Source organism: Streptococcus mitis (genome assembly GCA_001560895.1).
Classification (GTDB): Bacteria; Bacillota; Bacilli; order Lactobacillales; family Streptococcaceae; genus Streptococcus; species Streptococcus mitis_Q.
On the sequence record CP014326.1, the window covers coordinates 173014 to 255000 of the forward strand.

Sequence of the window (81987 nt, forward strand, 5' to 3'; positions counted from 1 at the left end):
AGTCAATAAAACACGGGGAGATAGTTGTGAAGAGTGTTTTTAGGTTGTATCGGTAGGGGCTTGCTTTTACCGACAGCACGTTTTATCTCACATCCCTAAAAATCATACCTAAAAACAAACAAAAAGGCTTCAAATTTGAGGCCTTTTTTGATAGAATAGGTATCATTAAAATGAACTAGGAGGCGCCTATGACTGCCACAAAAATGAATGCTCAAGAAATTATCCAATTTATCGCCAATGCTGAAAAGAAAACCAGTGTTAAAGTAACCTTTGAGGGACAACTCGCAACCGCTGTACCTAGCTCTGTTGTCAAACTAGGGAATGTCCTATTCGGAGACTGGAAGGACGTGGCTCCGCTTCTAGATGGTTTGGTAGAAAATCAAGACTATGTTGTTGAGCAAGATGCTCGTAATTCTGCAGTTCCTTTGCTAGATAAACGTGCTATCAATGCTCGTATCGAGCCAGGCGCTATTATTCGTGATCAAGTTGAAATTGGTGACAATGCTGTTATCATGATGGGAGCAGTCATCAATATCGGTGCTGAAATTGGTGCAGGAACTATGATTGACATGGGGGCTATCCTTGGTGGCCGTGCTATCGTTGGGAAAAACAGCCACGTTGGTGCAGGTGCAGTTTTGGCAGGTGTGATTGAGCCAGCTAGCGCAGAACCAGTCCGTGTCGGAGACAATGTTCTTATCGGTGCCAATGCAGTGGTTATCGAAGGGGTGCAAATTGGTAGTGGTTCAGTTGTCGCTGCAGGAGCTATCGTTACCCAAGATGTCCCAGAAAATGTAGTGGTAGCAGGCGTCCCGGCTCGTATCATCAAAGAAATTGATGCCCAAACCCAACAAAAAACAGCGCTAGAGGATGCGCTTCGTACCTTGTAATTGTAAAAGTAAAAATAGAGGCGGAACCCTTTTTCCAGCCTCTTTCTGCTATATGGGAGGACAGATAGATGTTAGATTTGATTCAGACTAGACGAGATTTGCACCAGATTCCAGAGATTGGCTTGGAGGAGTTTAAGACTCAGGCTTATTTACTGGATATGATTGAGAAATTGACAGAGGGCAAGGACTTTGTTCAAGTTCGTACTTGGCGGACAGGTATTTTGGTCTATTTGCAGGGAAGTCAGTCAGAGCGGACCATTGGTTGGCGGACAGATATTGATGGTCTGCCGATCGTTGAACAAACAGGCCTTCCTTTTGCTTCTCACCACCAAGGTCGCATGCACGCCTGTGGACATGATTTCCACATGACCATTGCCTTGGGCTGTCTTGAGCGAGCCCTTGAGCAGCAACCGAAGAATAATTTGCTCTTCCTATTTCAGCCCGCTGAAGAAAATGAAGCTGGTGGCATGATCATGTATGAAGATGGCGCTTTTGGAGATTGGCTACCAGATCAATTTTATGGCCTTCATGTTAGGCCAGATTTGAAGGTTGGACAGATTGCGACCAATACTCATACACTCTTTGCAGGAACTTGCGAGGTGAAGATTCGTTTCAAAGGCAAAGGAGGACACGCAGCCTTTCCGCATGAAGCTAATGATGCTTTGGTGGCGGCTAGTTACTTTGTGACCCAGGTGCAGTCAGTTGTCAGCCGCAATGTCAACCCAATCGAGGGAGCGGTGGTGACCTTTGGTGTTTTTCAGGCTGGAACAACCAACAATGTCATCACAGACACAGCCTTTTTGCATGGAACTATTCGGGCCTTGACACAGGATATGAGTCTCTTAGTGCAAAAGAGGGTCAGAACAGTTGCAGAAGGGGTTGCAGCTGCCTTTGATATGGAAGTCGAAGTGGAACTCAAGCAAGGTGGTTACCTGCCTGTTGAGAACAATCCAGCCTTGGCGCGTGAACTGATGGACTTCTTTGAAGAAAAAGACGGAATCGAGTTGATTGATATCGAACCTGCTATGACAGGTGAGGACTTTGGTTATCTCCTTTCAAAGGTTGATGGGGTTATGTTTTGGCTGGGTATCGATAGTCCCTACGCCCTTCATCACCCTCAGATGAGTCCTAAGGAAGAAGCCTTAGCTATTGGGCTTGATGCAGTCTCTAGTTTCCTGAAAAAGAAGGCAACAGAGTAGAGGGGTTGTCTATGAAATCGGAATTACGTAAGCAAGTCTTGCATGAAATGAAGGCTATATCTCAAGAGCAAAAGCCGGCTATCGACCAAGCTTTAACCGAGCGACTTTTACACCATCCCTTTTACCAAGAAGCGAAAGTCATCGCAACCTATCTCTCTTTTCCGCACGAATTTCAAACGCAGGAACTGATTGAGCAGGTGCTGAAGGACGGCAAGAAGGTTCTGATACCTAAAACCTATCCCAAGGGGCGCATGGAGTTTGTGGTCTATAATCCGCAGCAATTAGTAAAAACTTCCTTTGGCTTACTGGAGCCACAGGGAGAGTTGGAGGTAGTGGAGGCCTCTCAGATTGATTTGATTCATGTTCCTGGCTTGGCTTTTACAACGGAAGGATGTCGGATTGGATACGGTGGAGGTTATTATGATCGTTATCTGGAACATTTTACTGGCCATACTTTGAGTACGGTTTATCCTTGTCAAGTTCAGGACTTTATCCCTGAAAACCATGATATTCCTGTTCAGGAGGTATTAATTGATGAAGGAAATCTTTGATAGGCGTTATCCTGTGACGAGTTTCTTCCTCTTAGTGACGGCCTTGGTGTTTCTACTAATGCTGGTGACTGCAGGCGGAAACTTTGATAGGGCGGATACCTTATTTCGATTTGGAGCCATGTATGGCCCTGCCATTCGTCTCTTTCCCGAGCAAGTTTGGCGTCTCTTCTCTGCCATCTTTGTCCATATTGGTTGGGAGCATTTCATTGTCAATATGCTTTCGCTTTATTATCTTGGTAGGCAAGTAGAGGAAATTTTTGGATCCAAGAAGTTTTTCTTTCTCTATCTCTTATCAGGAATGATGGGCAATCTCTTTGTTTTTGTATTTAGTCCCAAATCCTTAGCCGCAGGAGCCTCTACTTCTCTCTATGGACTATTTGCTGCAATTATCGTTCTTCGCTATGCCACTCGCAACCCCTATATCCAACAGCTAGGGCAATCTTATCTGACACTTTTTGTGGTTAATATTATTGGAAGTGTTCTGATTCCAGGAATAAGCCTAGCAGGCCATATCGGAGGCGCAGTTGGTGGCGCATTTCTAGCAGTTATCTTTCCAGTTCGAGGAGAAAGACGGATGTATAGCGCTAGTCAGAGACTGGTAGCGGTAGTCTTGTTCGTAGGACTCGCAGTTTTTCTTTTCTACAAGGGAACGGGGTTGTGACGAACCTGGAAGAAAATTTATGTAATGAAAAAAGATAAGGCATTTTTTGAACCTTATCTTTTTATTTTATTCCTTCTCAGCCAATTCTTTTCCAAGTTGGATGAGGTATTCTTTCAAGTCATCTTTGACTTGTGGATGTTTGAGGGCGTAGTCAATAGATGTTTTCATAAAGCCAAACTTATCCCCAACGTCGTAACGAGCTCCTGTAAATTCACGGGCGAAAACACGTTGTGTTTTATTAAGCGTATCAATAGCGTCGGTAAGTTGGATTTCATTTCCAGCACCAGGAGTTTGATTTTCTAAGATATCAAAAATTTCAGGTGTGAGTAGATAGCGACCGATGATTGCCAAATCACTTGGTGCATCTTCGGGAGCTGGTTTTTCAACGAAAGTTTCGACACTGTAGAGACCATTGATTCCTTCGCCTTGAGGAGCAATGACTCCATATGATGAAACATCTTCGTGTGGTACAGGCATGACAGCAATGGTTGATGCGTGTGTCTTTTCGTAATCATTCATCAGTTGCTTTGTCAAAGGAACGGCATTCTCATTTGTGATGTCCATAAGGTCATCACCCAGCATAACAACGAAGGGCTCATTCCCTACAAAAGCTTTGGCTTGTAGGACAGCGTCTCCAAGACCGCGAGGGTGAGTTTGGCGAATGAAATGGAGGCGCATACCAGTTGCTTCGTCTACCAATTTCAATAGATCTGTTTTGCCTTTTTCCTTAAGGTTGTATTCAAGCTCAAAGTTTGAGTCAAAGTGGTCTTCAATAGAACGTTTTGACTTACCAGTGACAACCAGAATATCTTCAATGCCTGATTTAAGAGCTTCTTCTACGATAAATTGGATAGTTGGTTTGTCTACAATTGGCAACATTTCTTTGGCAAGGGCCTTGGTTGCTGGTAAGAAACGAGTTCCTAGTCCAGCGGCAGGGATGACAGCTTTTCTAACTTTTGATGTCATAAGAATCCTTTCTTTAGAGGGTTAAGACCACTCATTTTCTGCTTTAAATTCATTGTTCATGATGTCATAAATAGCATCTTTGATGTTGGTTCCGTGGTAAATAACTTGGTAAATGGCTTGTGTAATTGGCATATAGACTCCAAGTTCTTGCGCTAGTTCATAGGCTGCTCGAGTTGTTGAGATTCCTTCAATCACCATGCCCATATTGGCTTCGATATCAGCTAGGGATTCTCCACGACCAAGGGCGTCTCCAGCTCTCCAGTTACGAGAGTGGACGGAGGTTCCAGTTACGATCAAATCTCCCACACCAGATAAGCCACTATAGGTTAATGGACTGGCACCAAGTGCTACTCCTAAGCGGGTAATTTCTGCCAAGCCTCGTGCGATGATGGCTGCCTTGGCATTGTCACCAAATCCTAGACCATGTAAAGCTCCTGCCCCGACAGCGATAATGTTTTTAAGAGCACCAGCAGTTTCAACCCCGATAACATCCGTATTGGTATAAAGTCGGAAGTAGTGATTGCTAAAGAGTTCCTGAACGTATTGAGCTGTTTGCAAATCTTTAGAAGCAGCTGTGATTAAAGTCAGGTCACGCACAATGGTCTCTTCTGCATGGCTAGGCCCTGAGACAACGACAATATCACTGCGGAGCTCTTCAGGAATCTCTTCTTCAAGGATGGTTGATAATCGTTTATGGCTATCAGGCTCCAATCCTTTTGATGCGTGCATGATGATAGCCTTATGATCCAAGGTTTGTGCAACTTGTTGGGCAACAAGTCGTGTCACTTTTGTTGGGACAACAAACAAAATCGCATCCACATCTTTCAGTGCTTCAGCTAAGTCAGTGTAGGCGATAATATTTTCATCTAGAACGACATCTTTAAAGTAGTGCTTGTTAGTATGATAGGTATTAATTTCATTGATTTGCTCGGGAATATTTCCCCAGATACGTACCTCGTGTCCATTGTCATTTAAGACTTGTGAAAGGGCAGTTCCCCAAGAACCAGGCCCCAAGACGGCGATAGTTTGTTTTTCCATGATTTCCTCCTTAATAGAGTCCTTTTCATTATTCTATCATATTCTAGAGGATTTTGCACTTGCATTGCTGGGGGAGTGGTAGCTTTGTTACTTGAAAAATACATAAAAACCGAGACGAAGTATTAAACTCTTAGTCTCGGTTTTGATATTTCTTAAAGAATAGCTAGGTTTATTTCAATTGATCTGTAATGTCTTTTGATAGCAACATTCCCAGATGATAAGTTTTATTGATGTAAGCAATGACATCATTGATATTTTCAGTTGTGTGAATTTTCTCTTTGATGTCATCCCTAAATGTTTCATCCTTTAAAAGTTGTTCTTGGTAGAGTCTTTGAAGTCTCTCCTTCTCGTACTTATTGAGTAGAAAAAGGAATACCAAGCTAATCACAACGAGGATATAAGCATATTGGCTCATAGAAAATCTCCCTGTATGATAAAGAAGTAGTAGTGAGTAGATTGAATTAGTTAATTCACAGATCAAGTCAGCAAAATTTTGATAGGCCTCTAAACCTAATTACGTATAGGATTTGGTCTTAGTTACTTAAACTGCTTTACAATCAAGTAATTAAAAGCTTACGACATGAGTCTAACCAAATCAATATTATTTGGATTGGTGAATTAGTAAAGCGTTTAGGCAAATATCTCTGGTTACGACGTTCTGGGACATAAATCGATAATATTTATGTCCCAGAACTAGTGAAGCGCCTAGCCAAATCTCTGATAGGATTTGGCGTTAGTTACTTAGATTGCTCCGCAATCAAGTAACTTTGGCGATTTACATTTTCTCTGGCGCTTCTACTCCAAGCAAGCGAAGGGCTTCTTTGAGAACAACTGCAGTTGCGTAGCTGAGAGCTAGACGGCTGTCGCGCTCAGGACTTTCATCTAGGATACGTGTATGTGCATAGTACTTGTTGAAGGCTTGAGCCAGATTAATCGAAAATTTAGCAATGATAGAAGGTTCAAAGTTATCTGCCGCACGGTTGATAATACGTGGGAAGTCTTGGATGAGTTTAATGATTTCCCAGCTTTCAGTATCATTCAAGCTATAGTTGCCAGTTGTTTCTGGTTTGAAATCGGCTTTGCGTAAGATAGATTGGATACGAGCGTAGGCGTATTGAACGTAAGGTCCAGTTTCACCCTCGAAGGATACCATGGCCTCTAGGTCAAAGTCATATCCGTTTGTACGGTCAGTCTTGAGGTCATAGAATTTAATGGCTCCAACCCCAACAGCATGCGCCACCTGGTCTTTATTTTCAAGTTCAGGATTTTTAGCCTCGATTTGGGCTTTGGCACGACTAACAGCCTCTGCAACTGTAGGTTCTAGCAAGATGACATTCCCTTTACGAGTAGAGAGTTTTTTCCCTTCTTTTGTAACCAAACCAAAAGGAACGTGAGTAATGTCTTCACTCCAGTCGTAGCCCATTTCTTGCAAGACAGCTTTGAGCTGTTTAAAGTGGGCAGATTGTTCTTGACCAACTACGTAGATAGATTTAGCAAATTGGTATTCGTTTTTACGGTAAAGGGCTGCAGCCAAGTCACGTGTGATATAGAGAGTTGCACCATCAGATTTTTTGATAAGGGCTGGATGTTCAATTCCATATTTCTCAAGATTGACAACTTGGGCACCTTCTGATTCAACAAGAAGGCCTTTTTCAGAAAGAATGTCTACAACTGCATCCATCTTATCATTGTAGAAGGCTTCGCCGTTGTAGCTGTCAAATTCAACCTTCAGTTCATTGTAAAGGCGGTTAAATTCTACCAAACTTTCATCACGAAACCATTGCCAAAGAGCAAGAGCTTCCTCATCTCCATTCTCCAGTTTACGGAACCATTCGCGTGCTTCTTCATCCAAGCTAGGGTCATTTTCGGCTTCAGCGTTGATGCGGACATAGAGTTTAAGAAGTTCATCGATTGGATGAGCTTTTACAGCTTTTTCGTCGCCCCATTTTTTGTAGGCAACAATCAGCATCCCAAACTGTTTACCCCAGTCTCCCAAGTGGTTGACCTTGACCGTTTGATAACCGATTTTTTGGAAAATATGTGACAAGCTATCTCCGATAACAGTTGAGCGCAGGTGACCGATAGAAAATGGTTTAGCAATATTGGGACTAGACATGTCAATAACAACATTTTCTTGTTTACCAATGTTTTGGTCAGCATAGTGTTCTTTTTCAGTGATAACAGCTTGCAATACTTGAGCAGAAATGGCAGATTTATCAAGGAAAAAATTAACGTAAGGTCCTGTTGCAACAACCTTTTCAAAGGCTTGACTGTTAATCTTTTCAGCCAGGTCAGCCGCAATCATTTGTGGCGCTTTACGTTCGACTTTTGCAAGAGAAAAAGCAGGGAAAGCGATGTCTCCCATTTCTGAGTTTTTAGGGGTTTCCAGTAAATTTAAAATAGCCTCTTGATCCAGGCTATCAATGACGCTAGCCAACTCGCTAGCAATCAATTCTTTTGTATTCATTAAGAGCTCCTTTTTGGACTTTTCTACTATTTTATCACAATTTTAAAGAAAGAAGAAAAAATTTTTGAAATCTCCTATTTTTTTGGTATAATATAGTTATAAAATTAGTTATAAATATTCACATAAGAGGATTTTATGAGAAAAAGAGATCGTCATCAGTTAATAAAAAAAATGATTACTGAGGAGAAATTAAGTACACAAAAAGAAATTCAAGATCGGTTGGAGGCGCACAATGTCTTTGTGACGCAGACAACCCTGTCTCGTGATTTGCGCGAAATCGGCTTGACCAAGGTCAAGAAAAATGATATGGTGTATTATGTACTAGCAAATGAGACAGAAAAGATTGATTTGGTGGAATTTTTGTCTCATCATTTAGAAGGTGTTGCAAGAGCAGAGTTTACCTTGGTACTTCATACCAAATTGGGCGAAGCCTCTGTTTTGGCAAATATTGTAGATGCAAACAAGGATGAATGGATTTTAGGAACAGTTGCTGGTGCCAATACCTTATTGGTCATTTGTCGAGACCAGCACGTTGCCAAACTCATGGAAGATCGTTTGCTAGATTTGATGAAAGATAAGTAAGGTCTTGGGAGTTGCTCTCAAGACTTATTTTTGACAAGGAGAGACGGAAAATGGCGACAGAAAAGCTATCACCCGGCATGCAACAGTATGTGGATATTAAAAAGCAATATCCAGATGCTTTTTTGCTCTTTCGGATGGGTGATTTTTATGAATTATTTTACGAGGATGCGGTCAATGCTGCGCAGATTCTGGAAATTTCCTTAACGAGTCGCAACAAGAATGCGGACAATCCGATTCCTATGGCAGGGGTTCCCTATCATTCTGCCCAACAGTACATTGATGTTTTGATTGAGCAGGGCTACAAGGTAGCCATTGCTGAACAGATGGAAGATCCTAAACAAGCAGTTGGGGTTGTGAAACGAGAGGTTGTTCAGGTCATTACGCCAGGGACAGTGGTCGATAGCAGTAAGCCAGATAGTCAGAACAACTTCTTAGTTGCCATAGACCGTGCTGGGAATCAATTTGGCCTAGCTTATATGGACCTGGTGACGGGTGACTTTTATGTGACAGGTCTTTTGGATTTCACGCTGGTTTGTGGAGAAATCCGTAACCTCAAGGCGCGAGAAGTGGTGCTGGGTTATGACTTATCTGAGGAAGAAGAACAAATCCTTAGTCGCCAGATGAATCTGGTACTCTCTTATGAAAAGGAAAGCTTTGAGGATATCCATTTACTGGATTCACGATTAGCAGCTGTGGAGCAAGCGGCAGCTAGTAAGTTGCTCCAGTATGTTCATCGGACTCAAATGAGGGAATTGAACCACCTCAAACCTGTTATCCGCTATGAAATCAAGGATTTCTTGCAGATGGATTATGCGACCAAGGCTAGTCTGGATTTGGTTGAGAATGCCCGTTCAGGCAAGAAGCAAGGCAGTCTTTTCTGGCTTTTGGATGAAACCAAAACGGCTATGGGGATGCGGCTTTTACGCTCTTGGATCCATCGTCCCTTGATTGACAAGGAGCGAATCATCCAACGCCAAGAAGTGGTGCAGGTCTTCCTCGACCATTTCTTTGAGCGTAGTGATTTGACAGACGGTCTCAAGGGTGTTTATGACATTGAGCGCTTGGCTAGTCGTGTTTCTTTTGGCAAAACCAATCCCAAGGATCTCTTGCAGTTGGCGACAACCTTGTCTAGTGTGCCACGGATTCGTGCGATTTTAGAAGGGATGGAGCAACCTGCTCTAGCTTATCTCATCGAACAACTGGATGGAATCCCTGAGTTGGAGGGCTTGATTAGCGCAGCGATTGCTCCTGAAGCTCCTCATGTGATTACAGATGGGGGCATTATCCGAACTGGCTTTGATGAAACCTTAGACAAGTACCGTCGTGTGCTCAGAGAAGGGACTAGCTGGATTGCTGAAATTGAAGCAAAGGAGCGAGAAAACTCTGGCATCAGCACGCTTAAGATTGACTACAATAAGAAGGATGGCTACTATTTCCATGTGACCAATTCGCAACTGGGAAATGTGCCTGCTCACTTTTTCCGCAAGGCGACGCTGAAAAATTCAGAACGCTTTGGAACCGAAGAATTAGCGCGTATCGAGGGAGATATGTTGGAGGCGCGTGAGAAGTCATCTAATCTAGAGTACGAAATTTTTATGCGCATTCGTGAAGAGGTCAGCAAGTACATCCAGCGTTTACAAGCTCTAGCTCAAGGAATTGCGACCGTTGATGTCTTACAGAGTCTGGCGGTTGTGGCTGAAACCCAGCATTTGATTCGACCTGAGTTTGGAGATGATTCGCGGATTGATATCCAGAAAGGGCGCCATGCTGTCGTTGAAAAGGTCATGGGGGCTCAGACCTATATTCCCAATACGATTCAGATGGCAGAAGATACCAGTATTCAACTGATTACAGGGCCCAACATGAGCGGGAAGTCTACCTACATGCGTCAGTTAGCCATGACGGCGATTATGGCCCAGATGGGTTCCTATGTACCGGCAGAAAGCGCCTATTTACCGATTTTTGATGCGATCTTTACCCGTATCGGAGCAGCAGATGACTTGGTTTCAGGTCAATCAACTTTTATGGTAGAGATGATGGAGGCTAATAATGCCATTTCGCATGCGACCAAAAATTCTTTGATTCTTTTTGATGAGTTAGGTCGTGGAACGGCAACTTATGACGGGATGGCTCTTGCTCAATCCATCATCGAATACATCCATGAGCACATCGGAGCCAAGACCCTCTTTGCGACCCATTACCATGAGTTGACTAGTTTGGAGTCCAGCTTGAAACACCTGGTCAATGTCCACGTAGCAACTTTGGAGCAGGATGGGCAAGTTACCTTCCTTCACAAGATTGAACCAGGACCAGCCGATAAATCCTACGGTATCCATGTTGCCAAGATTGCTGGCTTGCCAGCAGACCTTTTAACAAGGGCGGATAAGATTTTGACTCAACTGGAGAGTCAAGGGGGAGAAAGTCCAAGTCTGATGAGGCAAACAAGTGCTGTCACTGAACAGATTTCACTCTTTGATACAACTGAAGAACATCCTATCCTAGCAGAATTGTCTAAACTGGATGTTTACAACATGACACCTATGCAGGCTATGAATGTCTTAGTAGAGTTAAAACAGAAACTATAAATCCAAGAATTGCTGATCATTCTAGCTGTATCAAGGATACTTCTTTGACAAGTCCCCACTTTTTTGCTAGAATAACATCACACAAACAGAATGAGAAGGAGCTGACACATTGTCGCTCCCTTTTGTCTATTTTTTAAGGAGAAAGTATGCTAATTCAGAAAATAAAAACCTACAAGTGGCAGGCCTTAGCTTCGCTTCTGATGACAGGCTTGATGGTTGCTAGTTCACTTCTGCAACCGCGTTATCTGCAGGAAGTGTTAGACGCCCTCCTTGCTGGGAAATATGAAGCTATTTATAGTATCGGGGCTTGGTTGATTGGTGTGGCCTTGGTCGGTTTGGTTGCTGGTGGGCTTAATGTTATCCTTGCAGCCTATATTGCCCAAGGAGTTTCATCCGATCTTCGGGAGGATGCCTTCCGTAAAATCCAAACCTTTTCTTATGCCAATATTGAACAATTTAATGCGGGAAATCTAGTCGTTCGAATGACAAATGATATCAACCAGATTCAGAACGTCGTCATGATGACCTTCCAAATTCTTTTCAGACTTCCCCTCTTGTTCATCGGTTCGTTTATCCTTGCGGTTCAAACTTTGCCCTCTCTATGGTGGGTGATTGTTCTCATGGTAGTCTTGATTTTTGCCTTGACTGCTGTCATGATGGGGATGATGGGGCCACGTTTTGCCAAGTTTCAAACCCTTCTTGAGCGCATCAATGCCATTGCTAAGGAAAATCTGCGCGGTGTTCGTGTGGTCAAGTCCTTTGTCCAAGAAAAAGAGCAGTTTGCGAAGTTTACAGAGGTCTCAGACGAGCTTCTTGGTCAAAACCTTTACATTGGTTATGCCTTTTCAGTAGTGGAACCCTTTATGATGTTAGTTGGCTATGGGGCGGTATTCCTCTCTATTTGGCTGGTTGCAGGGATGGTTCAGTCGGATCCGTCTGTTGTTGGTTCCATTGCTTCCTTTGTCAATTACTTGAGCCAGATTATCTTTACCATTGTCATGGTTGGATTTTTGGGAAATTCTGTCAGCCGTGCCATGATTTCCATGCGTCGTATTCGAGAAATTCTTGACGCAGAGCCAGCTATGACCTTCAAGGATGTCCCAGATGAAGAGTTGGTTGGAAGTCTTAGCTTTGAAAATGTAACCTTTACCTATCCAATGGATCAGGAACCGATGCTGAAAGATGTGAGCTTTACCATCGAACCTGGTCAAATGGTTGGAGTAGTTGGAGCGACTGGTGCAGGGAAGTCAACTTTGGCTCAATTGATTCCACGTCTCTTTGACCCACAGGAAGGCTCTATTAAAATCGGAGGCAAGGATATTCGAGAAGTGAGTGAAGGAACCCTACGTAAAACTGTTTCTATCGTTCTCCAACGTGCCATTCTTTTTAGTGGAACGATTGCTGATAACTTGAGACAGGGTAAGGGAGATGCCACTCTATTTGAAATGGAGCGCGCAGCTAATATTGCTCAGGCCAGCGAATTCATTCATCGTATGGAGAAAACCTTTGAAAGTCCAGTTGAGGAACGGGGAACCAATTTTTCAGGTGGGCAAAAACAAAGGATGTCGATTGCGCGTGGGATTGTCAGCAATCCGCGTATTCTGATTTTTGACGATTCGACCTCAGCCTTGGATGCCAAGTCAGAGCGCCTGGTGCAAGAAGCCTTGAATAAGGATCTGAAGGGGACGACAACCATTATCATCGCTCAAAAGATTAGCTCGGTTGTCCATGCAGATAAGATATTGGTGCTGGATCAAGGACGATTGATTGGTCAAGGGACGCATGCAGATTTGGTTGCCAACAATGCCGTTTACCGTGAGATCTATGAAACACAGAAAGGAAAGGAGGAGTAACATGAAGACAGTTCAATTTTTTTGGAATTATTTTAAAGTTTATAAGTTATCATTTGTAGTTGTCATTCTGATGATTGTTCTAGCGACTCTTGCCCAAGCCCTCTTTCCAGTCTTTTCTGGACAAGCGGTAACAGAGCTAGCTAATTTAGTTCAAGCTTATCAAGATGGCAATCCAGAACTTGTTTGGCAGAGTCTATCAGGAATCATGGTCAATCTTGGTCTGCTGGTTTTGGTTCTCTTTATCTCCAGTGTCATATACATGTGTCTTATGACGCGCGTGATTGCAGAATCGACCAATGATATGCGCAAAGGCCTCTTTGGCAAACTTGCGCGATTGACGGTTTCTTTCTTTGACCGCCGACAAGATGGCGATATCTTATCTCGTTTTACCAGTGATTTGGATAATATTCTCCAAGCCTTTAACGAGAGCTTGATTCAGGTCATGAGCAATATTGTTTTATACATTGGTCTGATTCTTGTTATGTTTTCGAGAAATGTAACGCTGGCACTCATCACCGTTGCAAGCACACCAGTGGCCTTTCTTATGTTGATTTTCATCGTGAAAATGGCACGCAAATACACCAACCTACAGCAAAAAGAGGTAGGAAAACTCAACGCCTATATGGATGAGAGTATTTCAGGCCAAAAAGCCGTGATTGTGCAAGGAATTCAAGAGGATATGATGGCAGGATTTCTTGAACAAAATGAGCGCGTGCGCAAGGCAACCTTTAAAGGAAGAATGTTTTCAGGAATTCTTTTTCCTGTTATGAATGGGATGAGCTTGGTCAACACAGCCATCGTTATCTTTGCTGGTTCAGCTGTTCTACTGAATGATAAGAGTATTGAAACAAGTACAGCTCTAGGTCTGATTGTTATGTTCGCCCAATTTTCACAGCAGTATTATCAGCCTATTATTCAAGTTGCAGCTAGTTGGGGAAGTCTTCAGTTAGCCTTTACAGGGGCTGAACGGATTCAGGAAATGTTTGATGCAGAGGAAGAAATCCGACCTGAAAATGCTCCGGCCTTCACTCAGTTGCAAGAAGGTGTCGAAATCCGTCATATTGATTTCTCATATTTGCCTGATAAGCCAATTTTGAAAGATGTCAGCATTTCCGCTCCGAAAGGCCATATGACTGCGGTTGTTGGTCCGACAGGTTCAGGGAAAACGACTATTATGAACCTCATCAATCGCTTTTATGATGTTGATGCTGGCGGTATTTATTTTGACGGTAAAGACATTCGTGACTATGACTTAGATAGTCTTAGAAGTAAGGTGGGAATTGTCTTGCAAGATTCGGTTTTATTTAGCGGAACCATTCGAGACAATATCCGTTTTGGGGTACCAGATGCCAGTCAGGAAATGGTTGAGGCAGCAGCTAAGGCAACCCACATTCACGACTATATCGAAGGCTTGCCTGATAAATACGATACCCTCATCGATGATGACCAGAGTATCTTCTCAACAGGGCAAAAGCAATTGATTTCCATTGCTCGAACGCTGATGACAGATCCAGAAGTTCTCATTCTCGATGAAGCAACTTCAAATGTAGATACGGTGACAGAAAGCAAGATTCAGCATGCCATGGAAGCGGTTGTAGCAGGTAGAACCAGTTTCGTTATTGCCCACCGTTTGAAAACCATTCTCAATGCAGATCAGATTATTGTTCTTAAAGATGGCGAAGTCATTGAACGTGGTAACCACCATGAACTCTTGAAACTAGGTGGCTTCTATTCAGAACTCTATCACAATCAATTTGTTTTTGAATAAGAAAGAAGTTGTCCTATGTGGGCAGCTTTTTCTTGTCCATAAAAAATATTTATCACGGACTTTAAAAAAACATATTAGACGAAAGGTCTTTTGAGTGATATGATAGGACTATCGTTAATATTTGAAAGGAGAGACATCATGGCTAGAACGGTTGTAGGAGTTGCTGCAAATCTATGTCCCGTAGACGCAGAAGGCAAAAACATTCATTCGTCTGTATCTTGTAGATTCGCAGAGAGCATTCGTCAAGTCGGTGGTCTCCCTTTAGTCATTCCTGTTGGTGATGAGTCAGTTGTGCGCGATTATGTGGAAATGATTGACAAATTGATTTTGACAGGAGGCCAAAATGTCCATCCTCAGTTTTACGGAGAGAAAAAGACCATCGAGAGCGATGATTACAATCTAGTCCGTGATGAATTTGAATTGGCGCTTTTGAAAGAAGCGCTCCGTCAGAACAAACCAATTATGGCAATCTGCCGTGGTGTCCAACTTGTCAATGTTGCCTTTGGTGGAACCCTCAATCAAGAAATCGAAGGTCACTGGCAAGGACTGCCTTTTGGGACATCTCACTCTATTGAGACAGTGGAAGGAAGCGTGGTGGCTAAGCTATTTGGAAAAGAAAGTCAGGTCAACTCCGTACATCGTCAGAGTATCAAAGATTTGGCACCTAATTTCCGTGTAACTGCTATTGATCCGAGAGATCAAACCATCGAAGCGATTGAGTCTATCGACGAGCACCGCATTATCGGTTTGCAGTGGCATCCAGAGTTTCTGGTTAATGAAGAAGATGGCAATTTAGAATTATTTGAGTATTTATTGAATGAACTGTAACGGCTGGAACATCTAGTCGTTCTTTCTTTTTATTATTTCAAAATTTTTGGAATGTGGGATTTTTACGCAAACGTTTGAATTCTGATAAAAATTGGAGAAATTCGACAAAAAAACTTGAAAAAAACGAAGGTAAGCGTTATGATAGAAAAGAAGAAATATTGGAGGAATAACATGTCACATATTAAATTTGATTATTCAAAAGTTTTAGACAAATTTGTTGCACCACATGAAGTGGAATACATGCAATCACAAGTAACAGCAGCAGATGAATTGATCCGTAAAGGAACTGGTGCTGGTAGCGACTTCTTGGGATGGTTGGACCTTCCTGAAAACTACGACCGTGAAGAATTCGACCGCATCTTGAAAGCTGCTGAGCAAATCAAATCAGACAGCGATGTTTTGGTTGTGATTGGTATCGGTGGATCTTACCTTGGTGCCAAAGCAGCAATCGACTTCTTGAACCACCACTTTGCTAACTTGCAAACAAAAGAAGAACGTAAGGCTCCACAAATCCTTTACGCAGGAAACTCAATCTCATCTACTTACCTTGCTGACTTGGTAGAGTATGTTGCAGACAAAGACTTCTCAGTAAACGTAATTTCTAAATCAGGTACAACAACTGAGCCAGCTATCGCTTTCCGTGTCTTCAAAGAACTCTTGGTTAAGAAATACGGTCAAGAAGAAGCAAACAAACGTATCTATGCAACAACTGACCGCCAAAAAGGTGCTGTTAAGGTTGAAGCAGATGCCAACGGTTGGGAAACATTTGTGGTTCCAGATGACATCGGTGGACGCTTCTCAGTATTGACAGCTGTTGGTTTGCTTCCAATCGCTGCTTCAGGAGCTGACATCAAAGCCCTTATGGAAGGTGCTAACGCAGCTCGCAAAGACTACACTTCAGATAAAATCTCTGAAAACGAAGCTTACCAATACGCAGCAGTTCGTAACATCCTTTACCGTAAAGGCTATGCAACTGAAATCTTGGTAAACTATGAGCCATCGCTTCAATACTTCTCAGAGTGGTGGAAACAATTGGCTGGTGAATCAGAAGGAAAAGACCAAAAAGGTATCTACCCAACTTCAGCCAACTTCTCAACTGACTTGCACTCACTTGGTCAATTTATCCAAGAAGGAACTCGTATCATGTTTGAAACAGTTGTTCGTGTTGACAAACCTCGTAAGAACGTGATTATTCCTACTTTGGAAGAAGATCTTGATGGACTTGGTTACCTTCAAGGAAAAGACGTTGACTTTGTAAACAAAAAAGCAACTGACGGTGTTCTTCTTGCCCACACAGATGGTGATGTACCAAACATGTACGTGACTCTTCCAGAGCAAGACGCTTTCACTCTTGGTTACACTATCTACTTCTTCGAATTGGCTATCGCCCTTTCAGGTTACTTGAATGCTATCAACCCATTTGACCAACCAGGTGTTGAAGCTTATAAACGTAACATGTTTGCCCTGCTTGGAAAACCAGGATTTGAAGAATTGAGCAAAGAACTTAACGCACGTCTATAATAGAAGAAAAGAGTGGTTTGTCCACTCTTTTTACTCTCTTTATCCATAGAAATTGGACTCAGCCAAGACTTGTGATATAATATAGAGAGTAAAAAGGCAGACGCCTAGAGACTTTATAGGAGAAACTATGTCAAAAGATATCCGCGTACGTTACGCACCAAGTCCAACAGGACTACTACACATCGGGAATGCCCGTACAGCATTGTTCAACTATCTTTACGCACGTCATCATGGTGGAACTTTTATTATCCGTATTGAAGATACTGACCGTAAACGTCATGTCGAAGATGGTGAACGTTCACAGCTTGAAAACCTTCGTTGGTTGGGCATGGATTGGGATGAAAGCCCAGAAACACATGAAAACTACCGCCAGTCTGAACGTTTGGACTTGTATCAAAAATACATCGACCAATTGCTAGCTGAAGGAAAAGCCTACAAATCTTATGTTACAGAAGAAGAATTGGCGGCTGAACGCGAACGCCAAGAAGCGGCTGGTGAAACACCACGCTACATCAACGAATACCTTGGTATGAGTGAACAGGAGAAAGTAGCTTACATCGCAGAACGTGAAGCAGCTGGTATCATTCCAACAGTTCGTTTGGCTGTTAATGAGTCAGGTATCTACAAGTGGCATGATATGGTCAAAGGCGATATCGAATTTGAAGGTGGCAATATCGGTGGTGACTGGGTTATCCAAAAGAAAGATGGTTACCCAACTTACAACTTTGCCGTTGTTATCGATGACCACGATATGCAAATCTCCCATGTTATCCGTGGAGATGACCATATTGCTAATACACCAAAACAGCTTATGGTTTATGAAGCACTTGGTTGGGAAGCACCAGAGTTCGGTCACATGACTTTGATTATCAACTCTGAAACTGGGAAAAAATTGTCTAAACGTGACACCAACACCCTTCAGTTTATCGAAGACTACCGTAAAAAAGGTTATTTACCAGAAGCAGTATTTAACTTTATTGCTCTTCTTGGTTGGAACCCAGGTGGAGAAGATGAAATCTTCTCTCGTGAAGAACTCATTAAACTTTTCGATGAAAACCGCCTCAGCAAGTCTCCAGCAGCCTTTGATCAGAAGAAACTCGACTGGATGAGTAATGATTATATCAAGAATGCAGACCTAGAAACTATCTTTGAAATGGCAAAACCATTCTTAGAGGAAGCAGGCCGATTGACTGATAAGGCTGAAAAATTAGTTGAACTCTATAAACCACAAATGAAATCAGTAGATGAGATTATTCCATTGACAGATCTCTTCTTCTCAGATTTCCCAGAATTGACAGAAGCAGAGCGCGAAGTCATGGCAGGGGAAACAGTCCCAACAGTTCTTGAAGCCTTCAAAGCAAAACTCGAAGCGATGACAGATGATGAATTTGTAACAGAGAATATCTTCCCACAAATTAAAGCAGTCCAAAAAGAAACAGGTATTAAAGGGAAAAATCTTTTCATGCCTATTCGTATCGCTGTTTCAGGTGAAATGCATGGACCCGAATTGCCAGATACTATCTTCTTGTTAGGCCGTGAAAAATCAATCCAGCATATTGAAAATATGTTAAAAGAAATCTCTAAATAAGAAGGGTACAATAATGGACATCTGGGAAAAGATGTACGAAGAAGCACAGAAACTATACGATCCACATGAAGTATCTGATTTTGTTTATGCCAACCATGTTGTAGCCGCAGTAGAAGCAGAAGATGGACAAATATTTACAGGTTTCTGTATGGAGGGAACCTGTGGTGTTTTCCATCTCTGCGCAGAGCGTGCGGCACTCTTTAATATGTACCAATTTTCAGGACAAACTAAGGTTAAAAAAGTATTAGCCTTCCGAGACAAACCGCCGTATGGTGGAAGTTCAGGAATGCCCTGTGGAGCTTGCAGAGAATTCCTTTTAGAGTTGAACGCTGAAAATAAAGATGCAGAATTCATGATGGACTACGATAGAAGAAAGATAGTGAAAGTCGCAGAACTAATCCCATATTGGTGGGGAGAAGAACGTGCTTCTAAGTTTAATGAACAATAGAAGAGTCAGTATAATTCTGGCTCTTTTTACTTTATTTGAAAAAAAGGAAAAAGTATTTGAAAAAAAATTAGAAAAAGTAGTTGACAAAAAATAAAAAGGCTGTATAATAGTAAGAGTTGAAAATAACAACTCAGGTCCGTTGGTCAAGGGGTTAAGACACCGCCTTTTCACGGCGGTAACACGGGTTCGAATCCCGTACGGACTATGGTATGTTGCAGATGGAACACTTGATGAAAAAAGTTTTAAAAAAACTTAAAAAAGTTTCAAAAAAGTGTTGACAAGCGAAAGCGACTGTGATATACTAATATAGTTGTCACTTGAGAGAAGTGAGTGACAAAGACCTTTGAAAACTGAACAAGACGAACCAATGTGCAGGGCACTACAACTAAGGTTGTAGTACTGAACAATGAAAAAACAATAAATCTGTCAGTGACAGAAATGAGTGAGAGCTCAAACTTTTAATGAGAGTTTGATCCTGGCTCAGGACGAACGCTGGCGGCGTGCCTAATACATGCAAGTAGAACGCTGAAGGGAGAGCTTGCTCTTCTGGATGAGTTGCGAACGGGTGAGTAACGCGTAGGTAACCTGCCTGGTAGCGGGGGATAACTATTGGAAACGATAGCTAATACCGCATAATAGTAGATGTTGCATGACATTTGCTTGAAAGGTGCAATTGCATCACTACCAGATGGACCTGCGTTGTATTAGCTAGTTGGTGGGGTAACGGCTCACCAAGGCGACGATACATAGCCGACCTGAGAGGGTGATCGGCCACACTGGGACTGAGACACGGCCCAGACTCCTACGGGAGGCAGCAGTAGGGAATCTTCGGCAATGGACGGAAGTCTGACCGAGCAACGCCGCGTGAGTGAAGAAGGTTTTCGGATCGTAAAGCTCTGTTGTAAGAGAAGAACGAGTGTGAGAGTGGAAAGTTCACACTGTGACGGTATCTTACCAGAAAGGGACGGCTAACTACGTGCCAGCAGCCGCGGTAATACGTAGGTCCCGAGCGTTGTCCGGATTTATTGGGCGTAAAGCGAGCGCAGGCGGTTAGATAAGTCTGAAGTTAAAGGCTGTGGCTTAACCATAGTACGCTTTGGAAACTGTTTAACTTGAGTGCAAGAGGGGAGAGTGGAATTCCATGTGTAGCGGTGAAATGCGTAGATATATGGAGGAACACCGGTGGCGAAAGCGGCTCTCTGGCTTGTAACTGACGCTGAGGCTCGAAAGCGTGGGGAGCAAACAGGATTAGATACCCTGGTAGTCCACGCCGTAAACGATGAGTGCTAGGTGTTAGACCCTTTCCGGGGTTTAGTGCCGCAGCTAACGCATTAAGCACTCCGCCTGGGGAGTACGACCGCAAGGTTGAAACTCAAAGGAATTGACGGGGGCCCGCACAAGCGGTGGAGCATGTGGTTTAATTCGAAGCAACGCGAAGAACCTTACCAGGTCTTGACATCCCTCTGACCGCTCTAGAGATAGAGTTTTCCTTCGGGACAGAGGTGACAGGTGGTGCATGGTTGTCGTCAGCTCGTGTCGTGAGATGTTGGGTTAAGTCCCGCAACGAGCGCAACCCCTATTGTTAGTTGCCATCATTTAGTTGGGCACTCTAGCGAGACTGCCGGTAATAAACCGGAGGAAGGTGGGGATGACGTCAAATCATCATGCCCCTTATGACCTGGGCTACACACGTGCTACAATGGCTGGTACAACGAGTCGCAAGCCGGTGACGGCAAGCTAATCTCTTAAAGCCAGTCTCAGTTCGGATTGTAGGCTGCAACTCGCCTACATGAAGTCGGAATCGCTAGTAATCGCGGATCAGCACGCCGCGGTGAATACGTTCCCGGGCCTTGTACACACCGCCCGTCACACCACGAGAGTTTGTAACACCCGAAGTCGGTGAGGTAACCGTAAGGAGCCAGCCGCCTAAGGTGGGATAGATGATTGGGGTGAAGTCGTAACAAGGTAGCCGTATCGGAAGGTGCGGCTGGATCACCTCCTTTCTAAGGATAAGGAACTGCGCATTGGTCTTGTTTAGTCTTGAGAGGTCTTGTGGGGCCTTAGCTCAGCTGGGAGAGCGCCTGCTTTGCACGCAGGAGGTCAGCGGTTCGATCCCGCTAGGCTCCATTGGTGAGAGATCACCAAGTAATGCACATTGAAAATTGAATATCTATATCAAATAGTAACAAGAAAATAAACCGAAAACGCTGTAGTATTAATAAGAGTTTATGACTGAAAGGTCAGAAAATAAGGTTAAGTTAATAAGGGCGCACGGTGGATGCCTTGGCACTAGGAGCCGAAGAAGGACGTGACAAACGACGATATGCCTTGGGTAGCTGTAAGTAAGCGATGATCCAGGGATTTCCGAATGGGGGAACCCGACAGGTACTACCTGTTACCCATATCTGTTAAGGATATGAGGAGGAAGACGCAGTGAACTGAAACATCTAAGTAGCTGCAGGAAGAGAAAGCAAAAGCGATTGCCTTAGTAGCGGCGAGCGAAACGGCAGAAGGGCAAACCGAAGAGTTTACTCTTCGGGGTTGTAGGACTGCAATGTGGACTCAAAGATTATAGAAGAATGATTTGGGAAGATCAGCCAAAGAGAGTAATAGCCTCGTATTTAAAATAGTCTTTGTACCTAGCAGTATCCTGAGTACGGCGGGACACGTGAAATCCCGTCGGAATCTGGGAGGACCATCTCCCAACCCTAAATACTCCCTAGTGACCGATAGTGAACCAGTACCGTGAGGGAAAGGTGAAAAGCACCCCGGGAGGGGAGTGAAATAGAACCTGAAACCGTGTGCCTACAACAAGTTCGAGCCCGTTAATGGGTGAGAGCGTGCCTTTTGTAGAATGAACCGGCGAGTTACGTTATGATGCGAGGTTAAGTTGAAGAGACGGAGCCGTAGGGAAACCGAGTCTGAATAGGGCGAATTAGTATCATGACGTAGACCCGAAACCATGTGACCTACCCATGAGCAGGTTGAAGGTGCGGTAAGACGCACTGGAGGACCGAACCAGGGCACGTTGAAAAGTGCTTGGATGACTTGTGGGTAGCGGAGAAATTCCAAACGAACTTGGAGATAGCTGGTTCTCTCCGAAATAGCTTTAGGGCTAGCGTCGACATTAAGATTCTTGGAGGTAGAGCACTGTTTGGGTGAGGGGTCCATCCCGGATTACCAATCTCAGATAAACTCCGAATGCCAATGAATTATGGTCGGCAGTCAGACTGCGAGTGCTAAGATCCGTAGTCGAAAGGGAAACAGCCCAGACCACCAGCTAAGGTCCCAAAATAATTGTTAAGTGGAAAAGGATGTGGGGTTGCACAGACAACTAGGATGTTAGCTTAGAAGCAGCTATTCATTCAAAGAGTGCGTAATAGCTCACTAGTCGAGTGACCCTGCGCCGAAAATGTACCGGGGCTAAAACAATTTACCGAAGCTGTGGATACCTTTATAGGTATGGTAGGAGAGCGTTCTATGTGTGAAGAAGGTGTACCGTGAGGAGTGCTGGAACGCATAGAAGTGAGAATGCCGGTATGAGTAGCGAAAGACAGGTGAGAATCCTGTCCACCGTAAGACTAAGGTTTCCAGGGGAAGGCTCGTCCGCCCTGGGTTAGTCGGGACCTAAGGAGAGACCGAAAGGTGTATCCGATGGACAACAGGTTGATATTCCTGTACTAGAGTATGTAGTGATGGAGGGACGCAGTAGGCTAACTAAAGCAGACGATTGGAAGTGTCTGTCTAAGCAGTGAGGTGTGATATGAGTCAAATGCTTATATCTGTAACATTGAGCTGTGATGGGGAGCGAAGTTTAGTAGCGAAGTTAGTGACGTCACACTGCCAAGAAAAGCTTCTAGCGTTTAAACATACTCTACCCGTACCGCAAACCGACACAGGTAGTCGAGGCGAGTAGCCTCAGGTGAGCGAGAGAACTCTCGTTAAGGAACTCGGCAAAATGACCCCGTAACTTCGGGAGAAGGGGTGCTGACTTTACGTCAGCCGCAGTGAATAGGCCCAAGCAACTGTTTATCAAAAACACAGCTCTCTGCTAAATCGTAAGATGATGTATAGGGGGTGACGCCTGCCCGGTGCTGGAAGGTTAAGAGGAGTGCTTAGCGTAAGCGAAGGTATGAATTGAAGCCCCAGTAAACGGCGGCCGTAACTATAACGGTCCTAAGGTAGCGAAATTCCTTGTCGGGTAAGTTCCGACCCGCACGAAAGGCGTAATGATTTGGGCACTGTCTCAACGAGAGACTCGGTGAAATTTTAGTACCTGTGAAGATGCAGGTTACCCGCGACAGGACGGAAAGACCCCATGGAGCTTTACTGCAGTTTGATATTGAGTGTCTGTACCACATGTACAGGATAGGTAGGAGTCTATGAGATCGGGACGCCAGTTTCGAAGGAGACGTTGTTGGGATACTACCCTTGTGTTATGGCCACTCTAACCCGGATAGGTGATCCCTATCGGAGACAGTGTCTGACGGGCAGTTTGACTGGGGCGGTCGCCTCCTAAAAGGTAACGGAGGCGCCCAAAGGTTCCCTCAGAATGGTTGGAAATCATTCGCAGAGTGTAAAGGTATAAGGGAGCTTGACTGCGAGAGCTACAACTCGAGCAGGGACGAAAGTCGGGCTTAGTGATCCGGTGGTTCCGTATGGAAGGGCCATCGCTCAACGGATAAAAGCTACCCTGGGGATAACAGGCTTATCTCCCCCAAGAGTTCACATCGACGGGGAGGTTTGGCACCTCGATGTCGGCTCGTCGCATCCTGGGGCTGTAGTCGGTCCCAAGGGTTGGGCTGTTCGCCCATTAAAGCGGCACGCGAGCTGGGTTCAGAACGTCGTGAGACAGTTCGGTCCCTATCCGTCGCGGGCGTAGGAAATTTGAGAGGATCTGCTCCTAGTACGAGAGGACCAGAGTGGACTTACCGCTGGTGTACCAGTTGTCTTGCCAAAGGCATCGCTGGGTAGCTATGTAGGGAAGGGATAAACGCTGAAAGCATCTAAGTGTGAAACCCACCTCAAGATGAGATTTCCCATGATTTTATATCAGTAAGAGCCCTGAGAGATGATCAGGTAGATAGGTTAGAAGTGGAAGTGTGGCGACACATGTAGCGGACTAATACTAATAGCTCGAGGACTTATCCAAAGTAACTGAGAATATGAAAGCGCAAGGTTTTCTTGATTTGAATAGATATTCAATTTTGAGTAGGTATTACTCAGAGTTAAGTGACGATAGCCTAGGAGATACACCTGTACCCATGCCGAACACAGAAGTTAAGCCCTAGAACGCCGGAAGTAGTTGGGGGTTGCCCCCTGTGAGATATGGAAGTCGCTTAGCTCTAGGGAGTTTAGCTCAGCTGGGAGAGCATCTGCCTTACAAGCAGAGGGTCAGCGGTTCGATCCCGTTAACTCCCATTTTAGCGGGTGTAGTTTAGTGGTAAAACTACAGCCTTCCAAGCTGTTGTCGCGAGTTCGATTCTCGTCACCCGCTTTGAACTTTGTTCTTTGTACCAAGTTTTTAACTTGGGCGCGTAGCTCAGGTGGTTAGAGCGCACGCCTGATAAGCGTGAGGTCGGTGGTTCGAGTCCACTCGTGCCCATAGTGTTTAGTCCATTATTAGAGGATTGAAATATTATCTTTTCACTAAGAGGACACGGGTTTATTCCCGTATAAACTATTTTGGAGGATTACCCAAGTCCGGCTGAAGGGAACGGTCTTGAAAACCGTCAGGCGTGTAAAAGCGTGCGTGGGTTCGAATCCCACATCCTCCTTTTTTATTAACGCGGGATGGAGCAGCTCGGTAGCTCGTCGGGCTCATAACCCGAAGGTCGTAGGTTCAAATCCTGCTCCCGCAATAAGGCTCGGTAGCTCAGTTGGTAGAGCAATGGATTGAAGCTCCATGTGTCGGCGGTTCGATTCCGTCTCGCGCCATTTATATATTTTGGAAGGGTAGCGAAGAGGCTAAACGCGGCGGACTGTAAATCCGCTCCTTCGGGTTCGGGGGTTCGAATCCCTCCCCTTCCATTTTACGGGCATAGTTTAAAGGTAGAACTAAGGTCTCCAAAACCTTCAGTGTGGGTTCAATTCCTACTGCCCGTGTTAATAGAATTATGGCGGGTGTGGTGAAGTGGTTAACACACCAGATTGTGGCTCTGGCATGCGTGGGTTCGATCCCCATCACTCGCCTATTTTATATTATTGGGGTATAGCCAAGCGGTAAGGCAAGGGACTTTGACTCCCTCATGCGTTGGTTCGAATCCAGCTACCCCAGTTACTATTTGCCGGCGTGGCGGAATTGGCAGACGCGCTGGACTCAAAATCCAGTGTCCGCAAGGACGTGCCGGTTCGACCCCGGCCGCCGGTATAGTATTAAAGACAAGGTTTTCGGACCTTGTCTTTTTCTTTTATTTGTTGAATTTGTAACGCTGAGTTACTTAAAATTACTAGTTTTATAACAAATCATCTAATTTATCCGCTAATTTTTGTTGCTTGCTTGGATACAAATGAGAGTATGTATCTATTGTTGTAGTTATAGAAGCATGTCCTAATCTTTCTTTTACGACAAGATAATCTTCTCCTTGGTTTATTAGTAGGGAAGCATGTGAATGCCTGAAGTCATGAATTCTTATTTTTTTTAAAGAACTATCTCTTTGTAATATTTTTTTATATTGTTTTTCGATTGAATCCTTAGTTATCGTAATCGGGCTATTTTGAAATATCTGTAGATCATCTAGGTTGGTTGTAAATTCTTTTAATCTTTCATGCTGTGTTTGCCTCCATTCTTCTAGTGTCTCCACTAGTTTGGTGTTCATGATGATTCTTCGGGTTCCAGCTTTTGTCTTTGTACTACTAATGTGTTCTTCACCTTTTTTAACGTATATTGATTTACTTACATGGATTGTATTTGTAGAAAACTCTATGTCCTTCCACGTTAGAGCAAGAGCTTCTCCGAGTCTTAGACCAGTAAAAAATAGAACTGTGAATAGTAATTTTATATTGTATTCATCGTTGCTAAATAGTGTTAAGAAATGCTTAAATTCTTTTACTGTCCAGAAATTTAATTTTACTTTTTCTATGGGTAATTTTTTCAGTAATCCTACGGGATGTTCCTTGTAAAATCCCTTTCTTAATCCAACATCCAGAATTTTCTTTAGTAAAATTATAATTTTATTAATAGTGTTTGGACTTAGCTTCTTTTCTGAGTTTTGAGTATTTTTATCTCTTAGATGTTCTCTGAATTGATAGATATCTTCATAAGTTAATTTAGCTACATCATCAACTTTTTCAAAATAGTTTTTTATATGCCTGTTATAGTTGTTTTCTTGTGTATCTATATAGCTTTGTTTTCTGTTGTTTATTCTATCCTCTTCTTTTAAGAGATCATAAAGGATATCAATTGATATTTTTGAGTTGAAACTTTTTTCTTTAAGTTCGACACTTCGTAAGTATTGTTCGGCCTCCAATGCTTCTTTTTTAGTTTTGAATCCTTTTCTTACAATTCTACGTTGTTTTAGAGATATTGGATTTATACCATTGGAAACATCAACAATCCAAGTTCCGTCTCTACTTTTACGTAAAGCCATAAGCTACGCTTCTTTCTGGAGTTCAATTCCTAATAGTTCTTCTGCGACACTGGCTGGAATTGTACCAATCCTTTTGTTATCGTAGATGTTAAAACCACGATTCACTAATAGTAATTTGCCGGTATGGATAATCTTTCTTGCAGTTCCTGGAGCAAATCCAAGTTCGATAAGGTCATCTTTTGTTACAGTTTTAATCATGTGATCTCCTTTTCTAATTAGATTAACTAAGGGGAGGATTAACTCCCCTTGTATTTTACTTATTTTTGTTTTACATCTACTAAATGGATAGCATCAGCCTTGTAATACATTGTCGTGCTAATCATAGTAGCTTGTAAATTGTCAAATGTAACTGGTACTTCATCCATTGCTTGGATATAGTCATTATCAACCAAGGCATCTGGATTGTCTACTGAGACTTGGGTTGATTTCTTTTTGAATTGTCCATCCTTGATTGTTACATTGTATTTCCAACCAATGATTTTATCGGTATTAAAACGTCTTTCGCTACCATCTCGGTTTTTGATAATTTCTCCGTTTGCATCTGCTCGGACTTCCGTTTCAAATTTTGGAATGACTTCATCCAATTCAAATTTTGTTCCAATGTTATTAAAATTCCAGTCATTTTGTGAAAGCATTTTTGCCATAGTTAATTTCTCCTTTTAATATTTTCTTTGATTGTAGGGATCAAATCCTCTCGTTTAAAGAGTATTGCTCTTTCTATTAATCCACTTGCTAAATCTGGTGGATATTCCATATTGTTGAGTGCGAGATAGTTAGCTTTCTCATACTCATGCAGTAAGTTATTGTCGTATAGAAATTTATACGCTTTTAGAATAGCTCCTGAACCTTTATAGGTAAACCATTCTAATTTTTGTTCTAGTTCTGTTTTTGATTTTGAAATAATGATAGAGACGGGTTTTGAATGGCCTAAAAACTTTTCCCAAGATCTCAAAGGTTTTGAGAAATAGCTATCACTATAGAACCTCACTTTTTCTTTGAGATATCCCTTGGTAAAGTTGAGAAGATCTATTTCTGAATGCAACCATTCTTGAATGAAGTAGTGAGCTTTTTCTTTCCTAAGTTCTAACTCAGTTCTTATCCAATTTTCTATATACCGCTTGCTGATACCGAGCTTCTCAGCTCGTTCTAAGCGTTTATCGTAAATTCTAAGTCTTTCGTCATCATTGGGTTTTCTCAAATATAAGGTCTGGCCGATTGTTTCATCTCCGTAGGTATTGTAGTAGGTGCTTTTTCCATATATAAAGCGTTTCTTCTGACAAATCTTTAGAAGCTGATTAGGAGTGAAATAGGGTGTTTCATTAAAATCATCTATTGCAATATCAATTCGTCTTACTGAAAAATGATTGTAATTGTAGTAGAGGTTGTTCAAAAACTGTCTTTCGGACAGACTATTTGGATCTAATACCATATCTCTATAGAACTCGAGTGCCTGTCCTGACATGACAAGCATGTAGGACGACTCTTTCGCTCCATAGTAGATACGGATATTCCCATAATGAAGCTGGCTATCATAGTTATAGTATTTAAGGCTCCCTTTATTCTCAATAAATAGGTCATAGTCAAGAAATAGAATGTCTTCGATTATTTCTCTTGGCGAAAATTCAGTCTTATCAAACTGAATTTGAATCCAGTCAAATACAGAACGTAAATGTTCATTTTTTGCCATAGATTTTGATTCAACTTTTTGCTTAATTTTGCCACCCTTAAAATCTCCGAAACCCTTGGAAATACTGAATTCTTTCGATGGTACACCTAACTTGCAGAGGGTGGTGTTACTACACACCCTATCGGTCAAAAATGGTCCGTCCGCATCTACGCTCATTTTCGGCTTTCTGCCTCATGGCTCAGCCGAAAACTCGCTATTAGCCGAACCTATTTTTTGACCTCTTGTTAACAAACCCTAGTAAGCCGGTTTGCATCGACTCTTCAATATCTTGGATTTTCTTTTTTAGGTTGGAATTCTCAATTTTTATCAGTCGTATTTCTCGTTTAAATTCCTGTTTCAAGGCGCTCAGTTCATCGTAGAGCTCATCTATTACTTGGTTTAGGGATTCTTGCTCATTATCTGCTAGACTCCCAAATACGGCTTGTATAGCCTCTTTGAGACCTATTTCAAGTTTTAGGTTAGCTAACTTTTGAAATTGTCTAAGGTCTTCGTCTGTAAAGTCATAGGCAACTGTATAACTTAATTGATGAGTTCTTGGATTTCTACTGATAGGAATTTTAATTTTCTTAAATTCCTTGCCACTTATCTCTCTAATCAGTTGAATCCAATTTTTAAGAGTAGAGGTAGAGTTTAGGCCAGAAATTTGATTGACTAACTCTTTATTGGTCATCTTTTTGTGAAACCTCCGAAATTTTCTTGTGCAACTGAAGAGTTTTCTGTGGTATAATTGTTACATAATATGTTTTGATCTTGGAACGAACGGCACATTTGTTTCAAGATTTTTTATTTTGTCGAATCCTACCTCCTTTATTAAAATTTTTTAAATCGACTACTAGTTACATACGCTTTTACCTCCTTTTATGCTATAATATTCTCAATGGAATATTCAATCTCAAAATAAATATTCCTTATGGAATAATTCTATTTTATACCGTTTAGAATATTTTGTCAAGCTAAAATATACGAATAAGAATATCTATAGGAGAATTATGTATACAGAGGATTATAAATTTTCAGAGAGGTTAAAAACTCTCAGAAAATCAAAAAAGTTAACTCAAGTACAAATATCGGAATTAATTGGAGTTCAACAAGGGACATATTCTCGGTGGGAGAATGGAACGTTAGAACCAGGATTAGAATTCGTTGTGAAATTAGCAAATATCTTTGGGACTACTACAGATTATTTGCTGGGACAAAAACCTTATTCAATTATCAGTAGTTTACCTCTAGAACAATTAGATCTTACCAATATTGCAAACTTTTCAAAGGATGAGTTTGATATTTTGAAACATTCAATAGCAGTTTCGGTGGCAAGAAATAAAATAAAGGCAACAGAACTAAAAGATAGAGTTATAGAAAAAAATCAGTTGTCAGAAAAAGATGCAGAACTTTTGAATAAGATTTTTGAAGAAGTTAAAACTTATTGGGAAAATTAGGAGGACGCTAGTCTTCAAAATTCCCTCCCAAAATGTGTCCAAAATATTGACAGAATTCTAGCTTTTCATTATAGTTCTTATGGAACTTTTTTTCTACAACAAAATAGGCTCCATAATATCCATAGGGGATTTACCCACTACAAATAGTATAGAGCCGGTTTTATTAATGTCCTGCATTTCCTAATAAGTTAACCATGACAACACCAATGATAATCAAAATTAAACCGATAATGCTATAAACATTTAGTGTTTCTTTGAAAATCATTACTGCGATAGAGGCTGTCAAAACTAAACCGACAGCTGACCATGTTGCATAAGCTATTCCTAAAGGAATTTTTTGCATTGCTAGTGAGAGGAAATAGAAACAAACGCCATAGCTAAGTAGGGCAGAAACGGTTGGAATAGGCTTTGTAAAACCGTCTGATAATTTCAAAAGGTTAGTTCCCAATATCTCTCCTACAATGGCGATAAAAAGATAAAAGTATGACATGTCTTTAACCTCCTATATGTCATGTTTTTGCTCTAAGAGCTATTATAGCTATCCGTTTTTTATAAATCTTGGCACAAGTCATGAGAATTTGTAGTAAAACTGTGGCAGACACTTTTTCAGAACCAATAGCTGATAAGTTTATTATATCATAAGATAAATTTTAAAAAAAGTCTTGATTTATTTCAATGTCTTGCGTGGTCTCGATTTTACTGGTAAAATTACTTTTAAGAACTTTAAAAAAGAGGTTTCTATATTTGACAAAACAATGACTTGTTGTCCCGAATGTGGGCATCCTTTGGAGAAAAAATTTTTAAAAGATGAGGGAGATATTCCTTATTGTTCACAATGTGCGAGTTTTCGTTTTCCAGTCTTTAATACAGCAATTAGTGCGATTTTATTTAATGAAAAACATGATAAGATTCTCTTGATTAAGCAATATGACATGGCTGAGCATATTTTGCTAGCTGGTTATGTGTCTAATGATATTCACAACCAATTTCTACAATCATTAAAGGCAATTAATTTAGCCTCTCTTATTACGGATATGGGTAATAAAATTGCACAAAACTAGTCCAAAACTCTTTTTAATAAGGAGTATACTTTCTAGCATTTTATAGTTACTAAAAAGTATCTAAACTTTGGAAGTGATACTAAGTTTTAAAAAATATTATGGAAAAAAAGCTTATAAAATCAATATTTCTGAGATTTAAAACTAATAATATTAGACTCAAAATCCAGTGTCCGCAAGGACGTGCCGGTTCGACCCCGGCCGCCGGTATAGTATAGAGTTAAGGAACGTTGATAAATCTTCGTTCCTTTTTGTATTATTTTTGGTATAATAATAGTTATTTAAAATTTATTATGAAAGTGTAGGGAAGTATGTCTCGTTCTATCGATTTATTAAAGCATCGGTATTTGAAAAATATTAAAGAAAATCCTGAATTGTTTGTTGGAATTGAGTTGGAGTATCCTGTTGCAAATTTAGAAGGTGATACTACAGATATTGAAGTTATCAAACACTTATTCCGATATTTAGTTTCTGCTTTGGATTTCACTGTAGAAAAGGTAGATGATTTTGGCAATTCTATCCAGTTAGTAGATCCGATAAGTCAGGATGCTATTTTGTTTGAAGTTTCCTATACAACGATTGAGTTTGCATTTGGTAAGGTTAAAGAAATTCAAGAGGTAGAGAATCGTTTTAATAATTATATGGATGTAATTCAGAGAAAATTAGGCGAATCCAATCATGCTATTGTTGGCTGTGGAATTCATCCTAACTGGGATAAAAATGAGAATTGTCCAGTTGCTTATCCACGTTATCAGATGTTGATGGATTATTTGAATTTGAGTTGCAATGTGACTGAATCAGACTTGCATCATTTCCCTGAGTATGGTGCTTTTATCTGTGGGAGTCAGGTTCAGCTTGATGTTTCAAAATCTAACTACTTACGGGTGATTAATACTTTTACTCAAATTGAAGGGGCTAAGGCGTATTTATTTGCTAATTCTGAGTTTTCAGGTGAGGATTGGGATACGAAAATTGCAAGGGATATTTTCTGGGAAGAATCTATGCATGGTATCTATCCAGAAAATGTCGGTGTCAATTCTAGTCTCTTTAAAGATGAGGATGATTTTTTTGACTATCTCGATCATTCTGCAATTTTTACTGCGGAACGCGATGGACACACCTATTATTTTTATCCCATTCGGACTGGGGACTATTTATCTACACCTGAAATCCAGGCATTTGCCCTGAATGGAGATGAGGTTCTTATTTACCCTCAAGAGAAGGATTTTGAAACTCATCGTAGTTATCAGTATCAGGACTTAACGACTCGAGGAACGGTTGAGTTTCGTAGTGTGTGTACTCAGTCGCTTGATAGGACTTTTGCTTCTGCTGCCTTTCACTTGGGATTATTAGTTAATTTAGACAAGTTAGAAGCTTACTTAGAAACAGCACCTTTCTTTAAAGAATTTGGGCGAAATTATAAGTTTTTAAGACGGCAATTTTCTAAGAAGAAGCTTACAGATGAGGAAGAAACTGCGATTATTGAAATTTCCAAAGACTTACTCCTGCTAGCTGAGGAAGGACTGAAGATGAGAAATAAGCAAGAAATGACCTACTTACAGCCTTTGAAAGAAGAATTGGGCCTATAATTTTTCTTATAAAGGGAGAATTTTCTGAAAAATCATGATATAATGGAAGAGACTATAGATAAAGGATAGAGAGAAATGACATTAGTTTATCAATCAACGCGTGATACCAACAATACAGTAACTGCCAGCCAAGCTATTTTGCAAGGTTTGGCGACGGATGGTGGTTTGTTTACACCGCTTACTTATCCAAAGGTAGATTTGGACTTTGACAAATTGAAAGATGCTTCTTACCAGGAAGTTGCTAAGCTAGTTTTGTCAGCATTTTTAGATGACTTTACAGCTGAGGAGTTGGACTACTGTATCAACAATGCCTATGATAGCAAATTTGATACTTCAGCTATCGCGCCATTAGTGAAATTAGACGGACAATATAACTTGGAACTTTTCCATGGTTCAACGATTGCCTTTAAGGATATGGCCTTGTCTATCTTGCCATACTTTATGAAGACTGCTGCTAAGAAACATGGTTTGGAGGATAAGATTGTCATCTTGACAGCGACATCTGGCGACACGGGGAAAGCTGCTATGGCAGGATTTGCAGATGTCCCTGGTACTGAGATTATCGTCTTTTATCCAAAGGATGGTGTCAGCAAGGTTCAAGAGTTGCAAATGACCACTCAGACTGGCGACAATACTCATGTTATTGCTATTGATGGTAACTTTGACGATGCGCAAACTAACGTCAAACATATGTTTAACGATGTGGCCCTTCGTGAAAAATTAGCGGCAAACAAGTTGCAATTTTCATCAGCTAACTCTATGAACATTGGTCGTTTGGTGCCACAGATTGTTTATTATGTTTATGCTTACGCTCAGTTGGTTAAGACTGGTGAAATTGTAGTTGGTGATAAGGTCAACTTCACAGTACCAACAGGAAACTTTGGAAATATCTTGGCTGCCTTTTATGCTAAGCAAATTGGTCTACCAGTTGGCAAATTAATCTGTGCTTCAAATGACAACAATGTTTTGACAGACTTCTTCAAGACACGGGTTTATGACAAGAAGCGTGAGTTTAAGGTAACAACTAGTCCATCTATGGATATTTTGGTATCTTCAAACTTGGAGCGCTTGATTTTCCATCTTTTGGGGAATGATGCAGTTAAGACAGCTGAACTTATGAATGCCTTGAACACGCAAGGTCAATATGAGTTGACAGACTTTGATACAGATATTCTGGACCTCTTTGCAGCTGAATATGCGACTGAGGAAGAAACAGCGGCAGAAATCAAGCGTGTTTATGAGTCAGATTCTTATATCGAGGATCCACATACGGCGGTTGCCTCAGCAGTTTATAAGAAATACCAAGCGGCTACTGGCGATGCGACTAAGACAGTGATTGCTTCAACAGCTAGTCCATACAAGTTCCCAGTAGTTACAGTAGAAGCGGTAACAGGGAAAGTTGGTTTTACTGACTTTGAAGCCTTGGCTCAATTACATGAAATCTCAGGAGTCGCAGTGCCGCCAGCAGTTGATGGCCTTGAAACAGCTCCTGTTCGTCACAAGACAACAGTGGCAGCTGCTGATATGCAAGCAGCGGTTGAGGCTTATCTAGGACTTTAAGACAGAGGGAGTAAACTCGGTTGGGAAACCAACTGAGTTTCTTTTCATCAGGAGGAAGGATTGTTTAAGAAAAATAAAGACATTCTTAATATTGCCTTGCCAGCTATGGGCGAAAATTTTTTGCAGATGCTCATGGGGATGGTGGATAGTTACTTAGTAGCCCACTTGGGCTTGATAGCTATTTCGGGTGTATCAGTAGCTGGCAATATTATCACGATTTATCAGGCGATTTTCATCGCTCTGGGAGCTGCTATTTCCAGTGTTATTTCAAAAAATTTGGGGCAGAAGGATCAATCTATGCTAGCCTATCATGTGACTGAGGCATTGAAGATTACCTTACTATTAAGTTTCCTTTTAGGATTTTTGTCCATCTTCGCTGGGAAAGAGATGATAGGACTTTTGGGGACGGAGAGAGATGTAGCTGAGAGTGGTGGACTCTACCTATCTTTGGTAGGCGGATCGATTGTTCTCTTAGGTTTAATGACTAGTCTGGGAGCCTTGATTCGTGCAACGCATAATCCACGTCTGCCTCTTTATGTTAGTCTCTTGTCAAATGCCTTGAATATTCTCTTTTCCAGCCTAGCTATTTTTATCCTTGATATGGGGATAGCGGGTGTTGCTTGGGGGACTATTCTGTCTCGTTTGGTTAGTCTTGTGATTTTGTGGTCACAATTAAAACTGCCTTATGCGAAGCCAACTTTTGGACTGGATAAAGATTTACTGACTTTGGCAATACCAGCAGCTGGAGAGCGGCTTATGATGCGGGCTGGAGATGTCGTTATCATTGCCTTGGTTGTTTCTTTCGGGACGGAGGCAGTGGCTGGAAATGCGGTCGGAGAAGTCTTGACCCAGTTTAACTACATGCCAGCCTTTGGCGTTGCTACGGCAACGGTTATGTTGGTAGCCCGAGCAGTTGGGGAGGATGATTGGAAAAGAGTAGCTGGTTTGAGTAAGCAAACCTTTTGGCTTTCTCTGCTTCTCATGTTGCCTTTGACCTTTAGTATCTATGCTTTAAGAATACCACTGACTCATCTCTATACGACTGATCCTCTAGCGGTTGAGGCTAGTGTTCTAGTGACACTTTTTTCACTACTTGGTACTCCCATGGCGACAGGGACAGTTATTTATACGGCAGTTTGGCAGGGTTTGGGGAATGCTCGGTTTCCCTTTTATGCGACAAGTATAGGAATGTGGTGTATTCGCATTGGGACAGCCTATCTGATGGGAATTGTTCTTGGTTGGGGCTTGCCTGGTATTTGGGCAGGAACTCTTTTGGATAATGGTTTTCGCTGGTTATTTCTACGCTACCGCTACCAGCGTTATATGAGCTTGAAAGGATAGGAAATGCAAAAAACAGCTTTTATATGGGATTTAGATGGGACTTTATTGGACTCTTACGAAGCGATTTTATCAGGGATTGAGGAGACTTTTGCTCAGTTTTCTATTCCTTATGATAAGGAGAAAGTGAGAGAGTTTATCCTTAAATTTTCTGTGCAGGATTTGCTTGTGCAGGTGGCAGAAGAGAGAAAACTGGATGTGGAAGTGCTAAATCAGGTGCGTGCCCAGAGTCTTGCTGAGAAGAATGCCCAGGTAGTTTTGATGCCAGGTGCGCGTGAGGTGTTGGCTTGGGCAGACCAAGTAGGGATTCGGAACTTTGTTTACACTCATAAGGGAGACAATGCTTTTACCATTCTAAGAGACTTGGGATTGGAATCCTATTTCACAGAGATTTTAACCAGTCAGAGTGGTTTTGCGCGGAAGCCAAATTCAGAAGCGGCTAACTATCTGTTAGACAAGTATCAGTTGGATTCTGACAAGACTTATTATATAGGGGACCGGACTCTGGATGTGGAATTCGCCCAGAATAGTGGGATTCAAAGTATCAACTTTTTAGAATCGTCTTATGAAGGGAATCACAGGATTCAGTCGCTAACAGATATTCCTCATATTTTTGAGAGCAAGTAACGAGAAGATTGTGTCAGATTTGTGACAGAGACCTAACAAACTATTTCAAGTAACCGAGTTTGTTACAAGGAATAGACAGTTCTGTTAAATAGGCCCGGGAGGGCTTTTTTTCTGCATTTTTTGTGTTATCATAGACAGGTACTCATTTGAAAGGAATTTGAAAGAATGAAGAAAAGAATAATATTAGCGTCAACAGTAGCCTTGTCATTTGCTCCAGTATTGGCAACTCAAGCAGAAGAAATTCTTTGGACTGCCCGTAGTGTTGAGCAAATCCAAAACGATTTGACTAAAATGGACAACAAAACAAGTTATACAGTTCAGTATGGTGATACTTTGAGCACCATTGCAGAAGCCTTGGGTGTAGATGTCACAGTTCTTGCGAATTTGAATAAAATCACTAATATGGACTTGATTTTCCCAGAAACTGTTTTGACAACAACTGTCAATGAAGCAGAAGAAGTAACAGAAGTTGAAATCCAAACTCCTCAAGCAGATTCTAGTGAAGAAGTGACAACTGCGACAGCAGATTTGACAACCAATCAAGTAACCGTTGATGATCAAACTGTTCAGGTTGCAGACCTTTCTCAACCAATTGCAGAAGCTCCAAAAGCGATAGAAACTACAAGCACAAAAGAAGTAGTATCAAGTTCAGAAGTTGCAGAGACGGTGACTGCTGCAGAAGAAGTGGCACCATCTACAGACTCTTCTACGTCAGCGGAGCAAACAGTCGAAACAACCAGTCCAGTTGAAGAAGCAGCCCCTCAGGCAACGACTCCAGCTGAGAAAGAGGAAACTCAAGCAAACCCACAAGCTGCTTCAACAGTGGAAGCAACTACAACTCCAGTAGAAGAAAAAGCAACGGAACCAACTGCAACAAGTTCAGAAGAATCATCAAGTGAAGCTACACCAGCAGTTTCTACTTATCAATCAGAAGAGACGAAAACAGTTTCAACAATTTACGCGGCTCCAGCTGCGCCTGATTATGCTGGACTTGCAGTAGCAAAATCTGAAAATGCAGGCCTTCAACCACAAACGGCTGCCTTTAAAGAAGAAATTGCTAACTTGTTTGGTATCACATCCTTTAGTGGTTACCGTCCAGGGGACAGTGGAGATCATGGAAAAGGTTTGGCTATCGACTTTATGGTACCAGAAGGCTCAGAACTAGGGGATAAGATTGCGGAATACGCTATTCAAAATATGGCCAGTCGTGGTATTAGTTACATCATCTGGAAACAACGTTTCTATGCTCCATTCGATAGCAAATATGGACCAGCTAATACTTGGAATCCAATGCCAGACCGTGGTAGCGTGACAGAAAACCACTATGACCACGTTCACGTTTCAATGAATGGATAAATCAGACTTGGTAATATCATTTTGACGAATGAGATCTAGCTTTCGTGATAGGAAACGAGTCTCGTTCGTTTTTCTTTGTTAATTTGAGTGGGGAATGGAAAGTTAGCATTTTGTAATTATTGAAGCATAACTCTTGCAATCTATTTTACTTTATAATATAATTGATTAGTCAACTATTGATAAATCAATAGAAAAGAGGAAGAAATGCTAGAGATTCAAGATTTACTGTATCAACTCCGCTTGTCTGAGCAAGCGAGTACGCAATTGTTTGAAAAAAGACTTGGGATTAGTTTGACACGGTATCAGATTTTATTATTTTTGTTGAAGCATTCCCCTTGTAATCAAATAGCAGTTCAGGAGCGTTTGAAAATTGATCAGGCTGCTTTGACACGGCATTTCAAGATTTTGGAAAAGGAAGGTTTGGTGGAGCGTCATCGTAATCCTGAAAATCAGCGAGAAGTGTTGGTAGAGGCTACGAAGTATGCCAAGGAGCAGTTAGTGGTGAATCCCCCTCTGCAACATATCAAGGTTAAGGAAGCGATGGAAAGTATCTTAACAGAGTCTGAGAGAACAGAACTCAGCCGTTTATTAAATAAATTGGTTTTGGGTATTGAAAATATAGAAATTTAAGGAGAAATAGATGTCAATTATTACAATCATTCTAGCAACGATTGTTGCTTTAGAGCATTTTTACATTTTTTATTTGGAAAGTATTGCAACGCAATCAGATGCAACCAGTCGTGTCTTTAACATGGACAAGGAAGAACTGGCTCGTCCGTCAGTAAGTTCATTGTTTAAAAATCAAGGGATTTATAATGCTTTGCTAGGAGTCTTTCTCTTGTATGGGATTTATTTCTCACAGAATTTAGAAATTGTGACTATTTTTGTCTTGTTTGTGATTGGTGCTGCGGCTTATGGCTCTCTTACAGCAGATAAGAAAATTATTTTGAAGCAAGGTGGTCCAGCTATTTTGGCCTTGATTAGTATTTTACTCTTTAAATAAACTCATACTCTTTGAAAATCTCTTCAAACCATGTCAGCGTCGCCTTGCCGTACTCAAGTACAGCCTGTGGCTAGCTTCCTAGTTTGCTCTTTGATTTTTATTGAGTATCAGAGACCAATCCTAGCCTCGCTAGTCCTTTTCAACTCCAGAATAAGGGAAATATGTTATACTTGTTTTTAAGAAAAGAATCTCATGGAATCGTTTGTAAGGAGTTGGAAATGAAAGTATTAGTGACAGGTTTTGAGCCCTTTGGAGGGGAAAAGGTTAATCCAGCCTTGGAGGCTATTAAAGGTTTACCAGCTGAAATCCATGGTGCGGAGGTCCGTTGGCTAGAAGTACCGACAGTTTTTCATAAATCGGCCCAAGTATTGGAAGAAGAGATGAACTGTTATCAACCTGACTTTGTCCTTTGTATTGGTCAAGCAGGTGGACGAACTAGCTTGACACCGGAACGAGTGGCCATTAATCAAGACGATGCACGCATTCCTGATAATGAAGGCAATCAACCTATTGACCTTCCTATTCGCCAAGACGGTGCTTCGGCCTACTTTAGCAGTTTGCCGATTAAAGCAATGGTTCAAGCTATAAAAATGGTGGGCTTACCGGCCTCTGTTTCCAATACGGCAGGGACTTTTGTTTGCAATCATTTGATGTATCAGGCCCTCTATTTGGTAGAAAAGAAATTTCCACATGTTAAGGCAGGTTTTATGCATATTCCTTATATGATGGAACAGGTGGTGAATAGACCGACTACCCCAGCTATGAGTTTAGTTGACATTAGGCGAGGGATAGAAGCGGCAATCGGCGCTATTATCGAATATGGGGATGAGGACCTCAAGTTGGTAGGAGGAGAAACTCATTGATAGAAAAAAGCTTGAGGGGAAATCCTTCAAGCTTTTGGACGTTTTCGAGCCAATACTGCTCGGTAAAAAATTATTTTATTGATTTGAATATAGGGTAGGAGTGAAAAACTAGCAATTCCGAAGGTAATCCAATTGAGGAAGTACCAAGGAAGGAGTTGTAAGTCTAGGACAAAGCGCTGAAACTTGTAACCTTTCATCAGGAAACGGCTGGTTTTAAGGATTTGTCCTGGTCTGGCTTGTCCCAAGTCTAGGGTGTCGCAGAGGAGAAATTCTACCTGCGAATAGGCATAGTATTGTGGGATATAGAGACTATTTCCTATAATCATCAAGAGCATACTTGCTAGAACGTAAAGACCAAAGGCCATGAGGAAGCGCTCTGTTTCAATTGACGTGAAATCTAGATTGGGAAACTCAGGGTGGAGGGCAACGAATTTCTTTGCAAGAAAGCTACTGTAAAAAAGGAAATAAATTCCAAGCAAACTAGGAATGCTCCATAAGAAGAGATAGAAACGTTTGAGGAGGAGGGTCAAAAAGGTTTGTGAAAAGTGCTCTTCGTTAAAGAGAGTGAGACTATTTTTGACGGTTAGTTCTGTATCAGGATTCTTGATGAGTTTCAGGGTTGTATAGACTGAACTGGTCAGGAGAATTGTTCCGATAAAGGAGACTAATAGTGGAAAAAGGTAGGCTTGGAATACATGACCAAGAACGCTTAAAAAGGATTGCTCTAAAATAGACTCGTTGATGCGATCTAAGGGATTGAGGAAGCCGGACAAGATGACCAGCATGCTAGGTAAGAGATAGACGAGAAAGAGGCGGGGATTTTCAGCCTGAAATTGTCTGGCCTGCAGACGAATGGTTTTTAAATCAATTTTTGGGTATTTCATTCTCTCATTATACCATAGTTCGTGACAGTTCCAGCTTTTTTTGATAAAATCATACAGTATGCCCTTGGGCACAAAGTATGAACTGGGACTGTTTTTCCCAGCTTCGGAGGTAAAAAATGTCAGATTCACCAATCAAATATCGTTTGATTAAGAAAGAAAAACACACGGGAGCTCGTCTGGGCGAAATCATCACCCCCCACGGCACTTTCCCGACACCTATGTTTATGCCAGTTGGGACTCAAGCTACTGTCAAAACTCAGTCGCCAGAAGAGTTAAAGGAGATGGGTTCAGGAATCATCCTGTCAAACACCTATCATCTCTGGCTTCGTCCTGGAGATGAACTCATCGCACGCGCAGGTGGTCTCCACAAGTTCATGAATTGGGACCAGCCAATTTTGACGGATAGTGGTGGTTTTCAGGTTTATTCTCTAGCAGATAGCCGTAATATCACAGAAGAAGGAGTAACCTTTAAAAACCATCTCAATGGTTCTAAGATGTTCTTATCGCCAGAAAAAGCAATTTCTATTCAGAACAATTTGGGCTCAGACATCATGATGTCCTTTGACGAATGTCCACAGTTTTATCAACCTTATGACTACGTTAAGAAATCAATCGAGCGTACTAGCCGTTGGGCTGAGCGTGGTTTGAAGGCTCACCGTCGTCCACATGACCAAGGATTATTTGGGATTGTGCAGGGGGCAGGATTTGAAGACCTGCGTCGCCAATCAGCTCACGACCTTGTCAGTATGGATTTCCCAGGCTACTCTATCGGTGGCTTGGCAGTGGGAGAAACCCACGAAGAGATGAATGCGGTTTTGGACTTTACAACCCAACTGCTTCCTGAAAATAAACCTCGCTATTTGATGGGTGTGGGAGCACCAGATAGCTTGATCGATGGGGTGATTCGTGGTGTAGATATGTTTGACTGTGTCTTGCCGACTCGAATTGCTCGTAACGGGACTTGTATGACCAGTCAGGGACGTTTGGTTGTAAAAAATGCTCAGTTTGCTGAGGACTTTACGCCACTGGATCCTGAGTGTGATTGCTACACATGTAAGAACTATACACGCGCTTACCTTCGTCACCTGCTCAAGGCTGATGAAACCTTTGGTATCCGCTTGACTAGCTACCACAATCTTTACTTCTTGCTTAACCTGATGAAGCAAGTGCGACAAGCCATTATGGATGACAATCTTTTGGAATTTCGTGAGTATTTTGTTGAAAAATATGGCTATAATAAGTCAGGCCGTAATTTCTAAAATGGAGTTGATATAAGCTAAAAATCCTAAGTTTTCTCTTAGGATTTTTCTTCTTTTTTTGATAGAATAAAGTGTATAACGAAAGGAAGAATAAACTCGTATGCGCATTAAATGGTTTTCCTTGATTAGGATTACAGGTTTACTCCTGGTACTCTTGTATCATTTCTTTCAGACCATCTTTCCTGGAGGATTTTTCGGGGTAGATGTCTTTTTCACGTTTTCAGGCTTCCTGATTACGGCTCTACTCATCGAAGAATTTTCTAAAAATCATGAGATTGATTTGGTTGGATTTTTTAGGAGACGCTTTTATCGGATTGTGCCACCTGTGGTTTTGATGGTCTTGGTAACCATGCCTTTTACTTTCTTGGTTCGCCAAGATTATGTGGCTGGAATTGGTGGTCAGATTGCTGGTGTCCTTGGTTTTATGACCAACTTCTATGAAATGTTAACAGGTGGGAGTTATGAATCTCAGTTCATTCCTCATTTATTTGTTCATAACTGGAGTTTGGCTGTTGAGGTTCACTACTATATTCTATGGGGACTGGCAGTTTGGTTCTTATCTAAGCAGTCCAGATCAAATGGTCAGTTGAGAGGGATGGTCTTTCTCTTATCAGCTGCTGCCTTCTTGATTAGTTTCTTCTCCATGTTTATTGGTAGTTTTCTAGTAACCTCTTATTCCTCTGTTTATTTCTCCAGTTTAACTCATGTCTATCCATTCTTTTTGGGAAGTATTCTAGCAACGATTGTAGGCGTTCGTCAGACGACTTCCCTCGTCAAGCAGTTGGATAAAATCTGGGATTTACGCAAGACTCTTTTAGTTTTTGGAGGAGGTTTTAGCTTCTTACTCATTTTGACCTTCTTTGTCAAATTCACTTATCTTTTTGCCTATCTTATAGGCTTCTTGCTTGCCAGTCTTGCAGCTCTTGCTATGATATTGGCAGCGCGTGTCTTACATGAAAAGACTCCTAATATGCAGGAACCAAAGATTATCAGCTTTTTAGCGGATACTAGCTATGCAGTTTATCTCTTCCATTGGCCTTTCTATATCATTTTCTCACAGTTGACATCAAATCTTTTTGCTGTGTTACTGACTTTGATTTGTTCTTATGGCTTTGCTAGCCTATCATTTTATGTGTTGGAACCTTGGATTGCAGGAAAGAACACACCTGTTTTACAAACTCTTCGTCCCCTGCCTTATATTCACGCAATTCTTGCAACAAGTACAGGAATCTTGACCATCATTGTCTGCACGGTGACCTTGTTGGCTCCACAAGTTGGAGCTTTTGAGACAGATTTAACTGTCAATGGCTTGAAGCAAGCTGCAACCAATCTTGGCCAGACCAAGGTGATGGCAGAACGAGCAGAAGCTGATAGTTTAGGAATTGCTGATGGCACTATGTTAATTGGTGACTCGGTGGCTCTAAGGGCCAATACAGCTCTGCAGACAGCCCTTCCTGGAGCACAGATTAATGCGCAAGTTAGTAGAACAACCAAGACTGCAAATGAAATCATGCTAAACAATAGCCAGAATAAATTTTTACCTAAGATGGTGGTCATTGCAACTGGGGTAAATAATCCTGAAAATTACAAGGACGATTGGGACAGTATCGTGAAAAATCTTCCTAAGGGCCATCATATGATTTTAGTGACTCCTTATGAGGGAGATAAGACAAAAGAGACTTCAGCAATTGTTGAGAAGGCTGCTGCCTATATGAGAGAATTAGCAGAGAAGACACCTTATGTCACGGTTGCTGATTGGAATCAAGTTGCTAAGGAACATCCAGAAATCTGGGCAGGAACGGACCAAGTCCATTTTGGAAGTGAGAGTAGCACTATCGAAGCAGGAGCAAAATTGTATGCAGATACCATTGCTACAGCTTTGCAGACAGCTCAAGATAAACCAGTTAAATCAAAATAACTTGTATTAAAAAGAGAAGAGTTGGAAAAATCCAGCTCTTTTAAAATATCTCCAGAAAATAGGTCTATACCATTTACAAATAAAAAAGAAAGGTTTATAATGTAATTGACATAATAAATTTTGGAATCAATCTTTTAAGGAGGTTAACATTATGCCTAATTATATTAAAGCGGATCAGTTTTTCTACCCACATGGAGTTCGCCGTGGTGGTTACTTGGAACATGTGGACGGCAAGTTTGGGAAACATGTAGAGCAGATTCCTGAAGGAGCTGAGGTTATTGACTATACAGGTTATAGCATTGCTCCAGGACTTGTGGATACCCACATTCATGGATTTGGAGGTGTGGATGTCATGGATAATAACATCGAAGGTACCCTTCATACCATGAGTGAAGGACTCCTCAGTATGGGAGTGACCAGCTTCTTACCAACAACCTTGACTTCCTCTTATGAACAATTACTTGCAGTAACAGAAAATATTGGTGCTCGTTACCAAGAAGCAAGTGGAGCGAAAATTCGTGGAATTTATTTTGAAGGGCCTTATTTCACAGAGAAATACAAGGGAGCTCAAAATCCTGCCTACATGAAAGATCCTCGTATGGATGAGTTTCGTGCTTGGCAAAAAGCAGCTAATGGCTTGCTGAATAAAATTGCCCTTGCGCCAGAACGTGAAGGTGTAGAAGACTTTGTTCGTACAGTTACGGGCGAAGGTGTGACGGTTTCCCTTGGTCACTCAGATGCAACATTTGATGAAGCTAAAAAGGCAGTTGATGCTGGGGCGAGCGTTTGGGTACATGCCTACAATGGAATGCGTGGTTTGACTCACCGTGAACTAGGGATGGTTGGAGCTATGTATCAATTGCCACATACCTATGCAGAGTTGATCTGTGACGGTCATCACGTAGATCCAAAGGCCTGCGAAATTCTTATCAAACAAAAGGGAACTGAAAATATTGCCCTTATCACAGACTGTATGACAGCTGGTGGCTTGGAAGATGGTGACTACATGTTGGGAGAATTCCCAGTAGTGGTTGCCAATGGAACTGCTCGCCTTAAATCTACAGGCAATTTGGCAGGTTCTATCCTCAAACTCAAGGACGGTTTGAAGAATGTGGTCGAATGGGGTATTGCAAATCCACATGAAGCAGTCATGATGGCCAGCCTCAACCCAGCAAAATCTGTTCACATTGATGATGTCTGTGGCCAAATCCGTGAAGGCTACGACGCAGACTTTATCGTACTAGATAAAGATTTGGAATTGGTAGCAACCTACCTAGATGGTGTAAAACGATATCAAGCATAAGAGAGAAAGCAGAAGTTAGAGACTAGCTTCTGCTTTTTTATCTATATTGATTTACCAGTAAATAAAAAAATTAAAAAAATCACAAAAACTTGAACAAACAAATGAAAAAGATTACAATTTTACTATAAAGGAAAAGTAGAACCTGCTTGCAGCGTATCCATTATTGATTCAGGACCAGTTGGATTGGCTTCTCTTTTATAGTGACATGAAATAAAATCTGAACAAATCGATTAGGAAAGTTAAATTAATTTATAGAAACATTTTAGCACTTATAACGCACTATTCTAGATTTAATATACTGTGGCAGATTAATTCTACTCACCAGCTAAATTGATTATGGTGGACCTAGATGATCATCGCTTGGAAACTGCTTTATCATTCGGTGCGACTCATAAGGTTAATTCTTCAGACCCTGAAAAAGCCATTAAGGAAATTTATGATTTGACAGATGGTCGTGGTGTAGATGTTGCTATCGAAGCTGTTGGTATTCCTGCAACATTTGACTTCTGTCAAAAGATTATCGGTGTAGACGGAACAGTTGCCAACTGTGGAGTGCATGGTAAACCAGTTGAATTCGATTTAGATAAACTTTGGATTCGCAACATCAATGTAACAACTGGTTTGGTATCTACAAATACAACTCCACAATTGTTGAAAGCACTTGAAAGTCATAAGATTGAACCAGAAAAATTGGTAACTCATTATTTCAAATTAAGTGAAATTGAAAAAGCCTATGAAGTCTTCAGCAAGGCAGCAGACCACCATGCCATTAAGGTCATTATCGAAAACGATATCTCAGAAGCCTAGATAGTAAAAAGATTTTATACTCTTCGAAAATCAAATTCAGTCATCCATCAGATGGCTGGATTTTTTATCAAATACTTTATCATCAAATTGTTCAGCTAGTATAGTTGCTGAGTGATAAAGTTCCTTTGCTTTATTTTTATCATTTTCAAAATAAAGATAGCACTTAGCTTCAAATACTGAAATTCCAGGTTTATAGACTTGCAACATTGTTACTGATAAAATTTCATTCATCTTTTTTACTAGAGATATCATATGCTTATAGTCATTATGAACAACATAAACACCCGCTATGGCACAAAGAACTGATAGTAGCTCTACATTATACATTTCATCACTAACTAATTGCTGTTTCAACAACTTAATCCGAAAATTATCTAATGCTCTCTTCTATAAATCAAGTCTTGACATTGCATAGCAAAATAATCAATTAATAGTAAATCATTGAATGTGTAAACTTGCTTAAAATAATCATCAAAAATATCTTCAGCGAAACTACCTGTCCCTGTTCTTATCAAGTCTAATATTCTTTCAATCAAGTCTAGACTCAGCAACTCTTCCTCAGGAAGAGCTAGTTCTTTATTTTCAAGAAAAGTATCTATCGGAACTTCTAATCGCTTAGATAAATATTGTAACTTAGTAATTGTTGGCAAGGATTGCCCAAGCTCAGTACGCATCAGCTGTTTGATTATTAAGTCAGATTCTGTCCACAGACCTCTTCTCTCGTCAATTTGTGACGTTCACGTTCCTGTCTTACTCTATGACCAATTTCAGTTTTAATATCTGTTGTCATTCTTACCTCTTAACCACAATCCATAAATTAACATACTTTTAATTCTTCGGCTAAAAATTAACAATAATTCTTTTTCAAATCCGTCATATTATTTTCCAAAACTTGGATGTCTTGGCTGACTTTGAGAATGACAATGCTTCCTTGAATACTGGAGATGACTTGACGGGCCTGCAAATGCGCCCGCTCTTCTGACCAGTCAGCATGCAGGTCTTGCAAGAGGCTGGCTAACTTCTCTGTCCACTGGGTCATAAAATCATTGAGAGGACAGCGGAAGTTCTCATCTTCTGTGGACAATTCCACAATCAGATTACCAATTGGGCAACCATAAAAGACCGTCTGACTTTCATGAAATTGATAAACCCAGTCAATCATATCCGAAAACTTGTCACTGTCAGACTTGTCTGCTTCAAAAATATCTTCAAAAAGCTCTTTTCGCCAATTTGCTAAAATATCTTGAATGACCGTCAAACCAATTTCCTTCTTAGATGTGAAATAATAATAAAGCTGCCCCTTGCCAACATCAGCTGCCTCCATGATGTCACTGATGGAGGTGGCCACATAACCCTTCTGATAAATCAATTCCTCAGCACTTTGTAAAATACGCTCTTTAACGCTCATCTGCTCACCTCTCTTTTTTCCTATTATAGCAGATTCAGAGTCTGAGACCAAACAATTGAAACCACCACCTTTTGCCACTGTTTTATCATTAAAATTTTTGTTCTGAGCAAATTGATTTACAAATTCAATTTTAGATGTTATTATAATTGTACCGAACGGTCAGTATATAACTAAAACTACCATTTGGAAAATCATCAAACTAACAGTCTAAATTCCTATTGGCTGTTAATCAAATCATATTAGGAGGAACCTCATGTTCAATCAGAAAAATGTCGCATTTGTTATCACAGACCCACAAGTTGAATTCCTAAAACATACTGGTAAAGGATTCGGAGCAACTAAAGACGTTCTTGAAAAAGTTAATACTATTGAAAATCTGACAAAGCTTTTCGCTCTTGCTAAAGAGCGTGGCTACAAGCGTTTTATCTCACCGCACTACTTCTATCCACACGATCACAAGTGGCAATTTAAAGCTGCTGGTGAAACGATGATGATTGAAAACGAAATGTTTTGGCGTGATAGTCAATATTCAGCAATTCCAGAAGGCTCTGGAGCAGATATGATTGAAGAGATTAAACCATTTTTGGATGAAGATACTATTGTTGTCAACGGACATAAAATCTTTGGCCCAGAAAGCAACGACCTTAACCTTCAACTCCGCAAAAATGGTATCGACACCGTCATCTTGGCTGGTATGAATGCTAATCTCTGCGTGGATTCACACATGCGTGAACTCATAGAATTAGGCTACAATGTCATTGTTGTTAACGATGCTGTCGGTGCTCCAGGTGAAGAAGCCTACCAAGCTGCACTGACAAACTACGGCTACATTGCCAACCAAGTTTTGACAACTGAGGAAGTTATCGCTCAACTTTAGATAAATAAGAAATGAGCATATTTCTTTTCTTGTTTGGCGGAATTGGTTATAATATACGGTACAAAGGAATGAATGAATATGTATCGTGTTATAGAAATGTACGGAGATTTTGAACCGTGGTGGTTCTTAGAAGGTTGGGAAGAAGATATTGTAGCAAGTAAGAAATTTGACCAGTATTATGATGCTCTCAAATACTACAAGACTTGCTGGTTTAGATTGGAACAAGAGTCTCCTCTTTATAAAAGTAGAAGTGACTTGATGACCATTTTCTGGGATCCGGAAGACCAACGCTGGTGTGATGAATGTGATGAGTATTTACAACAATATCATTCTTTGGCTCTTTTGCAGGATGAGCAGGTTATCCCAGATGAAAAATTACGTCCGGGCTATGAAAAACAAACTGGTCAGGAAAGGCACCGTTCTTGCCGAATGAAATTAAAATAGAGAAAAAGTAACTTTTTGGAGTTGCTTTTTTTTATTTTCCCAAATCTTTGCGAATAGTATAGGTGAGGAGGTAAGTATGGTTCAAGAAATTGCACAAGAAATCATTCGTTCGGCCCGGAAAAAAGGGGCGCAGGATATTTATTTTGTCCCTAAGTTAGACGCCTATGAGCTTCATATGAGGATAGGAGACGAGCGTTGTAAAATCGGTTGTTATGATTTTGAAAAGTTTGCGTCCGTCATCAGCCACTTTAAGTTTGTGGCGGGTATGAATGTGGGAGAAAAGCGACGTAGTCAGCTAGGTTCCTGTGATTATGAATATGACCAGAAGACGACGTCCCTACGTTTATCTACAGTAGGCGATTATCGAGGTCATGAAAGTTTAGTTATTCGCTTGTTGCACGATGAGGAGCAGGAGTTGCATTTTTGGTTTCAGGATATTGAAGAACTGGGCAAGCAGTACAGGCAACGAGGACTCTATCTTTTTGCTGGTCCAGTCGGAAGTGGCAAGACGACTTTGATGCATGAATTGGCCAAGTCTCTTTTTAAAGGACAACAAGTCATGTCCATTGAAGATCCTGTCGAAATCAAGCAGGACGACATGCTTCAGTTGCAGTTGAACGAAGCAATCGGGTTGACCTATGAAAATCTAATCAAACTTTCTTTGCGTCATCGACCAGATCTCTTGATTATCGGAGAAATTCGTGACAGTGAGACGGCGCGTGCAGTGGTCAGAGCCAGTCTGACAGGGGCGACAGTCTTTTCAACCATTCATGCCAAGAGTATCCGAGGTGTTTATGAACGCTTGCTGGAGTTGGGCGTGAGTGAAGAGGAATTGGCAGTCGTTCTGCAAGGAGTCTGCTACCAGAGATTGATTGGGGGAGGAGGAATCGTTGACTTTGCAAACAAAGACTATCAAGAACACCAGCCAATTAGCTGGAATGAACAGATTGACCAGCTTCTTAAAGATGGACATATCACAAGTCTTCAGGCTGAGACGGAAAAAATTAGCTACAGCTAAGCAAAAAAATATCATCACCTTGTTTAACAATCTCTTTTCCAGCGGTTTTCATCTGGTGGAGACTATCTCCTTTTTAGATAGGAGTGCTTTGTTGGAAAAGCAGTGTGTGACCCAGATGCGCACGGGCTTGTCTCAGGGGAAATCATTTTCAGAAATGATGGAAAGTTTGGGATTTTCAAGTGCTATTGTCACCCAGTTATCTCTAGCTGAAGTCCATGGGAATCTTCACCTGAGTTTGGGAAAGATAGAAGAATATCTGGACAATCTGGCCAAGGTCAAGAAAAAATTAATTGAAGTAGCGACCTATCCCTTGATTTTGCTGGGTTTTCTTCTCTTAATTATGCTGGGACTGCGTAACTACCTACTACCACAACTGGATAGTAGTAATATCGCCACCCAAATTATTGGCAATCTGCCACAAATTTTTCTAGGAATGGTAGGCTTTGTTTCAGTAGATGTCCTTTTAGCACTCACTTTTTATAAAAGAAGTTCGAAGATGCGCGTCTTTTCTATCTTGGCACGCATTCCCTTCTTTGGAATTTTTGTGCAGACCTATCTGACAGCCTATTATGCGCGTGAATGGGGGAATATGATTTCTCAAGGGATGGAACTAACGCAGATTTTTCAAATGATGCAGGAACAAGGTTCCCAACTCTTTAAAGAAATCGGTCAAGACCTAGCTCAAGCCCTACAAAATGGTCGGGAATTTTCTCAAACCATAGCAACCTATCCTTTCTTTAAAAAGGAGTTGAGTCTCATTATTGAGTATGGGGAAGTCAAGTCCAAGCTGGGTAGTGAGTTGGAAATCTATGCTGAAAAAACTTGGGAAGCCTTTTTTACCCGAGTCAACCGCACCATGAATCTGGTGCAGCCACTGGTCTTTATCTTTGTGGCTCTGATTATCGTTTTACTTTATGCGGCAATGCTGATGCCCATGTATCAAAATATGGAGGTAAATTTTTAAAATGAAAAAAATGATGACGTTCTTGAAAAAAGCTAAGGTTAAAGCTTTCACACTGGTAGAGATGTTGGTGGTCCTTTTAATCATCAGTGTGCTTCTCTTGCTCTTTGTGCCTAATCTGACCAAGCAAAAAGAGGCAGTCAATGACAAAGGAAAAGCTGCTGTTGTTAAGGTGGTGGAAAGCCAGGCAGAGCTTTATAGTTTGAATAAAAATGAAGAGGCTACTCTAAGCAAATTACAAGCAGATGAACGCATCACAGAAGAGCAAGCTAAAGCTTATAAAGAATATCATGCAAAACAAAATAAGACTCAAACGGTCGCGGATTAAGGCCTTTACCATGCTTGAAAGTCTCTTGGTTTTGGGACTTGTGAGTATCATTGCCTTGGGTTTATCTGGTTCTGTTCAGTCCACTTTTGCGGCGGTAGAGGAGCAGATTTTCTTTATGGAGTTTGAAGAACTCTATCGGGAAACCCAAAAACGCAGTGTAGCCAGTCAGCAAAAGACTAGTCTAAACTTAGATGGGCAGACGATCAGTAATGGCAGTCAAAAGTTGACAGTTCCTAAAGGAATTCAGGCACCCTCAGGACAAAGTATTACATTTGACCGAGCTGGGGGTAATTCGTCCCTGGCTAAGGTTGAATTTCAGACCAGCAAAGGAGCGATTCGTTATCAATTATATTTAGGAAATGGAAAAATTAAACGCATTAAGGAAACAAAAAATTAGGGCAGTGATTTTACTGGAAGCAGTAGTCGCTTTAGCTATCTTTGCCAGCATTGCGACCCTTCTTTTGGGACAAATTCAGAAGAATAGGCAGGAAGAAGCAAGAATCTTGCAAAAGGAAGAAGTCTTGCGTGTAGCTAAGATGGCCCTGCAGACAGGTCAAAATCAGGTAAACATCAACGGAGTTGAGATTCAGGTGTTTTCTAGTGAAAAGGGATTGGAGGTCTACCATGGTTCAGAACAGTTGTTGGCTATCAAAGAGCCATAAGGTCAAGGCTTTTACCTTGTTGGAATCCCTGATTGCTCTCATTGTCATCAGTGGAAGTTTACTCCTATTTCAGGCCATGAGTCAGCTCCTCATTTCAGAAGTTCGCTACCAGCAACAAAGCGAGCAAAAGGAGTGGCTCTTGTTTGTGGATCAGCTGGAGGCAGAATTAGACCGTTCGCAGTTCGAAAAAGTGGAAGGTAATCGTATATATGTGAAGCAGGATGGCAAGGATATTTCTATAGGTAAGTCAAAATCAGATGATTTTCGGAAAACCGATGCCAGTGGACGGGGTTATCAACCTATGGTTTATGGACTCAAATCAGCTCAAATTACAGAGGACAATCAAGTGGTTCGTTTTCGTTTCCAGTTTCAAAAAGGCTTAGAAAGGGAGTTCATCTATCGTGTGGAAAAAGAAAAAAGTTAAGGCGGGAGTTCTCCTCTATGCAGTCACCATGGCAGCCATCTTTAGTCTTTTGTTGCAATTTTACTTGAACCGACAAGTCGCCCACTATCAAGACTATGCTTTGGATAAAGAAAAGTTAATCGCTTTTGCCATGGCCAAGCGAACCAAGGATAAAGCTGAACAAGAAAGTGGAGAACAGGCCTTTAATCTGGGTCAGGTGAGTTATCAAAATAAGAAAACAAACTTGGTGACAAGGGTTCACACGCCTAAGAGCCAATATGAGTTCCTATTTCCTTCAGTCAAAATCAAAGAAGAGAAAACAGATGAAAAGAAAGAGGCAGCGACTGATTCAAGTGATCAAGCAGAGAGGAAAAAATCGGAAAAGAAGCCTGAAAAGAAAGAGAATTCCTAGCTAATCAAGCTACTTTGTGCTAAACTAAAAGCATGAAACATGATTTTAACCACAAAGCAGAAACTTTCGATTCCCCTAAAAATATCTTTCTTGCAAACTTGGTTTGTCAAGCGGTCGAGAAACAGCTTGATCTTCTATCAGACAAAGAAATTCTGGATTTTGGTGGTGGGACGGGTCTATTAGCTTTGCCCCTAGCCAAGCAGGCTAAGTCAGTCACTCTTGTAGACATTTCTGAGAAAATGCTGGAGCAGGCTCGTTTGAAAGCAGAGCAGCAAGACATCAAGAATATCCAGTTTTTGGAGCACGATTTACTGAAAAATCCCTTGAAGCAAGAGTTTGATTGCATTGTTGTTAGTCGGGTTCTTCATCATATGCCTGATTTGGATGCAGCTCTCTCACTGTTTCATCAGCATTTGAAGGAAGATGGGCGACTCCTTATTGCCGATTTTACCAAGACAGAAGCTAACCATCATGGATTTGATTTAGGTGAACTGGAAAACAAGCTAATTGATCATGGTTTTTCATCGGTGCATAGTCAGATTCTCTATAGCGCTGAAGACCTGTTTCAAGGAAATTACTCAGAACTCTTTTTAACAGTAGCCCAAAAATCACTCGCCTAGTCAGGGAGTGATTTTTCTATAAGGATGGAAAAAAGAAGGGAAATTTGATAAGATAGGAATATGGATTTTGAAAAAATTGAACAAGCTTATACGTATTTACTAGAGAATGTCCAAATTATCCAAAGTGATTTGGCGACCAATTTTTATGACGCCCTGGTGGAGCAAAATAGCATCTATCTGGATGGTGAAACTGAGCTAGAGCAGGTCAAAGAGAACAATCAGGCCCTTAAACTATTAGCGCTTCGCAAAGAAGAATGGCTCAAGACCTACCAGTTTCTCTTGATGAAGGCTGGGCAAACAGAACCCTTGCAGGCTAATCACCAGTTTACACCGGATGCTATTGCTTTGCTTTTGGTGTTTATTGTGGAAGAGTTGTTTACAGAGAAGGAAATCACTATCCTCGAAATGGGTTCTGGCATGGGAATTCTGGGCGCTACTTTCTTGACCTCGCTTGCTAAAAAAGTGGATTACTTGGGAATGGAAGTGGATGATTTGCTGATTGATTTGGCGGCTAGTATGGCAGATGTAATTGGTTTGCAGGCTGGTTTTGTCCAAGGAGATGCCGTTCGTCCACAAATGCTCAAAGAAAGCGACGTGGTCATCAGCGACTTGCCTGTCGGTTATTATCCTGATGATGCCGTTGCGTCACGCCATCAAGTTGCTTCTAGCCAAGAACATACCTACGCCCATCACTTGCTCATGGAACAAGGGCTTAAGTATCTCAAGTCAGACGGATATGCTATTTTTCTAGCTCCGAGTGATTTATTGACCAGCCCCCAAAGTGATTTGTTGAAAGGATGGTTGAAAGAGGAGGCAAGTCTGGTTGCCATGATTAGTCTGCCTGAAAATCTCTTTGCCAATGCCAAACAATCTAAGACTATTTTTATCCTACAGAAGAAAAGTGAAGTAGCAGTAGAGCCTTTTGTTTATCCACTTGCTAGCCTGCAAGATGCAAGTGTTTTAATGAAATTTAAAGAAAATTTTCAAAAATGGACTCAAGGTACTGAAATATAAAATAGATTTTGTTATAATAGATGAAAACGCTTAAAAAAGGGGTATCATGTTATGACAAAAACAATTGCAATCAATGCGGGAAGTTCAAGTTTGAAATGGCAACTTTATCAAATGCCAGAGGAAAAAGTTCTTGCTAAAGGTTTAATTGAACGGATTGGTTTGAAAGATTCTATTTCAACTGTAAAATTTGATGGCCGTTCTGAACAACAAATTTTGGATATCGAAAATCACACACAAGCTGTTAAAATCTTATTGGATGACTTGATTCGTTTCGATATTATCAAGGCTTATGATGAGATTACAGGTGTTGGACACCGTGTTGTTGCAGGTGGAGAATATTTCAAAGAATCAACAGTTGTTGAAGGGGATGTTTTAGAAAAAGTTGAAGAGTTGAGTTTGTTGGCTCCTCTCCATAATCCAGCCAATGCAGCAGGTGTTCGCGCCTTCAAGGAATTGTTGCCAGACATTACCAGTGTAGTTGTTTTTGATACTTCATTCCACACAACTATGCCAGAGAAAGCTTATCGCTATCCTCTACCAACAAAATATTACACAGAAAACAAGGTTCGTAAATATGGTGCCCACGGTACAAGTCACCAGTTTGTAGCAGGAGAAGCTGCAAAACTCTTGGGACGTCCATTAGAAGACTTGAAATTGATTACTTGCCACATCGGTAATGGTGCTTCTATTACAGCCGTTAAAGGTGGTCAATCTGTCGATACTTCAATGGGCTTCACTCCACTTGGTGGTGTGATGATGGGAACTCGAACAGGGGATATTGACCCAGCTATCATTCCTTACTTAATGCAATATACAGAGGACTTTAACACGCCTGAAGACATTAGTCGCGTCCTTAATCGTGAATCAGGGCTTATGGGTGTTTCAGGTAAATCTAGTGATATGCGCGATGTGATTGCCGCTATGGAAGAAGGGGACCACGATGCCACTTTGGCTTATGAAATGTATGTTGACCGCATTCAAAAACATATCGGTCAATACCTTGCGGTCCTTAATGGAGCAGATGCTATTATTTTCACAGCAGGTATCGGTGAAAATGCTGCAAACGTACGTGAAGATGTTATCTCAGGTATCTCTTGGTTTGGCTGTGATGTTGATCCAGAAAAGAATATCTTTGGCGTGACAGGAGACATCTCAACAGAGACAGCGAAGATTCGTGTCTTGGTTATTCCAACAGATGAAGAATTAGTCATTGCCCGTGACGTTGAACGCTTGAAAAAATAACTAAAATCAGAAAAAATATTCCGTACAAGGAGTTGGGAAAGAGATTTTTCCAGCTTCTTTTTCTGATGGAAATGTCCAAAACCTTGCTATGATTGGCTTTTTTGAAAAATATGGTATAATAGTAGTAATTTAATAGATGGAGTTGAGTTTTGAAGAAAAACTTTCGTGTAAAAAGAGAGAAAGATTTTAAGGCGATTTTCAAGGAAGGAACAAGTTTTGCCAATCGCAAATTTGTTGTCTACCAATTAGAAAATCAGAAAAACCATTTTCGAGTAGGTCTATCAGTTAGCAAAAAACTGGGGAATGCCGTCACTAGAAATCAAATCAAGCGACGGATTCGGCATATTATCCAGAATGCAAAAGGGAGTCTGGTAGAAGATGTCGATTTTGTTGTCATTGCTCGAAAAGGAGTCGAAACCTTGGGATACGCAGAGATGGAGAAAAATCTACTCCACGTATTAAAATTATCAAAGATTTACCAGGAAGGAAATGGGAGTGAAAAAGAAACTACAGTTGACTAGTTTGCTAGGACTGTCCCTATTGATCATGACAGCCTGTGCAACAAATGGGGCAACTAGCGATATTACAGCCGATTCGGCTGATTTTTGGAGTAAATTTGTTTACTTCTTTGCGGAAATTATTCGCTTTTTATCGTTTGATATCAGTATCGGAGTGGGGATTATCCTTTTTACGGTCTTGATTCGTACAGTCCTCTTGCCAGTCTTCCAAGTGCAAATGGTGGCTTCTAGAAAAATGCAAGAAGCTCAACCACGCATTAAGGCGCTTCGAGAACAATATCCAGGTCGAGATATGGAAAGCAGAACCAAGCTAGAGCAAGAAATGCGTAAAGTCTTTAAAGAAATGGGTGTCAGACAGTCAGATTCTCTTTGGCCGATTTTGATTCAGATGCCGGTTATCTTGGCCTTGTTCCAAGCTCTATCAAGAGTTGACTTTTTAAAGACAGGACATTTCTTATGGATTAATCTTGGTGGTGTGGATACAACCCTTGTTCTTCCGATTTTAGCAGCAGTATTTACCTTTTTAAGTACTTGGTTGTCCAACAAAGCCTTGTCTGAGCGTAATGGTGCTACGACTGCGATGATGTATGGGATTCCAGTCTTGATTTTTATCTTTGCAGTTTATGCACCAGGTGGAGTCGCTCTCTACTGGACAGTGTCTAATGCTTATCAAGTCTTGCAAACCTATTTCTTGAATAATCCATTCAAGATTATCGCAGAGCGCGAGGCGGTAGTACAGGCACAGAAAGATTTGGAAAATAGAAAAAGAAAAGCCAAGAAAAAGCTCAGAAAACGAAATAATAAGGAGGAATCTGGTAATGGTAGTATTTACAGGTTCAACTGTTGAAGAAGCAATCCAGAAAGGATTGAAAGAATTAGATATTCCAAGAATGAAGGCTCATATCAAAGTCATTTCTCGAGAGAAAAAAGGATTTCTTGGTTTATTTGGTAAAAAACCAGCCCAAGTGGATATCGATGCTATTAGTGAAACGACAGTTGTAAAAGCAAACCAACAAGCTGTAAAGGGAGTTCCAAAACAAATCAATGATTTGAATGAGCCTGTTAAAACAGTCAGTGAAGCAACTGTTGATTTGGGTCATGTTGTAGAAGCAATTAAAAAGATTGAAGAGGAAGGCCAAGGTATTTCTGATGAAGTCAAGGCTGAAATCTTAAAACATGAAAGACATGCCAGCACTATCTTGGAAGAAACTGGTCACATTGAGATTTTAAATGAATTACAACTTGAAGAAACTGCTCTCGAAGAAGTAGAAACTCCTAATATTGAAAACCAAGCTGAGCAAACTGAAAGTCAAGAACTAGAAGACTTGGGCTTGAAGGTTGAACCGAGCTTTGATATTGAACAAGTAGCTACGGAAGTCACGACTTATGTTCAAACGATTATTGATGACATGGATGTTGAGGCCACACTTTCAAATGATTATAACCGTCGTAGTATCAATTTGCAAATTGATACTAACGAACCAGGTCGTATTATCGGCTACCATGGTAAAGTCTTGAAGGCCTTGCAACTATTGGCTCAAAATTATCTTTACAACCGCTATTCAAGAACCTTCTACATTACTATTAATGTCAATGATTACGTTGAACATCGTGCAGAAGTCTTGCAGACCTATGCTCAAAAATTGGCGACCCGTGTTTTAGAAGAAGGACGTAGTCATCAGACAGATCCAATGTCGAATAGCGAACGCAAGATTATCCATCGTATTATTTCACGTATGGATGGTGTGACTAGTTACTCTGAAGGTGACGAGCCCAATCGCTATGTCGTTGTAGATACAGAATAAGTAAAATCAGGGTCCTCCTGATTTTTTGGGCTCTTTGTCAACTGTAGTGGGTTGAAGAAAAGCTAAGCTCGAGAAAGGACAAATTTCGTCCTTTCTTTTTTGATATTCAGAGCGATAAAAATCCGTTTTTTGAAGTTTTCAAAGTTCCGAAAACCAAAGGCATTGCGTTTGATAAGTTTGATGAGATTATTGGTTGCTTCTAATTTGGCATTAGAATAGGGTAACTGAAGGGCATTGACGATTTTCTCTTTGTCCTTTAGAAAGGTTTTAAAGACAGTCTTAAAAAGAGGATGAACTTTCTTTAGATTTTCCTCAATGAGTCCGAAAAATTTCTCCGGTTCCTTATTCTGAAAGTGAAAAAGCAAGAGTTGATAGAGATGATAGTGGTGTTTCAAGTCTTCTGAATAGCTCAAAAGCTTGTCAATAATCTCTTTATTGGTTAAGTGCATGCGAAAAGTAGGGCGATAAAATCGCTTATCACTCAGTTTACGGCTATCCTGTTGAATGAGTTTCCAGTAGCGCTTGATAGCCTTATATTCATGAGATTTTCGCTCAAATTGCTTCATGATTTGGACACGAACACGACTCATAGCACGGCTAAGATGTTGTACAATGTGGAAGCGATCTAGAACGATTTTGGCATACGGAAAAAGATGTTTAGCCAAGTCATAGTAAGGACTAAACATATCCATAGTAATGATTTTCACCTGACAACGAACAGAGCGATTGTAGCGCAGAAAATGATTTCTTATGATAGTTTGTGTTCTACCCTCAAGAACAGTGATAATATTGAGCTTATCAAAATCTTGAGCAATGAAACTCATCTTTCCCTTAGTGAAGGCATATTCGTCCCAGGACATAATCTCAGGGAGGTAAGAAAAATCAGACTTAAAACAGAAGTCATTGAGCTTGCGAATAACAGTTGAAGTTGAAATAGACAGCTGACGGGCAATATCGGTCATAGAAGTCTTCTCAATTAGCTTCTGGGCAATCTTTTGGTTGATGATACGAGGGATTTGGTGATTCTTCTTGACGAGAGAAGTCTCAGCTACCATCATTTTCGAGCAATGATAGCACTTGAATCGACGTTTTCTAAGGAGAATTCTAGTAGGCATACCAGTCGTTTCAAGGTAAGGAACCTTAGACGGTTTTTGGAAGTCATATTTCTTCATTTGACTTCCACACTCAGGACAAGATGGAGCGTCGTAGTCCAGTTTAGCGATGATTTCCTTGTGGGTATTCCTATTAATGACATCCATAATTTGGATATTTGGGTCTTTAATGTCTAGTAATTTTGTGATAAAATGTAATTGTTCCATAGGATTCTTTCTAATGATGGTTTGGTTGCTTTTCATTATAGATCTTATGGGACTTTTTTTCTACAACAAAATAGGCTCCATAATATCCATAGGGGATTTACCCACTACAAATATTATAGAGCCATTTTTTGCTAGTTAGAAGAGGTTAAGCGTATGTTTAATAAGATAAGAGACTATCTAGACTTTGCAGGTTTGCAGTACCGTAATCCAGATAAAGCTGGGGAAGAACGAGAGAAAATGCTGGAATTTCACCACAAAGGTCAAGATGCCAGAAAGGCTTTTACAGAGCTAGCCAAAGCCTTTCAAGCAAGCCATCCAGAATGGCAACTCCAACAGACTAGCCAGTGGATGAATCAGGCCCAGCGTTTGCGACCACATTTTTGGGTTTATCTACAGCGTGAGGGGAAAGTGACAGAGCCTATGCTAGCCTTACGTTTGTATGGAAGTTCTTCTGATTTTGGGGTCTCACTAGAAGTCAGTTTTATCGAGCGCAAGAAGGATGAGCAGACTCTAGGCAAGCAAGCCAAGGTGTTAGAAGTTCCAGTGGTAGAAGGGATTTATTATCTATCCTACTCTGATGGTCAAAGTCAACGGTGGGAGGCTACTGAGGAGAACCGTCAAATTTTAAGAAATAAACTATCCAATCAGGAAGTTCGCAAAGTGTTAGTTAAAGCAGATGTCCCTATAACAGAGAATTCATCTGAAGAAGAAATCGTAGAAGCCATACTGAAATCTTATGATAAAATTCTTCCATTTTATCTAGCTACGAGAAACTAAGCTAATCATTAAAATATCATAAATCATACAGTCCAAGAGTGAACAGTCCGCTGTGTAATTCTTGGTCTTTTTGTTTACGCTTTCAAATTATATAATAAACCTACAAAAACAATTCAAAAGGAGAACAATTATGGAAGTCATTTCAAGTGTTCTAAATTGGTTTTCTAGCAATATTTTGCAGAATCCCGCATTTTTTGTAGGTTTATTGGTGTTGATAGGATACGCACTTTTGAAAAAACCTGCCCATGACGTTTTCTCAGGGTTTGTTAAAGCAACAGTAGGGTATATGTTGCTCAACGTGGGTGCGGGTGGTTTGGTTACAACCTTCCGTCCGATCTTAGCAGCCCTTAACTACAAATTCCAAATTGGTGCAGCGGTTATCGACCCTTACTTTGGACTTGCTGCAGCAAACAACAAAATTGCAGCAGAGTTTCCAGATTTTGTTGGAACTGCAACTACAGCTCTATTGATTGGTTTCGGAATAAATATCTTGCTTGTAGCTCTTCGCAAGATTACGAAGGTAAGAACCCTCTTTATTACTGGGCACATCATGGTACAACAAGCTGCAACCGTATCTCTTATGGTTCTATTCTTAGTTCCACAATTGCGCAATGCTTATGGTACAGCGGCAATCGGTATCATCTGTGGACTTTACTGGGCAGTTAGTTCAAATATGACTGTTGAAGCAACTCAACGCTTGACTGGTGGTGGTGGGTTTGCGATTGGTCATCAACAACAATTTGCAATCTGGTTTGTAGATAAAATAGCAGGACGCTTTGGTAAGAAAGAAGAAAGTTTAGACAATCTTAAATTACCTAAGTTCCTCTCAATCTTCCACGATACAGTTGTTGCATCTGCTACCTTGATGCTCGTATTCTTCGGAGCCATTCTTTTAATCTTGGGTCCAGACATTATGTCTAATAAAGAAGTCATCACTTCAGGAACTCTATTCAATCCTGCTAAACAAGATTTCTTTATGTACATTATCCAAACAGCCTTTACCTTCTCAGTTTACTTGTTCGTTTTGATGCAAGGTGTCCGCATGTTCGTATCTGAGTTGACAAACGCCTTCCAAGGTATTTCAAACAAATTGTTGCCAGGTTCATTCCCAGCGGTGGACGTTGCAGCTTCTTATGGATTTGGTTCTCCAAACGCTGTCTTGTCAGGATTTGCCTTTGGTTTGATTGGTCAATTGATCACAATTGTCTTGCTCATCGTCTTTAAAAATCCGATTCTTATTATTACAGGATTTGTACCAGTGTTCTTTGACAATGCAGCCATTGCGGTCTACGCTGATAAACGCGGCGGATGGAAAGCGGCTGTTATCCTATCATTCATCTCAGGTGTTCTCCAAGTTGCTTTAGGAGCTCTCTGTGTAGCTCTTCTTGATTTAGCATCTTATGGTGGTTACCATGGAAATATCGACTTTGAATTCCCATGGCTTGGATTTGGATATATCTTCAAATACCTTGGTATTGTTGGTTATGTACTTGTGTGTCTCTTCTTGCTTGTTATTCCTCAACTTCAATTTGCCAAAGCAAAAGATAAAGAGAAATATTACAACGGTGAAGTTCAAGAAGAAGCTTAGTATCTAGAAAAAGGAGAAATAAAATGGTTAAAGTATTAGCAGCGTGCGGAAATGGAATGGGTTCATCAATGGTTATCAAGATGAAGGTCGAAAATGCTCTCCGTAAGCTTAATCAAACAGATTTTACAGTCAATTCATGCAGTGTCGGTGAAGCTAAAGGTTTAGCAGCAGGATATGACATCGTAATCGCTTCTCTTCATTTGATTCAAGAATTGGAAGGGCGAACTAATGGGAAGTTAATTGGGCTTGACAACTTGATGGATGATAAAGAAATCACTGAAAAACTCAGTCAAGCACTACAGTAAAAGGTTGGAGGGGGTTGGACAGAAACTGAGAGTTATCGTTTCTGTCCTTCTCCCTCTTTAAATAAAGGAGGCAGATATGAATTTAAAACAAGCTTTAATTGACAATGACTCGATCCGACTAGGTTTAGAGGCTCACGATTGGAAAGAAGCAGTCAAGGTAGCAGTAGATCCCTTGATTGAAAGTGGGGCAATTTTGCCAGAGTATTACGATGCTATCATTGAATCGACTGAAGAGTATGGCCCTTACTATATCTTGATGCCAGGTATGGCTATGCCCCACGCTAGACCTGAAGCGGGTGTGCAAAGTGATGCCTTTTCATTGATTACCTTACAAAATCCTGTTGTATTTTCAGATGGGAAAGAGGTATCTGTTTTGTTGGCACTAGCAGCAACAAGCTCAAAAATTCACACAAGTGTAGCAATTCCACAAATCATTGCCCTGTTTGAATTAGAAGATTCTATTGCACGTTTACAGGCTTGCCAGACTAAAGAAGATGTCTTGGCTATGATTGAAGAATCTAAGGATAGCCCTTATCTCGAAGGATTGGATTTGGAAAGTTAGAAAGAGGAATAAAGAAATGACAAAAAGAATACCTAATTTACAAGTTGCATTAGATCATTCAGACTTGCAAGGAGCGATTAAAGCAGCTGTTTCTGTTGGTCAGGAAGTAGATATTATCGAAGCTGGAACTGTTTGCTTGCTTCAAGTTGGAAGTGAACTGGTTGAAGTCTTGCGTAGCCTTTTCCCGGATAAGATTATTGTGGCAGACACAAAATGTGCTGATGCTGGTGGAACAGTTGCTAAAAATAATGCGGTTCGTGGAGCAGACTGGATGACTTGTATCTGTTGTGCAACCATCCCTACTATGGAAGCAGCTCTAAAGGCTATCAAGACTGAACGAGGAGAACGAGGCGAAATCCAGATCGAGCTTTATGGCGATTGGACTTTTGAACAAGCTCAGCTTTGGCTAGATGCAGGTATCTCACAAGCTATTTATCACCAATCTCGTGATGCTCTTCTTGCTGGTGAAACTTGGGGTGAAAAAGACCTTAATAAGGTTAAAAAACTCATTGACATGGGCTTCCGTGTATCTGTAACAGGTGGTCTAGATGTAGATACTCTCAAACTCTTTGAAGGTGTTGATGTCTTTACCTTTATCGCAGGTCGTGGAATTACAGAGGCTGTGGATCCAGCAGGAGCAGCGCGTGCCTTCAAGGATGAAATCAAACGAATTTGGGGGTAAACTATGGTACGTCCAATTGGAATTTATGAAAAGGCAACCCCGATACACTTTACTTGGCTAGAACGTTTAAATTTTGCAAAGAAGTTAGGCTTTGATTTTGTCGAGATGTCTATTGACGAACGTGATGAGCGTTTAGCAAGACTTGACTGGAGTAAGGAAGAACGCTTGGAAGTTGTCAAAGCAATCTATGAAACTGGTGTTCGTATTCCTTCTATCTGTTTTTCAGGCCATCGTCGCTACCCATTGGGATCAAATGATCCAGTTCTAGAGGAAAAATCTCTAGAACTCATGAAAAAATGTATCGAATTAGCCCAAGATTTGGGAGTTCGTACGATTCAATTAGCTGGTTACGACGTTTACTATGAGGAAAAGTCACCCCAGACACGCCAACGTTTTATCAAAAATTTGAGAAAAGCCTGTGACTGGGCTGAAGAAGCTCAGGTGGTACTTGCTATTGAAATTATGGATGATTCTTTCATTAATAGCATCGAAAAATATTTGTCTGTAGAGAAAGAGATTGACTCCCCCTACCTCTTTGTCTATCCAGATATTGGGAATGTGTCTGCATGGCATAATGATGTCTACAGTGAATTTTATCTTGGCCATCATGCCATCGCAGCTCTCCATCTCAAGGATACTTATGCAGTGACAGAAAATTCAAAGGGTCAGTTCCGAGATGTACCTTTTGGGCAAGGTTGTGTCAAATGGGAAGAAGCTTTCGATATTTTAAAGCAAACCAATTATAATGGTCCTTTCCTAATCGAAATGTGGTCTGAAAATTGTGAAACTGTAGAAGAAACACGCGCAGCTATTCAAGAGGCCCAAGCTTTTCTCTACCCACTAATTAAGAAAGCAGGTTTGATGTAAGATGAATCAAGTAATCAATGCTATGCGTAAACGAGTCTGTGATGCCAATCAATCATTACCGAAACATGGACTTGTCAAATTTACCTGGGGTAATGTATCTGAAGTCAATCGCGAACTAGGTGTCATTGTTATCAAACCATCAGGCGTAGATTATGACGAATTGACACCTGAAAACATGGTAGTGACTGATCTAGATGGTGAGGTCCTAGAAGGGGATTTAAGACCATCTTCTGATCTTCCAACTCATGTGCAGTTATATAAGGCTTGGTCAGAAATTGGTAGTGTGGTCCACACCCATTCGACAGAAGCAGTTGGTTGGGCTCAAGCTGGACGCGATATTCCTTTCTACGGAACAACCCACGCAGATTATTTCTACGGTTCAATCCCTTGCGCCCGTAGTTTGACCAAGAACGAAGTAGAAGTGGCCTATGAAAAGGATACCGGCCTGGTTATCGTAGAAGAGTTTGAACGTCGCGGACTTAACCCAGTTGAAGTACCAGGGATTGTCGTACGAAATCACGGTCCATTCACTTGGGGCAAAAACCCAGAGAATGCTGTCTATCACTCTGTTGTACTAGAGGAAGTATCTAAGATGAATCGCTTCACAGAGCAAATCAATCCAAGGGTTGAACCTGCTCCCCAGTACATCCTAGAAAAGCACTACCAACGTAAACATGGACCAAATGCTTATTACGGTCAAAAGAAATAAGAAAATGAATTGAAAAGAGGCTAGGACCTTTCGATCCAAGCCTCGCTTTTGTAATTGTAAGTATTCGTTATTAAGAGACTACTATTGATAATTGAAATGCGTTGGTTAATGTGATACTATTATAAAGTTGTTTTCAAGGCAGTTGATTGATAGAGGAGTATGAAATATGGTACTGGATAAGGCAAGTTGTGATTTGCTTCAATATTTGATGGATCAAGAAACGTCCAAAACGATTATGGCGATTTCGAAAGATTTGAAAGAGTCAAGAAGGAAAATTTATTATCACATTGACAAAATCAATGCTGCTCTGGATGACGAGGCGCTTCACATCATTAGTATTCCACGAATTGGTATTCACTTAACGGAAGAGCAGAGAGATGCTTGTTGTGAACTATTATCGGAAGTAGATTCGTACGATTATATCATGAGTGCGCATGAACGTATGATGATAATGTTACTATGGATAGGTATTTCTAAAGAACGTATTACGATTGAAAAATTGATGGAGTTAACAGAGGTATCTAGGAATACTGTTCTCAATGATTTGAATAGTATTCGTTATCAACTAACTTTGGAACAATATCAGGTGACCTTGCAAGTGAGCAAGTCACAGGGATACCACCTTCATGCCCACCCTCTTAATAAAATTCAGTATCTTCAATCGCTTCTATATCATATTTTTATGGAAGAGAATGCCACTTTTGTATCTATTTTAGAAGATAAGATGAAAGAGAGGTTAGATGATGAGTGTTTGCTTTCTGTTGAAATGAACCAATTTTTTAAGGAACAGGTTCCTTTAGTTGAACAAGATTTAGGGAAGAAAATAAACCATCATGAAGTAACTTTTATGTTGCAGGTTTTACCTTATTTGCTGTTAAGCTGTCATAATGTTGAACAGTATCAAGAAAGACATCAGGATATAGAGAAAGAATTTTCTTTGATAAGAAAAAGAATAGAGTATCAGGTGTCTAAGAAATTAGGAGAACGGTTGTTTCAAAAGTTTGAAATTTCTTTGTCAGAACTTGAAGTTTCTCTTGTAGCTGTTCTTCTCCTCTCCTATCGTAAAGATTTGGATGTTCATGCAGAAAGTGATGATTTTCGGCAATTAAAACTTGCTTTAGAAGAATTTATCTGGTATTTTGAATCACAAATCCGAATGGAGATTGAGAACAAGGATGATTTGTTAAGAAATTTGATGATCCACTGTAAAGCCTTGTTATTTAGAAAGACTTATGGTATTTTTTCTAAAAATCCTCTAACAAAACAAATTCGATCCAAGTATGGAGAATTATTTTTAGTCACTAGAAAATCTGCGGAAATTTTAGAAGGAGCGTGGTTTATTCGGCTAACAGACGATGATATTGCCTATTTGACGATTCATATTGGAGGATTTTTAAAGTATACACCATCGTCTCAACAAAATATGAAAAAAGTTTATCTCGTTTGTGATGAAGGTGTTGCGGTTTCGAGACTTTTGCTGAAACAATGCAAACTTTATTTTCCAAATGAGCAAATTGGCACTGTATTTACAACAGAACAATTTAAGAGTGTGGAAGATATTGCACAAGTTGATGTAGTGATTACTACTAATGATGATTTGGATAGCAGATTTCCGGTTTTAAGGGTTAATCCTATCCTTGAAGCAGAAGATATTTTGAAAATGCTAGACTATCTTAAACACAATATATTTCGTAATGAGAGCAAAAGTTTCAGTGAAAATCTTTCTAGTCTTATTTCGTCTTATATTGTAGACAGCAAGCTGGCTAGTAAGTTCCAAGAAGAGGTTCAAACACTTATAAATCAAGAAATAGTAGTTCAAGCTTTTTTGGAAGATATTTGAAGGACAGTCCAATGATGAACACAAACCTGTGTTTTTCTTGGTCTTTTTTAGTGTTTTGAAGGGTGGTATACTAATCTCAAAGATAACAATTATATCCAAAGGAGGCAACATATGCCAAACGTCAAAGAAATTACAAGAGAGTCATGGATTTTAGCTACTTTTCCAGAGTGGGGAACCTGGTTGAACGAAGAAATCGAAGAAGAAGTCGTACCTGAAGGTAACTTTGCCATGTGGTGGCTAGGCAACTGTGGTACTTGGATTAAGACACCAGGTGGTGCTAACGTTGTTATGGATCTTTGGTCAAATCGTGGAAAATCAACTAAAAAAGTGAAAGATATGGTTCGAGGGCATCAAATGGCAAATATGGCAGGTGTTCGTAAGTTGCAACCAAACTTGCGTGTTCAGCCAATGGTTATTGATCCATTTGCTATCAACGAACTCGACTACTACTTGGTTTCACACTTTCATAGTGACCATATCGACCCATACACAGCTGCAGCAATTCTCAACAATCCTAAGTTAGAGCATGTTAAGTTTATCGGTCCCTACCATTGTGGACGAATCTGGGAAGGATGGGGTGTTCCAAAAGAACGTATCATCGTTGTTAAACCAGGTGACACTATCGAATTAAAAGATATGAAGATTCATGCAGTAGAATCATTTGACCGTACTTGCTTGGTTACTCTACCAGTGAACGGTGCTGATGAGACAGGCGGTGAACTTGCCGGACTAGCTGTTACGGATGAAGAAATGGCTCAAAAGGCTGTTAACTATGTCTTTGAAACACCAGGTGGAACTATATATCATGGTGCAGATTCTCACTTCTCAAACTACTTTGCAAAACATGGTAAAGACTTTAAAATTGATGTTGCTTTGAATAACTATGGTGAAAATCCAGTAGGTATCCAAGATAAAATGACCTCTATCGATCTTCTTCGTATGGCAGAAAATCTACGTGCTAAAGTCATTATCCCAGTTCACTATGATATCTGGTCTAACTTTATGGCTTCTACAAATGAAATCTTAGAATTATGGGAAATGAGAAAAGATCGTCTGCAATACGATTTCCATCCATTTATCTGGGAAGTTGGCGGTAAATACACTTATCCTCAAGATCAACACTTAGTAGAATACCATCATCCACGTGGTTTTGATGATTGTTTTGAACAAGACTCCAACATTCAATTTAAAGCTTTGCTATAATATAAAAATATTCCTTGGAGGTTATCCGTATGTTGCATGATACGGATAATTTTCATATAATAGTAAAATAGAATGTGTGATCCAATAATCACCTCAAATAGAAAGGAAATTCTATGTCAAATCTATCTGTTAATGCAATCCGTTTCCTAGGTATTGACGCTATCAACAAAGCCAACTCAGGTCACCCAGGTGTGGTTATGGGAGCAGCTCCGATGGCTTATAGCCTCTTTACAAAACAACTTCGTATCAATCCATCCCAACCAAACTGGATTAACCGCGACCGTTTTATTCTTTCAGCAGGACATGGTTCAATGCTCCTGTATGCCCTTCTTCACCTCTCTGGCTTTGAAGATGTCAGTATGGATGAGATCAAGAGCTTCCGTCAATGGGGTTCAAAAACACCTGGTCACCCAGAATTTGGTCATACAGCAGGGATTGATGCTACGACAGGTCCTCTAGGTCAAGGGATCTCAACTGCTACTGGTTTTGCCCAAGCAGAACGTTTCTTGGCAGCCAAATATAACCGCGAAGGCTACAATATCTTTGACCACTATACTTACGTTATCTGTGGAGACGGAGACTTGATGGAAGGTGTCTCAAGCGAGGCAGCTTCATACGCAGGCTTGCAAAAACTAGACAAGTTGGTTGTTCTTTATGATTCAAATGACATCAACTTGGATGGTGAGACAAAGGATTCCTTTACAGAAAGTGTTCGTGACCGTTACAATGCTTATGGCTGGCATACATCCTTAGTTGAAGATGGAACAGACTTGGAAGCAATCCATGCTGCTATCGAAATAGCTAAAGCTTCAGGAAAACCATCTTTGATTGAAGTGAAGACCGTGATTGGATACGGTTCTCCAAACAAACAGGGAACTAATGCTGTACACGGTGCTCCTCTTGGAGCAGATGAAACTGCAGCAACTCGCCAAGCCCTTGGTTGGGACTACGAACCATTTGAAATTCCGGAGCAAGTATATGCAGATTTCAAAGAAAATGTTGCAGACCGTGGCGCATCAGCTTATCAAGCTTGGACAAAATTAGTTGCTGACTATAAAAAAGCGCATCCAGAATTGGCTGCAGAAGTAGAAGCCATCATCGATGGACGTGATCCAGTTGAAGTGACTCCAGCAGACTTCCCAGCCTTAGAAAATGGCTTCTCTCAAGCAACTCGTAATTCAAGCCAGGATGCCTTGAACGTTGTAGCTACTAAGTTGCCAACTTTCTTGGGTGGATCAGCTGACCTTGCTCACTCAAACATGACTTATATCAAGACTGATGGACTTCAAGACGATGCAAATCGATTGAACCGTAATATTCAGTTTGGTGTTCGTGAATTTGCAATGGGAACGATCTTGAACGGAATGGCCCTTCACGGTGGACTTCGTGTATACGGTGGTACTTTCTTCGTCTTCTCTGACTATGTGAAGGCAGCTGTCCGCTTGTCAGCCTTGCAAGGACTTCCTGTGACTTATGTCTTTACCCATGATTCAATTGCGGTTGGGGAAGATGGCCCAACGCACGAACCCGTTGAGCACTTAGCAGGTCTTCGTGCTATGCCAAATCTAAATGTTTTCCGTCCAGCAGATGCGCGTGAAACGCAAGCAGCTTGGTACCTTGCAGTGACAAGTGAGAAAACACCAACGGCCCTTGTCTTGACCCGTCAAAACTTGACTGTCGAAGAAGGAACAGACTTTGACAAGGTTGCAAAAGGTGCCTATGTTGTCTATGAAACTGCAGCAGACTTTGATACCATCTTGATTGCGACAGGTTCAGAGGTCAATCTTGCTGTCTCAGCTGCCAAAGAATTGGCTAGTCAAGGCGCAAAAGTCCGCGTAGTCAGCATGCCATCTACAGATGTCTTTGATAAACAAGATGCAGCATACAAGGAAGAAATTCTTCCAAATGCAGTCCGCCGTCGTGTTGCAGTCGAAATGGGTGCAACTCAAAACTGGTACAAATATGTTGGTCTCGATGGTGCCGTTCTAGGTATTGATACCTTCGGAGCCTCTGCCCCAGCACCAAAAGTATTGGCAGAATATGGCTTTACTGTAGAAAATCTTGTAAAAGTCGTTCAAGACTTGAAATAATCCTAAGAATCAGAGCGCAAGCTCTGGTTTTTTCTTACTAGAAAAGCAAGGTACAATCTTGTAAAAGTAGCTGAAATTTGATATAGTAGTCCTATGTGAAAGACAAAGGAGAATATAATGGAATCACAATATACATTTTTAATCATTCTTGTGGCTATGGTGGGCTTGATGTTCTTTACGCAACGCTCTCAAAAGAAACAAGCACAAAAACGTATGGAAAGCTTAAATAAACTACAAAAAGGTTATGAAGTTATTACAATCGGTGGACTTTACGGAACAGTTGATGAAGTAGATACTGAGAAGAGAACGATTGTTCTTGATGTAGATGGAGTTTACTTGACTTTTGAACTAGCTGCTATCAAGACCGTATTACCACTTAAAGAAACAGCTTCACTCGAAGGTGCAATTGAAAAATAAGACGGGATCACTAACTCCCGTTTTTCTATAAAAGAAAGGAAATGGGATGAAAAAACTAGTCTTTGTCTGTCTGGGAAATATTTGCCGCAGTCCTATGGCCGAGTTTGTTATGAAATCAATGACAGATAACTACGAAATCCAAAGTCGAGCAACTTCCTCTTGGGAACATGGCAATCCGATTCATAAGGGCACTCAGGGAATTTTTCAACAGTATCAGATTCCTTATGACAAGAACAAGACATCGCTTCAGATTAGTAAGGAAGATTTTGAAGCCTTTGATTATATTATCGGAATGGACGATTCAAATGTTTCTGATTTACGTCAGATGTGTCCAATAGACTGTCAAGATAAGATTTACTCATTTGCATCTGAAAGTGTTCCGGATCCTTGGTATACAGGGGATTTTGAAGAAACTTATCAGCGTGTTCAAGAGGGCTGTCAAGTGTGGCTAGAACGCTTAGAGGAGAGTGAAGATGGAAAATCTTAAGAATTTCTATGGGAAATATCATGTCTATCTGAGTCGTTCTCATTTAGAGATTTTAGCAGCAGTAACGATTGTTTTTTGTGCGGTACTAGTCTTTTTTCTCAATATTCCCGGGAAAGGTGTCTTAAAACTCGATAATGAAACGATTGTTTATGATGGCAGTCTTGTCCGTGGTAAAATGAATGGACAAGGTACTATCACCTTTCAAAATGGAGACCAATATACGGGTGGTTTCAACAATGGAGCCTTCAACGGAAAAGGTACCTTTCAATCCAAAGAAGGTTGGACCTACGAAGGTGATTTTGTAAATGGTCAAGCTGAAGGAAAAGGGAAACTAACAACAGAACAAGAAGTCGTTTATGAAGGGACTTTTAAACAAGGCGTTTTTCAACAAAAATAAAGCCTCCTGACATGGAGGTTTTTTTTACAAAAACAAGAAAGCGCTTTCTATATATTTGTTAGGTTTGTGAAATAAAAAAATTTTTGTTGTTATTTCACAATCATCTAGTCAAAAGTTGATACTATAACGTATTTGAGAGTAATTTCACAATATCGCAAAAATTCTTTGTGAAATGTTTATGAAACTGTTTACAAAACATAAAAAAAGAGTTATAATAAACTTGTGAAAAAATTAACAAAGGATAAAATCCTTAAAGGCTATGGAGGATAATATGGCTGATAAAAAAACAGTAACACCTGAGGAAAAACAACTTGCTGCTGAAAAGCATGTCGATGGTCTCGTGAAAAAAGCCTTGGTTGCGCTTGATGAGATGCGCAAGTTGAACCAAGAACAAGTTGACTATATTGTGGCAAAAGCTTCGGTTGCAGCACTTGACGCGCATGGTATACTTGCACAACATGCAGTTGAGGAAACTGGTCGTGGGGTATTTGAAGATAAGGCAACGAAAAATCTATTTGCCTGTGAACATGTAGTGAACAATATGCGTGGAGTTAAAACAGTTGGAGTTATCGAAGATGATCCAATTACAGGCTTGACGAAGATTGCTGAACCTGTTGGTGTAATCTGTGGTGTCACTCCAACAACCAACCCAACTTCAACAGCGATTTTCAAATCATTGGTTGCTTTGAAAACACGTAATCCAATCGTGTTTGCTTTCCATCCATCAGCTCAAGAATCATCAGCTCACGCAGCACAAATTGTTCGTGATGCCGCTATCGCAGCTGGAGCACCTGAAAACTGTGTTCAATGGATTACAGAGCCATCTATGGAAGCAACTGGAGCACTTATGAACCACGAAGGTGTTGCGACTATCCTTGCAACTGGTGGTAATGCCATGGTTAAAGCGGCATATTCATGTGGGAAACCAGCTCTTGGGGTAGGTGCCGGGAACGTTCCTGCCTATGTAGAAAAATCTGCTGACATTCGTCAAGCTGCTCATGACATCGTGATGTCTAAATCATTTGATAATGGGATGGTCTGTGCATCAGAACAAGCGGTTATCATTGATAAAGAAGTGTATGATGAATTTGTAGAAGAATTCAAATCATACCACACTTACTTTGTAAACAAAAAAGAAAAAGCACTTCTTGAAGAATTCTGTTTTGGTGTGAAAGCAAACAGCAAAAACTGTGCTGGTGCTAAACTAAATGCAAACATTGTTGGTAAACCAGCAGCATGGATTGCAGAACAAGCGGGATTCAGCGTTCCAGAAGGAACAAACATCTTGGCGGCAGAATGTGAGGAAGTAGGGCCAAAAGAACCACTGACTCGTGAAAAATTGTCACCAGTAATCGCTGTATTGAAAGCTGAAGATACAGAAGATGGTCTTACAAAAGCTCGTCAAATGGTTGAGTTTAACGGACTTGGTCACTCAGCAGCTATCCATACAAAAGATGAAGCTCTTGCTAAACGCTTTGGTACAGAAATCAAAGCTATGCGTATTATCTGGAACTCTCCATCTACTTTCGGTGGTATCGGTGACGTTTACAATGCTTTCATCCCATCATTGACACTTGGATGTGGTTCATACGGACGCAACTCTGTTGGGGATAACGTGAGCGCTATTAACCTCCTAAACATCAAGAAAGTAGGGAAACGTAGAAATAATATGCAATGGTTTAAAGTTCCTTCAAAAATTTACTTCGAACGTAATTCTATCCAATACCTTCAAACATGTGAAGATATTGAACGCGTTATGATCGTTACGGACAAATCAATCGAAAAACTTGGTTTCGTTCAACGTATTATCGACCAATTGAACGCACGTAGCAACCGTGTAACTGTCCAAGTTTTCTCAGATGTTGAACCAGATCCAGATATCACAACTGTAGAACGTGGTACTGAAGTGATGAGAGCATTTGAACCAGATACAATTATCGCTCTTGGTGGTGGTTCTCCAATGGACGCAGCGAAAGTTATGTGGCTCTTCTACGAACAACCAGAAATCGACTTCCGTGACTTGGTTCAAAAATTCATGGATATCCGTAAACGCGCCTTCCGCTTCCCATCACTTGGTAAGAAAGCGAAGTACATCGGTATCCCAACAACTTCAGGTACTGGTTCAGAAGTAACACCATTTGCCGTTATCTCTGATAAGAAAAATAACCGCAAATATCCATTGGCTGACTACTCATTGACACCAACTATTGCCATTGTTGACCCTGCTTTGGTTGAATCAGTTCCAGATTTTATTACTGCTGACACAGGTATGGATGTCTTGACTCATGCGACTGAAGCCTACACTTCAAACTTCGCTAACGACTACACAGATGGTATTGCCCTTCAATCAATCAAACTTGTCTTTGAATGGTTGGAAAAATCTGTTAAGACTGCTGATTCAGAAGCACGTGAAAAAATGCATAATGCTTCTACAATGGCAGGTATGGCCTTCGCCAATGCCTTCCTTGGTATGAGCCACTCAATGGCCCACAAGATCGGTGCGGTTCACCATACTGTTCACGGACGTACAAACGCAATCTTGCTTCCATACGTTATCCGTTACAATGGAACTCGTCCATCTAAGACTACTACTTGGCCTAAATACAACTACTGGAAAGCTGATGAGAAATTCCAAGACATTGCTAGAATGCTTGGTTTACCTCACTCAACTCCAGAAGAAGCAGTTGAAGCATACGCTAAAGCTGTTTACGAACTGGGTGTTGCAGTAGGTATCAAGATGAACTTCAAGGATCAAGGAATTGATGAAAAAGCTTGGAAAGACAGCTTGCATGAAATTGCCTTGCTTGCTTATGAAGATCAATGTTCACCTGCTAACCCACGCTTACCAATGGTAGCTGACATGGAAGAAATCATGGCAGATGCTTACTATGGCTACAAAGAAAGACCAGGACGTCGTAAATAATCGTTTATCAGCCTAGAGGCAGGAATTTCCTGTCTCTTTTTTTGTGAAATAGGGGTATCGAAAATAAATTTTAGCTTTCTATTTTCGTTTTTTATCTGAAAAAGAAAAGCGGTAAATGACTATGTAGATAAAGAAAGACAGCAGTATAGGCTTTCAGAGAAGAAAGAAAAATAAGTGAGGTGTAGACAAAAAACAACGCCCGTACTTGCAATTAAACTTAAATAGTTATATAATAGGTTTGTTGAAAGGTGATTTGTAGTGATTCAAGTTACTCTTTTCACAATAAAAATTTCATGATTTTCATAAGGAGGAAATCACTAATGGTAGTTAAAGTTGGTATTAACGGTTTCGGACGTATCGGTCGTCTTGCTTTCCGTCGTATCCAAAACGTAGAAGGTGTTGAAGTTACACGCATCAACGACCTTACAGATCCAGTTATGCTTGCACACTTGTTGAAATACGACACAACTCAAGGTCGTTTCGACGGTACTGTTGAAGTTAAAGAAGGTGGATTCGAAGTTAACGGTAAATTCGTTAAAGTTTCTGCTGAACGTGATCCAGAGCAAATTGACTGGGCTACTGACGGTGTAGAAATCGTTCTTGAAGCTACTGGTTTCTTTGCTAAGAAAGAAGCAGCTGAAAAACACCTTAAAGGTGGAGCTAAAAAAGTTGTTATCACTGCTCCTGGTGGAAACGACGTTAAAACAGTTGTATTTAACACTAACCACGACGTTCTTGACGGTACTGAAACAGTTATCTCAGGTGCTTCATGTACTACAAACTGCTTGGCTCCAATGGCTAAAGCTCTTCAAGACAACTTTGGTGTTGTTGAAGGATTGATGACTACTATCCACGCTTACACTGGTGACCAAATGATCCTTGACGGACCACACCGTGGTGGTGACCTTCGCCGTGCTCGCGCTGGTGCTGCAAACATCGTTCCTAACTCAACTGGTGCTGCAAAAGCTATCGGTCTTGTAATCCCAGAATTGAACGGTAAACTTGACGGATCTGCACAACGCGTTCCAACTCCAACTGGATCAGTTACTGAATTGGTAGCAGTTCTTGAAAAGAACGTTACTGTTGATGAAGTGAACGCAGCTATGAAAGCAGCTTCAAACGAATCATACGGTTACACAGAAGATCCAATCGTATCTTCAGATATCGTAGGTATGTCTTACGGTTCATTGTTTGACGCAACTCAAACTAAAGTTCTTGACGTTGACGGTAAACAATTGGTTAAAGTTGTATCATGGTACGACAATGAAATGTCATACACTGCACAACTTGTTCGTACTCTTGAATACTTCGCAAAAATCGCTAAATAATTCTTGAGTCGATAAAAAGCAAGGCCTCTTGGTCTTGCTTTTCTTATATGGAAAAATGGATGACACGACAATCATCCATTTTTTTTTAATTCTTTTTCAAAAGTATCTGAAAGAGTAGTGAAGCTTAATTTCTCTAATGTAAGCGGATGGGTAAAGGACAGTCGAAAGGCATGAAGCATAAGTCGACTTGATTTTTCTTTGCTATTATAGAGAGGGTCGCCTAGGATAGGAAGATTGTGATGCGAAAGGTGCACACGAATCTGATGGGTTCGCCCTGTCTTTAGCTTGCAACGGACAAGAGCTGTTTTGTTGGGAAATTGCTTTAATCTGCTTACCTGTGTTTCAGCATATTGCCCATTTTTTGTATCAACTATTCGTTTTCTGCGATCATGGCGATCACGTCCGATTTTGTCTCTGAAAACAAGCTCTTTGCTGTTGATATTTCCGCAAACAAGTGCCCAATATTCCCTAGAAATCTCTTTTTTCTCCAATAAGCGATTGAGAATAGGTAGGATAAAAGGATTTTTAGCAAAAAGAACTAAACCGCTAGTTTCCATGTCTAGACGATGAACGACATAACATGTCTGGCCAATGTAGGCACTGACATGGTTAAGAAGAGCAATTTCGTTTGGTTGGTTACCGTGTGTTTTCATCCCCTCAGGTTTGTGTACAATAATCAAGTGTTGGTCTTGATAAACTTCCTGAACTAAGTCTGGGTTGCCCCAAGGGATTGTCTTTTTGGGATAATCTTCCTCGTCAAATGTCAACTGGCAAACATCTCCAGGCTTCACCATCTCGTTCCAGTGAACTTCTTCTTGATTTATCAAAATATGTTTCTTGATTCTCAAAAAATGACGGATTTTTCTAGGGATGAGGAGTTGTTCCTCTAGTAATTGCTTGACCGTCATTTGAGGCAAAGAGGCGGGTAATGTAAATGTGAATTGCATACAGATATTGTAACAAAAAAAGTCCTATTTGGATAGGAAATTACTAAATTCTTGTCTTCCTATGATGAAGATGATAAAATAAACGCATGAAATTAGATAAATTATTTGAGAAATTTCTTTCTCTTTTTAAAAAAGAAACAAGTGAGCTAGAGGATTCTGATTCGACTAGCTTGCGTCGCTCTCGTAGTGATCGAAAAAAATTAGCCCAAGTGGGTCCAATTCGAAAATTCTGGCGTCGCTATCATCTGACAAAGATTGTTCTTATACTAGGTTTGAGTGCAGGCTTGCTAGTCGGAACCTATTTGTTTGCTGTAGCTAAGTCAACCAATGTTAACGATTTGCAAAACGCCTTGAAAACTCGGACTATCATTTTTGACCGTGAAGAAAAAGAGGCTGGTGCCTTGTCTGGTCAAAAGGGAACCTACGTTGAACTAACTGATATCAGTAAAAATTTGCAGAATGCTGTTATTGCGACAGAAGACCGTTCTTTTTATAAAAACGATGGGATTAACTATGGTCGTTTCTTCTTGGCGATTGTCACTGCTGGTCGTTCAGGCGGTGGTTCTACTATTACCCAACAGCTGGCTAAAAACGCCTATTTGTCGCAGGATCAAACTGTTGAGAGAAAAGCGAAAGAATTTTTCTTGGCTTTAGAATTGACTAAAAAATATAGCAAAGATCAGATCCTAACCATGTACCTTAATAATGCCTATTTTGGAAATGGTGTGTGGGGTGTAGAAGATGCGAGTAAGAAATACTTTGGAGTTTCTGCATCTGAAGTGAGTCTGGATCAAGCTGCTACTCTGGCAGGCATGCTCAAAGGGCCGGAGCTGTATAATCCTTTGAATTCTGTAGAGGATTCTACCAATCGTCGCGATACTGTTTTGCAAAATATGGTTGCAGCGGGCTATATTGATAAAAATCAAGAAACCGAGGCTGCAGGAGTTGATATGACCTCGCAATTGCAAGATAAGTATGAAGGAAAAATTTCAGATTATCGTTACCCCTCTTATTTTGATGCGGTGGTTAATGAAGCCGTTTCTAAGTATAATCTAACAGAGGAAGAAATCGTAAATAATGGCTACCGCATTTACACAGAGCTGGATCAAAACTACCAAGCAAATATGCAGGTTGTCTATGAAAACACCTCACTATTTCCGAGGGCAGAAGATGGAACATTCGTCCAATCAGGAAGTGTAGCTCTCGAACCGAAAACAGGGGGAGTTCGTGGGGTTGTCGGTCAGGTTGCTGACAATGATAAAACTGGATTCCGTAATTTCAACTATGCAACCCAATCAAAACGTAGCCCTGGCTCTACAATTAAGCCTTTAGTTGTTTATACGCCAGCAGTTGAGGCAGGTTGGGCTTTGAACAAGCAGTTGGATAACCATACCATGCAGTATAACAGCTATAAGGTTGATAACTATGCAGGGATTAAAACGAGTCGAGAAGTTCCTATGTATCAAGCCTTGGCAGAATCACTTAATCTGCCTGCTGTTGCCACTGTTAATGATTTGGGCGTTGACAAGGCTTTTGAGGCAGGAGAAAAATTTGGACTCAACATGGATAAGGTAGACCGTGTTCTTGGTGTCGCTTTGGGAAGTGGTGTCGAAACCAATCCTCTGCAAATGGCTCAAGCATATGCTGCCTTTGCAAATGAAGGTTTAATGCCGGAAGCTCATTTTATTAGTAGAATTGAAAATGCTAGTGGTCAGGTTATTGCGAGTCATAAAAATTCACAAAAACGAGTGATTGATAAAGCTGTAGCTGACAAGATGACTAGTATGATGTTGGGGACATTCACCAACGGAACCGGTATTAGTTCATCGCCTGCAGACTATGTCATGGCAGGGAAAACTGGTACAACCGAAGCAGTTTTCAATCCGGAATACACAAGTGACCAGTGGGTAATTGGCTATACTCCGGATGTAGTGATTAGTCACTGGCTTGGTTTCCCGACCACTGATGAAAATCACTATCTAGCAGGATCTACTTCAAATGGTGCAGCTCATGTCTTTAGAAACATTGCAAATACCATTTTACCTTATACCCCAGGAAGTACCTTTACAGTTGAAAATGCATATAAGAAAAACGGAATTGCACCCGCTAATACAAAAAGACAAGTACAAACCAATGATAATAGCCAGACAGATGATAATTTGTCTGATATTCGAGGACGTGCGCAAAGTCTAGTAGATGAGGCTAGTCGGGCTATCTCGGATGCGAAGATTAAGGAAAAGGCTCAAACAATATGGGATTCGGTAGTCAATCTATTTCGCTAAGATGCTTGTCAAAGCCTAGCTTTCTTGTTATAATAGATAAGATGGAGGCGTTATGGCATTAAAAAAAGCAAGCCTAGCTTGTGCGGTTTGTGGTTCGAGAAACTATTCAATCAAGATCAGCGGAAACCCCAAGCCTACACGACTAGAAGTAAATAAATTTTGTAAGCATTGTGGCAAGTACACTACACACAGAGAAACGAGATAGGAGAGAGCGATGCGTTTTATTGGAGATATTTTTAGACTTCTTAAAGACACAACATGGCCAACTCGCAAGGAAAGCTGGAGAGATTTTCGTTCTATCATGGAATATACTGCTTTCTTTGTAGTAATTATTTACATTTTTGACCAGTTGATTGTTTCAGGTTTGATTCGATTTATTAACATTTTTTAGAAGGTTAGTGGAGTTATTTACTCTAGAGATCTTCTATTTATGAAAGGAAATATCATGGATAGTTTTGATAAAGGGTGGTTTGTTTTACAAACTTATTCTGGTTATGAAAATAAGGTAAAAGAAAATCTATTACAACGTGCACAAACCTACAATATGTTGGATAATATTCTACGCGTTGAAATTCCAACACAAACAGTGCAAGTTGAAAAAAATGGAAAGAGAAAAGAAATAGAAGAAAATCGCTTTCCAGGTTATGTTCTTGTAGAAATGGTCATGACAGATGAAGCTTGGTTTGTCGTTCGAAACACACCAAATGTAACAGGATTTGTCGGATCACACGGGAACAGATCGAAACCAACTCCATTATTGGAACAAGAAATTCGTGACATTTTGGTATCTATGGGACAAACTGTTCAAGAATTTGATTTCGATGTTGAGGTTGGTCAAACCGTACGTATTATTGATGGTGCTTTTGCAGACTATACTGGTAAAATTACAGAGATTGATAACAATAAAGTGAAGATGATTATCTCTATGTTTGGTAATGACACAGTAGCAGAAGTAAACTTAAACCAAATTGCAGAATTATAACCCAAAGAGAGGCAAGACCTCTCTTTTTTGTGCAGTTGAGGCAGTAAAGGGTGCAGAATGGATGAAATGAACCCAATTAGCTTCTTGATTTGTTAGACTGTAAACAGAAAGGGGAAAAGAATGATTAAAGAATTGTATGAAGAAGTCCAGGGCATTGTATATAAGTGTAGAAAGGAATATTATCTTCATTTATGGGAGTTATCGGATTGGGATCAAGAGGGAATGATATGCCTATATGAATTGATCAGTAGAGAAGAAGAACTGGTAGAAGATATCCCTCGTTTAAGGAAATATTTCAAAACCAAGTTCCGAAATCGAATTTTAGATTATCTCCGTAAGCAAGAAAGCCAGAAGCGAAGATATGATAAAGAAGCATATGAAGAAGTAGGTGAGATTAGCCATCGTATAAGTGAGGGAGGACTCTGGCTGGATGATTACTATCTCTTTCATGAAACACTAAGGGATTATAGAAGTAAACAAACTAAAGAGCAACAAGAAGAGTTAGAACGCGTCTTAAGACATGAACGATTCCGAGGTCGTCAAAGCGTGTTAAGGGAGCTACGTATTGTGTTTAAAGAGTTTGATATCCGAACCCGGTAGGAAGCTATGCAAAAAAAATTAAAAAAGTTTTAAAAAAGTAGTTGACAAAAAATAAAAAGGCTGTATAATAGTAAGAGTTGAAAATAACAACTCAGGTCCGTTGGTCAAGGGGTTAAGACACCGCCTTTTCACGGCGGTAACACGGGTTCGAATCCCGTACGGACTATGGTATGTTGCAGATGGAACACTTGATGAAAAAAGTTTTAAAAAACTTAAAAAAGTTTCAAAAAAGTGTTGACAAGCGAAAGCGACTGTGATATACTAATATAGTTGTCACTTGAGAGAAGTGAGTGACAAAGACCTTTGAAAACTGAACAAGACGAACCAATGTGCAGGGCACTACAACTAAGGTTGTAGTACTGAACAATGAAAAAACAATAAATCTGTCAGTGACAGAAATGAGTGAGAGCTCAAACTTTTAATGAGAGTTTGATCCTGGCTCAGGACGAACGCTGGCGGCGTGCCTAATACATGCAAGTAGAACGCTGAAGGGAGAGCTTGCTCTTCTGGATGAGTTGCGAACGGGTGAGTAACGCGTAGGTAACCTGCCTGGTAGCGGGGGATAACTATTGGAAACGATAGCTAATACCGCATAATAGTAGATGTTGCATGACATTTGCTTGAAAGGTGCAATTGCATCACTACCAGATGGACCTGCGTTGTATTAGCTAGTTGGTGGGGTAACGGCTCACCAAGGCGACGATACATAGCCGACCTGAGAGGGTGATCGGCCACACTGGGACTGAGACACGGCCCAGACTCCTACGGGAGGCAGCAGTAGGGAATCTTCGGCAATGGACGGAAGTCTGACCGAGCAACGCCGCGTGAGTGAAGAAGGTTTTCGGATCGTAAAGCTCTGTTGTAAGAGAAGAACGAGTGTGAGAGTGGAAAGTTCACACTGTGACGGTATCTTACCAGAAAGGGACGGCTAACTACGTGCCAGCAGCCGCGGTAATACGTAGGTCCCGAGCGTTGTCCGGATTTATTGGGCGTAAAGCGAGCGCAGGCGGTTAGATAAGTCTGAAGTTAAAGGCTGTGGCTTAACCATAGTACGCTTTGGAAACTGTTTAACTTGAGTGCAAGAGGGGAGAGTGGAATTCCATGTGTAGCGGTGAAATGCGTAGATATATGGAGGAACACCGGTGGCGAAAGCGGCTCTCTGGCTTGTAACTGACGCTGAGGCTCGAAAGCGTGGGGAGCAAACAGGATTAGATACCCTGGTAGTCCACGCCGTAAACGATGAGTGCTAGGTGTTAGACCCTTTCCGGGGTTTAGTGCCGCAGCTAACGCATTAAGCACTCCGCCTGGGGAGTACGACCGCAAGGTTGAAACTCAAAGGAATTGACGGGGGCCCGCACAAGCGGTGGAGCATGTGGTTTAATTCGAAGCAACGCGAAGAACCTTACCAGGTCTTGACATCCCTCTGACCGCTCTAGAGATAGAGTTTTCCTTCGGGACAGAGGTGACAGGTGGTGCATGGTTGTCGTCAGCTCGTGTCGTGAGATGTTGGGTTAAGTCCCGCAACGAGCGCAACCCCTATTGTTAGTTGCCATCATTTAGTTGGGCACTCTAGCGAGACTGCCGGTAATAAACCGGAGGAAGGTGGGGATGACGTCAAATCATCATGCCCCTTATGACCTGGGCTACACACGTGCTACAATGGCTGGTACAACGAGTCGCAAGCCGGTGACGGCAAGCTAATCTCTTAAAGCCAGTCTCAGTTCGGATTGTAGGCTGCAACTCGCCTACATGAAGTCGGAATCGCTAGTAATCGCGGATCAGCACGCCGCGGTGAATACGTTCCCGGGCCTTGTACACACCGCCCGTCACACCACGAGAGTTTGTAACACCCGAAGTCGGTGAGGTAACCGTAAGGAGCCAGCCGCCTAAGGTGGGATAGATGATTGGGGTGAAGTCGTAACAAGGTAGCCGTATCGGAAGGTGCGGCTGGATCACCTCCTTTCTAAGGATAAGGAACTGCGCATTGGTCTTGTTTAGTCTTGAGAGGTCTTGTGGGGCCTTAGCTCAGCTGGGAGAGCGCCTGCTTTGCACGCAGGAGGTCAGCGGTTCGATCCCGCTAGGCTCCATTGGTGAGAGATCACCAAGTAATGCACATTGAAAATTGAATATCTATATCAAATAGTAACAAGAAAATAAACCGAAAACGCTGTAGTATTAATAAGAGTTTATGACTGAAAGGTCAGAAAATAAGGTTAAGTTAATAAGGGCGCACGGTGGATGCCTTGGCACTAGGAGCCGAAGAAGGACGTGACAAACGACGATATGCCTTGGGTAGCTGTAAGTAAGCGATGATCCAGGGATTTCCGAATGGGGGAACCCAACAGGTACTACCTGTTACCCATATCTGTTAAGGATATGAGGAGGAAGACGCAGTGAACTGAAACATCTAAGTAGCTGCAGGAAGAGAAAGCAAAAGCGATTGCCTTAGTAGCGGCGAGCGAAACGGCAGAAGGGCAAACCGAAGAGTTTACTCTTCGGGGTTGTAGGACTGCAATGTGGACTCAAAGATTATAGAAGAATGATTTGGGAAGATCAGCCAAAGAGAGTAATAGCCTCGTATTTAAAATAGTCTTTGTACCTAGCAGTATCCTGAGTACGGCGGGACACGTGAAATCCCGTCGGAATCTGGGAGGACCATCTCCCAACCCTAAATACTCCCTAGTGACCGATAGTGAACCAGTACCGTGAGGGAAAGGTGAAAAGCACCCCGGGAGGGGAGTGAAATAGAAC

At 41.0% G+C, this 81987-nt stretch carries 76 protein-coding genes, 15 tRNA genes, 5 rRNA genes and 2 pseudogenes (1 of these 98 only partly in view); 82 read left to right on the forward strand and 16 right to left on the reverse strand.

All coding sequences use genetic code 11. The annotated features are described in order from the left end of the window. Nucleotides 1-188 precede the first annotated feature (188 nt). From AXK38_00895 to AXK38_00910, 4 genes are all read left to right on the forward strand, one after another. On the forward strand, nucleotides 189-887 hold the full coding sequence (locus AXK38_00895) for a 2,3,4,5-tetrahydropyridine-2,6-dicarboxylate N-acetyltransferase (protein ID AMH87949.1): 699 nt from the start codon (nucleotides 189-191) through the stop codon (nucleotides 885-887). A 68-nt stretch (nucleotides 888-955) separates the two neighbouring features. Further along, complete coding sequence (locus AXK38_00900; protein ID AMH87950.1) at nucleotides 956-2086, forward strand: N-acetyldiaminopimelate deacetylase; 1131 nt, start codon at nucleotides 956-958, stop codon at nucleotides 2084-2086. 11 nt (nucleotides 2087-2097) lie between these two features. Then, on the forward strand, nucleotides 2098-2637 hold the full coding sequence (locus tag AXK38_00905) for a 5-formyltetrahydrofolate cyclo-ligase (protein AMH87951.1): 540 nt from the start codon (nucleotides 2098-2100) through the stop codon (nucleotides 2635-2637). After that, entirely contained in the window at nucleotides 2621-3298 is a 678-nt protein-coding gene (locus AXK38_00910) for a rhomboid family intramembrane serine protease (GenBank protein ID AMH87952.1), read from the forward strand. Before AXK38_00905 ends, AXK38_00910 begins: the two co-directional genes overlap by 17 nt. 66 nt (nucleotides 3299-3364) lie before the next feature. Here AXK38_00910 and AXK38_00915 read toward each other — a convergent pair whose 3' ends face one another. The 4 genes from AXK38_00915 to AXK38_00930 all read right to left on the reverse strand — a co-directional run bounded on the left by AXK38_00915 (nucleotide 3365) and on the right by AXK38_00930 (nucleotide 7769). Beyond that, complete coding sequence (locus AXK38_00915; GenBank protein AMH87953.1) at nucleotides 3365-4264, reverse strand: UTP--glucose-1-phosphate uridylyltransferase; 900 nt, start codon at nucleotides 4262-4264, stop codon at nucleotides 3365-3367. Between the two features lie 21 nt (nucleotides 4265-4285). Beyond that, nucleotides 4286-5302, reverse strand: a complete 1017-nt coding sequence (locus AXK38_00920; GenBank protein AMH87954.1) for a glycerol-3-phosphate dehydrogenase — start codon at nucleotides 5300-5302, stop codon at nucleotides 4286-4288. A gap of 169 nt (nucleotides 5303-5471) precedes the next feature. Next, nucleotides 5472-5717, reverse strand: coding sequence for a MarR family transcriptional regulator (locus AXK38_00925; GenBank protein ID AMH87955.1), 246 nt, complete (start codon nucleotides 5715-5717; stop codon nucleotides 5472-5474). A 360-nt stretch (nucleotides 5718-6077) separates the two neighbouring features. Continuing rightward, nucleotides 6078-7769 (reverse strand): arginine--tRNA ligase, encoded by a 1692-nt coding sequence (locus AXK38_00930; GenBank protein ID AMH87956.1) that lies wholly within the window; start codon nucleotides 7767-7769, stop codon nucleotides 6078-6080. Nucleotides 7770-7904: 135 nt separating this feature from the next. On the opposite strand from AXK38_00930, the gene AXK38_00935 reads away from it, so the two are divergent. From AXK38_00935 to AXK38_01055, 25 genes and pseudogenes are all read left to right on the forward strand, one after another. Beyond that, nucleotides 7905-8351, forward strand: coding sequence for an arginine repressor (locus tag AXK38_00935; GenBank protein ID AMH87957.1), 447 nt, complete (start codon nucleotides 7905-7907; stop codon nucleotides 8349-8351). Nucleotides 8352-8401: 50 nt separating this feature from the next. Further along, nucleotides 8402-10936, forward strand: a complete 2535-nt coding sequence (locus AXK38_00940; GenBank protein ID AMH87958.1) for a DNA mismatch repair protein MutS — start codon at nucleotides 8402-8404, stop codon at nucleotides 10934-10936. 146 nt (nucleotides 10937-11082) lie between these two features. Beyond that, complete coding sequence (locus AXK38_00945; GenBank protein AMH87959.1) at nucleotides 11083-12789, forward strand: multidrug ABC transporter ATP-binding protein; 1707 nt, start codon at nucleotides 11083-11085, stop codon at nucleotides 12787-12789. 1 nt (nucleotide 12790) lies between these two features. Continuing rightward, nucleotides 12791-14557, forward strand: a complete 1767-nt coding sequence (locus tag AXK38_00950; GenBank protein ID AMH87960.1) for a multidrug ABC transporter permease — start codon at nucleotides 12791-12793, stop codon at nucleotides 14555-14557. Between the two features lie 138 nt (nucleotides 14558-14695). Further along, complete coding sequence (locus tag AXK38_00955; protein AMH87961.1) at nucleotides 14696-15385, forward strand: gamma-glutamyl hydrolase; 690 nt, start codon at nucleotides 14696-14698, stop codon at nucleotides 15383-15385. A gap of 3 nt (nucleotides 15386-15388) precedes the next feature. Then, a pseudogene (locus AXK38_00960) lies at nucleotides 15389-15555 on the forward strand (hypothetical protein). Nucleotide 15556: 1 nt separating this feature from the next. Further along, entirely contained in the window at nucleotides 15557-16906 is a 1350-nt protein-coding gene (gene pgi, locus AXK38_00965; GenBank protein AMH87962.1) for a glucose-6-phosphate isomerase, read from the forward strand. A gap of 127 nt (nucleotides 16907-17033) precedes the next feature. Beyond that, a complete protein-coding gene (locus AXK38_00970) occupies nucleotides 17034-18494 on the forward strand; it encodes a glutamate--tRNA ligase (protein ID AMH87963.1) in 1461 nt (486 codons plus the stop codon). 13 nt (nucleotides 18495-18507) lie between these two features. Continuing rightward, a complete protein-coding gene (locus AXK38_00975) occupies nucleotides 18508-18942 on the forward strand; it encodes a cytidine deaminase (GenBank protein ID AMH87964.1) in 435 nt (144 codons plus the stop codon). A 133-nt stretch (nucleotides 18943-19075) separates the two neighbouring features. After that, nucleotides 19076-19147: transfer RNA gene (locus AXK38_00980), tRNA-Glu, on the forward strand. Between the two features lie 251 nt (nucleotides 19148-19398). Next, nucleotides 19399-20952 (forward strand): 16S ribosomal RNA (locus tag AXK38_00985). 44 nt (nucleotides 20953-20996) lie between these two features. Beyond that, nucleotides 20997-21069, forward strand: a tRNA-Ala gene (locus AXK38_00990). Between the two features lie 123 nt (nucleotides 21070-21192). Then, a 23S ribosomal RNA gene (locus AXK38_00995) occupies nucleotides 21193-24095 on the forward strand. A 75-nt stretch (nucleotides 24096-24170) separates the two neighbouring features. After that, a 5S ribosomal RNA gene (rrf, locus tag AXK38_01000) occupies nucleotides 24171-24286 on the forward strand. The 16S, 23S and 5S rRNA genes sit together here with 13 tRNA genes alongside, the layout of an rRNA operon. Before the next feature lie 4 nt (nucleotides 24287-24290). Next, nucleotides 24291-24363, forward strand: a tRNA-Val gene (locus AXK38_01005). Between the two features lie 5 nt (nucleotides 24364-24368). Then, nucleotides 24369-24439, forward strand: a tRNA-Gly gene (locus AXK38_01010). A gap of 34 nt (nucleotides 24440-24473) precedes the next feature. After that, nucleotides 24474-24547, forward strand: a tRNA-Ile gene (locus tag AXK38_01015). Nucleotides 24548-24629: 82 nt separating this feature from the next. After that, nucleotides 24630-24719 (forward strand) — tRNA-Ser (locus AXK38_01020). Nucleotides 24720-24729: 10 nt separating this feature from the next. Beyond that, nucleotides 24730-24803 (forward strand) — tRNA-Met (locus AXK38_01025). Nucleotides 24804-24806: 3 nt separating this feature from the next. Further along, nucleotides 24807-24879, forward strand: a tRNA-Phe gene (locus AXK38_01030). Nucleotides 24880-24891: 12 nt separating this feature from the next. Further along, a tRNA-Tyr gene (locus tag AXK38_01035) sits at nucleotides 24892-24972 on the forward strand. Nucleotides 24973-24976: 4 nt separating this feature from the next. Continuing rightward, nucleotides 24977-25047, forward strand: a tRNA-Trp gene (locus AXK38_01040). A gap of 14 nt (nucleotides 25048-25061) precedes the next feature. Next, nucleotides 25062-25134, forward strand: a tRNA-His gene (locus tag AXK38_01045). Nucleotides 25135-25147: 13 nt separating this feature from the next. Beyond that, a tRNA-Gln gene (locus AXK38_01050) sits at nucleotides 25148-25219 on the forward strand. Nucleotides 25220-25228: 9 nt separating this feature from the next. After that, a tRNA-Leu gene (locus AXK38_01055) sits at nucleotides 25229-25312 on the forward strand. Nucleotides 25313-25397: 85 nt separating this feature from the next. Here the strand turns inward: AXK38_01055 and AXK38_01060 are convergent. From AXK38_01060 to AXK38_01080, 5 genes are read right to left on the reverse strand one after another with little or no spacing between them, the layout of a single operon-like run. Further along, nucleotides 25398-26531, reverse strand: a complete 1134-nt coding sequence (locus AXK38_01060; protein ID AMH87965.1) for an integrase — start codon at nucleotides 26529-26531, stop codon at nucleotides 25398-25400. A 3-nt stretch (nucleotides 26532-26534) separates the two neighbouring features. After that, a complete protein-coding gene (locus tag AXK38_01065; GenBank protein ID AMH87966.1) occupies nucleotides 26535-26729 on the reverse strand; it encodes a hypothetical protein in 195 nt (64 codons plus the stop codon). Nucleotides 26730-26788: 59 nt separating this feature from the next. Continuing rightward, nucleotides 26789-27175 carry a hypothetical protein gene (locus AXK38_01070; GenBank protein AMH87967.1) on the reverse strand — a complete coding sequence of 129 codons (387 nt, stop codon included), beginning with the start codon at nucleotides 27173-27175 and terminating at the stop codon, nucleotides 26789-26791. A gap of 2 nt (nucleotides 27176-27177) precedes the next feature. Continuing rightward, nucleotides 27178-28374, reverse strand: coding sequence for a replication initiation protein (locus AXK38_01075; GenBank protein ID AMH87968.1), 1197 nt, complete (start codon nucleotides 28372-28374; stop codon nucleotides 27178-27180). Between the two features lie 40 nt (nucleotides 28375-28414). Next, the gene (locus AXK38_01080; protein ID AMH87969.1) at nucleotides 28415-28888 is read right to left on the reverse strand and encodes a hypothetical protein; all 474 of its coding nucleotides are present in this window, start codon (nucleotides 28886-28888) and stop codon (nucleotides 28415-28417) included. A 319-nt stretch (nucleotides 28889-29207) separates the two neighbouring features. Here AXK38_01080 and AXK38_01085 point away from each other — a divergent pair, with 319 nt between their 5' ends. Beyond that, entirely contained in the window at nucleotides 29208-29654 is a 447-nt protein-coding gene (locus AXK38_01085; GenBank protein ID AMH87970.1) for a Cro/Cl family transcriptional regulator, read from the forward strand. A gap of 163 nt (nucleotides 29655-29817) precedes the next feature. On the opposite strand, the gene AXK38_01090 is transcribed toward AXK38_01085, so the two are convergent. Then, the gene (locus tag AXK38_01090) at nucleotides 29818-30144 is read right to left on the reverse strand and encodes a multidrug transporter (protein AMH87971.1); all 327 of its coding nucleotides are present in this window, start codon (nucleotides 30142-30144) and stop codon (nucleotides 29818-29820) included. 172 nt (nucleotides 30145-30316) lie between these two features. Between AXK38_01090 and AXK38_01095 the strand changes: the two genes are divergently transcribed. From AXK38_01095 to AXK38_01135, 9 genes are all read left to right on the forward strand, one after another. Next, entirely contained in the window at nucleotides 30317-30715 is a 399-nt protein-coding gene (locus AXK38_01095) for an NAD(+) diphosphatase (GenBank protein ID AMH87972.1), read from the forward strand. A gap of 308 nt (nucleotides 30716-31023) precedes the next feature. Beyond that, nucleotides 31024-32301, forward strand: a complete 1278-nt coding sequence (locus tag AXK38_01100; protein AMH87973.1) for a gamma-glutamylcysteine synthetase — start codon at nucleotides 31024-31026, stop codon at nucleotides 32299-32301. A 75-nt stretch (nucleotides 32302-32376) separates the two neighbouring features. Then, complete coding sequence (locus AXK38_01105; GenBank protein AMH87974.1) at nucleotides 32377-33861, forward strand: threonine synthase; 1485 nt, start codon at nucleotides 32377-32379, stop codon at nucleotides 33859-33861. Between the two features lie 60 nt (nucleotides 33862-33921). Continuing rightward, complete coding sequence (locus AXK38_01110; protein AMH87975.1) at nucleotides 33922-35202, forward strand: MATE family efflux transporter; 1281 nt, start codon at nucleotides 33922-33924, stop codon at nucleotides 35200-35202. A gap of 3 nt (nucleotides 35203-35205) precedes the next feature. Continuing rightward, the gene (locus AXK38_01115) at nucleotides 35206-35826 is read left to right on the forward strand and encodes an HAD family hydrolase (GenBank protein AMH87976.1); all 621 of its coding nucleotides are present in this window, start codon (nucleotides 35206-35208) and stop codon (nucleotides 35824-35826) included. A 165-nt stretch (nucleotides 35827-35991) separates the two neighbouring features. After that, nucleotides 35992-37182 carry a peptidoglycan-binding protein LysM gene (locus tag AXK38_01120; protein ID AMH87977.1) on the forward strand — a complete coding sequence of 397 codons (1191 nt, stop codon included), beginning with the start codon at nucleotides 35992-35994 and terminating at the stop codon, nucleotides 37180-37182. Nucleotides 37183-37386: 204 nt separating this feature from the next. Then, nucleotides 37387-37812: a MarR family transcriptional regulator gene (locus tag AXK38_01125; protein ID AMH87978.1), complete on the forward strand. Its 426-nt coding sequence runs from the start codon at nucleotides 37387-37389 to the stop codon at nucleotides 37810-37812. A gap of 10 nt (nucleotides 37813-37822) precedes the next feature. Next, entirely contained in the window at nucleotides 37823-38185 is a 363-nt protein-coding gene (locus AXK38_01130) for a hypothetical protein (GenBank protein AMH87979.1), read from the forward strand. A gap of 218 nt (nucleotides 38186-38403) precedes the next feature. Next, the gene (locus AXK38_01135; protein AMH87980.1) at nucleotides 38404-39048 is read left to right on the forward strand and encodes a pyrrolidone-carboxylate peptidase; all 645 of its coding nucleotides are present in this window, start codon (nucleotides 38404-38406) and stop codon (nucleotides 39046-39048) included. Between the two features lie 26 nt (nucleotides 39049-39074). On the opposite strand, the gene AXK38_01140 is transcribed toward AXK38_01135, so the two are convergent. Next, nucleotides 39075-39932 carry a beta-carotene 15,15'-monooxygenase gene (locus AXK38_01140; GenBank protein ID AMH87981.1) on the reverse strand — a complete coding sequence of 286 codons (858 nt, stop codon included), beginning with the start codon at nucleotides 39930-39932 and terminating at the stop codon, nucleotides 39075-39077. Between the two features lie 116 nt (nucleotides 39933-40048). Between AXK38_01140 and tgt the strand changes: the two genes are divergently transcribed. From tgt to AXK38_01160, 4 genes and pseudogenes are all read left to right on the forward strand, one after another. Then, a complete protein-coding gene (tgt, locus tag AXK38_01145; protein ID AMH87982.1) occupies nucleotides 40049-41191 on the forward strand; it encodes a tRNA guanosine(34) transglycosylase Tgt in 1143 nt (380 codons plus the stop codon). Between the two features lie 100 nt (nucleotides 41192-41291). Then, nucleotides 41292-43109 (forward strand): acyltransferase, encoded by a 1818-nt coding sequence (locus tag AXK38_01150; GenBank protein AMH87983.1) that lies wholly within the window; start codon nucleotides 41292-41294, stop codon nucleotides 43107-43109. Nucleotides 43110-43260: 151 nt separating this feature from the next. Continuing rightward, entirely contained in the window at nucleotides 43261-44412 is a 1152-nt protein-coding gene (locus AXK38_01155) for an N-acetylglucosamine-6-phosphate deacetylase (GenBank protein AMH87984.1), read from the forward strand. A gap of 126 nt (nucleotides 44413-44538) precedes the next feature. After that, nucleotides 44539-45219: pseudogene (locus tag AXK38_01160) on the forward strand (hypothetical protein). Nucleotides 45220-45255: 36 nt separating this feature from the next. On the opposite strand, the gene AXK38_01165 reads toward AXK38_01160, so the two are convergent. From AXK38_01165 to AXK38_01175, 3 genes are all read right to left on the reverse strand, one after another. After that, complete coding sequence (locus tag AXK38_01165; protein AMH89591.1) at nucleotides 45256-45450, reverse strand: hypothetical protein; 195 nt, start codon at nucleotides 45448-45450, stop codon at nucleotides 45256-45258. Between the two features lie 143 nt (nucleotides 45451-45593). Then, nucleotides 45594-45893 (reverse strand): hypothetical protein, encoded by a 300-nt coding sequence (locus AXK38_01170; protein AMH87985.1) that lies wholly within the window; start codon nucleotides 45891-45893, stop codon nucleotides 45594-45596. Nucleotides 45894-46066: 173 nt separating this feature from the next. After that, nucleotides 46067-46627 (reverse strand): transcriptional regulator, encoded by a 561-nt coding sequence (locus AXK38_01175; protein AMH87986.1) that lies wholly within the window; start codon nucleotides 46625-46627, stop codon nucleotides 46067-46069. Nucleotides 46628-46880: 253 nt separating this feature from the next. Between AXK38_01175 and AXK38_01180 the strand changes: the two genes are divergently transcribed. The 15 genes from AXK38_01180 (at nucleotide 46881) to AXK38_01250 (ending at nucleotide 56931) form a co-directional block, all read left to right on the forward strand. Next, a complete protein-coding gene (locus tag AXK38_01180; GenBank protein AMH87987.1) occupies nucleotides 46881-47504 on the forward strand; it encodes an isochorismatase in 624 nt (207 codons plus the stop codon). A 78-nt stretch (nucleotides 47505-47582) separates the two neighbouring features. After that, a complete protein-coding gene (locus AXK38_01185) occupies nucleotides 47583-47948 on the forward strand; it encodes a superoxide dismutase (GenBank protein AMH87988.1) in 366 nt (121 codons plus the stop codon). A gap of 76 nt (nucleotides 47949-48024) precedes the next feature. Continuing rightward, on the forward strand, nucleotides 48025-48966 hold the full coding sequence (locus AXK38_01190; GenBank protein ID AMH87989.1) for a competence protein CglA: 942 nt from the start codon (nucleotides 48025-48027) through the stop codon (nucleotides 48964-48966). A gap of 91 nt (nucleotides 48967-49057) precedes the next feature. Further along, a complete protein-coding gene (locus AXK38_01195) occupies nucleotides 49058-49930 on the forward strand; it encodes a competence protein CglB (protein ID AMH87990.1) in 873 nt (290 codons plus the stop codon). A 1-nt stretch (nucleotide 49931) separates the two neighbouring features. Then, entirely contained in the window at nucleotides 49932-50255 is a 324-nt protein-coding gene (locus tag AXK38_01200; protein AMH87991.1) for a competence protein ComGC, read from the forward strand. Then, nucleotides 50218-50652 (forward strand): competence protein CglD, encoded by a 435-nt coding sequence (locus AXK38_01205; GenBank protein AMH87992.1) that lies wholly within the window; start codon nucleotides 50218-50220, stop codon nucleotides 50650-50652. The genes AXK38_01200 and AXK38_01205 overlap by 38 nt, the downstream gene beginning before the upstream one ends. A 4-nt stretch (nucleotides 50653-50656) precedes the next feature. Continuing rightward, on the forward strand, nucleotides 50657-50917 hold the full coding sequence (locus AXK38_01210) for a hypothetical protein (protein AMH87993.1): 261 nt from the start codon (nucleotides 50657-50659) through the stop codon (nucleotides 50915-50917). Beyond that, nucleotides 50880-51341 carry a competence protein ComGF gene (locus tag AXK38_01215; protein AMH87994.1) on the forward strand — a complete coding sequence of 154 codons (462 nt, stop codon included), beginning with the start codon at nucleotides 50880-50882 and terminating at the stop codon, nucleotides 51339-51341. Before AXK38_01210 ends, AXK38_01215 begins: the two co-directional genes overlap by 38 nt. After that, nucleotides 51319-51732 (forward strand): competence protein ComGF, encoded by a 414-nt coding sequence (locus tag AXK38_01220; GenBank protein ID AMH87995.1) that lies wholly within the window; start codon nucleotides 51319-51321, stop codon nucleotides 51730-51732. The genes AXK38_01215 and AXK38_01220 overlap by 23 nt, the downstream gene beginning before the upstream one ends. Before the next feature lie 32 nt (nucleotides 51733-51764). Next, complete coding sequence (locus tag AXK38_01225) at nucleotides 51765-52352, forward strand: methyltransferase (protein ID AMH87996.1); 588 nt, start codon at nucleotides 51765-51767, stop codon at nucleotides 52350-52352. Nucleotides 52353-52412: 60 nt separating this feature from the next. Continuing rightward, nucleotides 52413-53366, forward strand: coding sequence for a DNA methyltransferase (locus AXK38_01230; GenBank protein AMH87997.1), 954 nt, complete (start codon nucleotides 52413-52415; stop codon nucleotides 53364-53366). 51 nt (nucleotides 53367-53417) lie between these two features. Continuing rightward, the gene (locus AXK38_01235; protein AMH87998.1) at nucleotides 53418-54608 is read left to right on the forward strand and encodes an acetate kinase; all 1191 of its coding nucleotides are present in this window, start codon (nucleotides 53418-53420) and stop codon (nucleotides 54606-54608) included. A gap of 149 nt (nucleotides 54609-54757) precedes the next feature. After that, nucleotides 54758-55129, forward strand: a complete 372-nt coding sequence (locus AXK38_01240; GenBank protein AMH87999.1) for a ribonuclease P protein component — start codon at nucleotides 54758-54760, stop codon at nucleotides 55127-55129. Further along, nucleotides 55098-55973, forward strand: coding sequence for a hypothetical protein (locus tag AXK38_01245; GenBank protein ID AMH88000.1), 876 nt, complete (start codon nucleotides 55098-55100; stop codon nucleotides 55971-55973). The genes AXK38_01240 and AXK38_01245 overlap by 32 nt, the downstream gene beginning before the upstream one ends. Then, a complete protein-coding gene (locus tag AXK38_01250) occupies nucleotides 55945-56931 on the forward strand; it encodes a DNA-binding protein (protein ID AMH88001.1) in 987 nt (328 codons plus the stop codon). Before AXK38_01245 ends, AXK38_01250 begins: the two co-directional genes overlap by 29 nt. 62 nt (nucleotides 56932-56993) lie before the next feature. Here the strand turns inward: AXK38_01250 and AXK38_01255 are convergent, their stop codons facing one another. Beyond that, nucleotides 56994-58250, reverse strand: coding sequence for a transposase (locus AXK38_01255; protein AMH89592.1), 1257 nt, complete (start codon nucleotides 58248-58250; stop codon nucleotides 56994-56996). A 153-nt stretch (nucleotides 58251-58403) separates the two neighbouring features. Between AXK38_01255 and AXK38_01260 the strand changes: the two genes are divergently transcribed. From AXK38_01260 to AXK38_01330, 15 genes are all read left to right on the forward strand, one after another. After that, the gene (locus AXK38_01260; GenBank protein ID AMH88002.1) at nucleotides 58404-59027 is read left to right on the forward strand and encodes a ribonuclease P; all 624 of its coding nucleotides are present in this window, start codon (nucleotides 58404-58406) and stop codon (nucleotides 59025-59027) included. A gap of 130 nt (nucleotides 59028-59157) precedes the next feature. Next, the gene (locus AXK38_01265; protein ID AMH88003.1) at nucleotides 59158-60615 is read left to right on the forward strand and encodes a PTS ascorbate transporter subunit IIC; all 1458 of its coding nucleotides are present in this window, start codon (nucleotides 59158-59160) and stop codon (nucleotides 60613-60615) included. 23 nt (nucleotides 60616-60638) lie between these two features. After that, nucleotides 60639-60920, forward strand: coding sequence for a PTS ascorbate transporter subunit IIB (locus AXK38_01270; protein AMH88004.1), 282 nt, complete (start codon nucleotides 60639-60641; stop codon nucleotides 60918-60920). Nucleotides 60921-60996: 76 nt separating this feature from the next. After that, nucleotides 60997-61482 carry a PTS ascorbate transporter subunit IIA gene (locus AXK38_01275; GenBank protein ID AMH88005.1) on the forward strand — a complete coding sequence of 162 codons (486 nt, stop codon included), beginning with the start codon at nucleotides 60997-60999 and terminating at the stop codon, nucleotides 61480-61482. 16 nt (nucleotides 61483-61498) lie between these two features. Continuing rightward, nucleotides 61499-62164 (forward strand): 3-keto-L-gulonate-6-phosphate decarboxylase, encoded by a 666-nt coding sequence (gene ulaD, locus AXK38_01280; protein AMH88006.1) that lies wholly within the window; start codon nucleotides 61499-61501, stop codon nucleotides 62162-62164. A gap of 3 nt (nucleotides 62165-62167) precedes the next feature. Then, entirely contained in the window at nucleotides 62168-63031 is an 864-nt protein-coding gene (locus tag AXK38_01285) for a xylulose 5-phosphate 3-epimerase (GenBank protein ID AMH88007.1), read from the forward strand. Between the two features lies 1 nt (nucleotide 63032). Then, nucleotides 63033-63740: a ribulose phosphate epimerase gene (araD, locus tag AXK38_01290; protein ID AMH88008.1), complete on the forward strand. Its 708-nt coding sequence runs from the start codon at nucleotides 63033-63035 to the stop codon at nucleotides 63738-63740. Nucleotides 63741-63906: 166 nt separating this feature from the next. Then, nucleotides 63907-65580, forward strand: coding sequence for an ascorbate 6-phosphate lactonase (locus AXK38_01295; GenBank protein AMH88009.1), 1674 nt, complete (start codon nucleotides 63907-63909; stop codon nucleotides 65578-65580). 111 nt (nucleotides 65581-65691) lie between these two features. After that, the gene (locus tag AXK38_01300; protein ID AMH88010.1) at nucleotides 65692-66783 is read left to right on the forward strand and encodes an L-ascorbate-6-phosphate lactonase; all 1092 of its coding nucleotides are present in this window, start codon (nucleotides 65692-65694) and stop codon (nucleotides 66781-66783) included. Between the two features lie 113 nt (nucleotides 66784-66896). Further along, nucleotides 66897-68873, forward strand: coding sequence for a transketolase (locus AXK38_01305; protein AMH88011.1), 1977 nt, complete (start codon nucleotides 66897-66899; stop codon nucleotides 68871-68873). Between the two features lie 117 nt (nucleotides 68874-68990). Next, nucleotides 68991-69290 (forward strand): preprotein translocase subunit YajC, encoded by a 300-nt coding sequence (locus AXK38_01310; protein ID AMH88012.1) that lies wholly within the window; start codon nucleotides 68991-68993, stop codon nucleotides 69288-69290. Between the two features lie 46 nt (nucleotides 69291-69336). Continuing rightward, complete coding sequence (locus AXK38_01315) at nucleotides 69337-69777, forward strand: phosphatase (protein AMH88013.1); 441 nt, start codon at nucleotides 69337-69339, stop codon at nucleotides 69775-69777. Further along, nucleotides 69764-70174, forward strand: a complete 411-nt coding sequence (locus AXK38_01320) for a hypothetical protein (GenBank protein ID AMH88014.1) — start codon at nucleotides 69764-69766, stop codon at nucleotides 70172-70174. Before AXK38_01315 ends, AXK38_01320 begins: the two co-directional genes overlap by 14 nt. A gap of 271 nt (nucleotides 70175-70445) precedes the next feature. Further along, on the forward strand, nucleotides 70446-73097 hold the full coding sequence (locus tag AXK38_01325; GenBank protein AMH88015.1) for a bifunctional acetaldehyde-CoA/alcohol dehydrogenase: 2652 nt from the start codon (nucleotides 70446-70448) through the stop codon (nucleotides 73095-73097). A 320-nt stretch (nucleotides 73098-73417) separates the two neighbouring features. Next, the gene (locus tag AXK38_01330) at nucleotides 73418-74425 is read left to right on the forward strand and encodes a glyceraldehyde-3-phosphate dehydrogenase (protein ID AMH88016.1); all 1008 of its coding nucleotides are present in this window, start codon (nucleotides 73418-73420) and stop codon (nucleotides 74423-74425) included. Nucleotides 74426-74496: 71 nt separating this feature from the next. On the opposite strand, the gene AXK38_01335 is transcribed toward AXK38_01330, so the two are convergent. Further along, nucleotides 74497-75333, reverse strand: a complete 837-nt coding sequence (locus tag AXK38_01335; protein AMH89593.1) for an RNA pseudouridine synthase — start codon at nucleotides 75331-75333, stop codon at nucleotides 74497-74499. A gap of 125 nt (nucleotides 75334-75458) precedes the next feature. Here AXK38_01335 and AXK38_01340 point away from each other — a divergent pair, with 125 nt between their 5' ends. The 9 genes from AXK38_01340 to AXK38_01380 form a co-directional block, all read left to right on the forward strand. Further along, nucleotides 75459-77654 (forward strand): penicillin-binding protein, encoded by a 2196-nt coding sequence (locus AXK38_01340; protein AMH88017.1) that lies wholly within the window; start codon nucleotides 75459-75461, stop codon nucleotides 77652-77654. Between the two features lie 52 nt (nucleotides 77655-77706). After that, nucleotides 77707-77859: a 50S ribosomal protein L33 gene (locus AXK38_01345; protein ID AMH88018.1), complete on the forward strand. Its 153-nt coding sequence runs from the start codon at nucleotides 77707-77709 to the stop codon at nucleotides 77857-77859. Nucleotides 77860-77868: 9 nt separating this feature from the next. Then, complete coding sequence (gene secE / locus AXK38_01350) at nucleotides 77869-78045, forward strand: preprotein translocase subunit SecE (protein ID AMH88019.1); 177 nt, start codon at nucleotides 77869-77871, stop codon at nucleotides 78043-78045. 54 nt (nucleotides 78046-78099) lie between these two features. Then, a complete protein-coding gene (locus AXK38_01355; protein AMH88020.1) occupies nucleotides 78100-78636 on the forward strand; it encodes a transcription termination/antitermination protein NusG in 537 nt (178 codons plus the stop codon). A gap of 120 nt (nucleotides 78637-78756) precedes the next feature. Next, the gene (locus tag AXK38_01360; GenBank protein AMH88021.1) at nucleotides 78757-79236 is read left to right on the forward strand and encodes a transcriptional regulator; all 480 of its coding nucleotides are present in this window, start codon (nucleotides 78757-78759) and stop codon (nucleotides 79234-79236) included. A 94-nt stretch (nucleotides 79237-79330) separates the two neighbouring features. Then, nucleotides 79331-79402 (forward strand) — tRNA-Glu (locus AXK38_01365). Between the two features lie 250 nt (nucleotides 79403-79652). Further along, a 16S ribosomal RNA gene (locus AXK38_01370) occupies nucleotides 79653-81206 on the forward strand. 44 nt (nucleotides 81207-81250) lie between these two features. Next, nucleotides 81251-81323, forward strand: a tRNA-Ala gene (locus AXK38_01375). Between the two features lie 123 nt (nucleotides 81324-81446). Beyond that, a 23S ribosomal RNA gene (locus AXK38_01380) occupies nucleotides 81447-81987 on the forward strand (it continues 2362 nt past the right edge of the window).

What these genes read in the sequence shown, in the direction of transcription:
- AXK38_01275 (AMH88005.1), top strand. Translation starts at nt 60,997, where the DNA reads ATGAATTTAAAACAAGCTTTAATTGACAATGACTCGATCCGACTAGGT.
- AXK38_01065 (AMH87966.1), bottom strand. Translation starts at nt 26,729, where the DNA reads ATGATTAAAACTGTAACAAAAGATGACCTTATCGAACTTGGATTTGCT.
- AXK38_01155 (AMH87984.1), top strand. Translation starts at nt 43,261, where the DNA reads ATGCCTAATTATATTAAAGCGGATCAGTTTTTCTACCCACATGGAGTT.
- AXK38_01320 (AMH88014.1), top strand. Translation starts at nt 69,764, where the DNA reads ATGGAAAATCTTAAGAATTTCTATGGGAAATATCATGTCTATCTGAGT.
- AXK38_01335 (AMH89593.1), bottom strand. Translation starts at nt 75,333, where the DNA reads ATGACGGTCAAGCAATTACTAGAGGAACAACTCCTCATCCCTAGAAAA.
- AXK38_01180 (AMH87987.1), top strand. Translation starts at nt 46,881, where the DNA reads ATGTTCAATCAGAAAAATGTCGCATTTGTTATCACAGACCCACAAGTT.
- AXK38_00955 (AMH87961.1), top strand. Translation starts at nt 14,696, where the DNA reads ATGGCTAGAACGGTTGTAGGAGTTGCTGCAAATCTATGTCCCGTAGAC.
- secE (AMH88019.1), top strand. Translation starts at nt 77,869, where the DNA reads ATGCGTTTTATTGGAGATATTTTTAGACTTCTTAAAGACACAACATGG.
- AXK38_01130 (AMH87979.1), top strand. Translation starts at nt 37,823, where the DNA reads ATGTCAATTATTACAATCATTCTAGCAACGATTGTTGCTTTAGAGCAT.
- AXK38_01345 (AMH88018.1), top strand. Translation starts at nt 77,707, where the DNA reads ATGGCATTAAAAAAAGCAAGCCTAGCTTGTGCGGTTTGTGGTTCGAGA.
- araD (AMH88008.1), top strand. Translation starts at nt 63,033, where the DNA reads ATGAATCAAGTAATCAATGCTATGCGTAAACGAGTCTGTGATGCCAAT.
- AXK38_00950 (AMH87960.1), top strand. Translation starts at nt 12,791, where the DNA reads ATGAAGACAGTTCAATTTTTTTGGAATTATTTTAAAGTTTATAAGTTA.
- AXK38_00930 (AMH87956.1), bottom strand. Translation starts at nt 7,769, where the DNA reads ATGAATACAAAAGAATTGATTGCTAGCGAGTTGGCTAGCGTCATTGAT.
- AXK38_01100 (AMH87973.1), top strand. Translation starts at nt 31,024, where the DNA reads ATGTCTCGTTCTATCGATTTATTAAAGCATCGGTATTTGAAAAATATT.
- AXK38_01330 (AMH88016.1), top strand. Translation starts at nt 73,418, where the DNA reads ATGGTAGTTAAAGTTGGTATTAACGGTTTCGGACGTATCGGTCGTCTT.
- AXK38_00945 (AMH87959.1), top strand. Translation starts at nt 11,083, where the DNA reads ATGCTAATTCAGAAAATAAAAACCTACAAGTGGCAGGCCTTAGCTTCG.
- AXK38_01080 (AMH87969.1), bottom strand. Translation starts at nt 28,888, where the DNA reads ATGACCAATAAAGAGTTAGTCAATCAAATTTCTGGCCTAAACTCTACC.
- AXK38_01070 (AMH87967.1), bottom strand. Translation starts at nt 27,175, where the DNA reads ATGGCAAAAATGCTTTCACAAAATGACTGGAATTTTAATAACATTGGA.
- AXK38_01140 (AMH87981.1), bottom strand. Translation starts at nt 39,932, where the DNA reads ATGAAATACCCAAAAATTGATTTAAAAACCATTCGTCTGCAGGCCAGA.
- AXK38_01200 (AMH87991.1), top strand. Translation starts at nt 49,932, where the DNA reads ATGAAAAAAATGATGACGTTCTTGAAAAAAGCTAAGGTTAAAGCTTTC.
- ulaD (AMH88006.1), top strand. Translation starts at nt 61,499, where the DNA reads ATGACAAAAAGAATACCTAATTTACAAGTTGCATTAGATCATTCAGAC.
- AXK38_01255 (AMH89592.1), bottom strand. Translation starts at nt 58,250, where the DNA reads ATGGAACAATTACATTTTATCACAAAATTACTAGACATTAAAGACCCA.
- AXK38_01310 (AMH88012.1), top strand. Translation starts at nt 68,991, where the DNA reads ATGGAATCACAATATACATTTTTAATCATTCTTGTGGCTATGGTGGGC.
- AXK38_00925 (AMH87955.1), bottom strand. Translation starts at nt 5,717, where the DNA reads ATGAGCCAATATGCTTATATCCTCGTTGTGATTAGCTTGGTATTCCTT.
- AXK38_00970 (AMH87963.1), top strand. Translation starts at nt 17,034, where the DNA reads ATGTCAAAAGATATCCGCGTACGTTACGCACCAAGTCCAACAGGACTA.
- AXK38_01225 (AMH87996.1), top strand. Translation starts at nt 51,765, where the DNA reads ATGAAACATGATTTTAACCACAAAGCAGAAACTTTCGATTCCCCTAAA.
- pgi (AMH87962.1), top strand. Translation starts at nt 15,557, where the DNA reads ATGTCACATATTAAATTTGATTATTCAAAAGTTTTAGACAAATTTGTT.
- AXK38_01120 (AMH87977.1), top strand. Translation starts at nt 35,992, where the DNA reads ATGAAGAAAAGAATAATATTAGCGTCAACAGTAGCCTTGTCATTTGCT.
- AXK38_01230 (AMH87997.1), top strand. Translation starts at nt 52,413, where the DNA reads ATGGATTTTGAAAAAATTGAACAAGCTTATACGTATTTACTAGAGAAT.
- AXK38_01115 (AMH87976.1), top strand. Translation starts at nt 35,206, where the DNA reads ATGCAAAAAACAGCTTTTATATGGGATTTAGATGGGACTTTATTGGAC.
- AXK38_01260 (AMH88002.1), top strand. Translation starts at nt 58,404, where the DNA reads ATGTTTAATAAGATAAGAGACTATCTAGACTTTGCAGGTTTGCAGTAC.
- AXK38_01340 (AMH88017.1), top strand. Translation starts at nt 75,459, where the DNA reads ATGAAATTAGATAAATTATTTGAGAAATTTCTTTCTCTTTTTAAAAAA.
- AXK38_01170 (AMH87985.1), bottom strand. Translation starts at nt 45,893, where the DNA reads ATGCGTACTGAGCTTGGGCAATCCTTGCCAACAATTACTAAGTTACAA.
- AXK38_00940 (AMH87958.1), top strand. Translation starts at nt 8,402, where the DNA reads ATGGCGACAGAAAAGCTATCACCCGGCATGCAACAGTATGTGGATATT.
- AXK38_01325 (AMH88015.1), top strand. Translation starts at nt 70,446, where the DNA reads ATGGCTGATAAAAAAACAGTAACACCTGAGGAAAAACAACTTGCTGCT.
- AXK38_01305 (AMH88011.1), top strand. Translation starts at nt 66,897, where the DNA reads ATGTCAAATCTATCTGTTAATGCAATCCGTTTCCTAGGTATTGACGCT.
- AXK38_01085 (AMH87970.1), top strand. Translation starts at nt 29,208, where the DNA reads ATGTATACAGAGGATTATAAATTTTCAGAGAGGTTAAAAACTCTCAGA.
- AXK38_00910 (AMH87952.1), top strand. Translation starts at nt 2,621, where the DNA reads ATGAAGGAAATCTTTGATAGGCGTTATCCTGTGACGAGTTTCTTCCTC.
- AXK38_01215 (AMH87994.1), top strand. Translation starts at nt 50,880, where the DNA reads ATGGTTCAGAACAGTTGTTGGCTATCAAAGAGCCATAAGGTCAAGGCT.
- AXK38_01125 (AMH87978.1), top strand. Translation starts at nt 37,387, where the DNA reads ATGCTAGAGATTCAAGATTTACTGTATCAACTCCGCTTGTCTGAGCAA.
- AXK38_01205 (AMH87992.1), top strand. Translation starts at nt 50,218, where the DNA reads ATGCAAAACAAAATAAGACTCAAACGGTCGCGGATTAAGGCCTTTACC.
- AXK38_01245 (AMH88000.1), top strand. Translation starts at nt 55,098, where the DNA reads ATGGGAGTGAAAAAGAAACTACAGTTGACTAGTTTGCTAGGACTGTCC.
- AXK38_01185 (AMH87988.1), top strand. Translation starts at nt 47,583, where the DNA reads ATGTATCGTGTTATAGAAATGTACGGAGATTTTGAACCGTGGTGGTTC.
- AXK38_01285 (AMH88007.1), top strand. Translation starts at nt 62,168, where the DNA reads ATGGTACGTCCAATTGGAATTTATGAAAAGGCAACCCCGATACACTTT.
- AXK38_01105 (AMH87974.1), top strand. Translation starts at nt 32,377, where the DNA reads ATGACATTAGTTTATCAATCAACGCGTGATACCAACAATACAGTAACT.
- AXK38_01300 (AMH88010.1), top strand. Translation starts at nt 65,692, where the DNA reads ATGCCAAACGTCAAAGAAATTACAAGAGAGTCATGGATTTTAGCTACT.
- AXK38_01060 (AMH87965.1), bottom strand. Translation starts at nt 26,531, where the DNA reads ATGGCTTTACGTAAAAGTAGAGACGGAACTTGGATTGTTGATGTTTCC.
- AXK38_01265 (AMH88003.1), top strand. Translation starts at nt 59,158, where the DNA reads ATGGAAGTCATTTCAAGTGTTCTAAATTGGTTTTCTAGCAATATTTTG.
- AXK38_00915 (AMH87953.1), bottom strand. Translation starts at nt 4,264, where the DNA reads ATGACATCAAAAGTTAGAAAAGCTGTCATCCCTGCCGCTGGACTAGGA.
- AXK38_01315 (AMH88013.1), top strand. Translation starts at nt 69,337, where the DNA reads ATGAAAAAACTAGTCTTTGTCTGTCTGGGAAATATTTGCCGCAGTCCT.
- AXK38_00975 (AMH87964.1), top strand. Translation starts at nt 18,508, where the DNA reads ATGGACATCTGGGAAAAGATGTACGAAGAAGCACAGAAACTATACGAT.
- AXK38_01235 (AMH87998.1), top strand. Translation starts at nt 53,418, where the DNA reads ATGACAAAAACAATTGCAATCAATGCGGGAAGTTCAAGTTTGAAATGG.
- AXK38_00920 (AMH87954.1), bottom strand. Translation starts at nt 5,302, where the DNA reads ATGGAAAAACAAACTATCGCCGTCTTGGGGCCTGGTTCTTGGGGAACT.
- AXK38_00895 (AMH87949.1), top strand. Translation starts at nt 189, where the DNA reads ATGACTGCCACAAAAATGAATGCTCAAGAAATTATCCAATTTATCGCC.
- AXK38_01165 (AMH89591.1), bottom strand. Translation starts at nt 45,450, where the DNA reads ATGAATGAAATTTTATCAGTAACAATGTTGCAAGTCTATAAACCTGGA.
- AXK38_00905 (AMH87951.1), top strand. Translation starts at nt 2,098, where the DNA reads ATGAAATCGGAATTACGTAAGCAAGTCTTGCATGAAATGAAGGCTATA.
- AXK38_01355 (AMH88020.1), top strand. Translation starts at nt 78,100, where the DNA reads ATGGATAGTTTTGATAAAGGGTGGTTTGTTTTACAAACTTATTCTGGT.
- AXK38_01135 (AMH87980.1), top strand. Translation starts at nt 38,404, where the DNA reads ATGAAAGTATTAGTGACAGGTTTTGAGCCCTTTGGAGGGGAAAAGGTT.
- AXK38_00900 (AMH87950.1), top strand. Translation starts at nt 956, where the DNA reads ATGTTAGATTTGATTCAGACTAGACGAGATTTGCACCAGATTCCAGAG.
- AXK38_00935 (AMH87957.1), top strand. Translation starts at nt 7,905, where the DNA reads ATGAGAAAAAGAGATCGTCATCAGTTAATAAAAAAAATGATTACTGAG.
- AXK38_01090 (AMH87971.1), bottom strand. Translation starts at nt 30,144, where the DNA reads ATGTCATACTTTTATCTTTTTATCGCCATTGTAGGAGAGATATTGGGA.
- AXK38_01360 (AMH88021.1), top strand. Translation starts at nt 78,757, where the DNA reads ATGATTAAAGAATTGTATGAAGAAGTCCAGGGCATTGTATATAAGTGT.
- AXK38_01190 (AMH87989.1), top strand. Translation starts at nt 48,025, where the DNA reads ATGGTTCAAGAAATTGCACAAGAAATCATTCGTTCGGCCCGGAAAAAA.
- AXK38_01150 (AMH87983.1), top strand. Translation starts at nt 41,292, where the DNA reads ATGCGCATTAAATGGTTTTCCTTGATTAGGATTACAGGTTTACTCCTG.
- AXK38_01075 (AMH87968.1), bottom strand. Translation starts at nt 28,374, where the DNA reads ATGAGCGTAGATGCGGACGGACCATTTTTGACCGATAGGGTGTGTAGT.
- AXK38_01175 (AMH87986.1), bottom strand. Translation starts at nt 46,627, where the DNA reads ATGAGCGTTAAAGAGCGTATTTTACAAAGTGCTGAGGAATTGATTTAT.
- AXK38_01250 (AMH88001.1), top strand. Translation starts at nt 55,945, where the DNA reads ATGGTAGTATTTACAGGTTCAACTGTTGAAGAAGCAATCCAGAAAGGA.
- AXK38_01270 (AMH88004.1), top strand. Translation starts at nt 60,639, where the DNA reads ATGGTTAAAGTATTAGCAGCGTGCGGAAATGGAATGGGTTCATCAATG.
- AXK38_01295 (AMH88009.1), top strand. Translation starts at nt 63,907, where the DNA reads ATGGTACTGGATAAGGCAAGTTGTGATTTGCTTCAATATTTGATGGAT.
- tgt (AMH87982.1), top strand. Translation starts at nt 40,049, where the DNA reads ATGTCAGATTCACCAATCAAATATCGTTTGATTAAGAAAGAAAAACAC.